The sequence below is a fragment of the Methylorubrum subtropicum genome (assembly GCF_038442325.1).
In the GTDB taxonomy this organism is placed as follows: Bacteria; Pseudomonadota; Alphaproteobacteria; order Rhizobiales; family Beijerinckiaceae; genus Methylobacterium; species Methylobacterium subtropicum.
Map to the genome: position 1 here is coordinate 1 of NZ_JBBXMW010000002.1, position 108,255 is coordinate 108,255.

Annotated in this window: 114 protein-coding genes and 3 pseudogenes (1 of these 117 only partly in view); 70 read left to right on the plus strand and 47 right to left on the minus strand. The window is 70.2% G+C overall.

Features of this window, described 5'->3' with window-relative positions:
- Positions 1–58: 58 nt before the first annotated feature.
- Positions 59–817, minus strand: a complete 759-nt coding sequence (locus AAHG03_RS02690; RefSeq protein WP_342148585.1) for an argonaute/piwi family protein — start codon at positions 815–817, stop codon at positions 59–61.
- 22 nt (positions 818–839) lie between these two features.
- Positions 840–2,162, minus strand: a complete 1,323-nt coding sequence (locus AAHG03_RS02695) for a DUF4365 domain-containing protein (protein WP_342148586.1) — start codon at positions 2,160–2,162, stop codon at positions 840–842.
- Positions 2,163–2,368: 206 nt separating this feature from the next.
- Here AAHG03_RS02695 and AAHG03_RS02700 point away from each other — a divergent pair, with 206 nt between their 5' ends.
- On the plus strand, positions 2,369–3,508 hold the full coding sequence (locus tag AAHG03_RS02700; RefSeq protein WP_342148588.1) for a DNA-binding protein: 1,140 nt from the start codon (positions 2,369–2,371) through the stop codon (positions 3,506–3,508).
- A 361-nt stretch (positions 3,509–3,869) separates the two neighbouring features.
- Here the strand turns inward: AAHG03_RS02700 and AAHG03_RS02705 are convergent, their stop codons facing one another.
- Positions 3,870–4,424, minus strand: coding sequence for a metallophosphoesterase (locus AAHG03_RS02705; RefSeq protein WP_342148590.1), 555 nt, complete (start codon positions 4,422–4,424; stop codon positions 3,870–3,872).
- 230 nt (positions 4,425–4,654) lie between these two features.
- On the opposite strand from AAHG03_RS02705, the gene AAHG03_RS02710 reads away from it, so the two are divergent.
- Positions 4,655–5,944 (plus strand): flavin monoamine oxidase family protein, encoded by a 1,290-nt coding sequence (locus tag AAHG03_RS02710; protein WP_342148592.1) that lies wholly within the window; start codon positions 4,655–4,657, stop codon positions 5,942–5,944.
- Positions 5,945–5,949: 5 nt separating this feature from the next.
- Here AAHG03_RS02710 and AAHG03_RS02715 read toward each other — a convergent pair.
- Positions 5,950–6,260, minus strand: a pseudogene (locus AAHG03_RS02715) (LysR substrate-binding domain-containing protein); the annotation flags it as partial.
- Positions 6,261–6,478: 218 nt separating this feature from the next.
- On the opposite strand from AAHG03_RS02715, the gene paoA reads away from it, so the two are divergent.
- Genes paoA through AAHG03_RS02735 form a run of 4 tightly spaced genes read left to right on the plus strand, consistent with a single transcriptional unit; the run spans position 6,479 to position 10,991 of the window.
- Positions 6,479–7,078 (plus strand): aldehyde dehydrogenase iron-sulfur subunit PaoA, encoded by a 600-nt coding sequence (gene paoA, locus AAHG03_RS02720; protein WP_236962116.1) that lies wholly within the window; start codon positions 6,479–6,481, stop codon positions 7,076–7,078.
- Positions 7,075–8,025, plus strand: a complete 951-nt coding sequence (locus tag AAHG03_RS02725; protein ID WP_342148593.1) for an FAD binding domain-containing protein — start codon at positions 7,075–7,077, stop codon at positions 8,023–8,025. Before paoA ends, AAHG03_RS02725 begins: the two co-directional genes overlap by 4 nt.
- Positions 8,026–8,028: 3 nt before the next feature.
- Positions 8,029–10,248, plus strand: coding sequence for an aldehyde oxidoreductase molybdenum-binding subunit PaoC (gene paoC, locus AAHG03_RS02730; RefSeq protein WP_342148595.1), 2,220 nt, complete (start codon positions 8,029–8,031; stop codon positions 10,246–10,248).
- Between the two features lie 23 nt (positions 10,249–10,271).
- Positions 10,272–10,991 carry a RibD family protein gene (locus AAHG03_RS02735; RefSeq protein WP_342148597.1) on the plus strand — a complete coding sequence of 240 codons (720 nt, stop codon included), beginning with the start codon at positions 10,272–10,274 and terminating at the stop codon, positions 10,989–10,991.
- Between the two features lie 81 nt (positions 10,992–11,072).
- On the opposite strand, the gene AAHG03_RS02740 is transcribed toward AAHG03_RS02735, so the two are convergent.
- Positions 11,073–11,795 carry an SDR family oxidoreductase gene (locus tag AAHG03_RS02740; RefSeq protein ID WP_342148600.1) on the minus strand — a complete coding sequence of 241 codons (723 nt, stop codon included), beginning with the start codon at positions 11,793–11,795 and terminating at the stop codon, positions 11,073–11,075.
- A gap of 106 nt (positions 11,796–11,901) precedes the next feature.
- On the opposite strand from AAHG03_RS02740, the pseudogene AAHG03_RS02745 reads away from it, so the two are divergent.
- A pseudogene (locus AAHG03_RS02745) lies at positions 11,902–12,213 on the plus strand (LysR family transcriptional regulator); the annotation flags it as partial.
- Here the strand turns inward: AAHG03_RS02745 and AAHG03_RS02750 are convergent.
- From AAHG03_RS02750 to AAHG03_RS02760, 3 genes are read right to left on the minus strand one after another with little or no spacing between them, the layout of a single operon-like run.
- Positions 12,203–12,619 carry an ester cyclase gene (locus tag AAHG03_RS02750; protein WP_342148601.1) on the minus strand — a complete coding sequence of 139 codons (417 nt, stop codon included), beginning with the start codon at positions 12,617–12,619 and terminating at the stop codon, positions 12,203–12,205. The pseudogene AAHG03_RS02745 and the gene AAHG03_RS02750 sit on opposite strands and share 11 nt — an antisense overlap.
- Positions 12,620–12,631: 12 nt before the next feature.
- The gene (locus AAHG03_RS02755; RefSeq protein WP_253387941.1) at positions 12,632–12,928 is read right to left on the minus strand and encodes a hypothetical protein; all 297 of its coding nucleotides are present in this window, start codon (positions 12,926–12,928) and stop codon (positions 12,632–12,634) included.
- An 11-nt stretch (positions 12,929–12,939) separates the two neighbouring features.
- Complete coding sequence (locus AAHG03_RS02760) at positions 12,940–14,052, minus strand: catalase family protein (protein WP_253387940.1); 1,113 nt, start codon at positions 14,050–14,052, stop codon at positions 12,940–12,942.
- A 232-nt stretch (positions 14,053–14,284) separates the two neighbouring features.
- Here AAHG03_RS02760 and AAHG03_RS02765 point away from each other — a divergent pair, with 232 nt between their 5' ends.
- Genes AAHG03_RS02765 through budC form a run of 3 tightly spaced genes read left to right on the plus strand, consistent with a single transcriptional unit; the run spans position 14,285 to position 16,798 of the window.
- Positions 14,285–15,367, plus strand: a complete 1,083-nt coding sequence (locus tag AAHG03_RS02765; RefSeq protein ID WP_342148602.1) for a catalase family protein — start codon at positions 14,285–14,287, stop codon at positions 15,365–15,367.
- 38 nt (positions 15,368–15,405) lie between these two features.
- Complete coding sequence (locus tag AAHG03_RS02770; protein WP_253387938.1) at positions 15,406–15,975, plus strand: type 1 glutamine amidotransferase domain-containing protein; 570 nt, start codon at positions 15,406–15,408, stop codon at positions 15,973–15,975.
- Positions 15,976–16,033: 58 nt separating this feature from the next.
- Positions 16,034–16,798, plus strand: coding sequence for a meso-2,3-butanediol dehydrogenase (gene budC / locus AAHG03_RS02775; protein ID WP_342148605.1), 765 nt, complete (start codon positions 16,034–16,036; stop codon positions 16,796–16,798).
- A gap of 145 nt (positions 16,799–16,943) precedes the next feature.
- Here budC and dps read toward each other — a convergent pair whose 3' ends face one another.
- The gene (dps, locus tag AAHG03_RS02780) at positions 16,944–17,480 is read right to left on the minus strand and encodes a DNA starvation/stationary phase protection protein Dps (RefSeq protein ID WP_253387936.1); all 537 of its coding nucleotides are present in this window, start codon (positions 17,478–17,480) and stop codon (positions 16,944–16,946) included.
- Positions 17,481–17,750: 270 nt separating this feature from the next.
- On the opposite strand from dps, the gene AAHG03_RS02785 reads away from it, so the two are divergent.
- A complete protein-coding gene (locus AAHG03_RS02785; protein ID WP_012452266.1) occupies positions 17,751–17,960 on the plus strand; it encodes a hypothetical protein in 210 nt (69 codons plus the stop codon).
- 54 nt (positions 17,961–18,014) lie between these two features.
- Here the strand turns inward: AAHG03_RS02785 and msrA are convergent, their stop codons facing one another.
- The gene (msrA, locus tag AAHG03_RS02790) at positions 18,015–18,533 is read right to left on the minus strand and encodes a peptide-methionine (S)-S-oxide reductase MsrA (protein ID WP_253387935.1); all 519 of its coding nucleotides are present in this window, start codon (positions 18,531–18,533) and stop codon (positions 18,015–18,017) included.
- A gap of 431 nt (positions 18,534–18,964) precedes the next feature.
- On the opposite strand from msrA, the gene AAHG03_RS02795 reads away from it, so the two are divergent.
- Positions 18,965–19,882 carry an EthD domain-containing protein gene (locus AAHG03_RS02795; protein WP_342148609.1) on the plus strand — a complete coding sequence of 306 codons (918 nt, stop codon included), beginning with the start codon at positions 18,965–18,967 and terminating at the stop codon, positions 19,880–19,882.
- A gap of 487 nt (positions 19,883–20,369) precedes the next feature.
- A complete protein-coding gene (locus AAHG03_RS02800; protein WP_342148610.1) occupies positions 20,370–21,200 on the plus strand; it encodes a hypothetical protein in 831 nt (276 codons plus the stop codon).
- Positions 21,201–21,204: 4 nt separating this feature from the next.
- Here the strand turns inward: AAHG03_RS02800 and AAHG03_RS02805 are convergent, their stop codons facing one another.
- Positions 21,205–21,420, minus strand: a complete 216-nt coding sequence (locus tag AAHG03_RS02805) for a hypothetical protein (protein ID WP_342148612.1) — start codon at positions 21,418–21,420, stop codon at positions 21,205–21,207.
- 437 nt (positions 21,421–21,857) lie between these two features.
- On the opposite strand from AAHG03_RS02805, the gene AAHG03_RS02810 reads away from it, so the two are divergent.
- Complete coding sequence (locus tag AAHG03_RS02810) at positions 21,858–22,733, plus strand: hypothetical protein (RefSeq protein ID WP_342148613.1); 876 nt, start codon at positions 21,858–21,860, stop codon at positions 22,731–22,733.
- Positions 22,734–22,849: 116 nt separating this feature from the next.
- Here AAHG03_RS02810 and AAHG03_RS02815 read toward each other — a convergent pair whose 3' ends face one another.
- Entirely contained in the window at positions 22,850–23,386 is a 537-nt protein-coding gene (locus AAHG03_RS02815) for a chemotaxis protein (RefSeq protein ID WP_412759712.1), read from the minus strand.
- Between the two features lie 107 nt (positions 23,387–23,493).
- Positions 23,494–23,877 (minus strand): response regulator, encoded by a 384-nt coding sequence (locus AAHG03_RS02820; protein ID WP_056243882.1) that lies wholly within the window; start codon positions 23,875–23,877, stop codon positions 23,494–23,496.
- Between the two features lie 273 nt (positions 23,878–24,150).
- Between AAHG03_RS02820 and AAHG03_RS02825 the strand changes: the two genes are divergently transcribed.
- On the plus strand, positions 24,151–25,137 hold the full coding sequence (locus AAHG03_RS02825; RefSeq protein WP_342148614.1) for a bifunctional riboflavin kinase/FAD synthetase: 987 nt from the start codon (positions 24,151–24,153) through the stop codon (positions 25,135–25,137).
- Between the two features lie 172 nt (positions 25,138–25,309).
- Here the strand turns inward: AAHG03_RS02825 and AAHG03_RS02830 are convergent, their stop codons facing one another.
- A complete protein-coding gene (locus AAHG03_RS02830; protein ID WP_342148615.1) occupies positions 25,310–26,314 on the minus strand; it encodes a 2-hydroxyacid dehydrogenase in 1,005 nt (334 codons plus the stop codon).
- Between the two features lie 232 nt (positions 26,315–26,546).
- Between AAHG03_RS02830 and AAHG03_RS02835 the strand changes: the two genes are divergently transcribed.
- Complete coding sequence (locus tag AAHG03_RS02835; RefSeq protein ID WP_342148616.1) at positions 26,547–27,140, plus strand: SH3 domain-containing protein; 594 nt, start codon at positions 26,547–26,549, stop codon at positions 27,138–27,140.
- A gap of 59 nt (positions 27,141–27,199) precedes the next feature.
- On the opposite strand, the gene irr is transcribed toward AAHG03_RS02835, so the two are convergent.
- On the minus strand, positions 27,200–27,703 hold the full coding sequence (gene irr, locus AAHG03_RS02840) for a Fur family transcriptional regulator Irr (protein WP_342148618.1): 504 nt from the start codon (positions 27,701–27,703) through the stop codon (positions 27,200–27,202).
- Between the two features lie 429 nt (positions 27,704–28,132).
- Between irr and fabA the strand changes: the two genes are divergently transcribed.
- The 5 genes from fabA (at position 28,133) to AAHG03_RS02865 (ending at position 32,636) form a co-directional block, all read left to right on the plus strand.
- On the plus strand, positions 28,133–28,678 hold the full coding sequence (gene fabA, locus AAHG03_RS02845; RefSeq protein ID WP_342148620.1) for a 3-hydroxyacyl-[acyl-carrier-protein] dehydratase FabA: 546 nt from the start codon (positions 28,133–28,135) through the stop codon (positions 28,676–28,678).
- Positions 28,679–28,943: 265 nt separating this feature from the next.
- A complete protein-coding gene (gene fabB, locus AAHG03_RS02850; protein WP_342148621.1) occupies positions 28,944–30,170 on the plus strand; it encodes a beta-ketoacyl-ACP synthase I in 1,227 nt (408 codons plus the stop codon).
- 415 nt (positions 30,171–30,585) lie between these two features.
- Positions 30,586–31,422, plus strand: coding sequence for an enoyl-ACP reductase FabI (gene fabI, locus AAHG03_RS02855; protein ID WP_342148623.1), 837 nt, complete (start codon positions 30,586–30,588; stop codon positions 31,420–31,422).
- A 43-nt stretch (positions 31,423–31,465) separates the two neighbouring features.
- Entirely contained in the window at positions 31,466–32,206 is a 741-nt protein-coding gene (gene fliP, locus AAHG03_RS02860; RefSeq protein ID WP_342148624.1) for a flagellar type III secretion system pore protein FliP, read from the plus strand.
- A gap of 28 nt (positions 32,207–32,234) precedes the next feature.
- The gene (locus AAHG03_RS02865) at positions 32,235–32,636 is read left to right on the plus strand and encodes a DoxX family protein (protein ID WP_342148625.1); all 402 of its coding nucleotides are present in this window, start codon (positions 32,235–32,237) and stop codon (positions 32,634–32,636) included.
- A 113-nt stretch (positions 32,637–32,749) separates the two neighbouring features.
- Here the strand turns inward: AAHG03_RS02865 and AAHG03_RS02870 are convergent, their stop codons facing one another.
- From AAHG03_RS02870 to hrcA, 3 genes are all read right to left on the minus strand, one after another.
- Positions 32,750–32,986: a hypothetical protein gene (locus AAHG03_RS02870; RefSeq protein ID WP_342148627.1), complete on the minus strand. Its 237-nt coding sequence runs from the start codon at positions 32,984–32,986 to the stop codon at positions 32,750–32,752.
- A gap of 52 nt (positions 32,987–33,038) precedes the next feature.
- Positions 33,039–33,638, minus strand: a complete 600-nt coding sequence (locus AAHG03_RS02875; protein ID WP_342148629.1) for a PRC-barrel domain-containing protein — start codon at positions 33,636–33,638, stop codon at positions 33,039–33,041.
- An 86-nt stretch (positions 33,639–33,724) separates the two neighbouring features.
- On the minus strand, positions 33,725–34,816 hold the full coding sequence (gene hrcA, locus AAHG03_RS02880) for a heat-inducible transcriptional repressor HrcA (protein ID WP_342148631.1): 1,092 nt from the start codon (positions 34,814–34,816) through the stop codon (positions 33,725–33,727).
- A 214-nt stretch (positions 34,817–35,030) separates the two neighbouring features.
- On the opposite strand from hrcA, the gene AAHG03_RS02885 reads away from it, so the two are divergent.
- The 4 genes from AAHG03_RS02885 (at position 35,031) to hemW (ending at position 38,218) form a co-directional block, all read left to right on the plus strand.
- On the plus strand, positions 35,031–35,324 hold the full coding sequence (locus tag AAHG03_RS02885; RefSeq protein ID WP_342148634.1) for a hypothetical protein: 294 nt from the start codon (positions 35,031–35,033) through the stop codon (positions 35,322–35,324).
- 158 nt (positions 35,325–35,482) lie between these two features.
- The gene (gene rph / locus AAHG03_RS02890; protein ID WP_342148636.1) at positions 35,483–36,196 is read left to right on the plus strand and encodes a ribonuclease PH; all 714 of its coding nucleotides are present in this window, start codon (positions 35,483–35,485) and stop codon (positions 36,194–36,196) included.
- The gene (gene rdgB / locus AAHG03_RS02895; RefSeq protein WP_342148638.1) at positions 36,193–36,831 is read left to right on the plus strand and encodes an RdgB/HAM1 family non-canonical purine NTP pyrophosphatase; all 639 of its coding nucleotides are present in this window, start codon (positions 36,193–36,195) and stop codon (positions 36,829–36,831) included. The genes rph and rdgB overlap by 4 nt, the downstream gene beginning before the upstream one ends.
- A gap of 211 nt (positions 36,832–37,042) precedes the next feature.
- Positions 37,043–38,218, plus strand: a complete 1,176-nt coding sequence (hemW, locus tag AAHG03_RS02900; protein ID WP_342148640.1) for a radical SAM family heme chaperone HemW — start codon at positions 37,043–37,045, stop codon at positions 38,216–38,218.
- Between the two features lie 257 nt (positions 38,219–38,475).
- On the opposite strand, the gene AAHG03_RS02910 is transcribed toward hemW, so the two are convergent.
- Entirely contained in the window at positions 38,476–39,666 is a 1,191-nt protein-coding gene (locus AAHG03_RS02910; RefSeq protein ID WP_342148642.1) for a penicillin-binding protein activator, read from the minus strand.
- Positions 39,667–39,836: 170 nt separating this feature from the next.
- Here AAHG03_RS02910 and rsmI point away from each other — a divergent pair, with 170 nt between their 5' ends.
- Complete coding sequence (rsmI, locus tag AAHG03_RS02915; RefSeq protein WP_342148644.1) at positions 39,837–40,778, plus strand: 16S rRNA (cytidine(1402)-2'-O)-methyltransferase; 942 nt, start codon at positions 39,837–39,839, stop codon at positions 40,776–40,778.
- A complete protein-coding gene (locus AAHG03_RS02920) occupies positions 40,762–41,151 on the plus strand; it encodes a YraN family protein (protein ID WP_342148646.1) in 390 nt (129 codons plus the stop codon). Before rsmI ends, AAHG03_RS02920 begins: the two co-directional genes overlap by 17 nt.
- 273 nt (positions 41,152–41,424) lie before the next feature.
- On the opposite strand, the gene AAHG03_RS02925 is transcribed toward AAHG03_RS02920, so the two are convergent.
- Positions 41,425–42,759: a HAMP domain-containing sensor histidine kinase gene (locus AAHG03_RS02925; RefSeq protein WP_342148647.1), complete on the minus strand. Its 1,335-nt coding sequence runs from the start codon at positions 42,757–42,759 to the stop codon at positions 41,425–41,427.
- The gene (locus AAHG03_RS02930) at positions 42,756–43,424 is read right to left on the minus strand and encodes a response regulator transcription factor (protein ID WP_342148649.1); all 669 of its coding nucleotides are present in this window, start codon (positions 43,422–43,424) and stop codon (positions 42,756–42,758) included. The genes AAHG03_RS02925 and AAHG03_RS02930 overlap by 4 nt, the downstream gene beginning before the upstream one ends.
- Positions 43,425–43,601: 177 nt before the next feature.
- Between AAHG03_RS02930 and AAHG03_RS02935 the strand changes: the two genes are divergently transcribed.
- Positions 43,602–44,273 carry a DNA-binding protein gene (locus AAHG03_RS02935; RefSeq protein ID WP_342148651.1) on the plus strand — a complete coding sequence of 224 codons (672 nt, stop codon included), beginning with the start codon at positions 43,602–43,604 and terminating at the stop codon, positions 44,271–44,273.
- A 104-nt stretch (positions 44,274–44,377) separates the two neighbouring features.
- Entirely contained in the window at positions 44,378–45,880 is a 1,503-nt protein-coding gene (locus AAHG03_RS02940) for a phosphomannomutase/phosphoglucomutase (protein ID WP_342148653.1), read from the plus strand.
- A 177-nt stretch (positions 45,881–46,057) separates the two neighbouring features.
- Here AAHG03_RS02940 and AAHG03_RS02945 read toward each other — a convergent pair whose 3' ends face one another.
- Positions 46,058–46,540: a pilus assembly protein N-terminal domain-containing protein gene (locus AAHG03_RS02945; protein ID WP_342148656.1), complete on the minus strand. Its 483-nt coding sequence runs from the start codon at positions 46,538–46,540 to the stop codon at positions 46,058–46,060.
- A 348-nt stretch (positions 46,541–46,888) separates the two neighbouring features.
- Here AAHG03_RS02945 and AAHG03_RS02950 point away from each other — a divergent pair, with 348 nt between their 5' ends.
- The 9 genes from AAHG03_RS02950 to AAHG03_RS02990 all read left to right on the plus strand — a co-directional run bounded on the left by AAHG03_RS02950 (position 46,889) and on the right by AAHG03_RS02990 (position 56,159).
- Positions 46,889–47,080, plus strand: coding sequence for a Flp family type IVb pilin (locus AAHG03_RS02950; protein ID WP_342148658.1), 192 nt, complete (start codon positions 46,889–46,891; stop codon positions 47,078–47,080).
- Between the two features lie 172 nt (positions 47,081–47,252).
- Positions 47,253–47,771 carry an A24 family peptidase gene (locus AAHG03_RS02955; protein ID WP_342148659.1) on the plus strand — a complete coding sequence of 173 codons (519 nt, stop codon included), beginning with the start codon at positions 47,253–47,255 and terminating at the stop codon, positions 47,769–47,771.
- A 244-nt stretch (positions 47,772–48,015) separates the two neighbouring features.
- Positions 48,016–48,798 (plus strand): Flp pilus assembly protein CpaB, encoded by a 783-nt coding sequence (gene cpaB, locus AAHG03_RS02960; RefSeq protein WP_342148660.1) that lies wholly within the window; start codon positions 48,016–48,018, stop codon positions 48,796–48,798.
- A gap of 11 nt (positions 48,799–48,809) precedes the next feature.
- On the plus strand, positions 48,810–50,330 hold the full coding sequence (locus AAHG03_RS02965) for a type II and III secretion system protein family protein (protein WP_342148661.1): 1,521 nt from the start codon (positions 48,810–48,812) through the stop codon (positions 50,328–50,330).
- Between the two features lie 94 nt (positions 50,331–50,424).
- The gene (locus tag AAHG03_RS02970; protein ID WP_342148662.1) at positions 50,425–51,165 is read left to right on the plus strand and encodes a CpaD family pilus assembly protein; all 741 of its coding nucleotides are present in this window, start codon (positions 50,425–50,427) and stop codon (positions 51,163–51,165) included.
- Between the two features lie 62 nt (positions 51,166–51,227).
- The gene (locus AAHG03_RS02975; RefSeq protein WP_342148664.1) at positions 51,228–52,472 is read left to right on the plus strand and encodes an AAA family ATPase; all 1,245 of its coding nucleotides are present in this window, start codon (positions 51,228–51,230) and stop codon (positions 52,470–52,472) included.
- A gap of 67 nt (positions 52,473–52,539) precedes the next feature.
- A complete protein-coding gene (locus tag AAHG03_RS02980) occupies positions 52,540–53,997 on the plus strand; it encodes a CpaF family protein (protein WP_342148665.1) in 1,458 nt (485 codons plus the stop codon).
- The gene (locus AAHG03_RS02985) at positions 53,994–54,965 is read left to right on the plus strand and encodes a type II secretion system F family protein (RefSeq protein ID WP_342148668.1); all 972 of its coding nucleotides are present in this window, start codon (positions 53,994–53,996) and stop codon (positions 54,963–54,965) included. Before AAHG03_RS02980 ends, AAHG03_RS02985 begins: the two co-directional genes overlap by 4 nt.
- Before the next feature lie 219 nt (positions 54,966–55,184).
- Positions 55,185–56,159: a type II secretion system F family protein gene (locus AAHG03_RS02990; protein WP_342148670.1), complete on the plus strand. Its 975-nt coding sequence runs from the start codon at positions 55,185–55,187 to the stop codon at positions 56,157–56,159.
- Positions 56,160–56,204: 45 nt separating this feature from the next.
- Here AAHG03_RS02990 and AAHG03_RS02995 read toward each other — a convergent pair whose 3' ends face one another.
- On the minus strand, positions 56,205–56,417 hold the full coding sequence (locus AAHG03_RS02995; RefSeq protein ID WP_342148671.1) for a hypothetical protein: 213 nt from the start codon (positions 56,415–56,417) through the stop codon (positions 56,205–56,207).
- Positions 56,418–56,572: 155 nt separating this feature from the next.
- Between AAHG03_RS02995 and AAHG03_RS03000 the strand changes: the two genes are divergently transcribed.
- Positions 56,573–57,061: a GNAT family N-acetyltransferase gene (locus AAHG03_RS03000; RefSeq protein ID WP_342148673.1), complete on the plus strand. Its 489-nt coding sequence runs from the start codon at positions 56,573–56,575 to the stop codon at positions 57,059–57,061.
- Positions 57,062–57,090: 29 nt separating this feature from the next.
- Here the strand turns inward: AAHG03_RS03000 and AAHG03_RS03005 are convergent, their stop codons facing one another.
- Positions 57,091–58,095 (minus strand): LysR family transcriptional regulator, encoded by a 1,005-nt coding sequence (locus AAHG03_RS03005; protein ID WP_342148674.1) that lies wholly within the window; start codon positions 58,093–58,095, stop codon positions 57,091–57,093.
- A gap of 77 nt (positions 58,096–58,172) precedes the next feature.
- On the opposite strand from AAHG03_RS03005, the gene AAHG03_RS03010 reads away from it, so the two are divergent.
- The gene (locus tag AAHG03_RS03010) at positions 58,173–58,379 is read left to right on the plus strand and encodes a hypothetical protein (RefSeq protein WP_342148676.1); all 207 of its coding nucleotides are present in this window, start codon (positions 58,173–58,175) and stop codon (positions 58,377–58,379) included.
- Positions 58,380–58,431: 52 nt separating this feature from the next.
- Here the strand turns inward: AAHG03_RS03010 and AAHG03_RS03015 are convergent, their stop codons facing one another.
- A complete protein-coding gene (locus AAHG03_RS03015) occupies positions 58,432–58,638 on the minus strand; it encodes a hypothetical protein (RefSeq protein ID WP_342148677.1) in 207 nt (68 codons plus the stop codon).
- A 140-nt stretch (positions 58,639–58,778) separates the two neighbouring features.
- Positions 58,779–59,822, minus strand: coding sequence for a siderophore-interacting protein (locus tag AAHG03_RS03020; RefSeq protein WP_342148678.1), 1,044 nt, complete (start codon positions 59,820–59,822; stop codon positions 58,779–58,781).
- A gap of 436 nt (positions 59,823–60,258) precedes the next feature.
- Here AAHG03_RS03020 and AAHG03_RS03025 point away from each other — a divergent pair, with 436 nt between their 5' ends.
- The 5 genes from AAHG03_RS03025 to AAHG03_RS03045 are packed head-to-tail and all read left to right on the plus strand — an operon-like array spanning position 60,259 to position 65,238.
- Positions 60,259–60,474 (plus strand): MbtH family protein, encoded by a 216-nt coding sequence (locus AAHG03_RS03025; protein ID WP_342148679.1) that lies wholly within the window; start codon positions 60,259–60,261, stop codon positions 60,472–60,474.
- 23 nt (positions 60,475–60,497) lie between these two features.
- A complete protein-coding gene (locus AAHG03_RS03030) occupies positions 60,498–61,436 on the plus strand; it encodes a TauD/TfdA family dioxygenase (protein ID WP_342148680.1) in 939 nt (312 codons plus the stop codon).
- 24 nt (positions 61,437–61,460) lie between these two features.
- Entirely contained in the window at positions 61,461–62,282 is an 822-nt protein-coding gene (locus AAHG03_RS03035) for an ABC transporter ATP-binding protein (protein WP_342148682.1), read from the plus strand.
- Complete coding sequence (locus AAHG03_RS03040; RefSeq protein ID WP_342148684.1) at positions 62,279–64,297, plus strand: iron ABC transporter permease; 2,019 nt, start codon at positions 62,279–62,281, stop codon at positions 64,295–64,297. Before AAHG03_RS03035 ends, AAHG03_RS03040 begins: the two co-directional genes overlap by 4 nt.
- Positions 64,294–65,238: an ABC transporter substrate-binding protein gene (locus AAHG03_RS03045; RefSeq protein ID WP_342148686.1), complete on the plus strand. Its 945-nt coding sequence runs from the start codon at positions 64,294–64,296 to the stop codon at positions 65,236–65,238. Before AAHG03_RS03040 ends, AAHG03_RS03045 begins: the two co-directional genes overlap by 4 nt.
- Before the next feature lie 95 nt (positions 65,239–65,333).
- Here AAHG03_RS03045 and AAHG03_RS03050 read toward each other — a convergent pair whose 3' ends face one another.
- Both AAHG03_RS03050 and AAHG03_RS03055 read right to left on the minus strand, forming a co-directional pair.
- The gene (locus tag AAHG03_RS03050) at positions 65,334–67,025 is read right to left on the minus strand and encodes an acyl-CoA dehydrogenase family protein (RefSeq protein WP_342148688.1); all 1,692 of its coding nucleotides are present in this window, start codon (positions 67,023–67,025) and stop codon (positions 65,334–65,336) included.
- 121 nt (positions 67,026–67,146) lie between these two features.
- Positions 67,147–68,022 carry a DMT family transporter gene (locus AAHG03_RS03055; protein ID WP_342148690.1) on the minus strand — a complete coding sequence of 292 codons (876 nt, stop codon included), beginning with the start codon at positions 68,020–68,022 and terminating at the stop codon, positions 67,147–67,149.
- A 148-nt stretch (positions 68,023–68,170) separates the two neighbouring features.
- Between AAHG03_RS03055 and AAHG03_RS03060 the strand changes: the two genes are divergently transcribed.
- The gene (locus tag AAHG03_RS03060) at positions 68,171–69,058 is read left to right on the plus strand and encodes a YihY/virulence factor BrkB family protein (protein WP_342148691.1); all 888 of its coding nucleotides are present in this window, start codon (positions 68,171–68,173) and stop codon (positions 69,056–69,058) included.
- Here AAHG03_RS03060 and AAHG03_RS03065 read toward each other — a convergent pair.
- Entirely contained in the window at positions 68,985–70,013 is a 1,029-nt protein-coding gene (locus tag AAHG03_RS03065) for an alginate O-acetyltransferase AlgX-related protein (protein WP_342148694.1), read from the minus strand. The two genes, AAHG03_RS03060 and AAHG03_RS03065, sit on opposite strands and share 74 nt — an antisense overlap.
- 32 nt (positions 70,014–70,045) lie before the next feature.
- Positions 70,046–71,014: a phosphatase PAP2 family protein gene (locus AAHG03_RS03070; protein WP_342148695.1), complete on the minus strand. Its 969-nt coding sequence runs from the start codon at positions 71,012–71,014 to the stop codon at positions 70,046–70,048.
- 851 nt (positions 71,015–71,865) lie between these two features.
- Here AAHG03_RS03070 and AAHG03_RS03075 point away from each other — a divergent pair.
- A complete protein-coding gene (locus AAHG03_RS03075; protein ID WP_342148696.1) occupies positions 71,866–72,102 on the plus strand; it encodes a hypothetical protein in 237 nt (78 codons plus the stop codon).
- On the opposite strand, the gene AAHG03_RS03080 is transcribed toward AAHG03_RS03075, so the two are convergent.
- Positions 72,103–73,566 carry an EAL domain-containing protein gene (locus AAHG03_RS03080; RefSeq protein ID WP_342148699.1) on the minus strand — a complete coding sequence of 488 codons (1,464 nt, stop codon included), beginning with the start codon at positions 73,564–73,566 and terminating at the stop codon, positions 72,103–72,105. It abuts the gene before it with no gap.
- 226 nt (positions 73,567–73,792) lie between these two features.
- Here AAHG03_RS03080 and AAHG03_RS03085 point away from each other — a divergent pair, with 226 nt between their 5' ends.
- The 3 genes from AAHG03_RS03085 to AAHG03_RS03095 all read left to right on the plus strand — a co-directional run bounded on the left by AAHG03_RS03085 (position 73,793) and on the right by AAHG03_RS03095 (position 77,211).
- Positions 73,793–74,014, plus strand: a complete 222-nt coding sequence (locus AAHG03_RS03085) for a heavy-metal-associated domain-containing protein (RefSeq protein WP_342148701.1) — start codon at positions 73,793–73,795, stop codon at positions 74,012–74,014.
- A 5-nt stretch (positions 74,015–74,019) separates the two neighbouring features.
- A complete protein-coding gene (gene aptA / locus AAHG03_RS03090; protein WP_459558961.1) occupies positions 74,020–75,342 on the plus strand; it encodes an omega-aminotransferase AptA in 1,323 nt (440 codons plus the stop codon).
- Positions 75,343–75,537: 195 nt separating this feature from the next.
- The gene (locus AAHG03_RS03095; protein ID WP_342148703.1) at positions 75,538–77,211 is read left to right on the plus strand and encodes a formate--tetrahydrofolate ligase; all 1,674 of its coding nucleotides are present in this window, start codon (positions 75,538–75,540) and stop codon (positions 77,209–77,211) included.
- Between the two features lie 257 nt (positions 77,212–77,468).
- Here the strand turns inward: AAHG03_RS03095 and AAHG03_RS03100 are convergent, their stop codons facing one another.
- Complete coding sequence (locus AAHG03_RS03100) at positions 77,469–78,278, minus strand: transposase (RefSeq protein ID WP_342148704.1); 810 nt, start codon at positions 78,276–78,278, stop codon at positions 77,469–77,471.
- Positions 78,279–78,363: 85 nt separating this feature from the next.
- A pseudogene (locus AAHG03_RS03105) lies at positions 78,364–78,711 on the minus strand (transposase); the annotation flags it as partial.
- Between the two features lie 218 nt (positions 78,712–78,929).
- On the opposite strand from AAHG03_RS03105, the gene AAHG03_RS03110 reads away from it, so the two are divergent.
- Complete coding sequence (locus tag AAHG03_RS03110; protein ID WP_342148706.1) at positions 78,930–80,216, plus strand: c-type cytochrome; 1,287 nt, start codon at positions 78,930–78,932, stop codon at positions 80,214–80,216.
- 201 nt (positions 80,217–80,417) lie between these two features.
- Here AAHG03_RS03110 and AAHG03_RS03115 read toward each other — a convergent pair whose 3' ends face one another.
- On the minus strand, positions 80,418–82,406 hold the full coding sequence (locus AAHG03_RS03115) for a 4Fe-4S binding protein (protein WP_342148708.1): 1,989 nt from the start codon (positions 82,404–82,406) through the stop codon (positions 80,418–80,420).
- 188 nt (positions 82,407–82,594) lie between these two features.
- On the opposite strand from AAHG03_RS03115, the gene AAHG03_RS03120 reads away from it, so the two are divergent.
- The 12 genes from AAHG03_RS03120 to AAHG03_RS03175 all read left to right on the plus strand — a co-directional run bounded on the left by AAHG03_RS03120 (position 82,595) and on the right by AAHG03_RS03175 (position 93,185).
- Entirely contained in the window at positions 82,595–83,344 is a 750-nt protein-coding gene (locus AAHG03_RS03120; protein ID WP_342148710.1) for a biotin/lipoate--protein ligase family protein, read from the plus strand.
- Positions 83,341–83,898 carry a DUF6505 family protein gene (locus AAHG03_RS03125; RefSeq protein WP_342148711.1) on the plus strand — a complete coding sequence of 186 codons (558 nt, stop codon included), beginning with the start codon at positions 83,341–83,343 and terminating at the stop codon, positions 83,896–83,898. The genes AAHG03_RS03120 and AAHG03_RS03125 overlap by 4 nt, the downstream gene beginning before the upstream one ends.
- A 205-nt stretch (positions 83,899–84,103) precedes the next feature.
- On the plus strand, positions 84,104–85,105 hold the full coding sequence (locus tag AAHG03_RS03130; protein ID WP_342148712.1) for a DUF6352 family protein: 1,002 nt from the start codon (positions 84,104–84,106) through the stop codon (positions 85,103–85,105).
- 7 nt (positions 85,106–85,112) lie between these two features.
- Positions 85,113–85,619 carry a DUF3305 domain-containing protein gene (locus AAHG03_RS03135; RefSeq protein ID WP_342148713.1) on the plus strand — a complete coding sequence of 169 codons (507 nt, stop codon included), beginning with the start codon at positions 85,113–85,115 and terminating at the stop codon, positions 85,617–85,619.
- On the plus strand, positions 85,616–86,416 hold the full coding sequence (locus tag AAHG03_RS03140) for a DUF3306 domain-containing protein (RefSeq protein ID WP_342148715.1): 801 nt from the start codon (positions 85,616–85,618) through the stop codon (positions 86,414–86,416). Before AAHG03_RS03135 ends, AAHG03_RS03140 begins: the two co-directional genes overlap by 4 nt.
- An 86-nt stretch (positions 86,417–86,502) precedes the next feature.
- Complete coding sequence (locus AAHG03_RS03145) at positions 86,503–87,138, plus strand: TorD/DmsD family molecular chaperone (protein WP_342148717.1); 636 nt, start codon at positions 86,503–86,505, stop codon at positions 87,136–87,138.
- Between the two features lie 107 nt (positions 87,139–87,245).
- Positions 87,246–87,491 carry a formate dehydrogenase gene (locus tag AAHG03_RS03150; RefSeq protein WP_342148718.1) on the plus strand — a complete coding sequence of 82 codons (246 nt, stop codon included), beginning with the start codon at positions 87,246–87,248 and terminating at the stop codon, positions 87,489–87,491.
- 7 nt (positions 87,492–87,498) lie between these two features.
- The gene (locus AAHG03_RS03155) at positions 87,499–90,441 is read left to right on the plus strand and encodes a formate dehydrogenase subunit alpha (RefSeq protein WP_342148719.1); all 2,943 of its coding nucleotides are present in this window, start codon (positions 87,499–87,501) and stop codon (positions 90,439–90,441) included.
- An 18-nt stretch (positions 90,442–90,459) separates the two neighbouring features.
- On the plus strand, positions 90,460–91,056 hold the full coding sequence (fdh3B, locus tag AAHG03_RS03160; protein ID WP_108938525.1) for a formate dehydrogenase FDH3 subunit beta: 597 nt from the start codon (positions 90,460–90,462) through the stop codon (positions 91,054–91,056).
- Between the two features lie 65 nt (positions 91,057–91,121).
- On the plus strand, positions 91,122–92,147 hold the full coding sequence (locus AAHG03_RS03165; protein WP_342148723.1) for a formate dehydrogenase subunit gamma: 1,026 nt from the start codon (positions 91,122–91,124) through the stop codon (positions 92,145–92,147).
- A gap of 84 nt (positions 92,148–92,231) precedes the next feature.
- A complete protein-coding gene (locus AAHG03_RS03170; protein ID WP_342148724.1) occupies positions 92,232–92,471 on the plus strand; it encodes a hypothetical protein in 240 nt (79 codons plus the stop codon).
- Positions 92,472–92,519: 48 nt separating this feature from the next.
- Entirely contained in the window at positions 92,520–93,185 is a 666-nt protein-coding gene (locus tag AAHG03_RS03175; RefSeq protein WP_342148725.1) for a hypothetical protein, read from the plus strand.
- 153 nt (positions 93,186–93,338) lie between these two features.
- Here AAHG03_RS03175 and AAHG03_RS03180 read toward each other — a convergent pair whose 3' ends face one another.
- Positions 93,339–94,328, minus strand: coding sequence for an SDR family oxidoreductase (locus AAHG03_RS03180; protein ID WP_342148727.1), 990 nt, complete (start codon positions 94,326–94,328; stop codon positions 93,339–93,341).
- Between the two features lie 213 nt (positions 94,329–94,541).
- On the opposite strand from AAHG03_RS03180, the gene AAHG03_RS03185 reads away from it, so the two are divergent.
- A complete protein-coding gene (locus tag AAHG03_RS03185; RefSeq protein WP_342148730.1) occupies positions 94,542–95,114 on the plus strand; it encodes a YgjV family protein in 573 nt (190 codons plus the stop codon).
- Here AAHG03_RS03185 and AAHG03_RS03190 read toward each other — a convergent pair.
- The 3 genes from AAHG03_RS03190 to AAHG03_RS03200 form a co-directional block, all read right to left on the minus strand.
- On the minus strand, positions 95,111–95,854 hold the full coding sequence (locus tag AAHG03_RS03190) for a DUF4336 domain-containing protein (protein WP_342148733.1): 744 nt from the start codon (positions 95,852–95,854) through the stop codon (positions 95,111–95,113). The genes AAHG03_RS03185 and AAHG03_RS03190 overlap by 4 nt on opposite strands.
- 257 nt (positions 95,855–96,111) lie before the next feature.
- The gene (locus tag AAHG03_RS03195) at positions 96,112–97,356 is read right to left on the minus strand and encodes a GGDEF domain-containing protein (protein WP_342148735.1); all 1,245 of its coding nucleotides are present in this window, start codon (positions 97,354–97,356) and stop codon (positions 96,112–96,114) included.
- A 114-nt stretch (positions 97,357–97,470) separates the two neighbouring features.
- Positions 97,471–97,845 carry a hypothetical protein gene (locus AAHG03_RS03200; protein ID WP_342148737.1) on the minus strand — a complete coding sequence of 125 codons (375 nt, stop codon included), beginning with the start codon at positions 97,843–97,845 and terminating at the stop codon, positions 97,471–97,473.
- Positions 97,846–98,039: 194 nt separating this feature from the next.
- On the opposite strand from AAHG03_RS03200, the gene AAHG03_RS03205 reads away from it, so the two are divergent.
- Positions 98,040–98,261 (plus strand): hypothetical protein, encoded by a 222-nt coding sequence (locus AAHG03_RS03205; RefSeq protein ID WP_342148738.1) that lies wholly within the window; start codon positions 98,040–98,042, stop codon positions 98,259–98,261.
- A gap of 147 nt (positions 98,262–98,408) precedes the next feature.
- Here AAHG03_RS03205 and AAHG03_RS03210 read toward each other — a convergent pair whose 3' ends face one another.
- Positions 98,409–98,669, minus strand: coding sequence for a hypothetical protein (locus AAHG03_RS03210; RefSeq protein WP_342148740.1), 261 nt, complete (start codon positions 98,667–98,669; stop codon positions 98,409–98,411).
- A gap of 236 nt (positions 98,670–98,905) precedes the next feature.
- On the opposite strand from AAHG03_RS03210, the gene AAHG03_RS03215 reads away from it, so the two are divergent.
- The 5 genes from AAHG03_RS03215 (at position 98,906) to AAHG03_RS03235 (ending at position 102,260) form a co-directional block, all read left to right on the plus strand.
- Positions 98,906–99,463: a thermonuclease family protein gene (locus AAHG03_RS03215; RefSeq protein WP_412759713.1), complete on the plus strand. Its 558-nt coding sequence runs from the start codon at positions 98,906–98,908 to the stop codon at positions 99,461–99,463.
- Between the two features lie 71 nt (positions 99,464–99,534).
- A complete protein-coding gene (locus AAHG03_RS03220) occupies positions 99,535–100,239 on the plus strand; it encodes an SGNH/GDSL hydrolase family protein (RefSeq protein WP_342148743.1) in 705 nt (234 codons plus the stop codon).
- Between the two features lie 268 nt (positions 100,240–100,507).
- Positions 100,508–100,735: a hypothetical protein gene (locus tag AAHG03_RS03225; protein ID WP_342148744.1), complete on the plus strand. Its 228-nt coding sequence runs from the start codon at positions 100,508–100,510 to the stop codon at positions 100,733–100,735.
- 288 nt (positions 100,736–101,023) lie between these two features.
- The gene (locus tag AAHG03_RS03230) at positions 101,024–101,320 is read left to right on the plus strand and encodes a hypothetical protein (protein ID WP_342148746.1); all 297 of its coding nucleotides are present in this window, start codon (positions 101,024–101,026) and stop codon (positions 101,318–101,320) included.
- 7 nt (positions 101,321–101,327) lie between these two features.
- Entirely contained in the window at positions 101,328–102,260 is a 933-nt protein-coding gene (locus AAHG03_RS03235; RefSeq protein WP_342148748.1) for an ABC transporter ATP-binding protein, read from the plus strand.
- Positions 102,261–102,266: 6 nt separating this feature from the next.
- Here the strand turns inward: AAHG03_RS03235 and AAHG03_RS03240 are convergent, their stop codons facing one another.
- From AAHG03_RS03240 to AAHG03_RS03275, 8 genes are all read right to left on the minus strand, one after another.
- Positions 102,267–102,731, minus strand: a complete 465-nt coding sequence (locus tag AAHG03_RS03240) for an NUDIX hydrolase (RefSeq protein ID WP_342148749.1) — start codon at positions 102,729–102,731, stop codon at positions 102,267–102,269.
- An 803-nt stretch (positions 102,732–103,534) separates the two neighbouring features.
- Positions 103,535–103,999: a MarR family winged helix-turn-helix transcriptional regulator gene (locus tag AAHG03_RS03245; RefSeq protein ID WP_342148750.1), complete on the minus strand. Its 465-nt coding sequence runs from the start codon at positions 103,997–103,999 to the stop codon at positions 103,535–103,537.
- 263 nt (positions 104,000–104,262) lie between these two features.
- Entirely contained in the window at positions 104,263–104,676 is a 414-nt protein-coding gene (rplQ, locus tag AAHG03_RS03250) for a 50S ribosomal protein L17 (RefSeq protein WP_342148751.1), read from the minus strand.
- 243 nt (positions 104,677–104,919) lie between these two features.
- Entirely contained in the window at positions 104,920–105,954 is a 1,035-nt protein-coding gene (locus AAHG03_RS03255) for a DNA-directed RNA polymerase subunit alpha (RefSeq protein WP_342148752.1), read from the minus strand.
- An 85-nt stretch (positions 105,955–106,039) separates the two neighbouring features.
- The gene (locus AAHG03_RS03260; RefSeq protein WP_342148753.1) at positions 106,040–106,921 is read right to left on the minus strand and encodes an MBL fold metallo-hydrolase; all 882 of its coding nucleotides are present in this window, start codon (positions 106,919–106,921) and stop codon (positions 106,040–106,042) included.
- A gap of 29 nt (positions 106,922–106,950) precedes the next feature.
- Positions 106,951–107,340: a 30S ribosomal protein S11 gene (gene rpsK, locus AAHG03_RS03265; protein WP_003597118.1), complete on the minus strand. Its 390-nt coding sequence runs from the start codon at positions 107,338–107,340 to the stop codon at positions 106,951–106,953.
- A 167-nt stretch (positions 107,341–107,507) separates the two neighbouring features.
- On the minus strand, positions 107,508–107,876 hold the full coding sequence (gene rpsM / locus AAHG03_RS03270) for a 30S ribosomal protein S13 (protein ID WP_056247446.1): 369 nt from the start codon (positions 107,874–107,876) through the stop codon (positions 107,508–107,510).
- Positions 107,877–108,095: 219 nt separating this feature from the next.
- On the minus strand, positions 108,096–108,255 hold the final stretch of the coding sequence (locus tag AAHG03_RS03275) for an adenylate kinase (protein WP_342148754.1). Its footprint extends 443 nt past the window's final position; only the last 160 of its 603 coding nucleotides appear in the window; the start codon falls outside the window, past its right edge — the gene reads right to left on this strand; it ends in the stop codon at positions 108,096–108,098.

Consider the following 108,255-nt stretch of genomic DNA (forward strand, 5'->3'; position numbering starts at 1 on the left):
CGGCTTCTGCCGGCTTCCGTGCCGGCCCGGATGGCTGCTTCATCTTCGCTCCTGGGGGCTACGATGAACCAGCCATCCTCCGTTCGTGAAGGCCCTCAATCTGTCTCAAAAGTGCTGACGCCGGACACTGGACCCTGCGCGTCGAGAGTTTCGCCAGCTTACGCCGGATCACCGCCCGCTCGTCGTAGGTGGACGGCCAGACGATCTGGATCGGCACCTTGTAGGCCAGCGTGGCGGCCTTAAGGGCTCCCCGGAAATCCTCGTAGAGGCGGGCGTTCGGCTCGTCCTCGCCGTCCTGGTCCTCGCCCTCTTCCGACGCTTCCTCCTCCGTCGGGGAGCGCTCCGATTCCTCTGGCGTCCGAAGGTTCTTCACCCGTTCGATCAGCTCAACCGGCAAGGCGCAGACGACGACTTGGGGCGGACGGTCGAGCTCCGACAGGTCGCGGATCTCCTCCTCGAAGAGCTCGACGGCCATCCGGATGGCGAGGTCGTCGCGTTCCTCGCCGGTGATCTTGGAGAGGCTGGCCGGCCGCAGGACGCGCTGGTGGTGACCGTCGATCTCGAACCAGCAGCGGAAGGGCCCGTTGATGCCGCTGCCCGGAAAGGCGGGGAAGAGGTTGGGCTGCCGGCTCGGCTTGGCGGGGATCTCGCCCTCGCACCGTGCGAACCATTCCCGGAACCCATCGACGGTCTCGGAGGACCCGACCACCCCGACGCGGACGGTCCGCGTCGCCTGTATGGAGAAGTCGACCGGGCCATGATCGATCAGGCCGAAGCGTACGTCCGGGTGGCGTGCGCCGCCGCCGAACTCCAGCAAGGGCTCGTGGACGTGCTGGAGCCTAAAGGTCGAGTTCACGCTGACCTGCCTTCCGAGCCTTGCTCATCTCGGGGTCCTCGCGGTCCGACCAGAGGTCGTCCGGGACGCCGTACTGGTGCGTCAGCGGTTCGAGCGCCTCGAAGCTGAGGAACGGGTACTCGGAGCGCAGCATGTCGCCGCGTTCGGTGAGGAGGGCGCGCCACATGCGCAGGTGTCCCCGCACGTTGGAGTTACGCTCGATCTCTTTGATCTTTTTGAGGTAGTCCGACGCGTAGGCGCTTTCCTCGAACCCGTCGCGGGTGAAGTGGTAGGTCGGCTCGACGGCAAGGTGCCACTCGCCGTCGAGTTCGAGGAACCGGGGGACGAAGGCGGCGTGCCTGAGGTAGGAGGCGGCGGTCTTCCCCTTGTTGAGCCCGTGCTGGGAGACGACGGTGCGCTTTCCCTCCCCGCGCGCGTCGGTGAAGGTGAAGTCGCGCCTGCCCCTTCGCTGGGGGTTGCCCTTGAAGAAGTAGTATCTGCGGGCGCGGTCGAATACGAGGCGTTCACGGACACGCTCGCCCAGGCAAAGGCCGAGGAGGCGTACGAACAGCCTCTTGCTGGCTTCCCCGTCGGCCTCGGCCCAGTCCAAGGTCTCGATCAGGTCGATGCTGCCCTGGTCGCACGCGTCCTCGAAGAGAGGGTCGTCGAGGTCGCGGAAGGTCACCAGCCGGTCGCCATCCACGATCCAGTCGATGGGAGGCCGTTCGATCCTGCGCTTGAGCGCCTCCCTCACTTCCGAGGCGTTCCCTTCAATGGTGGCGATGTTGAGCCGGTGCGGGAAGCTCGCCCGGAGCAGGTTCGTCTCCAACTCCTCGTCGACCCGCATGGCGGGCGTGACCACACCAGGCCGTGCGAAGCCCGCGACGAGGGCAACCAGCTTGCCGACTGTCTGCGGCGTGAGCTCGTCCTCATGGCGGACGAACACGACCTTCCTGGAGCGCTTGCGGTCGAGGTCCTGGAAGTACGACTGGATCGACTTCCAGCAGACGAGCTCGGTCTCGGGGTTCACCACGACCAGGATGACCGGCGTGTTGGCGTTTAGCCAATACTCAAGGTCCCGCTCGTCGACCCTGAAGGAGAACGTCTCGCCGTTATCCTCGGCGAGCTTCTGGACCGTCTTGAGCTGCGCCGCGATATACTGCGCCTTGACCTCGCCCGTTTCGGGGTCCCGCAATTCGATAAAGCCGTCGATGCCCGCGTCCAGGGCGCCGGTCGGGTGGAAGGCGAGGCCGGAGTCGCCGACGCGTACCGCGAAGCGATGGACGCCGCCGTCGCCCTGCAGTTGGTTCCTCGTGAGCTTCTTCAAGGACTGGCCCACCTCGCGGTCGCGAGACACGTTCAGGTCGAACGTACCGGATTTGTTCGCCGGCGGCGAGGCGCACCGCCGGGGCATCCCGGCCTTTCTGTCCCGAGAGGTAATGCATAGCGTTCGGCGTACGCGTTCTGGCCTGGGCGGACGACCGGCGACCGTTTCTTCATGGCTCCAAGTCATCATGCCTGCCGGGGTCAGGGATGGCGGCGATGGTCACGAGGAAAGAGGTTTGCGACGCGGCAGACCGGATACGGGCCCGGGATGCGTCACCGGGCGGCGTCAAGGAACGGGTCTCGGTCCGTTCGGTCCGCAAGGAGGTCGGACGGGGCTCTTTCGGCGACATCGCGAGGGAACTCGGCCACTGGCGGAAGGACGCGAACTACCACCCGGTCATCGAGCGCGCTGATTTGCCGGAAGCGCTCCAGTCGCGGCTGACGACGCTCGGCAAGGAGTTGCTTGAGCAGGCGCGCATCGAGGCGACCAGGGAGAGGCTGGCGGATTTCGCCGACGTGGAGCGCCGTCGCGAGGAGTGCGACCGGATCGTCGCCGAGGCTGCGGACCGGGTCGACGCCCTTGAGGAGAGGGTCGCGCGCCTACAGTCCGAGCTCGACCGTTCGGGTGGCGTCCGAGCTTCGGTGACCGGGATGCCGGCGGCGCCCGGACTTGCAGACCCCCCGGTCGGACCGCGGACGCAAATGGGTGTGTTCGTCGACACGTTGTACGGCCTCAAGTTGGCTCAGGAGGCGGAGGACTACTGGAACCGGGTGCGGGAGGCGGTCAAGGCCACGCTGGTCCGACGCGGGCCCCTGGCGGTCCATCCATTGCTCAAGGCGCTCCCGACTTCCCTGAAGGCAGAGGGCGAGCGAGTGGGTTTCCCGCTGACCGAGGCGTGGCTTCGCTACCGCCTTGTGCAGATGTCCAGGGACTGCGAGGGATTGACGCTGGTCGACCATCGGTTCGGTGTGGTCGAGGCCCAGGGGGAAGAGGCCGAGGTGGCCGGGCTTGAGGGAAGCCCCGAGGAACAGGCGGCGGCGATGGGCAGCCGGGCCTTCTGGGTTCAGTTCCTGCGGCAGGTGCACGACCTCTTGGTCGAGAAGGGGGCCTTGGGCAGCGAGGACATCCTTTCCGGGCTCGACCGGGATCTGGTCCGAGCGACGCGCGCCTTTCAGGAGATCTCGCCCCGCCTGCTTCGGAAGAAGCTGCGTCAGCGCATCGGCGACGGCAGGCCGTTCGTGGAGGTGCGGGACAAGCTCTTCGAGGCCGTCGTTGGCGACGGTCCCTGGGACGGGGAAAGCCCGACTTCCGTTTACGCGCCCATGCCCGGACAGCGTTCCGCCTGACGGTGGCGGCGTGCCCCCCGCGCCTGGGCGGCCATCGACCTAAGCGAGGACCCAGGGCGATGGCCGGGGTTGCCGCGGGCCTAGGGGAACCCGACGGAAGCAAGAAGCCCCGGACGGTAGCAGCTCGACTCCGTCGAGGACGCGTAGCGGGTAACGTGCCCCCTTATGCGTTACGGCCTCGGGACGCCGACGACGGCGCTGGCGTTGATGAGGATGTAAGCGGCCCGGGACGCCCAGGACTAGGCTCGACGCCCGTAGTTGCTACGACCGACGAAGCAGCCGGACGGCGCGCGGGCGCAGGGATCTCAGGCGTTCTCGGGGCAGTCCTGGTGCAGGTCGCTGAAGACCCAGAGCCTGTCGGTCACGGCGTGCCCCCGTCGCGGGCGGCGTTCTCTGCGAGCCGGATGCGGATCTCGTCGAGGGTGACGGGCCGGAAGCCGAAGCAATCGACGCCGACGTCGGTGCTGGCCGCCGTGCCGGGCAGGTTGCCATGGCTGTGGCCGTAGAGGTGCAAGTCGCCACGGTGCATCCGGTCCCAGACGCGGCAAGCGTAGTGGAACAGGAACAGCCCGACGGTCGCGCCGGACGCGGGATCAGGCGCCGCTACCCGAGCGACGTCGAAGATCCCGTCCCAAGGTAGTCGCGCGCCAATCCTGTCGTGGTTGCCCCGAACGAGGAAGCGCTGGCGTCCTCGCAAACGGTCGAAAACCGAGCGGGCGTAGTCCTCGCCGCAGCGGTAGCAGAAGTCGCCGAGGTGCCAGACGGTGTCATCCGGCCGAACGGCTTCGTTCCACCGCGCGATCAACGTTTCGTCGTGCTCCTCGATGGAAGCGAACGGACGGGAGGCCTGCATCCTAGGGGATAGGATCGCGCGGTGGCCGAAATGGGTGTCGGAAACGAAGAGATGGCGTGACATCCGAGCCTCGCGGAAAGCGGAGGCTCGGCACACGGCGGCACTCCGGGGATCAGGCGGACGGGTGCTTGTCGGCGGATATCATGGCGTCGGCTCCGTAAGGGCGGCGACCGTGACCTGGCCGGGACAGGCAAGCAAGCGTCGCGTGCCGGGATCCACAACGGCCAATCCGATCACGGCGCCACTGCCGCACGAACCTTGGAAGCCGTGTCGGCAGACCTCACCTTCGGCTCATGACCAGCGCGTTCGACGTCATCATCGTAGGAGGAGGCGCCGCCGGCATCGGCGCGGCGCGACGGCTCGCGGCCAACGGTGCATCGGCCTTGATGCTGGAGGCGTCGTCACGTCTCGGAGGCCGCGCCTTCACGCAGGACCTCGGTGGGTATCCACTCGACCTCGGCTGCGAGTGGCTCCACTCGGGCGACCGCAACGTATGGGTCGGCATCGCCGAGGCATCCGGCTTTCCGGTCGACCGGAGCGACCCGCCGTGGGCGAAGGCGCATCCCGGCATCGCTTGGGACGAAAACGACGAGGAGGCGGCGCGAAAGGCGTTCGGCGACTGGGAGGAGCGGCTCCGGGCGGTCGCCGGAGGAAGTGACCGGGCGAGCGACGCCTTGGACCCCGGTGGCGAGTGGAACGCCTACGTCCGGGCCATCGCCGGCTTCATGAGCGGGGTCGCGCCCGAGCGGATCTCCGCCACCGACTATCTGGCCTACGACGATGCCTCGACGGGCAGGAACTGGAACCTGCCGCTCGGCTACGGCACCCTAGTCGCCGCTAGCCTGCCCTCCTCGACCGCGCTGCGCCTTGCGACCCCCATCGAGCGGATCGACCTGACGGCGGACGGCGTCGCCGTCACCACCCGCGCCGGCACCGTCCGCGCCCGGGCCGCCATCCTCACGGTCTCGACCGCGGTCCTGGCCGGTAACGCGATCCGCCTGCCTCCCGGGACCGAACCCTGGCGCGAGGCGGCGGCCGCCCTGCCGCTGGGGCGCAACGAGAAGGTCTTCCTTGAGATCACGCGCAAGTCCGCATTCGAGCCGGACTCCCACGCCTACGGGAACCTGCGCGACGCGCGGTCCGCCGCCTACTCGATCCAACCGAACGGCTGGCCTGTCATCGAGGCGTTCCTCGGCGGCGAGGGGGCCCGCATCCTCGATGAGGAAGGCCCCGCCGCCGGCTTCGCGTTCGTGTCGGCCGAGTTGACCGGCCTGTTCGGCAGCGACGTGGCGTCGGCGGTCCGCCCGCTCGCGGCGACTTCTTGGAGCCGGATGTCGTCCATCGGCGGCGCGTATAGCTGCGCCCTGCCGGGGCAATCGAGCGCGAGGGCACGGCTGGCCCGGCCGTTCGAGGACCGACTGTTCTTCGCGGGCGAGGCGACGCATCCCTTCGACTTCACGACCGCCCACGGGGCGCACGACAGCGGGCAGCGGGCCGCCGACGAGGTTTTGGCGGCCCTGCGGGACAGGGACCGCCAGGGACGGCGCGTCGCCATCGCCGAGCCGACGCGAGCGGCCGGGTAGGGACCTCAGCCGCGGTAGCGCAGCGCGTCGACCAGCACGGCCAGCGCGGCTCCGGCTCACGCCGGCTCGGGTAGTAGAGGTGATAGCCCGGGAACGGGTCGCACCAATCCTCCAGCACCCGGACGAGGGTCCCCGCTTCCAAGTGCGCCCGCACGCCGTCCTCGAACAGGTAGGCGATCCCGAACCCGTCCAACGCGGCCTGGAGGAGTAGCGGCTCGGTGTTGCACACCAACTGTCCCTCGACCCAGACCCTCAACTCTCGCCCGTCCTTCTCGAACTCCCAGGCGTAGTGGCCGCCATGCGTCGGCAGGCGCAGCACGAAGGCGCGAGGATCCATAAGCCTGGCTCATGAGCCTATGTGCAAACAGGGGCCTAATCGTTGCGGCCAAGCGCCGTACCTTGGAGCCTATCCAAGCTGTAGGGGTTGCCCGGGCATCCCCTGAACGATGCACGGCCTTCGGTCGGTCATCCCCCGCAAGCTCGGAGGCCGCGATGGGTCGTCCCGGAGACATCTCATTGAATCGGAGAGACCTGATGGTCGGAGCATCCGCCGCGGCGGCCCTGGCCGCCACGCCAGCCGGCGCCCGCACCGACGCGGCCCTCGGCGGCACCGACAAGCCCGTGATGGCGAAGGTATCGCTCACCGTGAACGGGCAGCGCCGGGAGCTTGAGCTCGATACCCGCACCAGCCTGCTCGACGCCGCGCGGGAGCACCTGCACCTGACCGGCTCCAAGAAGGGCTGCGACCACGGCCAATGCGGCGCCTGCACCATGATCGTCGACGGGCGGCGCATCAACGCCTGCCTGACGCTCGCCGTGATGCACCAGGGCAGCGAGATCACCACCATCGAGGGCCTGGGGCAGCCCGAGAACCTGCACCCGATGCAGGCAGCCTTCGTGAAGCACGACGGCTACCAGTGCGGCTACTGCACGCCGGGCCAGATCTGCTCCGGCGTGGCGGTACTCGCCGAGATCAAGGCTGGTATCCCGAGCCACGTCACCGCCGACCTCACCGCGCCGACGCAGGTCACCGAGGCCGAGATCCGCGAGCGCATGAGCGGCAACATCTGCCGCTGCGGCGCCTACTCCAACATCGTCGAGGCGATGACCGAGGTCGCCGGGAGGCCCGCATGAAGTCCTTCACCTACGAGCGCCCGTCGAGCCCGGCCGAGGCGGCCGCCGCGGTCGCGCGCACGCCGAACGCCAAGTTCATCGCCGGCGGCACCAACCTACTCGACCTGATGAAGCTGCAGATCGAAACGCCGACGCACCTCGTCGACGTGAACGGCCTGAACCTGGACAAGGTTGAGGCGACGCCGGAGGGCGGCCTGCGCATCGGGGCGCTGGTGCGCAACACCGACCTCGCCGCCGACGCGCGGGTGCGCAAGGATTACGGCGTCCTCAGCCGGGCTCTGCTCGCGGGGGCCTCGGGCCAGCTCCGCAACAAGGCGACCACCGCCGGCAACCTGCTGCAGCGGACCCGCTGCCCGTACTTCTACGACACGGCGCAGCCCTGCAACAAACGCCAGCCCGGCAGCGGCTGCTCGGCGCTCGACGGGGTGAGCCGGTCGCTCGCCGTCATCGGATCGAGCGAGGCCTGCATCGCGACGCATCCGGGCGACATGGCGGTGGCCATGCGGGTCCTCAACGCAACCGTCGAGACCGTCGACGCCAAGGGGGCCGAGCGGAAGATCGCCATCGCCGATTTCCATCGCCTTCCCGGTGACAGGCCCGAGGTCGACACGACCCTGAAGCCCGACGAGCTCATCACGGCGGTGACGCTGCCGAAGCCGGTCGCCGGCACGCACATCTACCGCAAGGTCCGTGACCGGGCCTCCTACGCCTACGCCCTGGTCTCGGTGGCGGCCATCCTCGGCAAGGACGGCGGCGGCCACGTCGCCTTCGGCGGCGTCGCTCACAAGCCCTGGCGGGTCGAGGCTGCGGAAGCCGACCTGCCGCGAGGCGCCAAGGTGGTGACCGACAAGGTTTTCGCCGGCGCCAAACCGACCGAGGACAATGCCTACAAATTGAAGCTCGCCGAGCGCACGCTTGCGGCGGCGCTCAACCAAGCGAGGGCCTGAGCCATGAAGTTCGATACCCCCGCCGGCCAGAACCCCATCGACCAACTCAAGGTCGTGGGCAAGCCGACCGACCGCATCGACGGCAAGTACAAGACCACCGGCACGGCGCCCTACGCCTACGAGCGCCACGACGTGGCGGCGAACCAGGCCTACGGCTACGTCCTCGGCGCCGGCATCGCCAAGGGGCGCGTGCGCCGCATCGACACCGCGGCGGCAAAGAGGGCGCCCGGCGTGCTCGCCATCGTGACGACCCTTGAGCATCCCCGCATGGAGCGGGGCATGATGAACGCTGCCTACCTGTTCGGCGGCGACGAGGTGCAGCACTACCACCAGGCCATCGCGGTCGTGGTGGCCGAGACATTCGAGCAGGCCCGGGCCGCCGCCTTCCTCGTGAAGGTCGACTACGCCCCCACGGCGGGTAAATTCGATTTGGCGGCCGAAGCGAAGGGCGCCAAGCCCGTGCCGGGCGACAGCGGCGAGGGCAGCGGCGGCAACGGAGAGGAGCGGGTCGGCGACTTCGAGGGGGCCTTCGCGCAGGCGCCTGTCCGGTTCGACGAGACTTACTCCACCGCCGACGAGAGCCACGCGATGATGGAGCCGCACGCGACCATCGCGGCGTGGGAGGGCGACAAGGTCACCCTCTGGACCTCGAACCAGATGATCGCCTGGGGTCATAGCAGCCTCGCCAAGATCCTCGGCGTGCCGAAGGAGAACGTCCGCCTCGATTCCCCCTACGTCGGCGGCGGGTTCGGCGGGAAGCTGTTCGTGCGCGCCGACGCGGTCATGGCGGCGCTCGGGGCGAAGGCGGCGGGGCGCCCCGTGAAGGTGGCACTGACCCGTCCGCTCGTCATGAACAACACCACGCACCGGCCGGCCACGATCCAGCGGGTGCGCATCGGCGCCACGAAGGACGGGACCATCACGGCCATCGCCCACGAGAGCACCTCGGGCAACCTGCCCGACGGCGATCCCGAGACGGCGGTGAGCCAGACCAAGCTGCTCTACGCCGGCGCCAACCGCCTCACCGCCATGAAGCTCGCCCATCTCGACCTGCCCGAGGGCAACGCCATGCGCGCGCCGGGCGAGGCTCCGGGCCTGATGGTCCTGGAGGTCGCCATGGACGAGATGGCGGAGAAGCTCGGGATTGACCCGGTCGAGTTCCGCATCCGCAACGACACCCAGGTCGACCCACAGGACCCGCAGCGCCCGTTCTCTCACCGTGATCTGGTCGGTTGCCTGAAGCTCGGGGCCGAGAAGTTCGGCTGGGCCAAGCGCAACGCGAAGCCAGGGCAGGTGCGCGACGGGCAATGGCTCGTCGGGCACGGCATGGCGGCGGCGTTCCGCAACAACATGGTGATGAAGTCCGGCGCCCGGGTGCGGCTGGCCGCCGACGGCACGGTCACGGTCGAGACCGACATGACCGACATCGGCACCGGCAGCTACACCATCATCGCCCAGACCGCGGCCGAGATGATGGGTGTGCCGCTCGACAAGGTCGTCGTCCGCCTGGGCGACTCCTCCTTCCCGGTCTCCTCGGGCTCGGGCGGGCAGTTCGGCGGCAACTCCTCGACGGCCGGCGTCTACGCGGCCTGCGTGAAGCTGCGGGAGGCCGTGGCGCAGCGCCTCGGCATCAACTCGGCCGACGCCGTGTTCGCCGACGGGCAGGTGCGGGCCGGCAATCGCGCCGTGCCGCTGGGCCAAGCGGCGAGCGGTGGCGAGGTCTCGGCCGAGGACACCATCGAGTTCGGCGACATCTCCAAGAAGCAGCAGCAATCGACCTTCGGTGCGCATTTCGTCGAGGTCGGCGTCGACGCCTACACCGGCGAGACCCGGGTCCGGCGGATGCTGGCGGTCTGTGCGGCCGGGCGCATCCTCAACCCGAAGTCGGCCCGCAGCCAAGTCATTGGCGGGATGACCATGGGCACCGGCGCGGCGCTGATGGAGGAACTCGCGGTCGACACCAAGCGCGGGTTCTTCGCCAACCACGATCTCGCCGGCTACGAGGTACCGGTCCATGCCGACATCCCGCATCAGGAGGTGATCTTCCTCGACGAGGTCGATCCGATGTCCTCGCCGATGAAGGCCAAGGGCGTCGGCGAGCTGGGCATCTGCGGGGTCGGCGCAGCGGTGGCGAACGCGGTCTACAACGCTACCGGCATCCGGGTGCGCGACTACCCGATCACCCTGGACAAGCTCCTCGACCGCATGCCGGAGGCGGCATGAGGCGAGACGAAGGAGGCCGCACGATGCGTCCGAGGATCATCTGCCACATGGTGACGTCCATCGACGGCAAGCTGCATCCGAGCCGGTTCACCGGGCCGGCCGCCGGCGTCGACGCCGCACGGCTCCGCAAGCACTACGACGAGGTCTCGCCCAAGCTCGGCGCCCAGGGCTGGATGTGCGGGCGCGTGACCATGCAGGAGATCTCGAAGGGGAAGGCGCGGACGGTGACTGGCCCTGGGGTCTCGTCGCGCGAGCCGTTCGTAGGCGAGCGCCGGGACCGCGACCTCGCTGTCGCCATCGACCCGCACGGCAAGGTCCATTACGGGCAGGACCACCTGCATGGCGACCACGCCGTGGCCATCCTCTCGGAAGGGGTGTCCAACGCCTACCTAGCGGAGTTGCGGGAGGACGGCGTGTCCTACGTGTTCGCCGGCCCGGACGGACGGGACCTCGCCAGGGCCATGGACGCGCTGGGCGAGGTGTTCGGCGTGGAGACCTTGCTGCTGGAGGGGGGCGCCGGCATTAACGGCGCTTTCCTAAAGGCGGGGCTCATCGACGAGATCAGCGTGCTCATCCAGCCTGCCGTGGATGGCCTCGCGGGCGTGCAGACGATCTTCGAGTACCAGGGCGGGCCCGACGAGCGCCCAGGGGCTGGGCAGGCGCTCCGCCACTTCCACACCGAGACGCTTGAGGGCGGCATGGTCTGGCTTCGATACCGGATCGAAGAGGCACCGGGGAGCTGACACCGAGCGAGGAAACCGTCCCACCGTGACTGCGGTGGGTAGGGTTCGCGGTGACAGGCAGGCCGTGGCGGGTGACGGCGCTCAAACGAGACGGGCGCCGCCGTCGATGTGCAACGTCTCGCCGTTCATGAAGCCGTTGCCCATCAGGAAGACGACAGCGGCGCCCGCCTCCTCCGCCGTGCCGAGGCGGCGCTGCGGCAGCTTCTCGGTGAGCGCGGCGACGTAGGCGTCGCGGTGGGCGCCGAGCGTGCGGGTCAGGAGCGGGGTGTCGGTGGTGCCTGGCGAGAGCGTATTGACCCTCACCGGCGCCAGTTCGAGGGCGAGGCCGCGCGCGAACGCCTCCATCGCGGCCGAGGCGGCGGCGAGGATCGCGGTGCCCTGGGCGCTTGGGCGATCCGCCAGGGCACCGGAGATGAAGGTGACGGAGCCGTCCCGGGCCAGCCGGTCGCCGAGCGCGCGCAGGGTGTGAACCGCCGCCCAGATCCGCTCGTCGAAGGCGCGCTTCAGGTAATCGACCTCGGCCTCCAGCACCTTGCCGGCCACGAAGGTGCCGGCGAGCAGGACGAGGTGGTCGACTCGGGGGACGTCGGCGAGCGCCGCCGCGATGGTCTCGGGGCGGGTCACGTCGGCGGCGCGCCAACCGGCAAAGCCGTTCTCGGCGGCCACGCGCTCGGCGCCCTCGGCGTTGAAGCCGACCACGATGACCTCGGCGCCCTCCGCCTTGGCCTGTTGGGCGGCCGGGAGGCCGATGCCGGAGGTGCCGCCGAAGATGACGACGGTGCGGTCCTGAAGAGTGCTGTTCATGACGATGATCCTTCCCGACGGCGCCCCGATGGCGCCTGTCGGAAGAAGGATGGGGCAGCGCTTCGAGCTTGATAATCGGGCTTGTTGTCGGTTCACTCCTGCCATCATGGAACAGATCGGCCTCGACCGGCTCACCGGCATCATCGCCTTCTCGCGCTCGGCCTCGCTCGGTAGCTACACGGCCGCTGCCCGCTCGCTGGGCATATCGCTGTCCGCGGTCAGCAAGAGCGTGCAGCGGCTGGAAGGGCGGCTGGGCCTGAGCCTGTTCACCCGGACCACGCGCTCGCTGACCCTGACGCCGAAGGGCCGCGACCTGCATGAGCGGGCGCTGCGCCTCCTGCGCGAGGCCGAGGAGATCGAGCAGGCCGCCGTGGCGGCGCGCTCGGAACCGGCCGGCGTGTGTGCCCTCAGGGGGCCACTGCGCCGATCTGTTTTAGCATCGATAGGTTGTCCATGAGCGCCCAGTGCTCGACAAGCCGCCCATCCGCGATGCGGAAGTAGTCCATGACCGCGATGTCGACCGTGGTACCGGTAGCCGGGGTCCCCTCGAACTCGCCCGTGTGCCGCCCGGTGAAGCGCAATCGCGCCAGCACCCGGTCACCCTCCGCGATGACCTCGGCAATGTGCATCTCGATGTCCGAGAAGGCCCCGTGCAGCACCTCGCCGAGCCGGGCGACCCCCGCCGGGCCCCTGACCTCGAAGGCAAGGCCAGGGTCGTGGCGCACGAAGTCCGGGGCGATGAAACGCTGCCACCACACCGCGTCCCCGTCGCGGAATGCCGTGAAGTAGGCGCGGACCAAGTCCTTGTTCGCTTCCATCGACATGGCTCACATCCCTCAGCGCGGCTCGACCTTGATGCACGTGAAGGCGACGGGCAGTGGCTTCCCGCCCTCCGTCTTCCTCGTGAAGGATGCCGCGTTCGCGGTCGTCGAGGCGATGGCATGCTCGGCGTCGGGACTGTCGACCGGCAGCACGTAGTCCCGACCGCCCTCGATGCCCTTCGTGGGGTCGAAGACCCGGATGGTGACGTTAAACGGCGTCAGCGGCGTCCGAGCCGGCTCCTCCGCCCAAACCGTGTCTATGCAAGTCATGGTGAGCGCCGCCACAGCGGCGAGCGTCCCGGGGCTTCGCATCACCGTCTCCGTCAGCTACCGGCCGGCTCGTGGATCGGGCAGCCGTTGAAGCGCTGCCGGAACTCGGCCGAGTGCCTGTAGGGTGCGTTGCGGGCACGGTTGATGTTGCCGAGCGGCCGGTGCGCGGCGAGACCGGTCCAGACCGCGAAGCGCATGCGCTCGTTCACGGCATCGACGCGCTCGGCGTCCCAACTGTCCTGCGGCCGGACGATAATGGTGGCGACGCGCTGGAACGGCGCCTCCTTCTCGTCCCACTGCACCGTGGGATCCTCGACCGGCTGTCGTTCGAGGTCGCGGCAGAGCTGCACCCGGAACTCCCAGACACCCTCGATGCTGGCCATCTCCGACCGCACGGTCTCGCGGATGGCATCCGGGCGTCCAGAGGCGTCGATCTCGGTCCTGGTCAAGGCCGTGAGCGCCGGGGCGACGGGAGCGACCGAGAACTTGGCGATGTGGTCGCCGTACCGGAACGGGGTGACGCTGTAGTAGGTCTCCCCGAGCGGGTCGACGTTCGGCGCGCCGCCGAGCGAGCCCAGGGTCGGGCTCTCGATACCGACCGCTGTCAGCGCCTTGTTGACCCCCCGCAGCACGGTGGAGGCGGCGACCTTCACGCCCTCGATCCGGTCGGTGGTCTTGGCCAGCAGCTTGAGGCTGCCGAGGAACTTCTCGGCGTTCGGTGCCTGGAAGACCGGGCCGTTGACCATGACGAAATCCTGCGTCGTCCCTTCCGCGTCTGGCAGGCGCTCTCCGGCGACGTCCAGGACCTTGAGGGCCAGGCCGCGGGGAAGCGAGACCGCGTCCGGCAGGATGTCGCCCGCGTTGGTCGACATGCGCAGGTAGACCTTGTGCTCGCCCGGCGTCGCAAACAGCCCTTGCGCGAGCTCAGGCGGCAACCCTGCGTCGATTGTCAGCGTCCCCTCCAGGATGCCGTGCGACTTGGCGTGGACCGAGCGGACGGCGTGGCCGGAATCGTTCGCGACGGTCTCCAGGATTGTGTCGAAGGTCGCGTTGAGCTGCTCGATGGTCCGGGCCTCGTCGGGCCTCACGACCTCGACGTCGGCGCTGTAGCGGATAGGTGCTTGCAAGGTCTCGCGTCCTTCGTCGTTCATCTCGGGACAGAACATGCCCGACGGATCGGCGTTCCGGATTGCGCGCCGCTCAATTGCCCGTGAACGACCCGTTGGGAACGTCCGAGCCGGCTAGCGTTTGTCAGGGCGACGGTCCGCCTGGACCCGCATTCCCGACCGTGTGGCCTCATGCCTTGAACGGTGCCGCTTTTGAGAGGCGTGCATTCGATGAAGCTCGGCAGCCCCTCTGCCCCTGGCCGGGGGGCGAGGCGGAAAGTGAAAGACGAGCATGACCTACCTGCGTTTCGCGCCCGACGTCGAGCAGCCCGCCCCGAACGAGCAGCAGACCATCGACGGCATCATCCAGGGTATGACCCAGCAGTCGCAGACGGTGGAGAAGCGCGAGCACCATGCCGTGCGCGCTAGCCACGCCAAGAGCTCGGCCTGCGTCACGGGCGAGTTGACGGTTGCCGCCGGCCTGCCGCCGGAACTGGCCCAGGGCCTGTTCGCGACCCCGGGTACGCACAAGGTGGCTGTACGTTTCGCCCAGGGTCCCGGCGAGACCCTCGGCGACCGAGTGTCCACCCACCGGGGCATGTCGATCAAGGTGTTCGGCGTGCCCGGCGAGAAGCTTCCCGGGCACGATGTCGACACCCAGGACTTCGTGCTCGCCACCGGCACGACCTTCCCGTCCGGGACCGCGGCCGGGTTCCTGCGCGACGGAACCGTGATCGGCAAGGCGACCGGGTTGCCCGAGGGCGTGAAGAGTGCGGTCGCCGCCACCGCGCGCAACCTCAACCGGGTGTTGCATGCCTTCGGCACGGAGAGCGCCATGGCCGACTTCTTCGGCCATCCCTACAGCCATCCGCTCGCCGACAGTTACTTCAGCCAGGCCCCGATGCGGTTCGGCGACTATGTCGCCAAGCTCGGAGCGGTGCCCGCGACGCAGGCGCAGCGGGACCTCGCCGAATGGCGCCTCGACCCGCACGGGGACGAGGACGGCTTCCGGCATGCCACGGTCGCGTTCTTTCGGGACGACGACGTGGTGTTCGAGCTCAAGGCGCAGCTCTGGGCCGATGCCGAGCGCCAGCCCATTGAGGATTCCTCGGTCGACTGGCCGGTCTCGATCAGCCCGTACCGCACGGTGGCGACGGTCCGCCTGCCCCGGCAGGACGCCTATTCCCCCGAGCGGGTTCGCTACTTCGACGAGGTGATGACCTTCCGCCCCGCGCATAGCCTCTCGGCGCACCGCCCCCTCGGGTCGATCATGCGGGCACGGCTCCAGGTCTACCGGGCGCTGAGCGACTTCCGCCATCGGAAGAACGGCGTGACCGCCGAGAACACCGCCTCGCCCGAGAGCATCCCGGCCTGAGCTTACCCCTTCCCACATCCCGCTGAGAGGAATGACCCATGACCCTTCAGGGCAAGACCATCGCCATCCTGATCGCCCCCCGTGGGACGGAAGAGCCCGAGTTCACAAAGCCCCGCGAGGCGCTGCTCGCGGCCGGGGCGACGGTCACGGTGGTCGGGCTTGAGGCCGGCGAGGCCGAGACGGTCAACAACGACCTCGACCCCGCCGGGAAGTACCCGGTCGACAAGGCCATCGACGGCGTGTCCGCCTCGGACTTCGACGGTCTCATCATCCCCGGCGGCAGCGTCGGGGCCGACAAGCTCCGCGGCAGCGAAGCCGTGGTCAAGTTCGTGCGGGACTTCTTCGAGCAGGCCAAGCCGGTCGGCGTCATATGCCACGGGCCCTGGACCCTGGTCGAGGCCGACGTTGTGAAGGGACGCAAACTCACCTCATTCCCGACCGTGAAGACCGACATCCGCAACGCGGGCGGGGAATGGGTCGACGCGGAGGTGGTGGTCGACAAGGGCCTCGTCACCAGTCGCAACCCGAAGGACCTGCCGGCCTTCTGCGCCAAGATCGTCGAGGAGTTCGCCGAGGGGCGCCATCCGGACCAAGCCCGCAGCGCCTGAGACCGCCCTTCATCATGGCGTCGGGCGGGTTGCCCGGCGTCCAAATTCAGGAATCGCGATGTCACGTTTCTCGAACAAGGTCGTCCTGGTCACGGGTGCCGCGTCCGGCATCGGCGAGGCCGCCGCACGCCGCTTCGGCGAGGAGGGGGCGAGCCTCGTGCTCGCCGACATGAACGGTGAAGGCCTTGACCTGGTCGCGGCCGGGATCGGGGCGGACAGGACGCTCGCCCGGGTCGCCGACCTCTCGAACGCCGACCGGTGCCGGGAGGTCGTCGCGGCCGCAATCGAGCGCTTCGGCCGCCTCGACGTCCTCGTCAACAATGCCGGAAAGGACCACCTCGGTCGTGTCGACGAAGGCGACATCGGGGACTTCTCGACGATCATCGAGACCGACCTGTACGGCGTCTTCTACATGACGCGGTTCGCCCTGCCGCACCTGCGCGAGAGCCGCGGGTGCATCGTCAACGTCTCGTCCGTGTCCGGGCTCGGCGGCGACTGGAACCACAGCTTCTACTGCGCCGCCAAGGGTGCGGTGACGAACTTCACCCGCGCTGTGGCGATGGACGAGGCGGCCCACGGGGTCCGGGTGAACGCGGTCAACCCGACGCTGGTCTACACGCCGTTCACCGCCGGCATGCAGGATCAGCCCGAGCTCGTGGCCAAGTTCGACGAACGCATCCCGATGGGACGGGGCGCCCAGCCAGACGATATCAGCGGGGTCATCGCCTTCCTAGCGAGCGAGGACGCGCGCTTCGTCACCGGAGTGAACCTGCCGGTGGACGGCGGCCTCTCGGCCTCCAACGGGCAGCCGAAGCTTAGCTAGGTGGGAGGCCAAGCCGGTCGGCAGCGCGCCCTATCGCCGTCGGTGAACCGAGCGTCGGCCAAGCAGACTTGGCCGAAACGACGATGGAGCTTCCTCGCTCCTGACTGCCCCTCCGTTGGGTCGAAAACGGAGGGGCAGGTGTTCCTCATTTGCGAGCGTCGCCGTCGCGCATCTGGCCCGTCGGCTCTTGGACGTGGGCTTCAAGGAACCAGAGTTGCTTGTCGACGGCACGGGACACCTCGGTGAACAGGTCCGCCGTGTCAGGGTCGCCCGCTTCGTCCGTCTCGTCGATGTTCTCGCGCACCGCGTTGGCGTAGGCGGCGTAGCTATCGATCAGCGCGGCGATGTGGTCGGCTATAGCGTAGATGCCAGTCGGGTAGGCGGGCAGCTTGGTCGATCCCGCCACGACCTGCGCCGTTCCCAGTGCCGTGCCGCCCAGCTGCACGGCCCGCTCGGCCACCTTGTCGTTGAGGCTGCTGATCTCGGCGCGGAAACCGTCCAGCATCAGGTGGATGCCAATGAACTGCGGTCCCTTGAGGTTCCAGTGAGCCTGCTTGATTGCCAGGGCGAGATCGATGCCGTCGGCCAGCCGTGCGTTCAGGGCCTCGATGGACACTCTCTTGGCATTGGAATTGGTGTTGTTGCGGGTCTGGTGAGTACGCGGGGTGCTGCTCATTGCCATGCTTTTGCTCCACTGTGCCGTGGCAGCAATAGTGGAGCGTTGAAGAGGTTCCCCGAAGCCGAAGCCTTGCCTTCAAAGTTACGTGTCCCCCGAGGGTCCAGGGTCGCACCGGTCCATCGTGGGGTCGTTGTGGCGGATACAGCAGTTCTCCGGAGAGGTGGAACGGAAACGTCGAGCGTGCATCCCTTCAGAATCGCGATACCTGGAACCGCCGTCGGCGGCCGCGGCTTCCCCTCGACCCCGGGACAGGCCCGGGCAAAAAGGAACGCCATGTCCACCGACACCGACAAGCACCGCGGGCTGCTCGATGCCCTTAGGGCGGCCCAGGGCAGAGGCGACGGCTCGTTCGAGCAAGCCGTCACCGCAGCCTTCGAACACGTGTTCGAGCACCTGGACCGCCTGAACGACCACGTCTCGCCCGGCGGCCCGGATGGCGGGGACCGTCATCTAAAGCCCGGCGAGACGCCCACTCTCCGGTAGGCGCGAGATCCGGAAAGACATCGGCCGTTCGCTGACCAATCTTGTTGGTCGGGCTCAAGTGTCCTGTGTCGCAGGCACCCGGGCCGGCAGAACCCAGTTCGGGCGAACGAAGTGGCAGGTATAGCCGTCCGGCCGACGCTCAAGATAGTCTTGGTGCTCCGGCTCGGCCTCCCAGAAGGGTCCTGCCGGCGCCACCTCGGTAACCACCTTTCCCGGCCACAGACCGGATGCGTCGATGTCGGCGATGGTGGCCTCCGCGACCCGACGCTGGTCGTCGTCGACGTAGAAGATTGCCGACCGGTAGCTGAGGCCCCGGTCGTTGCCCTGCCGGTTCGGGGTGGTGGGGTCGTGGATCTGGAAGAAGAACTCCAGGATGCGCCGGTAACTCGTCCTGGCCGGATCGAAGACGATCTCGATGCCCTCGGCATGTGTCCCGTGGTTCCGGTAGGTCGCATCGGGCACGTCGCCCCCCGTGTAGCCGACACGGGTCGCCAGCACACCTTCCTGGCGACGGATCAGGTCCTGCATGCCCCAGAAGCAGCCGCCCGCCAGCACCGCCCTCTCGCTACCCATATCGCTTCTCCGTAAGCCGTCGGTTTCCCGTCAGATGGGGTCAGCGGCGCCGTTTTGCCCTGCGGCCCCGTATCCATTCGCACTGTGGTATGATGGACCAGCGTCGCGGGCCTCCAAGGTTGGCTTAGGGTGGAAGGCCGCTGTTCAGCATCCGTGCGCCGAACGAGACTTCGCGCCATGAGCGGACCTCCGACCGAAGACACTGGAATGGCCGCTTGAAGGCCAACTGCTGCCGTTGAGATCGAATGGTTGGTCCGGCGGCCATATCGTCCTCACGTACCCATCTCGCATCGCGCAGGCACCCTCCCGTGCGCCGAGCGTCTCGCAGACCTTGCCCGGAAGTAGCGGAGAAACGACGTGGCCCGGGCTGCGGTCGGGACAGGGGCGCCTCGCCGGGCTTAAGAGACCTCAACCCTTTTCGAGGATCGAACATGACCAAGCTGACCGCGGCCGTCGACTATTCCGAACGCGACGCGGCCATCGCGATCAACACCTACACGACCGTGTTGAGGCGCCCCCGCGTGCCGCACGAGTTGTTCGCGACCTACTGGCGCGACGTGCACGGCCCTTTGTGTGCGCGCATTCCCGGGCTCGGGTGGTACGTCCAGAGGCATTTCGACCGGGAGCAGGACGCACACCTGTGGCCGGTGGTCGAGGGCATCCCACCGTTCCCAGATTACGAGTTGGACGGGGGCGTCGAGATCGGGTTCCGGACTGCCGCGGACCAGGCGGCCTTCGACGAGGCCTACCCGATCCTGTTCGCCGATGAGCAGAACATGTTCGCCGCCACAGTGGCCTATGCGTTGCCGCATGGGTCCACGACCCTGTTGGACCGGGTGGGGGAGCCGTCGCCGAACGGCGACGACGGCCTCGACAGGATCGAGGTCCACTTCGGCGCCGCGCACCGTGATGCGGCGGCGTTCGGCGAGCGCATTACCGCGCTGGCGCGTTCGCTAGCAGCCGAGCCCGTCGTCCTGAAGGTCCGGCTTCACCTGCCCAAGCCCTACGACAACGCCGAGCCGGCCCCGCCCGCCCCGAACGTGGATCACGCGGTACCCGATGAGCGGCGTCTGGTGGCGGTCCTGGAGCTCGCGTTCGCCTCGCCCCTGGAGCGGCGGACCTTCTATGCGTCCGACGCCTTCGAGACAGTGAGTTCGGGACTGGCCGAGCATGTCGCCCACACCTCGGCCTTCGCGATCAGCGGCGTGTACACCTACGTCCGCGACGGGCGGCTGACGCTTGCGGGCCTGCGCGGAAGTCGTCCGGCCCAACTCATCGAGCAGATCGGTGCCGTCAACCAAGTTGGCGACGACGTGCGGCACCTTCTCCTGACCGGCAAGATGCCTTGACGCTCAGCCGTCGCTGGCATGGTCCATGATGCGCGACAGCACCGGCTCCGGCACGCACAGACCGGCGTAGTGGGGCAACGCAGTCGTATCTTGGATCTGGACCCAATTGGCTCCCGGTCGGCCGGGAAACCGGCGGTTTCCCGTGCCGTTTCCCGTGCCCTACCGGAAAAAAGCTAAGTCCCGCCCAGGGGATCGAAGGTTTGGACGGACCGTTATGAGCGGTCGGCTCTAACCATTGAGCTACAGGCCCACGCAACCGGAGCGATATCGCGTCCGGGCGCCGCCGTCATCCCCTGACGCCGCCCGGATGGTAACCTTTCGGTAAACAGACATGCCTAACATCGTCTTAGGACATCGGACCCGGTCGCGGCCCCGCTCGTGAAGCGCGCCGGCGAGGGCGGGCCGGCGCCTCGCGTGGGGTGGTCGCGCGGCTCGTCGAGCCCGGCCGGACCCTGCGCGGTGGTCATCCATCGGGGAAAACCGGGTCATGGCGGAGTCGGTCGGAGCGGAGAAGGCGGCCCCCAAGGCTTCGCCGGAAGAGATGCTGAAGCAGGCGGTCGGCGCCGCGGCGGCGAGGCCGGCCGAGGCCGTGAGCGTTGCGCCGACGCGTCGGCCGTTCCGGCTCAGCAAGGCCACCACGCGGCTCGCCGTGGCGTCCTGCGCCGCGCTCGTCGGCGGCGTCTGCATCGGCCTGGGGCTCGCCGAGCCGCCGCGGGAGCGATCCGGCGAGGCGCTGGTGCAGCTGCGCGCCGGGATCGAGGCCGGCCGCGCCGAGACGCTGCGGCTGTCGCAGGAGGTGGAGCGGCTCACCCGCACGGCCTCCGCCCTGCGCGAGGCCAGCGAGGCGACCCGCACCGAGACCAAGGCGCTCGGCGGCAGCATAGGTCGCCTGGAACAGGGCCTCGACAAGCGCCTCGCGACGCTGGCGGACACCTTCGCCCAGGCCGAGCGCGAGCAGGGCGCACGCCTCGCCGGGCTGACCCTGACGGTCGAGAAGAAGCTGCAGGCCGCAACCCCCGCCCTGCCGAAGCCGGAAGCCCGGATCGAAACGAAGCCGGAAATCCGGTCTGACGCCAAGCCGGAGCCGGTCCAGACCGGCAGCCTGCCGGACCGCACCAAGCCCGAGACCGTCGAGGGTTGGGCGGTGCGCGATGTCTACGACGGCGTCGCCATCCTGGAAGACCGCCGTCGTCGCTTGGTGGAGGTCGGCGCGGGCGATGCGGTGCCGGGGGTCGGCCGCGTCGAGGCGATCGAGCGCCGGGGCCGCAACTGGGTCGTGGTCACGCGTCAGGGTCTGATCACCCCGCAGGCTTGGTGAGGGATCAGACGGCCGGGACGGCGTCCCGCAGGGTCAGGGCGGCGAGCGTCGTACCCGGCAGCGCGGGCGCCAGTTCGGCCAGCATGGTCGCTCGCTCCAGCCGCGTCCGGCCCCGCTCACGCGCCTGCTCGCGGGCAGCGGGCGTAGGGTGCAGGATCATCGCGAGGCGATTCAGATCCTCGTCGTGCTGGGGCAGATTCTTCGCATCGAAGATGGGCATGACCGGCTCCCGCCCTGGGTCAGGGCATGCGGCCGCCGAGCAAAAGCTCGACTGTGCGTGAATAACGGGGGCAGCGGGAACAAGTTCCGCGGCCCGTTCACATTTTTACCGCAAATTCATATTTGCGCCGCGGAAGAGCTGGGTGCAGTGCGAATTGTCACGCCGGGGCGCCAATAGTGCCCCTGAGCCGTGGCGACGGCGGCCTCGCCCGTTCGCTTTGCGAGTCTCGGCGATGGCTGTAAAGGTTTCGCAAGAAGAAACCGTCGAATTGCAGCCGTCCGCCGCCCTAAGCGAAACACCGCCGACGAAAGCGGTTGAATTTTCGCGAAACCGCGCCATCGCCGTATTGGTCACCGGTCCGGTTTACCGCTAAGCTCGCGGTGCCGAGCCTCCTGCGTCCCGCAGCCGCGCGCGGGCCCCCGTTTCGGAGAGCACAGGTGCGCCCCTTCCCCTTCCTGGCGACGGCCCTGTCCGTCGCGTTCCTGCCGACGCTCGCCGCAGCGGCGCAGCGCGAGCCGTTCGAGATCGCGAAGGGCTGGGAGGTCGAGCGCACGGTCGGCGACACCAGCGCCAACCCCTGCATCATGACCCACACCTACGAGGACAAGGACGACAACAACGCCACCAACGCGGTCGTCTTCGGCCTGGACGGCAGCAAGGCCAACCTCGTGCTGGCCTATCAGGGTTGGGACTTCGACAAGGAGGAGGCGGTGAAGGTGCCGCTGTTCCTCGACAAGAAGCCGATCAAGATCAAGACCACGTGGATCGGCGACGGCAAGACCCTGCGGGCACAGTTCCCCGACACCCTGGTCCCCGACCTGCTCGCGGCCAGGACCGTGATCCTGCGCTTCGACAACGGCAATGCCGATTTCCGCATCCCGAACTTCGCCGCCGGCTACGAGGCCCTGCGCCGCTGCGATGCCGCCCCGGCGAAGTCCGCGCCGCAGGCGGCGATTGGCGCCGCCATCGCCAGCCCGGCCCCGGCCATGCCGTCCGAGGCCCGGATCGCGAGCTACGCGGTCGGCATCGCGCTGCAGCGGGTGCTCAAGGAATGCGACGTCGCCTCGACCGGTCGCCAGCGCAGCGGCGTGGAGACCCGCATGGCCGCGCTCCAGCCGGAGATGGCCCCGTTCGATGCCAATATCCGCGAACAGCTGTACAAGAAGGGCTTCAGCTGCCCGCCCGCCGACAAGGAGCCGGACTTCCAGGCCATGATGAACCGCTTCATCGACCTGTCGCCGGAAGCCTTCGCCGCCGCGATGGAGAAGCAGGGCGAGCCCGAGAAATCCGCTGAAGCCGCACCGAAGCCGTAACGGGTTCCCAAAGGGCGAGCCCTTTGGCGGGTTACCGGGGCGGAGCCCCGGTCTCCCTTCCAAACCAGGGCTCTGCCCTGGACCCGCGAAAGGACTTGTCCTTTCGAAACCTGGACTTAATCGAACAGGGCGTCGATGGCGTCCTGCGGCGTCGCCGGGCCGCCCTTCTGCGGGCCGTTGAGCAGCAGCGTCTCGTTGCGCTTGCGCCGGTCGGCCTCGGACTCGTCCACGCCGCCCGCGTCGCGGGCCTTCACCGCCACGCTGAAGCGGGCGAGCCGGCCTTCGAGCAGACTCATCGCCTCGGCGACCTTGGCGATGCGCTGGCCGGTGATGTCCTGAAAGGCGCAGGCCTCGAACACGTCGAAGATCCTGGCCTCGACCGCCGCGCGGTAGCCGGGCCCGTCGGGCAGGGCGAGGATCGCCTCGGCGCTGCCCATGATCGTATTGGTGGCGCTGGCGGTCGCGGCGACGACCTCGCCGAGTTCCTCGTGGACCATCGGCAGGCGGTCGCGGGTGAGTTCGTTCGCCCGCAGCAGCGCGATCGCGTCGCGCAGCTTGGCGATGTAATCCGCGATGTCGAGGAGTTCCTGGATCATCGCCGATGGCGTGCCGGACGGCGTCCGGGCATCGCGCGGGAAGGCCATCGATCCCATGGCTGTACTCTCGAGCGTCCCTCGGTCGGGGGACGGCGTGGAATGGACCGGCGAAGGCGGCGCCCGGCCCGCCGCGACGGAGCGCGGCGGGCGCGGGCCGGCAGCCGTCAGGCGCCGCAGACCGCCTCGATCTTCGTCTTCAGCGTCGCCGCGTTGAACGGCTTGACGATGTAGTTGTTCACGCCGGCCTTCTTGGCGGCGATGACGTTCTCGGTCTTCGACTCCGCCGTGACCATGATGAACGGCGTCGTGCGCAGGCCTTCGTCGGCGCGGACGTGGCGCAGCAGCTCGTAGCCCGTCATCGGCTCCATGTTCCAGTCGGAGATGACGAGGCCGTACTTGCGGCCCTTGAGCCGGGCGAGCGCGGCGGTGCCGTCGGAGGCCTCATCCACGTCCTCGAAGCCGAGCTGCTTCAGGAGGTTGCGGATGATGCGCACCATGGTCTGGTAGTCGTCGACCACCAGGATCGGCATGCTGAGGTCGAGGGCCATGTGAATCGTGCTCCGTTGTCCCTGATGTCGGTGCTGGCGGCTCATTCGGGCGACGGCGGCGCGGCCCGAGCGCGAGTGCGGAAGAGCCCCCCGTCCTCGTGACAATAGACAGCCGCGGATTGCGAAAGGTTTAACCGCCCGGCCCTGGACGTTCGCCCCCGCCGCACCAATGCGGCCTCACCTCGCTTGACCGGGGGGGCGGATTTCGCCAAGCCGCAGCCCCATGGTCCCGCGCCCTCCGGCGCCGTCCGCCGACATGCCCCGCAGGAGCCGATGCCGTCAGGCGATATCCAGAACGAGCCCGGCTCCCCCTTCACGGTCTGCGGCGCGGACGATCCCGTGCCGCCCGCGCTCCGCGGCGCCGTTGCGGCGCTCGGCAATTTCGACGGCGTCCATCGCGGCCATCGCGCCCTGATCGAGGCGGTGCGCGAGGAAGCAGGCACCCGGCCCGCCGCGGTGCTCACCTTCGAGCCGCATCCGCGCGCCTTCTTCGCCCCCGACCAGCCGATGTTCCGCCTCACCGGGCCGCGGGCCAAGGAGATCGTGTTCGCCCGGCTCGGGCTCGACGGGCTGTTCGTGCGCCGGTTCGACGCCCGGCTCGCCGCGACCTCGCCCCGCGGCTTCGTCGAGGGCTGGCTGCGCGACGACCTCGGCCTGTCCGGCGTCGTCATCGGCCACGACTTCCATTTCGGGCAGGGCCGGGCCGGCACGCCCGCGATCCTGGCCGACCTCTGCCGCGAGGCCGGCATCGCGTGCCGGGTCGTGCCTGCGGTTGCGGCGGGTTCGGGGCCTGAGCCGATCTCGTCCAGCGCGATCCGCGCCGCGCTTGCCGCGGGCGACATGGCGCGCGCCAACGCGCTGCTTGGCTATCGCTGGTTCGTGCTGGCGGAGGTGCGCCACGGCGACAAGCGCGGGCGCACGCTCGGCTACCCCACCGCCAACCTCGCGCTGGATTCCTGCGGGCTCGCCCACGGCATCTACGCCGTGCGGGTGCGCCTTGCCGACGGGCGTCTCGTACCCGGCGTGGCGAGCTACGGCCGCCGCCCGACCTTCGACGACGGTGCGCCGCTGTTGGAAGTCCACCTGTTCGACTTTTCCGGCGACCTCTACGGGCAGGAGGTCGCAGTCGAGCTTCTGAGCTTCCTGCGCGGCGAGGAGAAGTTTGCGAGCGCCGAGGCGCTGATCGCGCAGATGGACGTGGATTCGGCCCGCGCCAAGGCGGCGATCCGGGCGGACGCGGTGGCGTCGATGCTGGGGTGAAGCCCCGGCGCTCCCGCCCATCCCGCCCCCCTCATCCTGAGGTGCGGAGCGAAAGCGGAGCCTCGAAGGAGGGCTCCAGGGATCGCTGAGCGAACTGGAACCCTCCTTCGAGGCCGCTCACGCAGCACCTCAGGATGAGGGGGTTTGAGTGGGAGGACGGGGTTCGCCCGCCCTACAGCATGCTCGGCAGGATCCGATCCGGCGGGCGGTGGCCGTCCATGAAGGTCTTGATGTTGATGATGACCTTCTCGCCCATCTCGGTGCGGCTCTCGTGGGTGGCCGAGCCCATGTGGGGCAGCAGCACCACCTTGCCGGTGCGGGCGAGGCGCACGAGGCGCGGGCTCACCGCGGGCTCCTGCTCGAACACGTCGAGGCCGGCGGCCGAGATGTCGCCCGATTCGATCAGGCGGGCCAGCGCGTTCTCGTCGATCACCTCGCCGCGGGCGGTGTTGACCACGATCGCCTCGGGCTTGAGCAGCTTGAGGCGGCGGGCCGACAGCAGGTGGTAGGTCGCGGGGGTGTGCGGGCAGTTGGTCGAGACGATGTCGACGCGCGCCAGCATCTGGTCGAGCGATTCCCAGTAGGTCGCGTCGAGCGATTCCTCGATCGCGGTCGGGACGCGGCGGCGGTTGTGGTAGTGGATCGACAGGCCGAACGCCTTGGCGCGGCGGGCGAGCGCCTGACCGATGCGGCCCATGCCGACGATGCCCAGCCGCTTGCCGGTGATGCGGCGCCCGAGCATCCACGTCGGGGACCAGCCGGTGGTCCAGTCGTCGTAGGGGATGATGCGCGCGCCTTCCGCGATCCGGCGGGCCACCGCCAGGATCAGCGCCATGGTCATGTCGGCGGTGTCCTCCGTCAGCACGCCGGGCGTGTTGGTGACGGTGATGCCGCGCTCCAGGGCGGCGGCGACGTCGATGTGATCGACGCCGTTGCCGAAATTGGCGATGAGCCGCAGGTTCGGGCCGGCCTGGGCGAGCAGGCCGGGGCCGATCTCGTCGGTGACGGTCGGGACCAGCACGTCGGCCTCGCGGATCGCGGCGGCCAGAGCCTCGGGGGAGAGGGGCGCGTCGTCATGGTTGAGGCGCGTGTCGAACAATTCGCGCATGCGCGTCTCGACCGCGTCCGGCAGGCGCCGGGTGACGACCACGAGCGGCTTGCGCTTCAATGACGGCATGATCCCTCCCGGCGGGCGTGCCGACCCGGATGCGGCCCGGCTTACGCTCCCTTAACCACGTCGCGGCCAGATGGAGCCGGCGACGGACCGGCCCCCGGCCAAGCCGCAGGACATCCGGCCTCTCTATCAGAGAGGTTCGGGAACACAATGCAACACGACGTGGACCGGTTCGCGATGCACCGCGAAGCCGTCCGTGACCGTTTTTTCGAGGACTCGGTTGGAGACGAGGACGATGCGCCCGCCCGCCCTTCCCCTGGTAAACCCCGCCCGCCTCGCGATCCTCGCCGCGTTGCTGGCCCTGCTCGCGCCGCTCGCCGCACGGGCCGCCCCACCCGCGGCCTCCGAGGTCGGCAAGGGGCCGGTCACGAAGCTGCCGCTGCCGCGCTACGCCAGCCTCAAGACCGACCGCGTCAACCTGCGCGAGGGTCCCTCCAAGGACCACCGCACGCTGTGGGTGTTCCAGCGCGCCGGCCTGCCGATCGAGATCGTCGCCGAGTTCGAGACGTGGCGGCGCATCCGCGATTCGGAAGGGACCGAGGGCTGGGTGCTGCACTCGCTGCTGTCGGGCCGGCGCACCGCCGTCGTGATCCCGCCATCGGGCGAGAAGGCGGATGCAGCCAAGTCCACGGTGCCGCTCAAGGCGCGGGCCGACGAGACCTCCGGCGAGGAGGCCCGGCTCCAGCCCGGCGTCATCGGCAGCGTGAAGACCTGCACCGGCCAGTGGTGCCGCCTCGTCGTGGCGCTGCCGCAGAAGCAGGGCGACGTCGACGGCTACATCCGCCAGGACCGGCTGTGGGGCGTGTATCCGGACGAGAAGATCGAGTGACGCAAACGAAAAGGGCCCGGCGCGAACCGGGCCCTTTTCGTTTTCGGACTGCGAAAAACTCAGCCGCGGCCGGAGACAGTGCGGCGGCGCAGGCGGACGATGACCTCGACGCCGGCGATCTCCATACCCTCGGGGGCCTCGGGAAGCGAATCGACCGAGATGCCGCATTCCGGCATGTCGAGCACCTCGCCCTCTTCCTCGAGGAAGAAGTGGTGATGCTCGCTCGGGTTGGTATCGAAATAGGCCTTCGACCCGTCGAGGGCGAGCTGGCGCAGCAGGCCGGCCTCGGTGAACTGGTGCAGCGTGTTGTAGACGGTGGCGAGCGAGACCGGCACCTTGGCGCGCATGGCCTCGTCGTAGAGCATTTCCGCGGTCAGGTGGCGGTCGCCGCGCCCGAACAGCAGCCAGCCGAGCGAGAGGCGCTGGCGGGTGGGGCGCAGGCCGGCGCGACGCAGGCGGTCGCGCAGATCGGACAGCGGGCAGCCGCGGCGCCCGGCGGCAGCGTCGGCCGAGAGCGGGCTCCGCGCGTTCAGCACGGCCTGGAGGGGCGTCAGATCGGACATCGCGGGGAGTGATTCCCAACCTTTGGACGAAGAAAGATCGGACAAGTATACGGATGCCCCCCGCATGCGGCAACCCGAAGCATGGCGATGCGGGTGGGTTGCCCCCGTGGCGCATGGCTCGGCGGATCGCTGCACATCTTTAAAACATCGCGGCCGTCATTCCGGGGCGCGAAGCGAACCCGGAATCCACCCGTGATGCGGGATACCCGGCCGAAGTCGAACCGTTGCGGCCAGTCGTGGATTCCGGGTTCCGCTGACGCGGCCCCGGAATGACGATGGTGAGGGTGGGCGGTCGTGGTGCCTTCGAACTCCGCCCCGGTGCGACAAACCTTTGAGCGCGCGCGGGGCCTGTGCTAACGAGGCGCCGATCCCGTCATTCCCTGTCCGGCGACCGATCGGACTCGTCCGTCAACGAGGACGCACCCCTCCATGGCCTCTTCCGACCCGCAGACCGACATCGCGGCCCCGCAGCGGGCGTCGAGCTATTCCTACGAGGAGCTGCTGGCCTGCGGACGCGGCGAGCTGTTCGGGGCCGGCAACGCGCAGCTGCCCCTGCCGCCGATGCTGATGTTCGACCGCATCACCTCGATCGGCAAGGAGGGCGGTACCCATGGCAAGGGCCACGTGCTGGCCGAGTTCGACATCCGCCCGGACCTCTGGTTCTTCCCGTGCCACTTCAAGGGCGATCCGGTGATGCCGGGCTGCCTCGGCCTCGACGCCCTGTGGCAGCTCGTCGGCTTCCATCTCGGCTGGCTCGGCGCGCCGGGCCGTGGTCGGGCGCTGGGCGTCGGCGAGGTGAAGTTCTCGGACCAAGTCCTGCCCACGGTGAAGCAGGTGGTCTACGGCATCGACATCAAGCGCGTCCGCACGGGCAAGCTGGTGCTCGGCATCGCCGACGGCTGGCTGGAAGCCGACGGCCGCCGCATCTACGAGGCGAGCGACCTGCGCGTGGCGCTGTTCCAGGCGCAGGCGTAGGCCGCAAACGCGGCCTCTCCTAAACGGGCCGCCGCTTCTAATTGAAGCGAGCGGCAGCTCCGTATAGCCCGGCGCGAAGAGCGCCGCGCGCAGCGGCCTCGGCCACGCCGAGGCGTCTAGCGGAGCGAAAGCCTAAGCCCGCGGACGCGGGCGCCGGCGTTTGAGGCCGAGCCAAAAATCAACCAGTTGAGATTGATCGCGGGGCATCCTAGTTGACCCGTTAACGAAGTGCCGCGCGTCCGCGGCGCAGCAAGCCCGAGCCACCATGCGGCGTGTCGTCATCACCGGGATGGGCATCGTCTCGTCCATCGGCAACAACACCCAGGAAGTCCTGGCCTCCCTGCGCGAGGCCCGTTCCGGGATCGCGCGCTCTGACTCCCAGGCCGAGCACGGCTTCCGCAGTCAGGTCGCGGGGATGCCGACCCTTGTGGCCGAGGAGGCGGTGGACCGCCGGGCCATGCGCTTCCACGGCGGCGGCACGGCTTGGAACCACGTCGCCATGGATCAGGCAATCCGCGACGCGGGGCTGGAAGCCAACGAGATTTCTCACGAGCGCACCGGCATCATCATGGGCTCGGGCGGGCCGTCGACCCGCACCATCGTCGAATCGGCGGCGATCGCGCGGGACAAGGGCCCCAAGCGCGTCGGCCCGTTCGCCGTGCCGAAGGCGATGTCCTCGACCGCGTCCGCGACGCTGGCGACGTGGTTCAAGATCCGCGGCGTCAACTATTCGATCTCGTCGGCCTGCGCGACCTCGAACCACTGCATCGGCAACGCCGCCGAGATCATCCGCGGCGGGCGCCAGGACGTGATCTTCGCGGGCGGCTGCGAGGATCTCGACTGGACGCTCTCGGTGCTGTTCGACGCGATGGGCGCGATGTCCTCGCGCTACAACGAGACCCCGGCCCGGGCGTCCCGCGCCTACGACGCCAACCGCGACGGCTTCGTCATCGCCGGGGGCGCGGGCGTGCTGGTGCTGGAGGAGCTGGAGCACGCCAAAGCCCGCGGCGCGCGCATCTACGGCGAGGTCGCCGGCTACGGCGCCACCTCCGACGGCCACGACATGGTCGCCCCCTCGGGCGAGGGCGCGGTGCGCTGCATGCGCCAGGCCATGGAAGAGCTGAAGGGCGCCCGGATCGACTACATCAACCCGCACGCCACCTCGACGCCGGTCGGCGACGACAAGGAGATCGAGGCGATCCGCGAGGTGTTCGGTGCGGGCGAGGCCTGCCCGCCGATCTCGGCCACCAAGTCGCTCACCGGCCACTCGCTGGGCGCCACCGGCGTGCAGGAGGCGATCTACTCGCTTCTGATGATGAACAACGGCTTCATCTGCGAGAGCGCGCATATCGACGAACTCGACCCGGCCTTCGCCGACATGCCGATCTTGCGCGAGCGCCGCGATGGGGCCAAGCTCGGCCACGTGATGTCGAACTCGTTCGGGTTCGGCGGCACCAATGCGACCCTCGTGCTCAAGCATCCGGACGCCTGAACGGCCGAGCTTCTTCGGCACTGCCGAGCATAACTTCGCACTTGCAAAAATACGGCCGAGCTTAGGCCCGGCCCTCAACTGAACAGGCCGCGGAACCCCGCCGTTCAACTGGCGTTAATGGGGACGCGGCCAGGATCACATCATGATCGGTTTCCTCGCTTTCCTCTGTGTCACCGGCCTCGCCGTCGTCGCCAGCGTGGCGTGGCGCGCCAAGCAGACCCTGATCAACGACGCGCAGTCCGGCACCCGCGGCTACTTCTGATTCGACACCCCGATGCGACCCAAGGCCCCGTCCCGCACCCGCGGGCGGGGCCTTCGCGTGTCCGCCGTCGCGTGGACAGGGCCGCATCCGGCGCGCTAAGCGTCGGGATGGCGTTTCGGCGCCCCACCTGAAACGCGTACGGGTTTAGAGCGAATGACAGGGTTGATGGCGGGCAAGCGCGGCCTGATCATGGGCGTCGCCAACGATCACTCGATCGCCTGGGGCATCGCCAAGACGCTGCACCGGCACGGCGCCGAACTCGCCTTCACCTATCAGGGCGAGGCGCTCGGCAAGCGGGTGACGCCGCTCGCGGCCTCGGTCGGCTCCGACATCGTGCTGCCCTGCGACGTCGAGGATCTCGATAGCGTCGATTCGGTCTTCGCCGCCCTCGATGGGCGCTTCCCCGAAGGGATCGACTTCGTCGTCCACGCCATCGGCTTCTCCGACAAGTCGCAGCTCAAGGGCCGCTACGTCGACGTGACCACCCGCGCGAATTTTTCGCGCACGATGACGATCTCGTGCTTCTCCTTCACCGAGATCGCCCAGCGCGCCGCCGCGCGCATGCCCCGCGGCGGCGCGCTGCTGACGCTGACCTATGCGGGCTCCACCCGCGTCATGCCGAACTACAACGTGATGGGCGTGGCCAAGGCCGCCCTGGAGGCCTCGGTGCGCTACCTCGCCACCGATCTCGGCCCCGACGGCGTGCGGGTGAACGCCCTCTCCGCCGGCCCGATGCGGACGCTGGCCGGTGCCGGCATCGCCGACGCCCGCCTCATGTACAACCACCAGAAGGCGCACGCCCCGCTGCGCCGCACGGTAACGCTGGAGGACGTTGGCAACTCGGCCCTCTACCTCCTGTCCGATCTTTCGGGGGGCGTGACCGGCGAGGTCCACTTCGTCGATTCGGGCTACAACATCATCTCGATGCCCCGCCCCGCCGTGCTCCAGGCCCAGGACGAGGCCGGCGTCGTCGGCGACGGCGAGATCTGAAGGCGTCCGGTCCGGCTCGAGACCGGCATCGGTGCGGCCCGCGATGACCCTCCCGAATCGAATCCGCTGCCTCGCGCTGGCCGCCCTGCTCGTCGCGGGCGGCGGCGGCGCGGCGTGGGCCCAGAGCGTCACCCTCGATCTCGGCGCAGGCGGGACGACCGAGCGGGCGCTGCAGCTCGTCGCCCTCGTCACCGTCCTGGCGCTTGCGCCCTCGGTGCTGGTGATGGCGACCGCCTTCACCCGCATCGTCGTGGTGCTGTCGATCCTGCGCTCGGCGCTCGGCACGCAGACGGCGCCGCCCAACGCCGTCATCACCAGCCTCGCCCTGTTCCTCACCGCCTTCGTGATGGCGCCGACCGCGCGCGAGGCCTACACGGCGGGCATCGAGCCGCTGATGGCCAACCGGATCACCCAGGCGCAGGCGTTCGAGCGGGCATCCGGACCGTTCAAGACCTTCATGCTGCGCAACACGCGCGAGAAGGATCTGAAGCTTTTCCTCGATATGGCCAAGCAGCCCGCGCCCGCGGGGCCTGAGGCGATCGGCCTGGAGATCGTGACGCCGGCCTTCATGATCTCGGAGCTGCGCCGCGCCTTCGAGATCGGCTTCCTCCTGTTCATCCCGTTCCTGATCATCGACCTCGTCGTCGCCTCGGTGCTGATGGCGATGGGCATGATGATGCTGCCGCCCGCGACCGTGGCGCTGCCGTTCAAGCTGATCTTCTTCGTGCTGGTCGATGGCTGGACGCTGGTGGCGGGCTCGCTCGTTCAGAGCTACGGAAGCTGAACGGGGCGAACCGAGGAGACGGATTCACATGGACCTGACGACCACCACCGCCCGCTTCGCCCCGCAGATGCTGAGCGTCCTGCGGATCGTCTCGGCGCTGATCTTCGTGGCGCACGGCACGCAGAAGATTCTGGGCTTCCCGGCCAGCTCCATGAACCCGGCGATGTTCAGCCTGCCGTGGATCGCGGGCGTGCTCGAACTCGTCGGCGGCGCGCTCCTGCTGATCGGCCTGTTCAGCCGCCCGGTGGCCTTCGTCCTGTCCGGCGAGATGGCCTTCGCCTACTTCATCGGCCACGCGCCCAAAAGCCTCTACCCGGCGCTGAACGGGGGTGATGCGGCGATCCTCTACTGCTTCGTGTTCCTCTACATCGTCTTCGCCGGCCCGGGCCCGTGGAGCGTCGATGCGCAGCGGGCGCGCGGCCGGTACTGACCGGCGCTAGACAATCGTCCTGGATATGAAATCCAGGACGATTGTCTAAGTTGTTGTGCCGCATCGTTTTTTCCGAAAGCCGGTATCCACCTTTCGGGCCGATGCCTTAGGCCTCACCGCGGCGGCCCGGATTGCCGGCGCCGCGCGAACATCCACAGGGCCAGCACCGCGAGCGCGATCAGCACGCTCATCCAGACCCAGTTGAAATCGGTCGCGGCGGCGTTCACCGCGGCCGAGTTGGTCCCGGACGGCCCGGATTCCGGGATCGGCGGCGCCGGCTTGGTCGCCTGCGCCAGCGCCTGATGCAGACCGACGGCCCAGATCGGCGCGGCGGTGAGGATGGAACGCATGGGACCTCCCGGTCTCGTTAGGGACGAACGGCAAGTCCTGAAGCGCTTCGCGTCAGTCGCCTTTGGCCTTGAAGGCCGGGGCGTCCTGGAGCTGCGCCTTGGTCAGGCGCACCTCGGCGTGAATGATCTTGTCGCCGGCCAGCACCGTGGCGGGGGTCTTGGGCGGCTTCTGCGGCTCGACCGAGCCGGTGGCGTCGGTCACCCGGTCGCTGTGCTGGTTCTGGACCGCGCCGAGCACCTCCCGCGTGGTCTGCGAGCCCGGCATGGTGTCCGGGGTGGCCTTGTCGGCGACGGCCTGGCTCGGGGCCGCATCCGCCTTCACCACCGAGGACGGACCGCTGGTGAGCGAGACGTCGCCGGTGTTCCAGGCGAATTCGTCGAACGGCACCGCCACCGACTTCTCGCCGAGCCCGAGGAAGCCGCCGACGCCGATCACCACGGCGCGGATCTGGCCGGAGCCGTCGATCAGCAGATCCTCGATCTCGCCGACGCGGACATGATCCATGCCGATCACCGGTACGCCGGCGAATTTCGAGCCGCTCAGCGTGCCCGTCGGCGCCTTGGCGAGGAAGGGCGCGGTGCTCTGGGCAAAGGCCGGTGCACTGAGTGCGAGGGTGAGCGCGAAGGCAAGGCGAGAGGCGTTGGAACGCACGTCGGCGTCTCCGAAGTCGATGGATCGGCAAGGTCCTGCACCAACGTCAGAAACGCCGTCGCAGTTCACCGTCATCGAGCACCGGATCAGCGCGGCCGGTCGAGCAGCCCCGAGACCACGCGGGCGGTGTAGTCCACCATCGGCACGATGCGGGCGTAGTTCAGCCGGGTCGGGCCGATGACGCCGACGACGCCGACGATCTTCTGGGCGCTGTCGCGGAAGGGCGCCGCGATCATCGACGAGCCGGAGAGCGAGAACAGCTTGTTCTCCGAGCCGATGAAGATGCGCACCCCGTCGCCCTGCTCGGCCCGCGCCAGGAGTTCGATCACGTCCTTCTGGGTCTCGAGATCGTTGAACAGCAGGCGGATGCGCTCGAGGTCTTCGGCCGCACGCAGGTCGTCGAGCAGGTTGGCCTGCCCCCTGACGATGAGTTGGCGCGCCTCCGACGGGCCCACCGTGGTGGCGAGCCCGGCATCGACCAGCCGCTCGGTGATGACGTCGAGTTCGCGCTTCATCGCCTTGCGGCCGGCCTCGATGTCGGCCTTGAGCGCGTCGAGGGTGCGCCCGCGCAGCCGCGCGTTGAGGAAGTTCGAGGCCTCCTGCAGCGCGCTCGCGGGCAGGCCCGGCGGCAGGTCGAGCAGGCGGTTCTCCACCGTGCCGTCGGTCGAGACCAGCACCACCAGCGCCCGGTCGGCATCGAGGCGTACGAACTCGACGTGTTTCAGGCCGGCATCGACCTTGGTGGTCAGCACCACGCCCGCGCCCCGCGAGATGCCCGAGAGCAGCGACGAGGCCTCGGCCAAAGCCGAATCGAAGGTATGGCGCGAGGCCGCCGCCTGCATCTGCGCCTCGATGCGGGCCTTCTCGTCGCGGTCGACGTCGCCGATCTCCATCATGGCATCGACGAAGAAGCGCAGCCCCATCTCGGTCGGCAGGCGGCCCGCGGAGGTGTGGGGCGCGAAGATCAGGCCGGAATGCTCCAGATCCGCCATGACGTTGCGGATCGAGGCCGGCGACAGGCTCATCGGCAGGATGCGGGCGAGGTTGCGCGAGCCCACCGGCTCGCCGGTGGTGACGTAGCTCTCGACGATCTGGCGAAAGATCTCGCGGGCGCGCTCGTTGAGGGCGGCGAGCGCCTGGGGCTGGTGACGCACGGTGTTGAACGGGATTTCGGACACGGGGCACTCGTTTGAACGGGCGATTGTGGGCGCAAGGCCGCCCGCGATCAATCCTCCCCGGATCGGTCGAAAGCGCGCGACGGGGGCGAGGCTTCGTCAACGATCTTGCTGGCCGGAGGGATCGTTCTTCCCCCGGTCACGGTTAGCGAGGGACCGAACGCCTCCCGGCGCGCGGATCGACACCAGAAAATTTCCCAGGAAGTGGAGAACGCCCGTGAAGCTCGGCGCCTCAAAGACCCTTCTCAAGGCCGCAGCCGTCGCGATCGCCCTGTCGGGCTTCGGCCTCGCTGCCGCGCCGCATCGGGCGGAAGCCGCCCCGATCACCGTGCCGGCCGAGGCCACGGCCGCTGCGACCACCGAGGCCACCCCGGTCGCCTACGGCTACGGCCACCGCATGCACCGTCACCGGCACATGCACCGCCACCACATGCGCCATCACCGCCGCCACATGATGCGCCGGCACATGATGCGTCATCACATGATGCGCCATCACCGCCACTACCGCTGAGATATTCTCAGAGTCGCGCTCCCCCGCTGGGAAGCGCCGCGCGGGGCCGTCATCCTTCGGGGTGGCGGCCCTTCTCACATCCGAACCGGTGTTGCCGCTCGGGCTCGCAGCGCCTAAGAGCGCCCACTTCCGATTTCTGATCCTGGAGAACCCCGCGGATGCGGCCGTCCAAGCGCGCGCCCGACGAGTTGCGTGCCGTCACGCTGGAGCGGGCGGTGGCCCGCTACGCGGAGGGCTCCTGCCTCGTCAGCTTCGGCAACACCCGCGTGCTCTGCACCGCCACCCTCGAAGAGCGCGGCCCGCCGTGGCTGCGCGGTTCGGGCAAGGGCTGGGTCACGGCCGAATACGCCATGCTGCCGCGCGCTACCCACGAGCGCACCCGGCGCGAGGTCAATTCCGGCAAGCCGTCCGGCCGCACCCAGGAAATCCAGCGCCTGATCGGGCGTTCGCTCCGCGCCGTCACCAACCTGCCCGCCTTGGGTGAGCGGCAGATCACCATCGATTGCGACGTGATCCAGGCTGATGGCGGCACCCGCACCGCCTCGATCACCGGCGCCTGGGTGGCGCTGCACGATTGCCTCGCCTGGATGCGCTCGCGCTCGATCATCTCGGTCGATCCGCTGAAGGATCACGTCGCCGCGGTTTCCTGCGGGCTCTACCGGGGCCAGCCGGTGCTCGATCTCGACTACGCCGAGGATTCGGCCGCCGAGACCGACGCCAACTTCGTCCTGACCGGCAAGGGCGGCATCGTCGAGGTCCAGGGCACCGCCGAGGGCGAGCCGTTCTCGGAGGCGCAGTTCATCGAGCTGCTGGGGCTGGCCAAGGCCGGCATCACCCAACTGGTCGAACTGCAGCGCAAGGTGATCGCATGAGCGAAGAGCACCGCATCCTCACCGGCAAGGTCGTCATCGCGACCCACAATGCCGGCAAGCTCATCGAGATGCGCGAGCTGCTCGCGCCCTTCGGCGTCGAGGCCGTCTCGGCGGGCGAACTCGGGCTGGCCGAGCCCGACGAGACCGGCACGATGTTTTCGGAGAACGCGGCGATCAAGGCGATCGCCGCCGCGGAAGCCTCCGGCCTCCCGGCCTTCGCTGACGATTCCGGCCTCTGCGTCGATGCGATCGACGGCGCGCCGGGCCTCTTCTCCGCCCGCTGGGCCGGCCCGGACAAGGATTTCGCCGGCGCCATGGCCCGGATCGAGGCGGAACTGGACAAGCGCGGCGCCACCGACCGGCGCGCCCACTTCGTCTCCGCCCTCGTCCTGGCCTGGCCCGACGGCCATACCGAGCTGTTCGAGGGCCGCGTCTTCGGCGACCTCGTGGCGCCCCGCGGCGCCCTCGGCTTCGGCTACGACCCGATGTTCCGCCCCGAGGGGATGGACCGCACCTTCGGCGAGATCTCGTCCGAGGAAAAGCACGGCGTCGATTGGCAGAGCGGCAACGCCCTGTCGCACCGCGCCCGAGCCTTCGTGACGCTCGCTGCGGCCTGCCTGCGCCGGCCGGGGTGAGCTTTCAAGCGGCGGGCGAAGGGCCTACATCGCGCTCCAAGCCGTCGCCCCCACCCAATCCCCTCATCCTGAGGTGCCGAAGCGAAACGGAGGCCTCGAAGGAGGGCTCCAGACGTCGCTGAGCGAACTGGAGCCCTCCTTCGAGGCCGCTGACGCGGCACCTCAGGATGAGGGGATTGGGTGGGACGGAGGCCGCCCGACCAGCAAAAGAATGCCCCCCGTGACACCGCCCGACCATCCGACCCGCGACGCGGGCTTCGGCCTCTACCTGCACTGGCCGTTTTGCGCGGCGAAGTGCCCGTATTGCGACTTCAACAGCCATGTCCGCCACGGCGGCGTCGATCAGCCGCGCTTCCTCGCGGCCTTCGAAAAAGAAATCGCCCACGCCGCCGCGCTGGCGCCGGGGCGGACCGTCACCAGCATCTTCCTCGGCGGCGGCACGCCCTCGCTGATGGCGCCCGAGACGGTGGCCGGCCTGCTCGATGCGGTGGCGGGTGCCTGGAGCATCGCCCCTGAGGCAGAAGTGACGCTCGAGGCCAACCCCACCAGCGTCGAGGCGAGCCGGTTCCGCGGCTACCGGGCGGCGGGGGTGAACCGCGTCTCGCTCGGCGTGCAGGCGCTGAACGATCCCGACCTCAAGCGGCTCGGGCGGCTGCATTCGGTGGCGGAAGCGCTCGCGGCCGTGCGGGTCGCGTCCGAGCATTTCGAGCGATTCTCGTTCGACCTGATCTACGCCCGGCCCGAGCAGACGCCGCAGGCATGGGCCTCGGAGCTGCGCGAGGCCATCGCGCATGCCGCCGAGCACCTCTCGCTCTACCAGCTCACCATCGAGCCCGGCACGCCGTTCTTCGGCCTCGCCCAGACCGGCCGCCTCGTGCCGCCGGACGACGAGGTGTCGCGCGCGCTCTACGACGTGACGCAGGACATCTGCGCGGGCGCAGGGCTTCCGGCCTACGAGATCTCGAACCACGCCAAGCCCGGCGCGGAATCGCGCCACAACCAGCTCTACTGGCGCTACGGCGAGTATGCCGGCATCGGCCCCGGCGCCCACGGTCGCCTCGTCCTGCCGGAGGGCCGCACCGGCACGCTGACCGAGAAGGCCCCGGAGGCGTGGCTCGCCCGGGTCGAGCGCGACGGCCACGGCATCGTCGAGACGGAAAGCCTCTCGGCCGAGGACCAGGGCGACGAGTTCCTGATGATGGGCCTGCGGCTCAGCGAAGGCATCGACCCCGCCCGCTACACCGCCCTGAAGGGCCGCCCGCTCGATGCCGGGCGCCTCGCCGCGCTCGTCGCGGACGGGCTGGTGACGCAGCGGGACGGCCGCATCGCGGTGACGCCGCGGGGTGCGCCGGTGCTGAACGCAGTGGTGGCGGAGTTGGCGGCCTGAAGCTTCGAAACGGCCTTCGTTGGATCGCTGCGGCTCAAGCCGCATCCCCTCGCCCCGCACGCGGGGAGAGGGTCGCGACGACCCTGTCGTCGTCGCGACGAGCGGTAGCGGGGGTGAGGGGGCGGCCACGGATGAGACTCTTACGGTGAGTCCCCCTCACCATCGGCTGCCGCCTCGCTTCGGCGACGACGAGGTCGCCGAAGCCCTCTCCCCGCGTGCGGGGCGAGGGGATGCGCGGACATCGTGAGGATTGAACCTCAAATCCCCGAAGGCCCCAGCACCTTCGGCGCCGGGCTCACCACCGCCGCGGCATTCCCGCGAATCTCATAGACCGCCAGCGTCCGCTCGCTGAGCCCGTCCGGACGGAAGCGGAAGGTGCCTTCGAGGCCCGAGAAGCCCGCGGGGCTGGTCAGCGTCGCATCGGCGAAGCGCTGGGTGCCGTATTGGCGCACCAGCGCCGCCGTGAGCGAGACCGCATCGTAGCCGAGCGAGGCGGCGCGCGGCGGGGCCGCGCCGAAGCGGGCCTGGTAGCGCTGAGAGAATCCGGAAAAGCCCGCGGTGTCGGGCGCGGCGAACCAGCCGCCCTGGAAGGCGGGTTGCGACAGCACCCGCGGGTCGTTCCAGAGCGCCAGCCCCATCGGGCGCACGCGGCCCGGTGAGAAACCGGCCTTCGTCAGCGCGGGGGCGAGCGCCGCGAGCCCGTCCGGCGTGTCGGGCAGGAACAGGGCGTCGGCGGGCGCGCCCGGCCCCGTCACCACGCCGCGCAGGCGCTCGACCGCCGGGCCGGGATTGCCGGCGGGATAGCGCTCGATCGCGACGAGACGGGCCCCGCGGCGGGCCACCGCCTCGCGGAACTGCGCCTCGACGGCGTTGCCGTAGGTGGTCTCGGGGATCAGCGCGGCGAAGGAGCGGCGCCCGGCGGCGGTCGCCTCCTCGACGATGCGGTCCACCTCCGATTGCGGCAGGAAGCTGATGAGGTAGACGCCGCGGGCCGCGACCCCGGCATCGGTCGAGAACGCCACCACCGGCTTGCCCGCGCCCCGCGCCAGCCCCCCCGCCGCCTGGACGTTGGCCGCGAAGAGCGGCCCCAGCACGATCTCGGCACCCTCGTTGAGCGCGGCTTGCGCCGCCTCGCGGGCGCCCTCGGGGGTGCCGCGGTCGTCCTTCACGAGGATCGACAGGTCGGGCTTCTGGAAGTCGTCGTAGGCGAGTTCGGCGGCGTTGCGCAGCGCGGCGCCCACCGCCGCGCCCTGGCCGGACAGCGGCACGATCAGCGCGACCTTGACCGAGCCGGTGCCGATCCCCTGCGTTGGGGTCGGCGCGGCCTCGGTGACCGGCGGCGGGGCCGCGCGCGTGTCCGGTCGCGGCCCGTCGGGGCCGCCGACGCAGGCCGAGAGCGCGAGGCCTACGCCGCACAGCATCGCCATCCGTCCGCCGAACCGCGCCATCGCCGAGCCTCCCCGCTCGCCATCGCTGGAGCATCGGCTTCATCCAAAAGCCGGAAACCACCTTTTGGGCCGATGCTCGGATCACGATGAGCAAGCCCCGTGAAAAGTAAATGCGGGGCAGGCCTTCTCCACGGTCCGCAAACAGGCCTCGGCGTGGCATTGTCGCGCCGATGACACAGCGCAGCGACTCGAACGCCCGGCGAGACGGGCCCGCCACCTTCACCGCCTTCGGCCTCGCGGCGGAAGCCGAGCGGCCCGCGCCCGGCCTCTACGTAGTGGCGACCCCCATCGGTAACCTGCGCGACGTCTCGTTCCGCGCCCTCGCCACCCTCGCCGCCGCCGACGCGGTTTTGGCCGAGGACACCCGCGTCACCCGCACGCTGCTGATGCATTACGGCATCACCACACCGCTCCTGTCCTATCACGAGCATTCGAACGAGGCCGTGCGCGAGCGGATGGTGCTGCGGCTCAAGGCCGGCGAGACCCTGGCGCTGGTCTCGGATGCCGGCACGCCGCTGGTATCGGACCCCGGCTTCAAGCTGGTCCAGGCGGCGATTACCGCCGGCATCCCGGTGACGCCGATCCCCGGCCCCTCGGCGGTGATGACCGCCATCGTCGCCGCCGGCCTGCCGACCGACCGGTTCTTCTTCGAGGGGTTCCTGCCGCAGAAATCGGGCGCGCGCCGAAACCGGCTGGAGGCGCTGGCGCCGATCCCCGGCACGTTGGTGGTGTTCGAATCCCCCCACCGCCTGCCCGAGATGCTGGCGGACGCCGCCGAGGTTCTGGGCCCCGAGCGCCCGGCGGCGGTCGCCCGCGAGTTGACCAAGCTCTACGAGACCATCCGCCGCGACAGCCTCGGGGGGCTCGCCCGCCTCTACGCCGAGGAAGGCCCGCCCAAGGGCGAGGTCGTGGTGGTGATCGGCGCCGAGCCCGAGGACGTTAAGGCCCGCGAGACCGATGCCGGGCTGGATGCCCGGATCGAGGCGGCGCTCGCCCGCCACTCGATCAAGGACGCGGCGGCGCTGGTCGCCGACGAGACCGGAAGCCCCAAGCGCGCCGTCTACGCCCGCGCCCTCGCGCTCGCCCGCAAGAGCGATGACGAACCCGCCTGACCGCGCGCAGGCGCGCCGCCGCGCCACCCACGGCCGCGGCCTAACGGCCGAGACTTTTGCGCTGCTGGCGCTGCTCCTGAAGGGCTACCGCCCGCTCGCCCGGCGCTATTCGGCGGCGGGCGGCGAGATCGACCTGATCGTCCGGCGCGGGCGAACGGTCGCCTTCGTCGAGGTGAAGGCGCGGGCCACCCTCGACGCGGCGGCGGGGGCGATCGATGCGCGGAAACGCGCGCGGATGTCCCGCGCGGCGCGGGTGTGGCTCGGGCGACAGAATTTGGCGCCGGACGTGACCCTGCGGGCGGATGCGGTGTTCGTGGCGCCGCGACGCTGGCCGCGGCATCTGGCGAATGCGTTTGAGCTGGAGGGGCTTTGAGGGGCCGCGCCCACACGGTTCAGGTTTGATCGCCGCCGCGGCGTGCACATCCCCTCGCCCCGCTGTGCGGGGAGAGGGCCGCGACGACCCCGTCGTCGTCGCGGCGAGGCGGCAGCCGAAGGTGAGGGGGCGGTTAAGGCAGAGCCTCGTCCGTCGAGTCCCCCTCACCGTCGCTCCGCTCCCTGCGTGGACGACGAGGTCCATGCAGGCCTCTCCCCGCGTGCGGGGAGAGGGGGAAGCGGCGGCCTTCGAAGCGACCATCCGGTAAGTGGCTCACGCCGGCAGGCGCAGCCGCGCCAGCAAACCGCCGAGGTCGGAGCGGTCGAGGGTCAAGCCTCCGCCGTAGAGTTCGGCGAGTTCCAGCGTGATCGGCAGGCCGAAGCCGTCGCCGGGGACGGTCTCGTCCAGGCGGCGACCGCGTTGGAGGACGTGGGCGCCCTGCTCCGGCGTCAGGCCGGGGCCGTCGTCCTCCACCCACAGCTCGATCAGGCCGCCGTCGCGCTCGGCGCGGATGCGGACATGCGAGCCCGCCCAGCGGCAGGCGTTGTCGATCAGGTTGCCGAGCATCTCGTCGAGGTCCTGCGCGTCGCAGGCCACCTGCGTGCCCGGCGCGACCTCGTTCGCGATGGCGATGCCGCGCTCGGCGTGGAGGCGAGAGAGCGCCACAGCGAGGTCGCTCGTCTGCGCGAACAGATCGGCGCGTGCCCGTGTCGAGCCGCCGAGCGCCGCGGCGCGGGCGCGGCGCAGGTGGTGGCGGACTTGGCGGTCCATCGCGGCGACGAGGGGGGCGAGGCCGGGTTCGGGGTTGCGCTCGGCCGCCATGGCCAGCGCGGCGAGCGGCGTCTTGAGGCCGTGGGCGAGGTTGGCGACGTGGGAGCGGGCGCGCTCGAGGTTGGCCGCGTTCTGGTCGAGCAGCAGATTGAGTTCGGTCACGAGCGGCCGGATTTCCTGCGGCTGCTCGGCCGGCACGCGCTCGCGGGTGCCGGCGCGGATCGCGGCGAGGTCGGCGCCGAGCGTCCGGAGAGGGCGCAGGCCCAGCCGCACCTGCAGCGTGATGCCGGCGATCAGGCAGAGGCCGAGGAGGCCGAGCGCCAGCGCCAGCGTCTTGCCGGCCTCGCGCAACGGCCCGTGCAGGGCCGCGGCCGGGGCGGCGGCCACCAGCACCGCGTCGGGCCCGTCGCGGGGGCCGGGCAGGCGCAGGACCCGCAGGATCAGCCCCTCGCCGCGCGGCCCGGTGCCGTCCGCCGGGACGGGGCGGCCCTCCTCCCGCTCGGGCGTCTGCGGAACCGCAAGGTCGGCCTCACCGAGGGAAGGCGAGCGCAGCACGGCATCGCCTAAGCGGACCTGCCAGTACCAGCCGGAGCGCGGCCGGTCGAAGGGCGGGCCGTCATGGGCGGCCGAGAGCGTCGGGCCGCGCTTGCCGGGTCTCAAGTCGGCGGAGATCGCAAACAACTCGCCGTCGAGGCGGGCGTCGATCTGGCCGCGGGCGAAGCGGTAGAGCACCAGGCCGATGGCGAGGCCGGCCACCAGCAGCGCCAGCGTCACGAAGACCAGCGCCCCGAGAAAAAGGCGCCGCTGGAGCGAGCGGCCGGGGCGCCGCGGGCTCACGCCTCCTCCCCCGCTTGAAGGCGCCAGCCGTGACCGCGAACGCTCTCGATCCGGGCCGGGGCGATCTTGCGGCGAAGCCGCGTGATGATGACTTCGACGGAGTTCGAATCGACCTCGGCGTCGCCGTCGTAGACCCGCTCGATCAGCTGGTCGCGCGGCACAACCGCATCCTTCCGCAGGATCAGGCAGGACAGGACGCGCCATTCGAGGCCGGTGAGGCGAAGCGGCAGCCCGTCGCGCTCGAAGCTGCCGAGCCCGGCATCGTAGACGAGCGGTCCGCACGTGATTTGGGTGGCGCCGTTGGCGCTGGCGCGGCGCACGAGCGCCCGCAGGCGGATCACCAGCTCCTCGGTCCGGAACGGCTTGACGAGATAGTCGTCGGCGCCCGCCTTGAAGCCCGCGACCTTGTCGCTCCAGCCGTCGCGGGCGGTGAGGATCAGCACCGGCAGGGTCAGCCCCGCGGCGCGCCAGTCGCGCAGCACCGTGACGCCGTCCACCACGGGCAGGCCGAGATCGAGCACGACCGCGTCGTAGCGCTCGGTCTCACCGAGATGGCGCGCATCCTCGCCGTTGACCGCGTGATCGACGGCGAAGTGCTCGGCCCGCAGGGCCCGCAGCAGCTCGGCGGCCAGGGCGGCATCGTCCTCGGCGAGCAGCAGCTTCATCGGTCGGGGCGCTCGCGCGTGCAGTCTTCGAAGGGCGGCGCCCTGTAGGCGCCGACCTTTAACGGAAACTGAACCGGCAGGTTCAGGCCGGATTTCGGGGGGCCCTCTAAACGGTGCCCATCCCGGCGGACGAAGACGCCCCCGGAGTTTTTTGGAAGTTCACGAAGGACAGGAACGATGACCGACCTCCCCTCTCCTGCCGTCTCCGAGACGCAGTCGACCGAGACCGCTCAAGCAAAAACCCCGCGTCGTGGCGGCGCCCGCCGCGGCCTCGTCGTCGGCGCGCTCGCCCTGCCGCTGGCGCTCGGGGCCGCTGGCCTGTCCTTCGCCCAGAAGGGCGAGGTCGCCACGACCCCGCTGGAGCCGGTCGCGATCTCGGCGCTGGCACCCTCGGGCGCCGTGGCCGCCAAGGGCGAGGTCGCCGAGATCTTCGGCAACAAGTTCATCCTGCAGGACGCGACCGGCCGGACGCTGGTCGAGACCGGGCGCCAAGGCGAGGGCGGCGAGCTGGTCCGCAAGGGCGAGACCGTGACGGTGCGCGGCCGGTTCGAGAAGGGCTTCTTCCACGCCGCTAGCCTCGTGCGGGCCGACGGCACGGTGACGAGCCTCAAGCCCCAGGGCGGTCCGCCGCCCGGCGGCATCGACTGGATGAAGGACAAGGTCGGCCTCGGCCCCGAGATCGACCTGCCCGGCTTGAAGGCCAAGGTCGAGGCCGCGGGCTACACCGACGTCCGCATCGCCGGCCGCGGGCCCAAGCACCTCGATGTCGCCGCCAAGGGTTCGGACGGGCGCGAGCGGATGCTGCATGTCGGCTTCAACGGCGACATCCGCGAGAAGCGGGTGTTCTGATCGGTCCGTGAACCGGCCGGGGAGAGCGAGCCTGCTTTCCCCGGCCGCCCTCGCGGGCTACACGCGTCGTCGGTTCCGAACACCGACGACGCGAAGGGTCCGCGATGTTTCCCAAGCCGCTGCCGAAGCTCGACCCCAACACCTTCGCGTTCGAGCAGCTGCCGCTGGTCAAGCCCACGGGCTTCCGCGAGTACGACGCCCGCTGGCTGTTCCCGCAGGAGATCAACCTGATGGGGGTGCAGGCGCTGGGGCTCGGTATCGGCACCCTGGTGCACGAACTCGGCGTGCGCCCCGAGATCGTCACCGGCCACGACTTCCGCTCGTATTCCTCCTCGATCAAGCTCGCGCTCATCGCCGGGATGCAGGCGGCGGGCCTGCGGGTGAAGGATATCGGGCTCGCGCTCTCGCCGATGGCCTATTTCGGCCAGTTCGCCCTCGATTGCCCCTGCGTGGCCATGGTCACCGCCTCGCACAACGACAACGGCTGGACCGGCGTGAAGATGGGCGCCAACCGGCCGATGACCTTCGGCCCCGAGGAGATGACCCGCCTCAAGGAGATCGTCACCGGCGGCACCTACCGGTACCGCGACGGCGGCTCCTACGAGTTCGTCGAGGGTTTTGCGGAGACCTACCTCAAGGATCTCGTCGCGCGGGCCAAGCCCGTCACGCGCAAGCTGAAGGTGGTGGCCGCCTGCGGCAACGGCACGGCCGGCGCCTTCGCGCCCGAACTGCTGAAGCGCCTCGGCGTCGAGGTGATCCCGCTCGATGTCGAGCCCGACTACACCTTCCCGCGCTACAACCCGAACCCCGAGGACATGGAGATGCTCCATGCCATCGCCCACGCGGTGAAGGAACACGGGGCCGATGTCGGCCTCGGCTTCGACGGCGACGGCGACCGCTGCGGCGTGGTGGACGACGAGGGCGAGGAGATTTTTGCGGACAAGATCGGCGTGATGCTGGCCCGCGACCTGTCGAAGCTCCATCCCGGCGCGACCTTCGTGGTCGACGTCAAGTCGACCGGCCTCTACGCCGCCGACCCGGAGCTGCAATCGCGCGCGGTCAAGACCGACTACTGGAAGACCGGCCACTCCTACATCAAGCGCCGGGTCAACGAACTCGGGGCGCTGGCCGGCTTCGAGAAGTCCGGGCACTTCTTCTTCAACGAGCCGGTCGGCCGCGGCTACGACGACGGGCTGCTGACGGCGATCGCCGTGATCGAGATGCTCGACCGCAACCCGGACACGTCGATGGCCGACATCTACCGGGCGCTGCCCAAGACCTGGGGCTCGCCGACCATGTCGCCGACTTGCGCCGACGAGGTGAAGTACGGCGTGGTCGAGGCGGTGACCGAGCGGTTCAAGGCGATGCAGGCGACCGGCGAACCGGTGGCGGGCCAGCCGATCACCGGCCTCGTCACCGTCAACGGCGTGCGGATCACGACCGAGGACGGCACCTGGGGGCTGGTGCGGGCCTCCTCGAACAAGCCGGAACTGGTCGTGGTGGTGGAAAGCCCCGTCTCGGAGGCGCGGCTGCACGAAATGTTCAAGGCGGTGGACGGTGTATTGCGGGAGCACCCGGAGGTCGGGGCGTACAACCAGACGATCTGACGGGGCCGCGCCTACGGACTTCGTCCATCGAACACCATCATTCCGGGGCCGCGCAGCGGAACCCGGAATCCACGACTGGCCACGACGGTTCGACTTCGGCCGGGCTTCCCGCATCACGGGTGGATTCCGGGTTCGCTTCGCGCCCCGGAATGACGGCTGTGGTTCAGGGACGACCGCCTACTTGCCCACGGCCATCGCGCGGCGCTGCTCGGCCTGGGCGCTGGCGTCCGAAAAGTACTTCTGCGCGTCGCCGAGCTGGACCGAGGGCTGGCAGTTCGGGGTGCAGGAATAGGATTCGCGGTCGAGCCCGCGCTGCACGGTGATGATCGAGGTCTGGGGCGCCTGCACGCTGATGGTCGATTCGGCGAGCATCGTGCCCTTGTGATCGAGCGCGATCAGGTTGGTGCTGCCGAAGCTTTTCCCTGTGAGCACCACCACGCCGTTCCGCTGGAGCGTGATGTCGGCGATCAGCGGGTTGCCGACGATCACCGTCGCGGTCTTCTCCGGCAGCCGGATCACCTTCGCGTTGTCGACCGAGACGGACACGACGCCCTGCGGCACCGGCTCGTTGGCCGCCGCCGTGCCGGGCAGCGCCGGGCCGACGGCGAGGAGGGCGGCGAGGAGAGCGGCAAAGGGGGCGGAACGTACGGGGCGGGGCATGGGCTGTCGGTCCGGTCCGATGGGCCGGCGGGACGCCGCCGGGGCGCGGCGCCCCTAAACGGTTCCCTGAGGGGGCCGTCCGGCGTCTCGCGAACCACAGAACAACAGCAAAGTGGTGAAGGAAGCGCTAAGGCGTGCAAGCAATGCAACGCGAGAAGTCTCCGTTTCGCTGCGGAATCGAAGCTACGAAACGTTAACTCAACCCGCGAACTCGTCCCACAGGCCGACCTTCGACGGTCCGCTTAACCCAAACGCAACGCGTCGGCGCTAATTCTCGGTCCGTCGCCGATCGAAGCCTGAACAGACTTTCGACGGTCGCTCGGGACACCAGTTCAAGTGGAGATCACCATGAAAGCCATCGCCAAGCGTTTCGCGGCCGACGAGTCCGGTGCCACCGCCATCGAGTACGGTCTGGTCGCCGCCATGATGGGCATCGCCGTCGTCACCATCTTCACCGCCTTCAAGGACAAGCTCTCGGCCGCGTTCGAGACGATGGGCGGCGCGCTGCAGACCCAGGCCAACAACATCGGCGCCAAGTAAGTCGATCTTGCAAAGAACGCCCGGCGGGCGCCGCGCATCGGCGCGGTCCGCCCGGGGTTACGAATGGGTTCTGACATTCCTTCAGGCGGTCGTGTCGGTCACACGCCGTCTGGAGGAATTCGTCATTTCCGGATCACTCCGGCGAAACGGACAAGCGGACGGGAGCGGCACCATGTCGATGAGCGCGGCCAACCTCCTGCTCTGCATCGTGTTTCCCTTCCTCATGGCCTACGCCGCCGCGAGCGACCTGTTGACCATGCGCATCTCGAACCGGGTGACCGGCTTCGTGGTCGCGGGCTTCGTCCTCTACGCGCCGGCCTCCGGCATGGGGCTCGATGAGATCGGCTGGCACCTCGCCGCCGGGGCGCTGACGCTCACCGTCACCTTCGCGATGTTCGCCCGCGGCTGGGTCGGCGGGGGCGATGCCAAGCTCGCCGCGGGCACCGCCCTCTGGCTCGGCTTCGGCAGCCTGCTCGACTACGTCGTCATCGCCTCGATCCTCGGCGGCCTGCTGACGCTGGGACTGCTCTATCTCCGCACCCTGCCGCTGCCGGCGATCACGCTCCGCCTGCCCTTCGCGGTGCGCCTGCACGACATGAAGACCGGCATCCCCTACGGCATCGCGCTCGCCGCCGCCGCCCTCATCGTCATGCCCAGCGCCGCCGGCTGGGAGCGCCTCGCGCTCATGTAACGGGTGTCGAGAGGGCAAGCCCTCTCGCGGGTGCAGGGCAGAGCCCTGCGCTCTTTTAGTCAGGGCTTTGCCCTGACGACCCACCAAAGGGCCGAGCCCTTTGGGAACCCGGATTTCGCGCCGGCGCAGCTCGCAACAACCACGACGAACGCTTTGGTGACGGGCGGTTAACCTTAACTACACCAATCGCGGGGCAAAGTCGGAACCTGACGGCGGAGAGCCGTCGAACGGTTCCGCACCCGCCATGAAACCTGCCCGTCTCGCCGTCCTGGCCGTCGCGATCGTCGCGGGCTGCGGCGCCGCCCTACTGATGAGCGGCGAAGAGAAGCCGCCCGAGCCCGTCGCGCAGGCCGCGCCCGCGCCGCAGATCCCGCTCGCCGAGGTGCTCGTCGCCGCCGCTGACCTGCCGATGGGCCAGACCCTGAAGGCCGAGGATTTGCGCTGGATGCCCTGGCCCGAGCAGGCGCTGTCGCCGTCCTACGTCGATCGCAAGGCCGCGCCGAAGGGCCTGGAGGACGCGGTCGGCTCGATCGTGCGCACCCCCTTCTCGGCCAGCGAACCGATCCGCCCCGAGCGCCTGGTCAAGGCCGGCAGCGGCTTCATGTCGGCGATCCTGCCGCCGGGCATGCGCGCGGTGGCGATCACCATCGACAACCGCGGCTCGTCGGCGGCGGGCGGCTTCATCCTGCCCAACGACCGGGTCGACCTCATCAAGACCGCTCGCGACGAGAGCGGCAACGGCAACGACCAGTTCGCCGAGACGCTGCTGACCGACATCCGCGTGCTCGCGGTCGGCCAGATCGTCCAGGAGAAGGGCGGCCAGAACGTCGTCACCGCCGACACCGCGACGCTCGCCCTGACCCCGTCCCAGGCGGAGGTCGTCACCCTCGCGCAGAAGGTCGGGCAGCTCTCGCTCGTGCTGCGCAGCGTTCAGGATGCGGGCCAGACCGCCACGGTGGCGGATGCCGAGCCCGACGGAGCCATGACGGTGGTGCGCTTCGGCGTCGCCAAGCAGCAGCGCCGGTGAGGACGAGACCGATGTCCCTTCAGATCCGCAACCGGGCGCTTGCCCTCGCCCTCCTCGCCGCCTCCGGCCTCACCGCCGCCGGCCCCGCCCCGGCGCAGGGCATCTCGCCGGTGCTCACCATCGGGGCGGGCGAATCCGGCCTGTCGCGCAAGGTCGAGCTGACCAAGGGCCGCTCGCTGATCGTCGATCTGCCGCGCGACGCCAAGGAGGTGTTCGTGGCCAACCCGGCGGTCGCCAACGCCGTGGTGCGCTCCAGCCGCAAGCTGTTCCTGATCGGCATCGACAACGGCGCCACCTCGATCTTCGTGATGGACGCGGAAGGCCGCCAGATCGCCGCGCTCGACGTCACCATCGCCCGCGACATCAACGTGCTGAAGCAGTCGCTGCAGCAGAGCCTGCCCACCGGCCGCTTCGACGTGAAGGCGGTGGGCGACTCGATCGTCTTGTCCGGCGCCGTCGGCTCGGCCTCGGAGGCGCAGCAGGCGGTCGACATCGCCAACGCCTTCGTCGGCATCGCGGGCGCCATCGGCGGCATTCGCGGCGCGGTGATCAACAACCTCACCGTGCGCAACAAGGATCAGGTGATGCTGCGCGTCACCGTGGTCGAGGTCTCGCGCAACGTCATCAAGCAGTTCGGCATCAACACGACCGGCAACTGGAACGCGCTGAATCCGATCGGTGTCGTCAAGGATGCCGCCGGCAATATCATTTCTCCCGGCAACTTCCTGACCAACGACGTCGGCTTCCCGCTGACCGGCACGAACACGCCGACCGGCAACCAGCTGGCGGCGTCGGTCTCGGCCGGCGGCTTCTCGCTGCAGGCGACGCTGAAGGCGTTCGAGCGGGCCGGCGTGTCCCGCATCCTGGCGGAGCCGACCCTCACGGCGATCTCGGGCGAGGCCGCCAAGTTCACCGCGGGCGGCGAGATTCCGGTGCCGTCGAACTGCTCCTCCTCGTCCTCGCTGGCGATCGGGACGACGCTCAGCCAGAGCTGCACGGTCTCGCTCGTCTACAAGCCCTACGGCGTGAGCCTCGCCTTCACCCCGGTGGTGCTGGCCGAGAACCGCATCTCGATCCGCGTCGCCACCGATGTGGTCGAACTCGATGCCCAGAACAGCTTCACCTACTACCTCAACAACCGCCCGACCCCGGTCCCGGCCACCACGAAGCGCAGTTCCGAGACCACCGTCGAACTCGCCTCGGGCGCGACGATGATGACCGCGGGCCTGATCCAGCAGAAGAACCGGGCGGCGATCTCCGGCCTGCCGGGCCTGATGAGCCTGCCGGTCCTCGGCGCGCTGTTCCGCTCGCGCGACTACCAGCGCGACGAGACAGAGCTGATGATCATGGTCACCCCCTACATCGCCAAGCCGATGGAGGCGCGCCAGGTGCAGCGCCCCGACGACAACTTCGTCGATGCGCCGGACGGCAAGGCGGTGCTGCTCGGGCAGATCAACCGGATCTACGGCACGGTCGGCGGCGGCACCCTCGGGCCGGCCTATCGCGGACGCGTCGGCTTCATCGCCGACTGATCTCGACACGCGCAGCGGGGCCGGGCCGGAAGGTCCGGCCGAACCCGACGGATCGCGGGTGCGAAAAAAGCGCCCCAGCAGGATCGAACCACCGATGCCTTCCCCCACTCGCCTCCCCGTCCGCGCACTGGCTCCCGTCTCCGTGCTGGTGCTGGCCGGCCTCCTCGGCGCCTGCCGGGCCGACCGGGTGTCCACCACCGGCTCGACCTACCCGATCGACGTGCGCACCCGCCATCCGATCGTGCTGGCGGATGCCGACCGCACCCTCGACGTGTTCCCCACGGGCGTCGGCCATATCGATCCGCGGCAAGCCGCCGACATCGAGGCCTTCCTGCTCGAATACCGCCGCTACGGCCGCGGCCTCATCACCCTAGAACTGCCCCAGGGCGTGGCGCCCTCGCTCGCCGTCCCGGTCGAGCGCACCGGCGCGGCGATCCGCCGGCTCGGCGCCGAGATGGGCGTCCCGCCCGGCGGCTGGGCGGTGGACGGCTACCCGGTCGCCAACCCGCGGCTCGCCGCCCCGGTCCGGCTCACCTTCCAGCGGATGCAGGCCAACGTATCGAGCAAGTGCGGGCTCTGGCCGCGCGACCTCGGCACGAGCGACATCCGCGCCGACTGGTCGAACGAGCCGCAATGGAACCTCGGCTGCGCGACGCAGTCCAACATCGCCGCCCAGGTCGCCGACCCGGTCGATCTCGTGCGCGGGCGCCCCGAGGGCCGCATCGACACGGTCCGCCGCACCCGCGACATCGGCGAGCTGCGCCAGGGCAAGGATCCGTCAACCGACTGGCGGCAGGATGGGAAGACCAACGTCAAGGAACAGGTGAAGAATTAACGGCGGCTCCGCGTCGCCCCACCGTCCCGTCACAAGTCTCCTTCGAACCGGAACAACGCGTCATGCCGGACAACCACGAGGCCACGGACCGCACGATCGCCCCGGTGCCCCGGATCACGATCCAGGCGTTCTGCGAGACGCCCGAGACCGCGGCGATGATCGAGGGGATCGTCTCCGACCGGCGGATGCAGAAGGCGCACGTCAAGGTGCAGATGGGCGGGGGCGCGGCGGCGGTCGAGGCCTACCGGCACGCGCCGACCCCCAACGTCATCCTGATCGAGTTCGTCGGCACCAAGTCGCGCCCGCTCGAATGCCTCGACCAGCTCGCCGAGTGCTGCGACGAGGGCACGAAGGTCCTCGTCGTCGGCCACGTCAACGACGTGCTGCTCTACCGCCAGTTCATGCAGCGCGGCGTCAGCGAGTACCTGATGGCTCCGGTCGCCCCCGTGGCGCTGATCGCGGCGGTGTCGGACCTGTTCTCGGCGCCGGGCGCCAAGCCGGTCGGGCGCACCATCGCGGTCTACGGGGCGCGGGGCGGCGTCGGCGCCTCGACGGTCGCCCACAACCTCGCCTGGACGGTGGCGCGCGAGCACGGCACCTCGACGGTGATCGCCGACCTCGACATCGCCTTCGGCACGGCGAGCCTCAACTTCAACCAGGACCCGCCGCAGGGCATAGCCGAGGCGGTGTTCGCCCCCGAGCGCCTCGACGCCAACCTGCTCGACCGGCTGCTGTCGAAATGCGCCGACAACCTCAGCCTGCTCTCGGCACCGGCCACCCTCGACCGGACCATCGACCTGACCGAGCCGGCCTTCGATGCGCTGACCGACCTGCTGCGCGCGGCGGTGCCCTGCATCGTCATGGACGTGCCGCATCACTGGTCGGCCTGGACCCGGCGCGTGCTGGTCGCCGCCGACGAGATCCTGATCGTCGCCTCGCCCGATCTCGCCTCCCTGCGCAACACCAAGAACCTGCTCGCCCTGCTCCAGGCGAACCGGCCCAACGACGCGAAGGCGCGGGTGATCCTCAACGGCGTCGGCATGCCCAAGCGCCCGGAGATCGCGGCGGCCGAGTTCGCCAAGGCGCTCGACGCGACGCTCCAGGCCTCGATCCCCTTCGATCCGGCGCTCTTCGGCACCGCGGCCAACAACGGCCAGATGATCGCCGAGGTGCAGGCGAACGCCAAGGCGGCGGAGATCTTCGCCGAGGTCGCGGGCGTCGTCACCGGCCGGTCCGAGGTGAAGCGGTCGCGCCCCAACCTCCTGGAGCCGCTGCTCGCCCGCTTGAGCCGCAAGAAGGCCTCGTGAGCGTGGCCCGCGCGCCCTCCCCCTCCTTCGCCCCCTCCCTTCCCGTCAGTTGAGGGCGCACGGCGCCATGTTCGGACGACGCTCCACCGCCGCAGCGGCCCCCGCCGCCCCGGTCCTGCCGGCCGGAAAGCCGCTGCCCCCCGCCCCCGTCCTGCAGGACGAGGCGCGCGCCGCGCGGCCCGAGGCGCCGCCGCCGCCCAAGCCCGCGCCGGCGGCGCCGCCCGCGCCGCACAAGTCGGAAGAGTATTTCCGCACGAAGAGCATGATCTTCGGCGCGCTGATCGAGGCGATCGACCTCGCCCAGCTGGCCAAGCTCGACGCCGAATCGGCCCGCGAGGAAATCCGCGACATCGTCTCGGAGATCATCGGCCTCAAGAACATCGTCCTGTCGATCGCCGAGCAGGAAGAACTGCTCGACGACATCTGCAACGACGTGCTCGGCTACGGCCCGCTCGAACCGCTGCTCGCCCGCGACGACATCGCCGACGTGATGGTCAACGGCGCCGACCGGACCTTCATCGAAGTGTCGGGCAAGATTCAGCTCACCAACGTGCGCTTCCGCGACAACCAGCAGCTGATGAACATCTGCCAGCGGATCGTCAGCCAAGTGGGCCGGCGCGTCGACGAATCCTCGCCGATCTGCGACGCGCGCCTGCCCGACGGCTCCCGCGTCAACGTCATCGCCCCGCCGCTCGCCATCGACGGGCCGGCACTCACCATCCGCAAGTTCAAGAAGGACAAGCTCACCCTCGACCAGCTCGTCCGCTTCGGCGCGATCTCGCCCGAGGGCGCCAAGATCCTGCAGATCATCGGCAAGGTCCGCTGCAACGTCGTCATCTCCGGCGGCACCGGCTCGGGCAAGACGACGCTGCTCAACTGCCTCACCGCCTATATCGAGCACGACGAGCGGGTCATCACCTGCGAGGACGCGGCGGAACTCCAGCTCCAGCAGCCGCACGTGGTCCGGCTCGAGACCCGCCCGCCGAACCTGGAGGGCCAGGGCTCGGTCACCATGCGCGACCTCGTCAAGAACTGCCTGCGCATGCGGCCCGAGCGCATCATCGTCGGCGAGGTGCGCGGGCCGGAGGCGTTCGACCTCCTCCAGGCCATGAACACCGGCCACGACGGCTCGATGGGCACGCTGCACGCCAACAGCCCCCGCGAGTGCCTCGCGCGTATCGAGTCGATGATCACCATGGGCGGCTTCTCGCTGCCCTCCAAGACGCTGCGCGAGATGATCACCGGCTCGGTGGACGTCATCATCCAGGCCATGCGCATGCGCGACGGCTCGCGACGCATCACCCACATCACCGAGGTGCTGGGGATGGAGGGCGACGTCATCATCACCCAGGACCTGTTCGTCTACGACATCCTCGGCGAGGACGCGAACGGCCGCCTGATCGGCCGCCACCGCTCCACCGGCATCGGCCGCCCGCGCTTCTGGGACCGGGCGCGCTACTACGGCGAGGAGCGGGCGCTGGCCGAAGCCCTCGACGCGGCGGCCGTCGACGGAGAGGCGGCGTGAGCGCGCTCAACCTGCCCCTGGCCGTCGGCCTCGTCGCCGTGGCGGCGGGCGCGGTCGCCTACGTCGCGCTGGTTCCGCTGCTCTCGGGCGAGCGCCGGGCCGAGCAGCGCCGCAAGGCCGTGGGGCAGAGCCGCACGGTCGTGGCCGAGCGCGCCACCGCCGCCAGCCGCCGCGAACAGGTCGCCAAGAGCCTCAAGGAACTCGACGCCAAGAAGGGCAACACCAAGGTCACCCTGGAGCTGAAGATCGCCCGGGCCGGCCTCGATTGGAGCCGGAAGAAATATTACGTCGTCTCCATCCTGATCGCCCTCGGCCTCTGCCTCGGCGTGCTCCTCGCCTCGGGCAGCCTCCCCGCCGCCCTGCTGGGGCTGTTCGTCGGCGGGCTCGGCCTCCCGGCCTGGATGCTCAAGCACCTGCAGAAGCGGCGCATCGCTGCCTTCATCGACGAGTTGCCCAACGCCATCGACGTGGTGGTGCGCGGCCTCAAGTCCGGCATCCCGCTCGGCGACTGCCTGCGGATGATCTCGCGCGAGGCCAAGGAGCCCCTGCGCTCCGAGTTCCGCGTTGCCAACGAGGCGCAGGCCTTGGGCCTGCCGATGTCGGAGGCGATCCAGCGCATGTACGAGCGCGTGCCCGTCACGGAGGTGAACTTCTTCGCCGTGGTGATCGGCATTCAGGCCAAGGCCGGCGGCAACCTCTCGGAGGCGCTCGGCAACCTGTCGCGGGTGCTGCGCGAGCGCAAGAAGATGGCCGGCAAGATCGCCGCGATGAGCATGGAGGCGAAGGTCTCGGCGTTCATCATCGCCGCCCTGCCCTTCATCGTCGCCTTCACCACCTACCTGTCGAGCCCCGACTACATCTCGCTCCTGTGGACCACCGCCATCGGCAAGATCGCGCTCGCGGCCTCCGCCCTGTGGATGGGCCTCGGCATCGCGATGATGCGCAAGATGATCAACTTCGACGTCTAAGATTTTTTGGGCCGACCGCACCGTCATTGCGAGGCGGAGCCGAAGCAATCCAGGGCGCGACGCTTTCGAAGAAGGCGAGACCGTGCCGACGAAACGGTCCCGCGGGTGCTCCATCCGGATGGTTCGGAGCGCTGGATTGTTTCGGCTTCGCCTCGCTAGGGCGGGGAGGCCGAGGGGACCGGGCGGACGTCACGTAACGAGTGCGTTGGGAGGAAACCGATGCTGGATCAGATGGTCGATGCGGCGCTTCAGCCGCGCTTCCTCGCCACCGTACTGACGGGCGTCGCCGCCGCCGCGACCGTGTTTACGCTGGTCCAGCCGCTGATCGAGACGGACACGCTGGCCAAGCGGATGAAGCTCGTCAGCGACGAGCGCGAGCAGATGCGTCTGCGCGAGCGCGAGCGCCTGTCGAACCGCGCGACGCTTCGCAGCGAGCCCAAGGCCTACATGAAGCGCGTGGTGGAGCAGCTCCACCTCACCCGCTGGCTCGGCACCGAGACGGCGAAGGCCAAGCTGGTGCTGGCGGGCTATCGCGGCGCGGGCGCCGAGACGGCGTTCCTGTTCTTCCGCCTCGTGACGCCCGCCGCCGCGACGCTCGCGGCCCTGTTCTACCTGTTCGTGCTGGAGGTGCTGGACCAGCCGCTGATGATCCGCCTCGGCATCGTGCTGCTGGTGGCCTTCCTCGGCATGAAGCTGCCCGAGGTCTATCTCAGTAACGCGACCTCCAAGCGTCAGGCGCAGATCCGTCAGGCCTGGCCCGACGCCCTCGATATGTGCCTGATCTGCGTCGAATCCGGCATGTCGTCGGAGAACGCCTTCCGCCGCGTCAGCCTGGAGATCGCCTCGCAATCGGCGGTGCTCGCCGAGGAGCTGGCACTGCTCAACGCCGAGCTGTCCTACCTGCCCGACCGGCGCGTCGCCTACGAGAACCTCGCACTGCGCACCGGCCTCGAACCGGTGAAGTCGCTGACCACGGCGCTGATCCAGGCCGAGCGCTACGGCACCCCCGTCGGCCAAGCGCTGCGCGTGCTCGCCCAGGAGAGCCGCGACACCCGCATGAACGAGGCGGAGAAGAAGGCCGCCGCGCTCCCGCCGAAGCTGACCGTGCCGATGATCGTGTTCTTCCTGCCGGTGCTGTTCGTCGTCATCATGACGCCCGCCGGCATCCAGGCCTACTCGATGATGAACAAGTAGGTTTTTCAGGATTCGACGAGCGGAGGACGAGGGGGCGGCGCCCCCTCACTGCGACCCTCGGGTCGGCGGCGGCTCGAAGCGCAGGATGTCCTTGAGGACGAGGCCGATCTCCTCGCGCTGCTCCTTCGGCAGGGCAAGCATGCGCGTGCGCAGGCTCGCCCAGGCCGCCGCGTAGTCGCCGCCATGTTCCGCGGCCGCCTCCCGGCAGAGCGCCATCAACGTCTGCAGGGTTTCGATCGCCTCACCGCTGTTGTCCATTTTCGAGACACCCTCGCCGATTTCACGACTACGCAGCCCATCCCGGCGTTCGATAGGTTGCCGTCGGATATGGCTGTGGAAGGGTTATGGACGCGTCTCAACTACAGATCATGCACAATCGGGTGCATGCAGAGGTCGTCACGACGCAGGAACAGTTGCTGCATGCTTTCCTGATCCGCAGCATTTGCTTCATGGAAGGCGAAGGTCTGAAGACGAAGCAGGCCATCGACGGCAACGACTTCCAGGCGACGCATTTCGTCTTCTACGATCTCGAAGAGCCGATCGGCGCGACGCGCATCCGCTGGTTCCAGGACTTCGCCAAGATCGAGCGGACCGCGTTCCGGCCGGCCTACCGCTCGCCGAAGGTGCTCAAGCGCCTGTCGGTGGACGTGTTCGCCCACGTCGCCCGCAAGGGCTACGACAAGCTGATCACCCATGCCGGCCCGAATTTCGTGCCCGTCTGGCGGCGCTTCCTCGGCTTCGAGGTGGTCGACAAGCCCGCACTCGTCAGTCCCGAATACGAGGACTGCATCGAGATGATCAAACGGCTCGACGTGCCTGCGAACGCCATCACGATGGAGAGCGACATCAGCACGCTCTACCGGGTCGAGGGCGCGTGGGACCAGCCGACATGGCTGGGCTGACCGCCCGATCCGACGACGACAGGCCTCGATCAGCTTCCCAGGAAGAGGTCGAGCCCCGGATGGGTCGTGCCGATCTGCGCGGTGAAGGTCGGATCGAACCAGGGTTGCGCGGCGAAGAGATCGACGAGGAAGTCGCGCACCACCGCGACCGACCGGTCCTGCAGGCGGTCGGTCAGGATCGAGGCGTAGATCGGCAGGCGGATCTCCAGGCCGAGCGGCACGTGCATCAGCGTCGGCTCCTGAAACGTGTAGCTGGCGAGCAGGCCGATGCCGAGGCCGGCCTTGACCATCACGGCGTAGATGATCGCGTTGTCCGAGAAGTGACGGGTCGCGCGCCCCTGGCGCACGAGGTCCTGCCACTGCGTCCAGGGCGGGACCGGTGCGGCGTATTTCTCGGTGTCGAGGAAGTCGTGCTCGTGCAGGGTGGCAAGCGTCGGCATGCCGCGCTCGGCCAGGTACTCGCGGCCCGCGACGGGCGCGAGATGCAGCCAGCCCAGCCGGACGTTGGTGACGTCTTTCTGCTCGTCGGGGCTGAAGCCGATCATGCAGTCGGTCGAGTTCTCCCGCAGCGAGCGGTAGTTCTGCAGGGCGTTCAGGTGGAGCTGCACGCCGGGATACTGGTCGCTGAACCGGCGCAGGGCCGGCGTAATGACGATGAGCCCGAGGCCGTCGGGGCAGCTCAACCGGACCGAGCCCTCCACTACGCCGCGCGGCGCGGCGGCCTGCCGCGTCGCGAGGAACAGGTCGCGATCGACCCGGGCCAGGGACTTGGCCAGTTCCTCGCCCTTCGGCGTCAGGGCGATGCCGCTGGCGCTGGAGATGAGGAGCTGCGCCCCGACCACGTCCTGCAACCGCCGGATCTGCCCGTTGACCGTGCTGCGGCTCGCCCCCAGCTGCTCGGCGGCCCGCGTGATCGAGCCGGCCTTGGCCACCGACAGGAACGTGAGCAGTTCGGCCCAGTGTCCGCTGAGCAGGCGCGGCTCGTCGAGGCTGGAGCCCGACACCGAACGGGCGTCCGTCTGAAAAAGGTGCATGGGCTCCGATTCTCGCTGCGCTCCCGATCATCGCCGCATCCGCGCACGGCGACAACCGCATGGCCCGAGGTGCGAGCGTGACGATTCCGGAGCAGACGCGGGCGGCGGACGAGCCGTCACGGGTGGAAGCGATCGCGGTCAAGATCCACGCGCTGGTCGAGGAGCGCGGTTCGCCCGAACTCAGGGCCGCCGCGCTGGCTTTGGTCGAGACCGTGCAAGCCGAGATGCGGGAGCTGGAAGCGGAGCGCGGCTCCGGCTTGTCCGCCCCGAAGCGGACGGTCTGAGCCCATCGATCGTCAAGCCCGCCGTCGCGGTCATGGGACCGGACGAGGTCCGCTACCCGGGCCGCGCCTGCTTGGCCCGCTCGATCTCGTAGCCGAGCCGCGAGAGCAGCGTCATCAGCGCGGCGTGCGACCGGGGCATGTGGACGGCATCGATCAGTTGCATCGCCGCTTCGGCTTGCGCGAGCACCATGCCGAGCAGTTCGAGGTCGCTGGCGGCCTCGTCGGTCTCGTCGAGGACGGGGGGAGGCGCGTCGGGCATGGCTTTAGCTTAGCGTTCCGCGCATCGAAGGATCGACCCACCGGGGCGGGGCCTTTCTCGCCCAGTCACGACTCCTGGCTGCGTAGCAGATCGACCCGCCCCTGCCCATACGACCGTAGGTCGCCGAGCGGCCGGCGCTCTCACGCAGCCGGCGCCCTGGCCCGCTCCCAGTAGCCGACGACGAGGTGCTGCTCGCGGGTCAGGCCCCGCTCCGAGCGCAGGTGCTTGCGCAGCGCACGGGCGGCCCCGGCCTCGCAGCCGGCCCAGACGAAGAGGTCGTCGCCCGCGGGGAAGTCGAGGGCGCGGATGGCGGCCACGAGCGTGCTCTCGGGCGCCCGGTCGAGCCAGCGCAGGCTCACCCCTTCCGGCGCGGCCAGCGGATAGCCGGCCTCCGCCCCGTCCGCCTCGATCAACACGACGCCGCGGGCATGGCGGGGCATCGCTTCCAGCAGCCGGGCGATGGCGGGCAACGCCGTCTCGTCGCCCGCGAGCAGGGTCCAGGCGGCGGGCGGCGCCGCGCGGCCCATCGGCCCGGCGATGCCGCAGATCGCGCCGGGCCGGGCTTCGACCGCGAAGCGCGCGCCCGGTCCCGGATCGTCGTGGAGCACGAAGTCGATCGCGACCGTGTCGGGGCTCGCCCGGCGGATCGTGTAGTAGCGCACCTCCGGGCAGTTCGGGGCCTCGGGCCACAGGGTGCGCCCGTCGGGACCGGGACGGGGCCATTCCGGCCGCGTCACGCCGGGCGGCGGCAGGTAGAGCCGTACGTGCAGGTCGTCCGCGCTGGCGAAGCGGTCGAGATCGCGGCCGGTGAAGGTGAGGCGACGCAGCCGCGGCGTCAGCGCTTCGCTCGACATCAGCTGCAACTCGCGGAAGTTCGCGAAGGTGGGCGCGCCCGCCGTAAAGCCCGACCACGCGATGACGGGCTCCTCGCCCTCGGAGAAGTCGACGATGTTGGCCGCGAGCAGCGCGCGCAGCATCTCCAGCCCGCCCTCGTCGGGCGCCTCGACCCGTACCCGCAACCGCTCGCCCACCGGCTCCAGGCTGCCGGTGCCGGCGCCGAGTTGCAGGACGACGCGAGCCCCGTGCCGCGCGTGGGCGACGTCGTGGGCGCTGAGGTGCTCAACGAGGTCGGTCGTGAGCCTTTGCGGATCGGCGAGCGCGACCGTCGCTTCGGAGAACAGCATCGCGGATCGGCTCCTCGGCCGCGCTTCGGGAGTTTTTGCGCCGGTCCGCCCCGCTCCTCGCCGTCATTGCGAGGCGGAGCCGAAGCAATCCAGGCCGCGACATGCCCAGAGAAGGCGAGACCGCGCCGATGACACGGCTCCGTGTGCGCCCTCCTCGGACAATGCGGAGCGCTGGATTGCTTCGGCTCCGCCTCGCAATGACGGATCGCGTTGGAAACCGCAGCGGTCAATTGACGCCGGGTTTAGAGGGTAATCTCCGGCAGCGTCAACGTGATGCTGTCTTATGCTGCTCAATCCGCTGATTATACTTGTTCCAGACTACCCCTGAGCGCCATCGTGCCACAAAAACCCTTTCCCCTAAATTCCTCCGCCCCCCGTTCGTCCCCCTCCCGACACGCCCCGGCCCGACCGGGCGCTCCGGAGGGAGTCCGCGACCTTGAGCTTCGACCGCGACGACATCCTGTTCCACGTGGTGGTGAACGACGAGGAGCAATACTCGATCTGGCCCGATTTCAAGCCGACCCCCGAGGGCTGGCGCCGGGAGGGGTTCAGCGGCGACAAGGCCGCCTGCCTCAAGCACATCGAGACCGTCTGGACCGACATGCGCCCGCGCAGCCTGCGCGAGGCGATGGACGCCGACGCCCGCGCCTGACAACCAACCCGAAGAGGCCGCCCATGCCCACCCCCTCCCTGCCCGTCCTGCTCGAAGGCACCGGCCCGCTGATCCGGGCGATCGAAGCCCGCGATAGCGAGATCCGCGACGCGCTCGGCACCGTCGGCGGCGCGCTGCTGCGGGGCTATGCGGTCGAGAGCGTCGAGGCGTTCCGCGCATTCGCCGCGGGCTTCGGCCATCCGCTCCTGTCCTACGAGTTCGGCTCGACGCCGCGCAGCAAGGTCGAGGGCGGGGTCTATTCCTCGACCGAGTACCCGGCCCACCGCGAGATACCGCTCCACAACGAGCAATCCTACACCCGCGACTGGCCGCTGCGGATCTGGTTCCACTGCGTCACCGCCTCGCCCGAAGGCGGCGCCACCCCGCTCGCCGACAGCCGCGCGATCTACCGGGCGCTCGACCCCGCGCTCCGCGAAAAGTTCGCCAAGAAGGGGCTGCGCTACGTGCGCAACTTCGGCAACGGCCTCGACCTGCCCTGGAGCAAGGTGTTCAACACGGAGGATCGCAGCGCCGTCGAAGCGTACTGCCGCGACCACGCCATCGACTTCACGTGGAAGGAGGACGGCGAGCTGCGCACGAGCCAGCTCTGTCAGGCGGTGGCCCGGCATCCCCGCACCGGCGAGGACGTGTGGTTCAACCAAGCCCACCTGTTCCACGTCTCCGCCCTCGACGAGGTGGAGCGTGAAGTCCTGCTCGACACGGTCGGGGAGGACGAACTCCCCCGCAACGTGTATTTCGGCGACGGAAGTCCGATTCCCGACGAAGACCTCGACGCCGTGCGCGCCGTGTTGGAGGCCGAGAAGGTGACCTTCCCCTGGCAGGCGGGCGACGTCTTGATGCTCGACAACATGCTGATCATGCACGGCCGCGAGCCCTATGCCGGCCCGCGCAAGGTCGTCGTCGCCATGGCCGAGGCGCACGGGATGAACAGGGCCGCATGAGCGAGACGGCATGAGTTCGACGGAATGAGCGGGGCCGCGATCCTTCAGGGTAAGGGCCTCACCGTCGCCTACGGGGCCCGGCGCGTCCTCGACGGGCTCGACGTGGCGATTGCGGCCGGGGGCGTCACCGCGCTCTGCGGCGCGAACGGCTGCGGGAAATCGACCCTGCTGCGCACGCTCGCCGGTTTGCAGCCGGCCCAGGCCGGCACCGTGACGGTCGATGGGCGTCCGCTTGCCGAACTGAAGCGCCGCGAGCGCGCCCGCGCGCTGGCGATGCTGGCCCAGGCCAACGAGGTGCCGGCGGGCCTCACCGTGTTCGAACTCGCGGCCTACGGGCGCCACGCCCACCGCCGGCTGATCGGCGGGCTGTCGTCGGCCGACCGCACCGCCATCCTCGACGCGCTCTCGGCGACGGGCCTGCGCGATCACGGCGCCCGCGAGGTCGCGGCCCTGTCCGGCGGCGAGCGGCAGCGGGCCTGGATCGCCATGGCGCTCGCCCAGCAATGCCGCGTGCTGCTGCTCGACGAGCCGACGACCTGGCTCGACGTGCGCCATCAGGTCGAGCTGGTGCTGGCGCTCAAAAACCTCAACCGCGAGCGCGGCATCACCATCGTCTGCGTGCTGCACGATCTCAATCAGGCCGCAGCCCTCGCCGACCGGGTGCTGCTGATGAAGGCGGGCCGCATCCTGCACGACGGGCCGCCCGCCGAGGTGCTGCGGCCGGGGCCGCTGGCGGAGGTCTACGGCGTCGAGATGTGGCGGCTCGACCATCCCGATTCCGCCGCGCCGCTCTGCGTGCCCGCCTTCGCACCGGCCCGGCGCCGGACGCATCCCGCCCGCCCGTGACCGCGCTCGCCGCCGACCGACCGGCGCCGGCCCGGCCCGCGCCGGGCCTCCGCCTCGCCCTGATCGCCGCCGCCCTCGTGGCGCTGCTGTCGCTCGCCCGGCTGTGGCCGACGCTCCACGCGCTGACCAGCGCGCAAGGGCCCGCCGAGGCCGAGGCCGCCCGCTTCCTGTTCTGGGAGTTGCGGCTGCCACGGGTGCTCGCGGGGCTCGCCGCCGGCGCGGCCTTCGGCACCGCGGGTGCGCTGTTCCAGGCGGTGACCCGCAATCCGCTGGCCGCCCCCGATCTGCTCGGCGTCACCGCGGGCGCGCAGGTCGGCGTGCTGCTCGGCCTCACCGTGCCGGCGCTCGCTGCCTTCTCGGGGCCGCCGCTGCTGTTCGTCTGCGGCCTCGGCGCCGCGGCGCTCGCGCTCACCGCCGCCGGGGGCTGGCGCGCGCCGCCCCTGCGGCTGCTGCTCGCGGGCGGCGCCTGCGCCCTCCTGCTCGGGGCCGGCCTCACCATCGCGCTCGCTCTGTTCGAGCAGAACATCGCCGGCCTCGCTCTGTGGAGCGGCGGCGCGCTCTACCAGCCCGGCGCTGAGGGCCTGACGGACGCCGCCCTGTGGCTGCTGCCGCCGCTTCTCGCCCTGCCCTTCCTGCTGCGCGGCCTCGAAGCGCTGTCGCTCGGGGACGACGCCGCCACCGGCATCGGCGTCGCGGTGCTGCCGGTGCGGTTCGCGGGCGTCGTGGTCGCCACCGCGCTCACCGCCTTCGCTGTGGCGCTGGCCGGCCCCATCGGCTTCATCGGCCTCATCGCCCCGAACCTCGTGCGGGCGGCCGGCATCCGCCGGTTCGGGAGCCTCGTCGCCCTCTCGGCGCTCGTCGGCGGCGGCCTGCTGATCGCCGCCGACGGCGCGGTGGCGGGTCTCGGCCTGTCGGCCGGGCTCTCGACCGCGGTCGCGACCGCGCTCGTCGGCACGCCGATCTTGCTCGTCCTCGTCATGCGCGGGCGGGCGCTCACCCCGCCCGACCGCGGCGAGGTCGCGGCCTCGGGCCGGGCCGCCTCGCTCGCCGTCGTGGCGACCGCGCTCCTCGCCGCGCTCATCGCACTCGCCGCCTTCGGCCTCGCCTTGGGCGAGACGTGGCTCCCCCCCGCCCGCTGGGTCGCCGCGCTCACCGGCACCGACCCGGAGGCCGCGCTGATCCTCGGCATCCGCGGCCCCCGCATCGCGGTGGCGGCGATTGCCGGGATGATGCTGGCGGCAAGCGGCGTCGTGCTCCAGAGCGTGGTGCGCAACGCGCTCGCGGGCCCTGAACTGTTGGGCGTCACGCAGGGCGCGGCGCTCACCACGCTGTGCGGGCTGCTGGCGTGGCCGCTGATCGGCCGGCCCGAGACCTTCGCTCTGGCGCTTAGCGGTGGGCTCGCGACGCTCGGCGTGATCCTCGCGATCAACCGCCGCCGCCGCTTCGCGCCCCTGCCCGTCGCGCTCACGGGACTGGCCTTTAGCGGCCTGTTCGCCGCACTCACCTACGCGGTCATCGTCGAGACCAGTGCCCAGCCCGCCCGCGCCCTGATCTGGCTCGTCGGCGGCACCTACGGTCGCGCATGGCCCGACGCCGCCGCGCTGCTGCCCTGGCTCCTCGTCGGCCTGCCCGCACTCGCCTTCCTCAGCCGCCCCCTCGACCTGCTGACGCTCGGCGACGACGCGGCCGCCGGGCTCGGCCTCGATGTCGGCTGGTTGCGCGCCCTGGCGCTGGGGTTCGCCGCAATGCTGGCGAGTGCGGCGGTCGCCGTCGTCGGCCCACTCGCCTTCGTCGGCCTGCTGACGCCCCACCTCGCCCGCCTCGTCGGCTTCCACGCCCACGGCGACCGCCTGCCGGTGGCGATGCTGCTGGGCGCGCTCCTCACCGTCGCCGCCGACATCCTCGGCCGCGCCGCGCTCGCCCCGACCGAGATTCCGGCCGGCGCGCTCACCGCGCTGATCGGCGCCCCCTACTTCCTCTGGCTGATGTCCCGCGGCCGAAAGAGCGCGCAATGACTTTTTCGGTATCGCGTCGCGACTTTCTCGTCGGGGGTCTCGCCGCGGCCGGCCTCGCGGCGGAGCCCGCACGGGCGAGCGACCTCGTGTTCCGCCGCTCCCCCGTCCTGCCCGCGCCCGCCCGGCGCGTGGTGGCGCTGGAATTCCTCCTCGCCGAGATGCTCGCGGCCGTCGGCTGCCCGCCGGTGGGGATGTCGGACCCGAAACTCTATCCCGGCTGGATCGGCGTCCTCTCGGATCGCCTGAAGGAGGTCGCCGATGTCGGCACCCGCCAGCAGCCGAGCCTGGAGGCCATCGCCCGGCTCAAGCCCGACCTGATCCTCGGCGTGTCCTACCGCCACGCCCCGCTCTTCGACGTGTTCGAGAGCATCGCGCCCACCGTGCTCCTCGACTTCAAACCCGTCCCCCCCGCGACGCGGCTCGATTCCGCCTTCACGCTCCAGACGATGATCGGCGGCTACGTCGGACACGAAGCCGAGGCCCGCCGCGCCGACGCAGCGGTGTCCGCCGGCATCGCCCGCGACGCCGCCCGCCTCGCGGAGGCCGGGCGCGGCGGACGGCGCCTCGTGGTGCTCCAAGAGTTGGGCGGCCAGGACACCTACTGGGTCTTCACCGCCGACAGCCTCTCGGCCGGCCTCGCCGCACGGCTGGGCCTGCGCTTCTGGCCCCCCGACCGCAGCCGCGAGGGCGTGCGCCCGCTGACCTCGGAGGACCTCCTCGCGCTGGACGATTGCGACGTGATGCTGGTGAGCACGACCGGCCCCGACATCCCGCTCGCCGCCAAGACCCGCAGCGCCGCGTGGCAACGGGTCCCGGCCCTGCGCGCGGGCCGCGTCGGCCTGATCGAGCGCAACATCTGGAATTTCGGGGGGCCGGCCTCGGCGCTGCGGCTCTCGAACCGCATCACCGATGTGCTGCTGCGGGCGCCCGCGGCGGGCTGAGAGACCCGCACCATCGCCAATCGAGCCGCCGAAAATACAAAAAGGCCCCGCCCGGACACACCGGGCGGGGCCTTCTTCACCGTCGTACGAAAAACTTACTGCTCCAGCAGGCGCCGGGCGATGACCTGGGCCTGGATCTCCGCCGCGCCCTCGAAGATCGAGAGGATGCGGGCGTCGCAGAGCACGCGGCTGATCTGATATTCCAGGGCGAAGCCGTTGCCGCCGTGGATCTGGAGGGCGTTGTCCGCCGCCGCCCAAGCGACGCGGGCGCCCAAGAGCTTCGCCATGCCGGCCTCGAGGTCACAGCGCTTGCCCTCGTCCTTCTCGCGGGCCGAGAAGTAGGTAAGCTGGCGCGCGATGTTGATCTCGACCGCCATCATGGCGAGCTTGTCGGCCACGCGCGGGAACTCCACCAGCGCCTTGCCGAACTGCACCCGCTCCTCGGCGTAGCGCAGGCCGATGTCCAGCGCCGACTGGGCCACGCCGATGGCGCGGGCCGCGGTCTGGATGCGGGCCGATTCGAAGGTTTGCATCAGCTGGGCGAAGCCCTTGCCCTCGACCTCGCCGAGGAGGTTGGCGCCGGGCACCTCGAAGTTCTCGAACGACAGTTCGTACTCCTTCATGCCGCGGTAGCCGAGCACCTCGATCTCGCCGCCGGTGAGGCCCTGGACCGGGAAGGGCTCTTCGTCGGTGCCGCGCGGCTTCTCGGCGATCAGCATGGAGAGGCCGCGATGGCCCTTCTCCTCGGGCTTGGTGCGCACCAGCACGGTCATGATGTCGGCGCGGACCGGGTGGGTGATCCAGGTCTTGTTGCCCGAGATCTTCCACACGTCGCCGTCCTTGACGGCCTTGGTGCGCAGGCTCGCGAGATCGGAGCCGGTGTTCGGCTCGGTGAAGACGGCGGTCGGCAGGATGTCGCCCGACGCGATGCCCGGCAGGAAGCGCTGCTTCTGCTCCTCGGTGCCGCCGCACAGGATCAGCTCGGCGGCGATCTCCGAGCGGGTGCCGAGCGAGCCGACGCCGATATAGGCGCGCGACAGCTCCTCCGAGACCACGCACATCGCGGCCTTGGGCATGCCCATGCCACCGTATTCCTCCGGGATCGTCAGGCCGAAGACGCCGAGTTCGGCCATCTTGGCGACGATCTCCATCGGGATGTAATCGTTCTTCAGGTGCCACTCGTGGGCCTGATCGACCACCTCGGCCTTGCCGAAGCGGCGCATCTCGGAGCGGATCGCCTCCATGTCCTCGTCGAGGCCGGACGCGCCGATGGTGGCGGCGCCCGAGCGGGTCGCCTCGCGAATCTTGGCCACCAGCGCGGCGCGGTTCTCGGCCGTGTTGCCCTCGGCCGCCATCGTCTCGATGGCCGGGGTGCGGAAGCCCGCGAGTTCGGCGGCCGAGAAGCCGAGCGAGGTCGCCGGGCGCACCATCTCGCCCTGGCTCATCGGGATGCCGAAGAACATCTGGTCGAGGTACTCGCCCATGCCGATCTTCACGAGCAGCGCCTCGGTCTCGCCGAACCCGCCCTCGCCCTGAAGGCGCTCGGCGTAGTCGGCGAGTTCGCGCACGGCCTCGCCGTAGGTGGTGAGCCACGCCAGACCGTGGGTGGCGTGCTGCTCGCGCTCCAGCTTGCCCGCGTCGAGCTTGCCGTCCGCGCCGGCGACGCGCGCCTTCACGCGTTGGGTGGCCTCGGCGACGAGCGCCTTGGCGCCTTCGGCGGCGTCCTTGGCGAGGCTGACGAAATCCTGCGGATCGTTGGCGGGCTGAATGGCGGGGGAAGCGGCCATGTCTCACTCTCTCGCGATGAAGGGGTTAGGTCTATTATAGGCAGGAACGGCGGCGCAGTAGTCGATTTTCTTTGCCGCAGCCTATACCTTTGGATGAATCAGACTGCATTCATCATGCAGTTCAGCGGCTTCGACTCGCCACCGCGACGCCCACGGCTGCCACCGCCATGCCGGCGACCTGCACGGGCGTCAGGGTCTCGCCGAACATCGCGTAGGCGATGGCCGCGGAGACCGGCGGCACGAGGAAGAACAGCGAGGCGACGCCCGCCACCGCCCCGCGCCGGATCAGCGCCATCAAGAGCAGGATGCCGGTCACCGAATTGACCAGCACGGACCATGCCATGCCGAGACCGAGCGGCAGGCTGAGCGCGGGCCACGGCTCGGCCGCCAACAGCGCCAGGGGCACGGCGAAGGCCGCCCCGCCGACGAACTGGATCGCCGCGTTGGTGACGAGGTCGGACTTCGCCGCCATGCGCTTCTGCCACAGCGTGCCGGCCGTCATGGCGAGCATGGCGGCCAGACACACGCCGAGCGCCACCGGTGGGATGCCGGCGGGATCGAGGCGGCCGACCTTCGGCGCCAGCACCATCCCGGCCCCGAGGAAGCCGAGCCCGATCCCGGCCCAGCGCCGCGGCCCGACCCGCTCGCCGAGCAGCGGCTCGGAGGCGGCGGCGGTCAGGAGCGGCTGCAGGCTGCCGACGAGCGCCGCGATGCCCGCGGGCAGCCCGTGGCGGATCGACCAGAACACGCCTGCGACGTAGATGCCCTGCATCAGCACGCCCGACACCAGCGCGTCGCGCCAGCCCCGCCCGTCCCGCGGCCAGCGCGCCCCGAGTGCCAGGGCGATCCCGGCGAGCACCAGGGCAACCAGCGTCAGGCGCGCGGCCACGAACACCAGCGGCTCCGACAGCGGCGCGACGTAGCGCGCGGCGACGAAGCCCGAGGCCCAGATCAGGACGAAGGCGGCCGGGATCAGCCCGGTGAGGAACGGGGGCATGGCGCGGGCCACGCACCATAGGCGGCGGGGGAAGGCAACCGCCCTCCCGTTTCGGCCGTCATGCCGGGCGAACCGGCGATTGACGGGAGGTGCCCGAATGCCCGTATGAAGGCGCGACGCCTCGCCCCTCCAGAACCCGCCCTCCCCCTTGAGCCGCACCCAAAAAACCCTCGGCGTGGCGAGCCTCGCCGCGCAGCGCTTCGTCGCCCATGACGGCTGGGCGATCGCGAGCCACATCGCGCTGTCGATGCTGACCTCGCTGTTTCCGTTCTTGATCCTGCTCGCGGCGCTCGCCGGCCTGTTCGGCACCAAGTCGCTGGCGGACGAGGCCGGGACGCTGATCTTCGACGCGGTGCCCCGCGAGGTGGCCAAACCTATCGTCGGCGAGGTGCACCGCATCCTCACCGAGCAGCGCGGCGGCGTGCTGACCATCGGCGCGGTGCTGGCGCTCTACTTCTCGTCCTCCGGGGTCGAGTCGCTGCGGGTCGGGCTTAACCGGGCCTACGGGTTGCGCGAGATGCGGCCGTGGTGGCTGACCCGGCTCGAATCGATCGGCTACGTCGTCTGCGGCGCCTTCGCGATGCTGGCTTTCGCGCTGCTCGTCGTGCTCGGGCCGCTGCTGTGGCGGCAGGTCGTGTTCGTGGCGCCGGGCCTGGAGCCGCTCGGGCTGACCGTGGCGATCGGGCGGATCGGCATCACCGCGTTCCTGATCGCGCTGGTGCTGGTGATCGCCCACAAGTTCGTCGCCGCCGGGCGGCGCTCGCTGGTGGCGGTGCTGCCCGGCATCGGCGTGACGCTGGTGCTGTGGTTCCTGGCCGGCCTCGGCTTCGGCTTCTACCTCGACCGGTTCTCGAACGCCTACGCCTCGACCTACGGGGGTCTGGCCACCGCGATGGTGTTCCTCGTGTTCCTCTACTGGCTCGCCGCGATGTTCCTGTTCGGCGGCGAGGTGAACGGCACCGTCATCGCGGCCCGGCGCCAGCGGCTCCAGGCGCGGATGCGGGCGCGTCAGGCGGAAGCGGCGTCGCGTCCGTAAGCTTCCGCGCCCGCGCCAGTTCGGCGAGACGCTCGATGCGAAAGCCCTTCGGCGGCAGGTCGATCATGAAGCGCTCGGCGATCTCGCCGAGCACGAAGTCGGGGCGCACCCGCTCGCAATAGTGCCAGTCGATGCTGGTGGACCACAGGAAGTGGACCTCGGCGAAGGTGTCGGCCATGAGCGCGGTCAGCGTCGCCACGGGGCTGTAGCTCGTGTGCTGGCAGAACGAATCGCCGAAGATCACGAGGCGGCGCGGATCGGCCGCCGGATCGTCGTTGCGGAACACCGCGTGGGCGCCGAGATGGGCCTCGATGCCGCGTCCTTCCGCCTCCAGCGCGGTCAGAAGGCCGTTGGCGTGGACGCGCCGCACCCCCGTCGCGAAGGTGGTGACCGGGGCGGGCTCGAAGCGGTGCGGCGTGAATTTCCGCCCGAGATCGCCGCAGAACGCCACGGTGCCGCCGCTGCGTCGGGCGTCGAGATCGTCCCGCGGCGCGACGCCCATGCGGGCGAGGATGGTCCGGTAGGCGACCTCGCAGCCGGCGAGCGTCCAGTGCGAGTCGGTACGGAGATAAAGCGGCGGCCCGTCACGCGCGGCCTGGAAGGCGGCGTCGAGATCGACGAAGGCGCGGGCGCCGCGGGAGGCCGTGAGCCAGCGGGCGAGCCGCCGCACCGGGGCACGGGCGGGGTCGATCGCGAGATCGGGCGCCTGATCGCCGTAGACCGTCAGCTTTTCCGGGGCGACGGCGTGGATGTAGGTGGCACCGAGCCGGTCGCAGGCCCGCACCCGCTCGGACACGATCCGGCGCCAGCGCCAGAGCAGGCGGCGCGACAGGCCGGGCCGGCGGTACTGCGCCAGCACCCGGTTGGTGCCGCCGGTGAGGAAGAGCCAGCCGTCGCGCCCCGCATGGACGTCGGTGGCCGGCTCCGTCTCCGAAGCCGAGAACCCGCTTGTCATGGCCCGGCTGTAATCGGTCTCGGCGGCCGAGCCTATCGCCGCAGCGCCACGAGGACGAAGGCGAGGGCGGCGCCGGCCATCACGTCGGGCAGGTAATGCCCGCCCGCGCCGATGGCCGCGACCACGATGGTTGCGTTGAGCAGGATCGCCAGCGGGCCGATCAGCGGCACGGGTTTCAGCGCCCACGCGGTCAGCACCGCGAGGCTCGCGTGGAACGACGGGAAGGTGACCAGCCCGCGAATCTCGAACAGCGACAGGGTGTGGAAGCTGCCGTCCCGCAGGGCGCGGAGCATGTCGAGATGCCAGAGCGCGCCGACCGTCTCCAGTTCTCCGGTCGGCCGGACCTGGGCGGCCGCCGCGTAGGTGCCCGCCGCCGGGACGAAGGCCGAGACCACGATGCAGGCGGTGAGCGCCAGGGTGAACAGCCGGGCGAAGGCCCAGAGCCGCCCGGTGCGTCCGCAGGCGCTCAGCACGATCACGACGAGGCCGATCTGCGGCCCGCTCGAATGGTAGGCGAGCGCCAGCGCGTGGGCGAGGTCCGGATGGTCGGCGAGGAAGGCGAGATAGGCCGGGCCGTCGAAGCCAAGCGCGGATTCGATGCCGGCCAGGGCACCGTCGGCGAGCGGCAGGGCCGGCATCGCGGCGAGCACGTGCAGGACGGCGAGTGCGGTGGTGACGGCGACGAGGTAGGCGCTCGACAGCGCCATCGCCCGCAGCTTGGGCTCGCGGATCAGGCTGCACAGCAGCGCCGCCGCGAGCAGCAGCGCGAGGGTGCCGAGCGCGGCGAGGAAGCCCGTGGGCTCGACCCGCAGACCGGTCCAGGCGACGGCGAGGAGATCGAGCGCGCCGACTGCCGCGGCAAACGCCCAGTAGCGCCGGCCCGGCGCAGCGAGGCCGGCGGTGAGGGACTGCCCGCGTCCGGTCTCCGCCCCGCGCGCCGCGCCGATCCCCGCCGCGGGCAGGCATCGGGCGCTCGCCGCGCGTTCCACATCGAGCAGCATCCGGCCCCGGCTCCCAACGATCCTTCGGGGTCAAACCCGCGAACCGTCGGGCACGGTTCCGCCGAGCTTGGCATTTTCCATGGAGGGTGAAGGGAGCGGGTGCGGTCGCGGCTTGGCCGGCGGATATCCCACCCATTCCCTCATCCTGAAGTGACGGCGCGAAGCGTCGCCCTCGAAGGAGAGCTCCAGGGATCGCGAGACTTCTGGAGCCCTCCTTCGAGGCTCGCTGCGCGGGCACCTCAGGATGAGGGGTGGATGGGAGAAGCTGTGGCGCTGAGGCGAATCGTTCTCCCTGAGCAAGGCTCTCGGTATCGGTCGCAGCCCTTTCGGTCGATGCGGAGCCCTGGATTCTATCGGCTTCGCCTCGCAATGATGTCCGACCCGTGCATCCCCTCGCCCCGCCCCGAAGTTGGGCTTGCCCAACTTCGGTCCTTGCTTGCTGATCCCAGGCAAGCCTGGGATTAGTCGGGGAGAGGGCCGCGACGACCCCGTCGTCGGCGCGGCGAGGCGGCAGCCGAAGGTGAGGGGGCGGTTCCGCAGGAGTCTCTTCCGTCGAGTCCCCCTCACCGCCGCTTCGCTTCCTTCATGGACGACAAGGTCCATGAAGGCCTCTCCCCGCGTGCGGGGAGAGGGGGGAGCCGGCGGGCTACGATGCGATCAGTCGAAAGACCTCGGCGCATTGCGGCCATCGCGACAATCCTCCCGCAACCAAACGGCACGGCCATCCCATCCATCCCGGCCAGATACGGCCAAGCTGCCTTGATCGCGACACCCGGTGTGCGAAAAACTGTCCAGGTCGTCCCGGACAACGGGCCGTGGGTTCGAAAAAAGCGAACCCGAGGGGGCTGACCATGGCGAGCATCGATCGGCGGGACCGGGCGTCCGGCCAGAATTCGGGTGACGTCCTCGACCGCGCCCATGCGCAGGGGCGGCTCGAACACTCCATTGCGACGACGCTGCTGGTGATCGCCGCCGCCCGCGTCGAGCGGGAGGCGGCACCCGTCCACGCCGCCCGCCAGCGGCTGGCCGAAGTCTACGGCGCGACGCGCCTGCGCCGCCGCCTGGAGCGCGAATCCGCGGCGCGCTGACTAGCTCGCCCGCCGCAAAAAATCCCGGAACGGGCGGCGCTGCGGCGGCGGGCTCGGCGGGGGATCGGGAAAGGGCGGCGGCGTCGGGGCCGGGGTGCTCGTCTCGGTCAGCACCTCGGCGCGCACGGCGCGGGGTGCGGCGAACACCGTCCCCTGCGCCAGCGGCACGTCGAGGTCGATCAGGTCCGGCACTTCGCTCTCGCTCTCGACCCCCGTCGCCACCAGCCGGATGCCGGCCCGCGACAGCGAGGCGACGAGGTCTTCGAGCGCGATCTCCGGCATCGCGTCGCGCGGCAGCGGGCGCAGGATCAGGCCCGCCGGCACCTTCACCTGGGAGATGCCGCGCTCGGCGAGCGCCACGGCATCGAAGCGCAGGTCGCTCGGCCGGTCCATGACGAAGCCGATCCGGCCTTTCAGCCCCGCGAGCAGGGCCGCCTGCTCGGCGTCGAGGTTGCGCCAGCTCGTCTGCGGCAGGGCGAGCACGACGCGGCCGGCGAGGTCCGGCCCGTCCGCCACCAGCCGCCCGAGCGAGCGCAAAAAGCCCGGCTCGAACAGCGAGTGCGGCGTCAGCCCATAGCCCACCGCCGCCGGGCTGCCGCGCCCCTGCAGGTGGCGGGCGATGGTGGCGACGCGCTGGAGCATGCGCCGGTCGAGCGCCGTGGTGCGCCCGTGCCGCTCCAGCACCGGCAGAAAGATCTCCGGATCGAGGATGTCCGCGCCGACCTTCAGCCGCGGCAGCGCCTCGTAGGCCGTCACCTTGCGCTGGGGCAGGGTCACGATCGGCTGGAGGAAGACTTCCAGCCCCTCGCCGTCGAAGGCCTCGACCCAGGCGGCCTCGGTCGCCGCGTCGCGCGGCGGCGGCTCGATCCGCGCGGGCGGCGGCAGGGTCGTGCGCGGCACGAGGCGGGCGGCGGGCTCCGGCGCGGGGGCGTCCGTCGGCGGGCTCGCGGCTGGAGCGGGGGCCGGCCGGGCGGCGCGTTCAAGGACCGCCTTCTCCTGCGCGGCCCTGATCCGGGCGATGTCGCCGTCCTGGTTCGCCACCACGGCGGCGAGTTCGCGCACGATGCCGCTCAGCAGCCCGATCTCCGCCGTCACTTCCTCGATGCCCGACGACAGCCGCGTCTCCAGAGCCGCGACCGTCTCCGGGGCGGCGCCCGGTGCCGGCTGCGGCGCGGACGCGGGCGCCTGATGCCGGGTCTGGACCAGGGCGGCGGCGACCGCCTCCAGCTTGACGAGGCGCTGCGACAGCACGCCGATCTCGCGGGAGACGACTTCCTGGGCGTTCGCCATCGCGACGAGGCGGCGGCGCAGGAAGAGACCGCTCACGACCGCGAGGCCGGAGACGCCCGCCGCCGCGACGAGCGGGGCGTAGAGGGCCAGCGGCACGAGGATCAGGACGACGATGAGGCCGAGGATCCAGGGGGTGCGGCGCGGGCCGATCGTCGGGGCTGTCGGTGTCTTCACCGTCGGTCGACGCGCTTCTTCTCGGGCGGCCCTCAGGGCCGCGGGCCTCCCCGGTACGGGACAACCGATCCGGTTATCCCGCATGGACTCCATAACCCAATGTCGCCGAGCCCGCCCGCCGCCGCAAGGCGACGCAAGGGCTTGTCCCTGTGCAAAGCTCGCAAGGAGTTCCACGCTTGCCTTCGAGGCGGCCCGGACCGACATGAGTAAGATAAGGAGATCGCCGATGGACGACACGCCGATCGAACTGACGATGCGGGTCGAGGGCATGACCTGCGAGGGCTGCGCCAACGCCGTGCGCCGCACGATCCAGCGGCTCGACCCCGCCGCAGAGGTGTCCGTGGATGTGGAGCACGGCCGCGTCACCGCGACGACCCGCGCGCAGAGCCTCGACGTGGCGCAGGCGCTGACGAAGGCCGGCTATACCGCCACCGCGATGACGGGCTGACCGCCGTGGAGGGAAGCCCGCGCAACGACCTCGACGCGTGGTGGATGCCGTTCACGGCCAACCGCGCGTTCAAGCGGGCCCCGCGCCTGATCGCCGAGGCCGAGGGCCTTTACTACCGCGACCAGGCGGGGCGACAGATTCTGGATGGCATCGCCGGCCTGTGGTGCTGCAACGCCGGCCATAACCGGGCGCCCATCGTCGCGGCGATCCGCGAACAGGCGGGCCGGCTCGATTACGCGCCACCGTTCCAGTACGGCCATGACGGCGCCTTCGCGCTGGCTGCCCGGATCGCCGCGCTCGCGCCCGCCGGGCTCGACCACGTGTTCTTCTGCAACTCGGGCTCCGAGGCGGTCGACACCGCCCTCAAGCTCGCGCTGGCCTATCGCCACGCCCGCGGTGAGGCCGGGCGCACCCGGCTGATCGGGCGCGAGCGCGGCTATCACGGCGTCGGCTTCGGCGGCATCTCGGTCGGCGGCCTGCCGAACAACCGCAAGGTCTTCGGCCACGGCCTGTCCGGCATCGACCATCTGCCCCACACCTACGACCGGGCGCATCAGGCGTTCTCTGAAGGCGAGCCCGAATGGGGCGCGCATCTCGCCGACGATCTGGAGCGGATCGTGGCGCTCCACGACGCCTCGACCATCACGGCCGTCATCGTCGAGCCGATGGCGGGCTCGACCGGCGTGCTGCCGCCGCCCCGCGGCTACCTGAAGCGCCTGCGCGAAACTTGCGACCGCCACGGCCTGCTGCTGATCTTCGATGAGGTCATCACCGGCTTCGGTCGCCTCGGCACGGCCTTCGCCGCCGAGCGCTACGGCGTCACGCCGGACATGATCTGCTTTGCCAAGGGCGTCACCTCCGGCGCGGTGCCGCTCGGCGGCGTGATCGCGGCCGATCACATCCACGCCGCGCTGATGCAGGGGCCCGAGCGCGCCATCGAGCTGTTTCACGGCTACACCTATTCCGGCCATCCGCTCGCCTGCGCGGCGGGCCTCGCCGCGCTCGACCTTTTTCGGGATGAGGGTCTGTTCGAGCGGGCGCGAGGCCTCGAACCTCTTTTTGCAGAGGCCGTCATGAGCCTTCGCGACGCGCCCAACGTCCTCGACATCCGCACCTGCGGGTTGGCGGCGGGCATCGACCTCGCGCCCCATCCCGATGGGCCGGGGGCGCGGGGCTTTTCCGTGATGGAGCGTGCCTTCCACGACCACGACCTCGTGGTGCGAATCTCCGGCGACACCCTGGCCCTGTCGCCGCCGCTGATCGTCGGCGCGGACGACATCGCCGGGCTGGTCGAGCGGCTCGGAAAAGCGATCCGGGCGGCGGCCTGAGTCCTGGTCGCCCCCTCCTCGCAACATCCTCTGAAGAAACTTGCTGGGGTTTCTCAAAAATTTCCGAGAGGCTTTTGCCCTCGGCTTCGCCCAAACTGCGCCGAACGCTCTATCGTGGCCGTAGGGTTCGCCCGCTTCGGGCCGCGCTTTCTGCGTGGGCTCAAGCTCACGCCACAAGAAACGACGGTGAAGGAAATGCCCTCAGATATCGAGATCGCCCGCGCGGCGACCCTGAAGCCCATCGCCGAGGTCGCCGCCAAGATCGGCATCCCGGACGAGGCGCTGCACAATTACGGCAAGCACATCGCCAAGATCGATCACGGCTTCATCCGGTCGCTCGACGGCAAGCCGCAGGGCAAGCTGGTGCTCGTCACCGCGATCTCGCCGACGCCCGCGGGCGAGGGCAAGACCACGACGACGGTGGGCCTCTCGGACGGCCTCAACCGCATCGGCCAGCGCACCGTGGCCTGCCTGCGCGAGCCCTCGCTCGGCCCCTGCTTCGGCATGAAGGGCGGCGCGGCGGGCGGCGGCAAGGCCCAGGTCGTGCCGATGGAGCAGATCAACCTGCACTTCACCGGCGACTTCCACGCCATCACCTCGGCCCACTCGCTGGCCGCGGCGCTGATCGACAACCACATCTACTGGGCCAACGAACTCAACATCGACGTGCGCCGCATCCACTGGCGCCGCGTCGTCGACATGAACGACCGGGCTCTGCGCGCCATCAACCAGTCGCTCGGCGGCGTCGCCAACGGTTTTCCGCGCGAGGACGGGTTCGACATCACCGTGGCCTCAGAGGTCATGGCGGTGTTCTGCCTCGCCAAGGACTTGGCCGACCTCGAAGAGCGCCTCGGCCGCATCGTCATCGCCGAGACCCGCGACCGCAAGCCGGTGACGCTGGCCCAGGTGAAGGCCACCGGCGCCATGACGGTGCTTCTGAAGGACGCGCTGCAGCCGAACCTCGTGCAGACGCTGGAGGGCAACCCGGCCCTCATCCACGGCGGCCCGTTCGCCAACATCGCCCACGGCTGCAACTCGGTGATCGCCACCCAGACCGGTCTGCGGCTCGCCGACTACGTCGTGACGGAAGCCGGCTTCGGCGCCGACCTCGGCGCGGAAAAATTCCTCGACATCAAGTGCCGCCAGACCGGGCTGCAGCCCTCGGCAGTCGTCATCGTCGCGACCGTGCGCGCCCTCAAGATGCACGGCGGCGTCAACAAGAAGGATCTCGCCGGCGAGAACCTCGACGCCCTCGAGAAGGGGTTCGCCAACCTCGAGCGCCACGTGAAGAACGTGCGGAGCTTCGGCCTGCCGGTGGTGGTCGGCGTCAACCACTTCTTCCAGGACACCGACGCCGAGCACGACAAGCTGAAGGAGCTTTGCCGCGAGAAGCTTCAGGTCGAGGCCATCACCTGCAAGCACTGGGCCGAGGGCGGCGCGGGCGCCGAGCAGCTGGCGCAGGCCGTGGTGAAGCTGGCGGAAGGCGAGCAGAAACCCCTGACCTTCGCCTACGAGACCGACACCAAGCTCACCGACAAGATCAAGGCGATCGCGACCAAGCTCTACGGCGCCGCCGACATCCAGATCGAATCGAAGGCCGCGACCAAGCTCGCCGGCTTCGAGAAGGACGGCTACGGCCATCTGCCGATCTGCATGGCCAAGACGCAGTACTCGTTCTCGACCGACCCGACCCTGATGGGCGCCCCCTCGGGCCACCTCGTCTCGGTGCGCGACGTGCGCCTCTCGGCGGGCGCCGGCTTCGTCGTGGTGATCTGCGGTGAGATCATGACCATGCCGGGCCTGCCCAAAGTCCCCGCCGCGGACACCATCCGGCTCGACGCCAACGGGCAGATCGACGGCCTGTTCTAGGATCGGGGCCGATCACGGGTGCCGGATGCGCCGCGTCCGGCACCCCTTTTTTCTCATCGTCTCTCCCACCCAACCCCCTCATCCTGAGCTCGACTTTGTCCATTCATGCAGCTGTGCAGAGGGCATGGAGCCAGGGCTCCGGCAGAGGGCGGCGGGGTTTTCCCCGGTCGGGTCGTCGTCGGGAGGGGGAGAAACCCTGCTCGCGCCAAAGGGCGCGTCGCACGGCGGTGAGGGCGTCGGAGAAGGTCGGCCGTGGCTTAGGGTACCAAGCCGCAGCTGCGACCGCCCGTCGTTCGCGGGCTGGCAGCCGGGCGGCGAGCAGGGTGACGATCGAGAACAGGGCGAGCAGGCAGGGCGTGGTGCGGGCGATGGCCTTTTGCGACCACTGCCGCTGGGTCTCGACGCCCAGATGGGTGCGCGCCTCCTGGAAGGTGACCTCGACGCTCCAGCGCCGCACGATCCTTCGACAGGCTCAGGATGAGGCACGAGACGATCAGAGCCGGATCCCGATCCGTGTCGGTGCACAGCAGGGCCTGGGGCGCGAAGGCGTCGTGCGGATCGCGGATCAGCACCCAGCGGAGCGGCACCACCGGCAGGCCGTCGCGATGCCACACCGCCGTGGCCGAGGCGAGGGCGATCGTGCGGGGGCCCGTGCCGTACCAGCCGGGCACGCAAACGTGCGTCCAGGCGGTGTTCGGATCGGTCAGGCGCTGGGACAGGCTCGGCTGTCGCGCGCCCTTCTTGCGGGGACGCCCGCCCCGTCCCGGCAGCCGGGGCGGGGCCGGATCGTAGAGGGCCGCATCCAGGCGCAGGCGCGTGACGACGCTCACCCCGCCGCGCTGCACGGTGTCGAGGAAGGCGAGCGCGGCAAAGCTGCTGTCGGCGACCCGCACGCGGTCGCGGCCCGGCAGCCAGCGCCGCGCCTGCCGGGCGAGTTGGCGCCCGACCCCCGGCAAGGTCTTGTGCCGCCGGCCCTGGTCGCGGCAGGCGCGCTCGGACGCGGCGAGCGCGGTCAGGAACGGCAGCGCCCAGACCCGGCCGGCCCAGGGGATCTCGGCCAGCAGCATCAGCCTCATCCTGAGCCTGTCGAAGGGTGAGCCAGCGCAGGCCGCTCGTCTTGACGAAGTGGGCGGCGGAGGAGCGCACGGGATCGCGGTAGATGCCCCGCGCCTGGATGCGCCGGCCCCAGCGCCGCTCGATCGTGTCGTCGAGCCCCAGCACGACGGTCCCGCGCGGGGCGAAGGCGTCCACGAGCTGCCCCAGCAGGAGGCGGGCCCCGGCCCGGGGCGACCAGGCGGCCCGGTTGAGCACGCGGTGCGCGTTCACGAACCGCCGCTCACGCGCCCGGCCGGTGATCCGCAGGACGCTGGTCACCGTGCGCCGACCGGGGCACAGGATCGCGCCGAGCAGCAGGGCTTGGGCGTGGCGCCACGAGCGGTGGACGAACAGCGGCGCGAAGGTCAGGATGATCGCGGCGAAGCGGGCAGGCAGGCGCGGCATCGGGCGTCTCTTGGCGGGGACACCTCGAGCCTACCCGTCACACCCGCTTCGTCACCCCGAAAGGCCCGCGCCCGATTGGCCAAAGTCGAGCTCAGGATGAGGGGGGTGGGTGGGACGAGCGGGGCCCGGTGGTTTCTGAGACATCGCGGCCCACCCGACCCGCGCAGACAGGCGGCGGGGCGCCCGTTATGGTCCGGCGCCCTTCGCTCCGAGCCGCCATGCCCCCGCGTACCCTGAAAGCTCCGATCCTCGCCCTCCTGGCCGCCCTCGTCCTGGCGACACCGGCGAGCGCCCAGATGCGCGGCCATGGCGGGCCGGTGCGGGCGCTCGCGGTCACCGGCGATGGGCGGCTCGCGATCTCCGGCGGGTTCGATCAGGCGGCCATCGTCTGGGGGCTCGACACCGGCACGGCGCTCTCGGTGCTGCGCTTTCACGAGGGCGCGGTGAACGCGGTGGCCGTGCTGCCGGACGGGCGCTTCGCCAGCGCCTCGGAGGACGGGCGCATCGCCCTGTGGCGGCTCGGGCTGCCGGAGCCCGAGCGGGTGCTGGAGGGCCATGCCGGCCCGGTCGCCGGGCTTGCGGTCTCGCCCGACGGCCAGACCGTCGCCTCCGCCGCATGGGACGGCACCGCCCGGCTCTGGCCGCTCGCCGGCGGACCGGCCAAGGTGCTCAGCGGCCACACCGGCAACGTCAACGCCGTCGCCTTCCTGCCCGATGGCCGCGTCGTCACCGCCGGGGCCGACGCCTCCGTGCGGGTCTGGTCGGCCGCGGGCGAGCCGGTCGGCAACGTCACCCTGCCGAGCGCGCTGAGCACGCTGGCGGTCGCCCCCGACGGCGACATCGCCGCCGCCGGGGCGGACGCCACGGTGCGGTTCCTGAACGCGGACGGCGCGGTCCGCGCTTCCGTCGAACTCGGGCCCGCGCCGGTGATCGCGCTGGCGCTCTCGCCCGACGGCACCCGGCTCGCCGCCGCGGGGGCGGGCGGCACGGTGTCGGTGATCGAGCGGCCGACCGCAAAAGTCCGCTACACGCTGGTCGGCCCCGGCCTGCCGGTCTGGTCGGTGGCGTGGCGGCCGGACGGGTCGGAACTCATCACCGGCGGCGGGGACCGCCTCGTGCGCCGCTGGGACGCCGCGACCGGCGCCCCCATCGGCCCGCTCGCCATGCCGCGCCCGGCCGACACGCTCGCGGCCTTCCACGGCGAGCGCGGCGCCGAGGTGTTTCGCGCCTGCGTGGCCTGCCATTCCCTGAAGCCCGACGAGGGCCCCCGCGCCGGCCCGACCCTTGCCGGAATCTTCGGCCGCCGCATCGCCAGCCTGCCGGACTACCGCTACTCGGACGCGCTCAAGCGCATGGACATCGTCTGGACGCCCGAGACCGTGGCGCGCCTGTTCGAGGTCGGCCCGGCCCGCTACACGCCGGGCACGCGGATGCCGGAGCAGACGATCAACAGCGCCGAGGATCGCGACGCGCTGGTGCGGTTCCTAGAGAAGGCGACGCAGTAGGGGAGCGAGCCACGTTCGCTCCTCGTCACACGCACCGTCATTCCGGGGCGCCGTAGGCGAACCCGGAATCCACGACTGGCCGCGACGGTGCGCCTGCAGTCTGGCACCGCGCATCACGGGTGGATCCCGGGTTCCGCTTCGCGGCCCCGGAATGACGGTCGCGTGTTCGATCGGTCTCGACAATCGAAACGGGAAGGCCCGTCACGATGCCGCCCCGCCCGCCTCCCGCTCCCGCTCCCGCAGATAATCCTCCGTCGTCCTCGGCTTCGCCCGCTCCGGGGCGTGCGGATCGAAGCCCTGGTTCAGCGCCGCCTCGACGCGGCAATCGTCGCACATCATCAGCGAGCGGATGCGGGCCTCGCCGGCCTCGCCCGTGAACATCCAGTGGCGGTCGCGCAGCTTGTCGATGACCCGCTCGATGCTGGCCCGCGTGCCGAACGGCTTGGCGCAGGTGATGCAGGCGAAGGGCTCCTCCTCCTTCACCACCCGGCGCGGGGCGGCCCAGGCGGAAAAGTCGATCTGGGGTTTGAGGTCGATCACGTCCTCCGGGCAGGTCGCGGCGCAGAGCCCGCACTGGACGCACAGGCTCTCCTCGAACGCGAGCAGCGGACGCTCCGCGCTGTCGGTGAGCGCATGGGTCGGGCAGGCGCCGACGCAGGAGAGGCAGAGCGTGCAGTCGTCGGTGCGAAAATTCAGGCCGCCGAACGGCGCGCCGGCGGCCAGCGGCACGGCCTCGACCGGGGTGGGGGCGGCAGCGTGCATCTCGCGGAAGGCGAGGCGCAGCATCTCGCGCTTGCCCCCGTCCGGCACGAAGCCCGCGGGCGCGAGCGCGGTGCGGCCGGGGGTGATGGCGCGGAGCGCCGTGCCGAGCGCTTCGGGATCGTCGGTTTCGATCAGGGCGACGAGGCCGGCGCCGTAGCCGAGCGCGGTGGCGAGCGTGTCGGTGAGGGCGAGATTGCGGTGGAGGCCGTCGAGATCGTGCTTGGGCCGGGCGCGGGCCAGCAGCCGCACGCCCGCGGCGCCGTAGGCGAACAGGGCGGCGAACGCCTCGGGGCCGAGCTGCGTCACCTCGTTGACCCGCACCGGCAGGACGTTGGCCGGCAAGCCGTCACCGTAGCGCCCGAGCGCGTCGATCATCGGCTCGCCGTGCTCGCCGTCGTGGAACAGCACGACGGCGTCCGCGCCGCCCGCCGCCCGGTAGGCGCGCATCAGCACCCGCAGGCGGCGCATCAGCGCGTCCGCCGGGGGAAGCGCGTAGCCGGCCGCACCCGTCGGGCAGACGGCGGCGCAGCTGCCGCAGCCGGCGCAGACGTAAGGATCGATGGCGACGCTGTCGCCCGCGGGCGCGATGGCGCCGGTGGGGCAGACGTCGAGGCAGCGGGTGCAGCCGGTGATGCGCGAGCGCGAATGGGCGCAGAGTTCGGCGCGGAACTCGACGAAGCGGGTCTTGTCGTACTCGCCGACCATGTGGGAGGCCGCCGTGATCGCCCGCTCGACCGCGGCCGGATCGCGCGGGTCGGCCCGCAGGTAGCCGCTGCGCAGTTCGTGCGCGGGAAACAGCGGCGTGCCGCCGGTGAGGTCGAGGACGAGATCGCAGGTCGAGGTCGCGCCGTCGCGGGGCGCGCCGAAATCGAGCTGCGTGCGGGACGAAGGGCTGGGCAGCGCGTAATCGTCGATGCGCAGCTCGAACGCGCCGAGATGGCCCTTCGCGTTCCGCACCGTGCCCTTCAGGATCGGGAATTCGTTGCGGTGGAGCGGCGCCACCGCGCCGGGGCGCGAGAGCAGCACCGTCACGTCGAGATGCTCGGCCAAGCGCTTGCCGGCCTCCACCGCGACCTCGTCGCGGCCGTAGATCAGGGCGACGCCGCGGCTCTCCATCGGCACCGTGCCCGCGGTCGGCAGCGGTTCGGCGGCGGCGGCGAGAAGCGCGGCCATCTTCGGGCCGGAGCGGGCGGCCTCCGACGACCAGCCGGCGGTCTCGCGGATCTTGGCGTAGGTGACGCGCGATTCCGCGCCCATCTCCTCGGCGACCTCGTCGAACAGCGGCGCCTGGAGCGTGCAGGAGACGGTGACGGGCGTGGAGCCGGCAAGCGCCTGCCGGAAGCGGTCGAGTTCGCGCCCGCAGAGCTGGTCGGCGGTGGCGACACGCCCGCCGCAGCCCTTCTCCAGGGCGGCGGAGTCGAGCGGCATCGTCCTCTCGCAGGAGCAGGCGAACACGAGACGATCGGACACGGGGGAACCTGATGGCTGCGGCGGAAACCGGCCCCTTCGCGCCGGGGCCTGCATTTCATATACTCATATCGTTCCAAACTACGAGACGACAGGCGCCCCCGCGCGCCGACGACCCGACGCCGCAGCCCTCAGAAGACCCGTCCTTCATGACCCTGATTGCGGAGGCCCGCCCGGCGGACCTCGTTCTTCCGCCGGCCTTCACCGGGCTCCTCGCTGCGGCCGGCGCCGACGTGCACGGCGAGACCTGTCGGCTGGCCGCCGCGGGGGCCGAGGCCGGCACGCTCCTGCTCGGCGAGCGCGACGGCACCCTGACGCTCGCCGTGGTGCTCGCCCCCGACGAGCCGCTGGCCGGCGCCCGGCGCGCGCTGTTTGCCGGGATGTGGGCGCTGGCCGAGGCCATCGGCGGCTTCGGCCCGCCGGAAATCCCCGTCGTGGTCGCTTGGCCCGACACCCTGCATTTCAACGAGGCCCGCCTCGGCGGCGGTCGGCTCGGCTGGCCGGAGGGCTGTGGCGAGGGGGCGGTGCCGGACTGGCTCGTCTTCTCGGCGAGCCTCATCGCCTCGAAGCGCCATGCGGGCGATCCGGGGCTGACGCCGGACTCGACCTCGCTGGAGGAGGAGGGCTTTCCCGCCGACCTCGCCCGGCCGCTGGCCGAGAGCTTCGCACGCTTCCTGACCAAGGCGTTCGAGATCTGGACCGAGGACGGGTTCCAGCACCTGGCCGGACGCTACCTCGACCATCTCGCCCTGCCGCCCCAGGCCCGCGAGGCGCAGATCGTGGACGACGGCACCTTACGCCTGACCTTCGCCCCCGGCGTCACCGAGGACCGGCCGCTGCTGCCCGCCCTCGTACAGCCGGCCTGGTGCGACCCCGCGACCGGGACGGTGCGGCTGTGAGCGGTCTGAAACTGCCGCGCACCCTGCGGCTCGACCCGTCCGACACCTTCGTGTTCGCTGAGGCCGCCGAGCCCGGCGAGTGGGCGGTGACGGGTTCGTTCCTGTTCCTCGATTCCGACCCCACGGAACTCACCGGCAAGGCGCGGGCCGCCTTCCGCTCGGGCTTCGCCGGCGTGCGATCCCTCGGTTTCTCGACGCTGGTCGTGGTGAGCGAGGCGAGCGCGGCCGAGCGCGCGGAGGCCGTCGAGACGCTCGCCCGCCACATCCTGGAGCGCTTCGGCGCGCCCGACCTCGCTGCGGCCCGCGGCGCGGCCGAAGAAGAGATCGCGGTGGCGGCCTCGCTCTGCCAGTTGCCCGTCGGCAGCGTCGTGGCGATGCACCGCACGGCGGAGGGCGGCGAAATCCGCGAGAATTTCCGCACGCTCCACCAGCGGGCGCCGGGCAGCGACCCGCTCCACGCCCGCGCCTTCCACTTCGTCGAGACCGACGAGGACGGGCCGGAGGAGGACGCCGATCTGGTTGGCATGGTGCGGGGCGGCGAGCCGGGGCGTTGAGCGGGTGTAGGATGAGCGCCGTGTTCCGGCTCTCCCACCCCCCCTCATCCTGAGGTGCGGAGCGAAGCGCAGCCTCGAACGAGGGCTCCAGGGATCGCGAGACCGCTGGAGCCCTCCTTCGAGGCCGCTTCGCGGCACCTCAGGATGAGGGGGTTGGGTGGGGGAAACGTGTGATGTCGAGCGGCCTTGAAGCGATGATGAGACGATGACCGAGTTCTGGGTTTCGAGCGGCCACCACCTGACGCAGCGCAATGAGGGCGGCGGGCTCGCGGTGACGGACGAGCTGATCCTCGCCTACCTCGCCCGGCCCGAACTGGTGCCGCCGGAGGAGGCCTGCGACGCCGAGCGGGCGCTCCACGCCGCGCTGATGGCCGATCCGCGCCGCGCCGTGTCGCGCGGTGACCTTCAGGGAATCGCCGACGCGGATGCCCGCGAGAACTGGGAAGTGATGCTGGCCTTCCGCGACCGGCTGCTCGCCGCCCGCTCGGTCGAGGCGGCCTATCTCGCGCTGGTGCGCGGCGGGTTGCAGGGCGTGCCGGGGCTGTTTCTCAACCAGCTCTGCCACCTGATCCTGCGCAACGCGCTGGATGCCTGCGACGACCCGTTCGTGCTGCGTGCCGCCGAACTCTTCTTCCGCCCGCAGCGGGTCAGCCTGCACGAGGGTTCGGTGCTGCTCGCCGACGCGGAGGTGATCGAGGCGCGGGAGGGCTCGGCGCCGCTCTCGCCGCTCGTCACCATGCTCGGCAAGGAGGCCGCCAACGAACTCGACGTTTTGAACGACGACAACGCCTGGACCTATTGGAGCCGCTCCGACGCCTTCACCATGGCGCTCAACCTCAACAGCGCGAAGGCGCGCGACGGGTTCGCCCGCGCGATCGAGGCCTATGTCGGCCATCTCCTCCACACGAGGGTGCGGGTCGAGCCCCGCGACGGGCTGGAGGACCCGGACTGGCGCTGGTTCGTCGGGCTCGACGCCGAGGCCACGCGGCTCGGCAACGCCCTCTGGAACGGCGAGGCGCTGGATTCGGCGGCCCGCGAGCGGCTGCTCGCCGTCTTCGCCCTCACCTTCGCCGATCCGGCCCGCGTCGATGAGCGGGTCGGCGAGCGGCCGGTTTACCTGCTGCTCGCCATGAGCCCCGAAAAAACCGTGACCCTGAAGCCCCACAACCTCGTCGTCGGGCTGCCGCTCGCCGACCGCGCCGCCTGAGGTCACCATGACGCCTGAAGACCGCTTCGAGATCGGCATCATCGTCGCCCGCCGCCGGCTCAAGGGGCCATGGGCGACACACGCCTGGATGCCGGTCGCCGCGCTGCCCGCCGCCCCCGCCGCGCCGGCCTGGACCCGCCTCGGCGAGACCGAGGACGAGGCGACCTTCTACGCGGGCGCCTACGAGGTGAGCCTGCACGTGGCCGAGACCGCGCATTACCGCGACAACCTCGTCTCCGGCCGGCCCTCGCTCTGGGTCGCGCTGCGGGCCACGGGGGAGGAGACCTACGAGGTCGCCACCGTCACCGCCGACCCCTACGAGGGCGAGGCGATGGCCGAAGGCATCGGCGAGATCGTCGAGGCGGTGCCGATGCCGCCCGAGATCCAGGTCAAGCTGCTGGCCTTTTTCGAGGCCTTCCACATCGAGCGCACCTTCGAGAAGCGCAAGCGCGACCGCGCCGACCCGGAGGCCCTGGCCCGCCGCGCCCGCATCGAATCCGGGAGGGGCGAATGAGCGACGGCTTCCTCTCCCGCTGGGCCCGCCGCAAGGAGGCGGTGAAGGCGGCCGAGCAGAATGTGGCGCAGGACGCGCCTGTCCCCTCCCCACAGATCTCGGGCTTGCCCGAGATCTGCCCTTCGCCTGCCCAGATCGGGCAAGCCCGATCTGGGTGGGGAGGGGTTCGGGGTGGGGGTGGTGCAGAAGGCACCGCCGAGCCACATCCGGCACAACCCCCACCTCCTGCCTCCTCCCCGCAAGGGGGAGGAGAGGCGCCCGATCATGAGGCTACGGCGCTCGGCGAGCCCCGTCCGCCTTCGGAAGGCGACGCCGAACAGCCTCCGCTCGACCTCCCCTCCCTCGACACCCTCACCCCCGACACCGACCTCACGCCCTTCCTGCGCAGCGGCGTCCCGGCGGCGCTCCGCAATGCGGCTTTGCGGCGGATGTGGTCGCTCGATCCCTCGATCCGCGATTTCGTCAGCGAGGCGCGTGAATACGCCTACGACTGGAACACGCCGGGCGGCGTGCCGGGCATGGGGCCGCTGCTGCCGGGCGATGACGTGAAGGCGATGCTCGGCCGCCTGTTCCGCGACCCCGCGGAGGCGACGCCCGAGCCCGAGTCCCCCGCAGAGGTGCCCGAGCCGGAGCCCGCCGAGCCGGAGGCTGCGGCCGTCGCGCAGGCGGATGCTGACGTTGCACTTCCGGAGCCGGAGCCAACACCGGAAAACATCGCCGCTGCGCCCGTTTCCGCTTCGAATCCAACGCATTCCGAGCCGCGCCTGCGGCGTCACGGAGGCGCGATCCCCACCTGAAAGCGGTGAAATTTGATTGCGGCCAACACAAACGCTTTTTATTATGGATCCAAACAAGCGGTCCCGGGTGCGGACCCGGAGGGACGGTGGGTTCGGTGGCGTCGGTGCTGGGATTGACCGAGGAAACGGCGTCAGGGGCGGCCCCCGCGGTCGATGACGTCGATCACCTGCGCGCCCGGCATTACGACCTGCTGGCGACCCTGCTCGGCCGGGCGCCCGACGCGGACCTGCTCGACGCGCTGAATGGTCTGGACGGCGGCGAGGGCGTCCTCGGCCGTCACCTCGCCGACCTGAGCCGGGCCGCCGCCGCCACCTCGGCGCACGCGGTCGAGCGCGAGTTCTTCGCGCTGTTCGTCGGCGTCGGCCGCGGCGAGCTTCTGCCTTACGCCTCCTACTACCTCACCGGCTTCCTCAACGAGCGCCCGCTCGCCCGCGTCCGCGAGGATTTTTCCGCCCTCGGGATCGAGCGCGGCGCGACCATGAGCGAGCCGGAGGATCACCTCGCGATCCTCCTCGAAGTCATGGCCGGCCTCGCCGCCGGGCGGTTCGACGCCGGGCCGGAGATGCAGGGGCGCTTCTTCGCCCGGCACGTCGCCCCCTGGGCGGGCCGCCTCTTCGCCGACCTCGAAGGGGCCAAGGCGGCCAAGTTCTACCGGACGGTCGGCGCGCTCGGCCGGACCTTCATCGAGATCGAGACCGAAGCCTTCGCGATGGAAGGCTGACGGCTTCGAAAACGTCGAACGGCGGCGCCGCCTCGCAGCGGCGACGTGGAACATCAAGGCATGCGGACGGATCACCCTCGGGGTGAGCCGCCAGGGAGACGCAGACGATGGCACAGGACGGGAAGACGCTCGGTCGCCGACAGTTCTTCCGCGCGCTCGGCGGCAGCACGGTGGCGGTGGCCGCCGCGGTCGCCTCGCCGATGGGCGCGACCGAGGCGCAGGCCTACGATCCGGGCAACGACGAGACCAAGAGCCGCTACCGCGAGAGCGACCACGTCAAGGCGTTCTACCGCACCAATGGGTACGAGACGTTGAAGAAGAACATGGACCCGGCGTCCACGGGCACGAAGTGAGGCGGCGATGCTGATCAAGCGTAAGACCGGCGAGGCCTCTCGCTCCAAGCATCAGGCGGTGGCCGCAGGCCTCGCCGCGGGCGTGCTCGACCGGCGCGCCTTCCTGCGCCGCTCCGGCCTCACCGCCGGGGCGCTCGCCGCCGCCGGCACGATCCAGCTCGGCGCCGTGCGGAAAGTTCAGGCCGCCGGCTCCTCGGCGGTCGGCCCGGACACGATCGTCAAGAAGAACATCTGCACCCACTGCTCGGTGGGCTGCACGGTGACGGCCGAGGTCGTCAACGGCGTGTGGGTCGGCCAGGAGCCGTCCTACGCGAGCCCGATCAACCGCGGCACGCACTGCGCCAAGGGCGCGGCGATCCGCGAGCTGGTCTCGTCCGACCGCCGCCTCAAGTACCCGATGAAGCTCGAGGGCGGGCAGTGGAAGCGCATCTCGTGGGATCAGGCCTACGAGGAGATCGGCGACAAGCTTCTCGCCATCCGCGAGAAGAACGGCGCGGATTCGGTCTACTGGCTCGGTTCGGCCAAGTTCACCAACGAGGCCTCCTACCTGATGCGCAAGTTCGCCGCCCTGTGGGGCACGAACTCGATCGACCATCAGGCGCGCATCTGCCACTCGACCACGGTCGCGGGCGTGGCCAACACCTGGGGCTACGGCGCGCAGACCAACTCCTACAACGACATCCGCAACGCCAAGACGATGATCGTGCTCGGCGGCAACCCGGCGGAAGCGCACCCGGTCTCGCTGCAGCACGTGCTGTCGGGCAAGGAGATCAACCGCGCGAACATGATCGTCATCGATCCGCGCTTCACCCGCACCGCCGCCCACGCCACCGAATACGTCCGCATCCGCTCCGGCACCGACATCCCGGTGGTCTACGGCATCCTGTGGCACATCTTCCAGAACGGCTGGGAGGACAAGGAATTCATCGCGCAGCGCGTCTACGCGATGGACGACGTGCGCAAGGAAGTCGCCAAGTGGACGCCCGACGAGGTCGAGCGCGTCTCCGGCGTGCCGGGCGAGCAGCTCAAGCGCGTGGCGGAAAAATTCGCCAAGGAGAAGCCCGCGACGCTGATCTGGTGCATGGGCGCGACCCAGCACACGGTCGGCACCGCCAACGTCCGCGCGCTGTGCATCCTGTGTCTGGCCACCGGCAACGTCGGCAAGCCCGGCACCGGCGCCAACATCTTCCGCGGCCACACCAACGTGCAGGGCGCGACCGACCTCGGCCTCGATGTCACGACGCTGCCGCTCTATTACGGCCTCGTCGAGGGCGGCTGGCGGCACTGGGCCCGCGTCTGGGACGTGCCCTACGAGTGGCTGCAATCGCGCTTCGATGAAGTCCCGGCGCAGGCCGGCCGCAAGGCCCGCTCGCGCAAGGAGAACATGGAGGCGCCCGGCATCACCTCGACCCGCTGGTTCGATGCTGTGAACCTGCCCCCGGAGCAGATCGACCAGAGGAGCCCGGTCAAGGCCTTCATGGTGTTCGGCCACGGCGGCAACACCGTCACCCGCATGCCCGAGGCGATCGAGGGCATGAACAAGCTCGAACTGCTGGTCGTTGCCGATCCGCATCCGACCACCTTCGCGGCGCTCGATGCCCGGCAGGACAACACCTACCTCCTGCCGATCTGCACCTCGCTGGAGATGGACGGCTCGCGCACGGCCTCGAACCGCTCGATCCAGTGGGGCGAGCAGATCGTCCAGCCGGCCTTCGAGTCGAAGAACGATTACGAGGTCCTCTACAAGCTGGCGACGAAGCTCGGCTTCGCCGACAAGCTGTGCAAGAACATCAAGGTCGAGAACGGCATCCCGGTCGCCGAGGACATCCTCCGCGAGATCAACCGCGGCGGCTGGTCGACCGGCTATTGCGGCCAGTCGCCGGAGCGGCTTAAGGCGCATATGCGCAACCAGCACAAGTTCGACCTCATCACCCTTCGCGCGCCGAAGGACGATCCCGAGGTCGGCGGCGACTATTACGGCCTGCCCTGGCCGTGCTGGGGCAAGCCGGAGCTGAAGCATCCGGGCTCGGCGATCCTCTACAACACCAACCTCCACGTGAAGGAGGGCGGCGGCACCTTCCGGGCCCGCTTCGGCACCGAGCGCAACGGCGCGACCCTGCTCGCCGAGGATTCCTTCTCGAAGGGCTCGGACCTGACGGACGGCTACCCCGAATTCACCTTCGGGGTGTTCAAGAAGCTCGGTTGGGACAAGGACCTGACCGAGGAGGAGCGCGCCACGATCCTCAAGATCGGCGGCGAGAAGCCCGACACCGTGAGCTGGGCGACCGACCTGTCGGGCGGCATCCAGCGCGTGTGCATGGAGCACGGCGTCTCGCCCTTCGGCAACGGCAAGGCCCGGGCCAACGCCTGGAACCTGCCCGACCCGGTGCCGGTCCACCGCGAGCCGATCTACTCGCCGCGGCCCGACCTCGTGGCGAAGTACCCGACCCGTCCCGACGAGCGGCAGCTGCGCGTGCCGAACATCGGCCTCACCGTCCAAAAGGCGGTGGTCGACAAGGGCATCGCCAAGGACTTCCCGATCATCCTCACCTCCGGCCGTCTGGTCGAGTACGAGGGTGGCGGCGAGGAGACCCGGTCGAACCCCTGGCTGGCCGAGCTGCAGCAGGACATGTTCGTCGAGATCAACACGGGCGACGCGGCCGAGCGCGGCATCAAGGACGGGCAGTTCGTCTGGGTCTACGGCCCGGAGAACAAGTCCAAGGCCAAGGTGAAGGCGCTGGTCACCGACCGCGTCGGCAAGGGCGTGGCCTTCATGCCGTTCCATTTCTCCGGGTGGTACCAGGGCAAGGACATGCGCGACTACTACCCGAAGGGCACCGACCCGGTGGTGCTCGGCGAGAGCGTGAACACCGTGACCACCTACGGCTTCGATCCTGTGACGGGCATGCAGGAAACGAAGTGCACCCTGTGCCAGATCGCAGCGGCCTGACGAGGAGCGACCCGAACCATGGCCCGGATGAAGTTCCTCTGCGACGCGGATCGCTGCATCGAGTGCAACGCCTGCGTCACCGCCTGTAAGAACGAGCACGAGGTGCCGTGGGGCATCAACCGTCGTCGCGTCGTGACGCTGAACGACGGCAAGCCCGGCGAGCGCTCGGTCTCGATGGCCTGCATGCACTGCACCGACGCGCCCTGCGCGGCGGTGTGCCCGGTGAACTGCTTCTACACCACCGCCGACGCGGTCGTCCTTCACTCGAAGGACATCTGCATCGGCTGCGGCTACTGCTTCTACGCCTGCCCGTTCGGCGCCCCGCAATACCCGCGGGTCGGCAACTTCGGCTCGCGCGGCAAGATGGACAAGTGCACCTACTGCTCGGGCGGCCCCGAGGCGGACTTCTCGACCGCCGAGTACGAGAAGTACGGCTCGAACCGCCTCGCCGAGGGGAAGCTGCCGCTTTGCGCCGAGATGTGCTCGACCAAGGCGCTGCTGGCGGGCGACGGCGAGATGATCGCCGAGATCTACAAGCAGCGGGTGATCAAGCGCGGCTACGGCTCCGGCGCCTGGGGCTGGAAGACGGCCTACCGCGAGACGGTCGCGATCTGATCCGGCGCCGCGGGCTTTTCCCCGCCCGCGGCACCCCACCAAAAAACGCCCGGAAAGGAACGCCGATGCGGCGGGCAACGACCCTTCTCAGCACTCTCCTCGTCGCCGTGACGCTGGGCGTCGCCGCGCCGGCTCTCGCGCAGAACCCGATCCAGGCCGACGGCGTGAACCCGATGGGTGCGCGGCCGACCGCGGATTCGGTCAACGAGGAGTTCCTGTTCAAGCAGGACTCCAAGATTCACGGCCGCATCTCGATCCCCGACGGCAAGGCCGCCAACCTGATCCAGCCGCAGGGCCGCGAGTACCAGAACTTTCGCGAAGGCTGGCTGCCGTGGATCGGCGCCATCGCCATCCTCGGCATGATCACCGCGCTCGGCCTGTTCTTCGTGTTCCGCGGCCGGATCATGATGGAGCACAGCCAGGAATCGGGGAAGAAGATCCTCCGGTTTAACGCCTTCGAGCGCTTCACTCACTGGATGACGGCGACCTGCTTCATCATACTGTCGCTGTCGGGCCTGAACTACATCTTCGGGAAGCGCCTGCTGATGCCGCTGATCGGCCCCGACGCCTTCGGCGCGCTGGCCCAATGGGCGAAGTACAGCCACATCTACCTCGCGTGGCCGTTCATGCTGGGCGTCGCCTTCATGTTCGTCCTGTGGATCAAGGACAACATCCCGAACAAGATCGACATCGCTTGGCTCAAGGCCGGCGGCGGCCTGATCGGCAAGGGGCACCCCCACGCCGCCCGGTTCAACGCCGGCCAGAAGGGCGTCTTCTGGATGGTCGCCGGGTTCGGCGCCGCCATGAGCGTCACCGGCCTGATGATGATCTTTCCGTTCGCGCTCACCGACATTAACGGGATGCAGCTGATGCAGGTGGTCCACTCGGTGATCGGCATCGTCTTCATCGCCGGCATCCTGGCCCACATCTATATCGGCTCGCTGGGCATGGAGGGCGCCTACGACGCCATGGGCAGCGGCAAGGTCGATCTCGCCTGGGCGCGCGCCCACCACGACCTCTGGGTCGAGCAGGAGCAGGCCCGCACCGCCAGCGGCCCGCAGCTCAAGGGCCATCCGGCGCCCGCCGAGTGATCGTAAGGGGCGGCGGAAACCTGCCGTCCCGACCCGCCGTTTTCGAACTGGAGCCAGTCGGCTCCCTCGGGAAGAACCGCCCCCATGAAAGCCTTTGCCGTCGCCGTGATCGCTGCCATCGCCCTCGGGGTGCTGGCGATGTTCGCGCTCAACAGCAGCCAGAAGCTCGCCTATCAGGCGTTCGCGACCTCCGGGGCGCGGGTGTCCGAGCCCGGCACCAACCTCGTCGGCCCACGCTGGAACGGCGCGCCGCGCCCCGACGAGTTCGAGTCCGAGCCGCACGGCAAGGCCGAGGGCGAGGGCTCGAGCCCGAAACGCTCGTAAGGCGCTCGTGACCTTCCCGACATTCGATCCGGCTCAGGAGAGCGCCCGATGACCTCGTCCTCCCTCGCCCGGCTTCTGGCGGCCGGCCTCGGCGCCTTCGCGCTCTCCGTCGGCCTCGCGGCGGCGCAGGATGCGGCGCCGGCCACGCCGCCGGCCCCCGCCGCGCCCGAGCCCGGCAAGCCGGCCAACCTGTGCCAGGAGCTGGTCGCCTTCGTGAAGCAGCCCGAGCCCGCCAAGGCCGCCGCCACGACGCCGCCGCAGCAGGCGACCGCCGTATCGAACCCCTCGGGCAAGACCGAGGGCGGCAAGCCGTCGGAGGCCGGCGGCACCGCCAGCCCCGCCGGCCTCAGCGGCACGGCAACCGCGGGCGGACCGAAATCGGAAGCCAACCGCCCGGCGGAAGCCAAGCCTGCGGACGCCAAGCCGGCGGACCCGCAGACGGCCGCGACCGTGCCGAACGCCGCGACCAACCCGGCCACCGACCCGCGCGCCCGCGCCAACGCCGAGGCCAAGGTGCCGCCGGGCCCCGGTACGCCCAGTCCCGGCCCGAAGCCGGACGCGGCCACGATCGAGAAGATCGAGACGGCCGCCGCCGCCAACGATCAGGCCACCTGCCGCGCCGCCGCCCGCTCGATGCGCGTCGCGGGCGTGGTCATGCCGCCGCCGCTGCTGGCGCTGTCGGCGCTGGATTTGAAGTATTTCCAGCAGCAGTAGTCGGACTTGAGGCTGCCGAAAGGGCTCCCTCCTCCCCCTTGCGGGGAGGAGGGAGGAGGGAGGAGGTGGGGGTCGGGCAGAAGGCACCGCTTCGCCTCGTCCTGAACCACCCCCACCCCTGACCCCTCCCCGCAAAGGGGAGGGGAAGCGGCGTCAACGCCGCCGTCCCCCCATCGCCAGAGCCGCGACCGTCGCCGCCACGCCGATCCCCAGCGCCGACGAGGCCAGCGGGTGGAGGCTCGCCCGCGTGTAGGCGCTGGTGCGCTGGACGTATCCCGGTTGGTCGCCGCGCTCTCGGCCGGCGTTGCGCGGGCGGTGCAGCGCGCCCTCGGGTTCGCGCGGCGGATCTTTCCGCTTCTGCATCGCGATGATCGCGGGCGCCAACTGGTCGAAGGCGCCCGGCGCGAACTCCTTGCCTGCCGTGAACAGCTTGCCGCCGCCGCCCACGACGATGTCGCGCACGGGATGCTCGGCGGCGTGCAGGATCGCCCGCGCCACCTCCTCCGGCGGGTAGACCGGCGGCGGCAGCATCGGCTCGCGGTCCATGTAGTTGCGGGCGCGCGCCGGCAGCGGCGTGTCGATGGAAGCAGGCTTGACCAAGGTCACCGAGACCGGCGCCCCTTCGGCGATCAGCTCCATGCGCAGGGTATCGGTGAAACCCTTCACCGCGTGCTTCGAGGCAGCGTAGAGCCCCTGGAACGGGAAGGCGAGGTCGGAAGCGATGCTGCCGACGTTGATCAAGGCGCCGCCCCGCGCCCGCAGATGCTCGGCGGCCACCAGCGAGCCGTTGACCGTGCCCCAGAAATTGGTGCGGATCAGCCGCTCGTGGTCCTCTTGCGAGATTTCCCGCAGCGGCCCGTAGACGGTGAGCCCGGCGACGTTCACCCAGCTGTCGATGCCCCCGAAGGTCGCCACCGCCCGCTCGGCGAGGTTCTCGATGTCGCGCCGCTCGCCGACATCGGCGACGACGGCGAGCGCGCGGGGCCCGATCTCGCGAACGATCTCGTCCAGCACCGCGCCGCTGCGGGCGGCGAGCACGACGCGGGCGCCGCGACCGGCGGCGCGACGGGCGGTGGCGAGGCCGATACCGCTGGAGGCCCCCGTCACGACCACGACCTGATCGCGCAATGGTTTCAGTCTCACGGGCGCATGTCCTCGCTCGGCGGGATCGTTCGGAATCTTGCCGGGGAACCGCCCCATCGCCGCCCCTGTTCCGGGCGATGCGGCGGCGCCACGCCGGTCGGCGCACGCAATCTCCGTTAACCATCGCTTCACCGTCCGACCCTAGCGGATCGGCGGACACGGCCGCGTGCGCCGTGACGGCCTCGAACCCCCCTCAGCAAAAGCCCAAACACCATGACCGCCGCGGACCTCGGCTCTGTCCTGTCGAACGCCGTCCTGCCTCATCTCGACATCTTCGGAGCCCTCGGGCTCTGCCTCGGCTTCACTTCGGGCATCATGCCTCGGCGCGACCTGATCCTCGCGGCGGCGGCCGCCTGCTCGGTCTGCTTCGCCCTGCATTACGGGCATCTGGGCGCCTATACCGGCACGGCGATGTGCGTGGTCTCGGCGATGCAGAGCCTCGTCGCCGCGCTCGCGATGGGGGAGGGCCGCCGCCCGGCCTGGATCGTGCCGCTGTTCGCCGGCTCCAGCCTGCTCGCCGCCGGTCTGACGCTCGCCACGTGGAACGGCTGGCCCTCGGCCTGCGCCGGCATCGGCGCGCTGCTCGCCACGCTCGCCCGGCTTCAGGTCTCACCGCAGGCGATGCGCCGGCTGTTCTTCGCCGCCTCGTCCTGCTGGGCCGCCCACAACTGGCTCGTCGGCTCGGTCTTCGGCCTGACCTGCGATTGCCTGACGCTCTCGGCGCTGGCCTTCGCCCTGCTGCGCGGCGCCAAGGCCCGCACCGCGAGCGTGCCGGCCACCGCCTAACGCAAGAGCCAGCGCAGCGAACGCCGAAGCGCCGGCGTCGCGTCGCGCTCGAACCAGGCGCCGTGGGCGAACAGCACCCGCTGCGGCGCGAGCGCGACGAGCGCCGCCGCTGCCCGCGAGGCGGCGCGGCCCCCGAGGCGCACGGCAAGCCGCAGGTAGATCGGCGCCCGGCCATCGGGCGCCGTCGCGCCTGCGAGCCGTAGCGGCAGCCGCAGGTGCCAGGGCAGTTTTCCAGGCTCCAGATTCAGCACGAGGTCGGTGAGGATCAGGCTGCGCGAGGCAACGTGGAAGAACGCGACCTCGCGGAAGCCGAGGCCGCCCGGCACCACGGTCTGGCGGATGTCGGCGGCCCAGTCTTCCGGGCTCTGTTCGTCGAGGTCGCGGTCGAGCCGCAGCTTCCCCGCCTCCACCTTGCGCCGCACCTGTCCGCGCTCGCGCAGCCCCGGCGCGGCCCATGTGGTCGCATCGGGGAAGCGCCGCTGCCACGTGGCCAAAAACATCCAGTGGGCGATGTTGGGCGCCACCAGATGGCGGATCGGCCCGATGGCCTCGATCGCGCGGGCCAGCGCCTCGTCGAACCGCGTCGGCGAGTGCAGCCAGACCGTGCCGTCGGAGAGCTTGATCACGCTCATCCGCACCGGCAGCGGCAACGGGCCGGAGAGCGGGCCGCTGTCGACGATCCAGAGATCGGACGCGACCGGCTTCAGGGTGTCGAGGGGCGGATAGGTGGTGTCGGTCAAGGCGGCGCCGTCGTGGTGGTTTCGCCGGTTGGGATGGACGCTCGCGGGGACGGCGTCCACAACATCGATTGATTTCGATCACCGACGGCCCGTTGGGCCGGCCCGTCCCATCCCTCCCCCTCATCCTGAGGTGCTCCGCCGAAGGCGGAGCCTCGAAGGAGGGCTCCAGGGATCGCTGAGACTTCTGGAGCCCTCCTTCGAGGCCCGTTTCGCGGGCACCTCGGGATGAGGGGGTTGGATGGGAGGAAAACGGATCGTCAGGGCGCGTCCGACGCCGCGGAGCCCTCGGCCAGCGGCCGGTTGGTGTTGGCGGCAGGCGCCAGTGCCTCGACGCGGTCGCGACCGCCCGCCTTGGCGGCGTAGAGGGCGAGGTCGGCGGCCTTGAGCAGGTCGTCGGCGGTCACGCCGAAGGCGCGGGTCGCGCCGTGCGCCGCGGTGGCGCCGACGCTGACGGCGAGATGCGCACCCTTCGACAGGCCGGGATGGGGCAGCGCGAGCCGCGCCACCGCGGCCCGGACCGCCTCGCCCGCCTCGACCGCCCCGGCGAGGTCGGCGCCGGGCAGGAAGGCGACGAACTCCTCGCCGCCGTAGCGGGCCGCGAGCCCGCCCCGGCTCTCGATCGCCGCGGCGAGCGCGCCCGCCACCGCGATGAGCGCGCCGTCGCCCGCCGGATGGCCGGCGGTGTCGTTGAACGGCTTGAAATGGTCGATGTCGAGCAGGAGCACGCCGAGCCACCCGCCCTCCTCGGCGCTCGCCTGCCAGGCCCGCTCGATGCAGTCGGAGAAGTGGCGGCGGTTGGCCAGCGCCGTCAGCGAATCGGTCTCGGACAGGATGGTGAGCCGCGCGTTGGCACGGGCCAGCGCCTCCGCCTGCAGCTTCTCGCGCAGGCTCAGCAGGAACAGGTTCTTGGCCTCCCATTCCCGCGAGTAGCCGAGCTTGAGCGGCACGATGATCAGGCCGGAGACGAGGAGCGGCAGCCCGGTCTGTCCCGGTCCGGCGAGATCGAAGGCGAGGATCAGGCCGGCATAGAGCGCGAGCGAGGCGGTGCAGTAGCCGACCACGTGCCGGAACGGCAGCGGCGCGATCAGCCCGACCACCAGCGGCACGAACGCGGCCAGCACGACGTAGGAATCGGTATGCGCGGGCGGCGCGAGGCGGGCGCTGTTGAGGACGATGGCCGTGTCCACGAGCCCCGTCGCGGAGGCCGCCGCGGTCATCCGCAGCATGGTCGGGCGCCCGCGCAGTGACAGAATCGCCAGGATCGCCACGGGGCAGAACACCCCCATGGTGAGCCAGAGCGGCACCCGGAACGCGTCGGGGCCGAACACGTCGTGGTCCATCACCAGGGACAGCACGTTGAACAACGCGAAGACGGCGAGCCAGGTCTGGACCGTAAAGCCGCTGCCGCGGGCGGTCTCGGCGCGGTATTGCGCTTCGAGCACGGGCGGCAGGCGCAGGCGATACCAGGGGCGGCGCAGACCGGCTTCGATCGAGGCGTGCATGACGTGCCGGGCAAGCGACCGATCGGCCTATCCCGCACGTGTCCGGCATTTTCGCGCGGCCGTAAAGAGGTACGGAAAAGCCTTCTCGCATCCGCACGAAAAACGGACAGCCGCTCAGGCGTCGCCGGAGACCGGATCGCCCGCCGCGCCGCAGCCGCGCTTGGCCGCCGCCCGGTTGAGCACGCCGAAGCGCAGAACCGCCTCCTCTAGGTAATCGACCGCCCGCACGAGGCCGCGCCGGGCCCGCTCGCGCTCCTCCGTATCCGCCTCCGCCGGCACCTCGGCGAGCGTCACGGCGGCGATGAGCACGCGGTCGCGCTCGTCCTCGATGCGCCGGTCGCGCTCGACATGGCCGCGGATGTCGGCGTCGAAGCCGGCGATCACCCGCCAGGGCAGGTCGTCCTTGGCGACAACGCCGGGAAAGGTCGCCGCGAGCCGCCGCGCCTCGGCGGCCGCCCCGCGCATCAGTTCCGCCATGCTCGCCGTCATCCGCTCCCCCACCACAACGTCCCGGCTGCCAACGATCGGTACCGCCGATGTTTCCGGGGTCCGGAGCGGGGCTTCGCACGATCACGGCGCCGCGATCTTATCGTGCCCGTGCCTTATTGCGTTCACAGTTGCACACAACTCAAACGACATGGCCCGGGCGGAGATTCGGGCTGAAAACAGTAATGGGGGCAAACATGACGGATTTCGAAGGGCTTCCGGCTTGGGCGCGGCGGCGGCTGATCCGCCGGTTCGAGCGCGGCGCCAGCGAGCGGATCCTGCGCTGGATGAGCCTGCCGGCGGCCGGACGCGGCGCGAGCAGCACCGTGGCGACCGCCCCGGACAACATCGTCGCCTTCGTGCCGCGCCCGGAGGCGGTGCCGGTCTACGAGCGCCCCCGCGTCGCGGCGGCGGGCTGAAGATCGAGGCATCCGCGCCCGCTCGACAAGCTGGGGGCATAGCCATCGAGCGGGCGCGGACGGCCGGCGCCCGGAAGCGGTCGGCACGGCTCAGCTAGGGCCGTCCCGCGCCGCGGACAGGGTGTCGTCGGTCAATTTCGGCGTCGGTCAGGTCCGGTGTTCGGAAAACCGCGCCGGCGGCTGCTTCGACGGCGACGGCGGAGGCATCGTGGTGCGGCGGACCAGTTCGCGGCGGGCGGCGCGCAGAACGGCGGCGCGCTGGGCGAGCTGTTCCACGAGGACGTGGCCGGGCTCGAACCGCGCCAGGGCCTGGGCCGCCTGATCCAGCGCCCTCGGGTCCGTGCCCCAGTGGAGCTGGTCTTCCGCCCCATGCAGGCACTCGCTGAAGCGGTCGGCTTCGTAGGTCATCGGCTCTCCCGCCACGCTCGATCCAGGGCCAACCGGGCCGGCCCCGTCGCGTTCCGGACACACCGGCTCACGAAAACGTGGGCATTGGTGCGGGCGCCCGCCCCGGAAGCGAAGCCGGCCACAGAATGGGCATAAGACTCGCATAGCTCCCGGAACGGAGGGGACGCGTTCGGCAGGCGCGATGTCCGGCCGAGGGCCCGCGCGACGACGCCGGGCAGACGCGAGGATCTTGGGGAATGCGCGTGACGGGATCGTTCGGGTTCGGTGCGGGGATGGCCGTGGGCCTCGCTGTCCTGACGGCGATGGGTGCCGCGACCGGGGCGCGGGCCGCCGACAGCGTGAGCGGCAAGGCGCGGGTGCTCAACGGCGACACGCTCGTCGTCGGCGGGCGGGTGATCGGGCTCTACGGCGTCGCCGCGCCGGGCCTCAAGCAGACCTGCCTCGACGGCAAGGCGCAGCCCTATGCCTGCGGCACGGTCGCGGCCAAGGCGCTCGCCGCCCACCTGCGCGAGGCCACCGTGACCTGCCGCGTGCGCGAGACCGACGGCTACGGCCGCGCCGTCTCGGTCTGCCTGCGCGACAAGGAAGACCTGAGCGCGTGGCTCGCCGAGAAGGGCCTCGCCATGGCCGACCGCCGCCGCGGGCAGGCGGCCTATGTCGGCGCCGAGACCCTGGCCTGGGGCAAGCGGCTCGGCCTGTGGGCGGGCTCGTTCGAGGACCCGACCAACCGCCCGCGCAGCGCCTACAGCCACACCAACGCGGTCGCCGACGCCGCCAAGCCCGAGGCGCGCTGACGGTCCGCTCCGCTGGCGCTGCCCGCGCGGCATGCGTTGACGCCGCGGCGGAGCATCGACCACAAGCCGGCATGTCCCCAACCCGCGCTCGCATCCTGGCCGTGACTTCCGGCGCGGTTCTCCTCGCGGGCCTCGGCGGCGCGATCGGCCATGCCGTCGCCTCGCGGGCCGGCGGCTCGAAGCTCAGGGCCTATGCCGAGGGCCGCGCGGGGGTCGTCGCGGCGCAATCCGGCAGCCTCGCCGACGGCTTCGTGATGCTGGCGGGCGATTCCCACGCCGAGCTGGCGCTGCCCGAGCCGTTCTCCTGCGGAAGGCGCGTGCTCAACGCGGGCGTCTCGGGCGCCAAGGCCGAGGACTACCTCGCCTTCCTCGACGCGCTCCACCTGAAGCACCGGCCCGCCGTCGTCGTCGTGACGCTCGGCACGAACCACCTCCTGCGCAAGCGCAACCCTTCGACCCGCGAGACCGGCGACCGCTACGAGGCCGACCTCGCCGCGATCGTGACGCGGCTGTCCGGCATGGCCGACCGCGTCGTGCTGGCCGCGGTGCCGCCGCTCGCGGCCACCGCCGACGGGTTCGACAGCGCGGGCGTCGCGGAGCTGACGAAGCGGCAGGCGGCCGTCTGCGCGCGCTTAGGCTGCGAGACCGCCGACCCCTATCGGTCCTATCGCGGCGAGGATTTCGGGATCGCCCGGCCCGAGACCACCACCGACGGCGTGCATCTGACCGAATACGCCACCGCCTACCGGGCGATCGACGGGCCGATCTGCCGCTAGAGCATCGGCCCGAAAGGTGGGAACCGGCCTTCGGAAAAAGCCGATGCGCTAGCGCCGGGGGCACGACGATTGCATCCGGCACTGGTCCAAATTTGCAACACCGGCTCGAAATCCACAGGCGACGCCCGGTCCTGCCGCCGATCGGCCATATCCGGCGCGTGAGCTCGAGCGGATCCGGCGCGAGCGGGCGGGGGCGAAGGGGCGCGAACCGCGCGGGCGCATCGGACTGAAGGGGCCTGACCACGAACCACCTCAGCGAGGATCGCCCATGTCGATCGAACAGGATTTCGGCTTCCGCTCCCGGCTGGTGCTGCACAAGCTCGGCCACGATCTCGGACGCAGCCTCGACGCCGACGGCGACGGCGACCTGCCGCCCTCCTGGCACGCCCTGATCGACGAGATCGGCGACCGGGCCGACCAGACGCTGACCCTGCGCCTCCACCGCAACGACGATCCGGCGCTCGGCCACGACAGCATCGTCTTCGACGACGACTAGCGCCTCGTCCCGGATATCGGATCCGGGACGAGGCGCTCGATTCTTGTGCCGCATCGTCTTTTTCCGAAAGCCGGTTCCCACCTTTCGGGACGATGCTGAGGCCTCGGCTTTCCTCGGCAAGCCGGCGGTTACCCTGTCGGACCGATGCCGGTTCGACGCCTTGTCGGCGGGCGGTCGCGGTGCCACCTAGAATCCTCGCGCGGGACGACGCCCGGTCCACCGGGCGCGAGCGGTGGTGCCCTCCGGGCAGGCTGCCGACGGCGCTAGGCCTCAGGAGTGATGACCACGATGCGTACGATTTCCGCCGTCCTCCTGCTCGCCGGGCTGATCGGAGCCGGGGCCGCGCAGGCCCAGGGGACCGCTGACACCCGGCTCACCCCGTCGGGCCGCAGCGTCACCGCCACGGGCCAGACCAAGCCGCCCGCCCCCGCCGCCGTGGGGGCCGCCGCGCCGGGTCAGCCGGGGCAGCTCTCGGCGGCCTCGCAGGAGCAGATGCTGAAGGCGCAGCGCGCCGCCCGCGAGCGCGACAAGGCTTGGGACGCCAAGATGAACCGCACCATGGGCTCGATCTGCAAAGGCTGCTGACCGGCCGATGATCCGGTTCGAGGGCGTCACCAAGCGCTATCCCGGCGCCGACCGCCCGTCCGTCGCCGGCCTCGACCTCACCGTGGACGAGGGCACGACCTGCGCCCTGATCGGCCCGTCGGGCTGCGGCAAGTCCACGACGCTCAGGATGGTCAACCGCCTCGTCGAGCCCGATGCCGGGCGGGTGTGGGTGGCGGGGCGCGACGTCTCGGAGATCGATCCGACGGGCCTGCGCCGGGGCATCGGCTACGTGCTCCAGGGCGTCGGGCTGTTTCCCCACCGCAGCGTGGCCGAGAACGTCGCCACCGTGCCGGGGCTGCTCGGGTGGAAGCGGGGGCGGATCGGGCCCCGCGTCGATGAGATGCTCGATCTCGTCGGCCTCGATCCTACCCGATACGCACATCGCAAACCGGCTGAATTGTCGGGCGGACAGCGCCAGCGCGTCGGCGTCGCCCGGGCGCTCGCCGCCGACCCGGCGATCCTGCTGATGGACGAGCCGTTCGGCGCCGTCGATCCGGTCGCCCGCGACCGGCTGCAGGAGGAGATCGGCGCGATCCTCAAGCGCCTGCGCAAGACCGTGATCCTCGTGACCCACGACATCGGCGAGGCGTTGCGGATGGGCGACACCGTGGCACTGATGCGCGACGGCCGGCTCGTCCAAGCCGACACCCCGGAGCGCCTGCTCGCCGCCCCGGCGGATGCGTTCGTCGAGAATTTTTTGGGCGGGTCGCGGGCGCTGCGGCGGCTGGAGCGGCTGCGGGTGCGCGACCTCGCGGGCCCGGAGCCGGCGCCCCCTCCCCTGCCGGAGATCGCGCCGGAGGCGAGCCTGCGCGAGGCGCTCGACCGGATGCTGGCGACCGGGGCGACGCGGCTCGCCGCTGGAGGGAGCAGCCTCAGCCTGGACGCGGTCCGCGAGGCCGCCCGGCTGCCCGAACCTTGAGAAGACTTAGCGCTTGGGCTTCTTCTTGGGGTCGCGGTTGCCCGCGGCGCGGATCAGGCCGGCGAGCCCCGATTCGATCACCGCTTCCGCCGCGTCGGAGGGCGAGAACCAGCGCGCCTCACGCTGGCCGCGCTCGGGAAACTTCTTCAGCAGCTTGCGCACGTCGAGGGGGAAGACTGTGACCTGGCAGAGGACCGCGTCGCGGTTCTTCAGCCGCTTCTCGTAGAGGTAGAAGCCGATCGGGCGCTTGCCGACATGGCCGACGATGCCGGCCTCCTCGTAGGCCTCGCGGGCGGCCGCCTCGAAGGGCTTCCGACCCTTCATCGGCCAGCCCTTGGGAATGATCCAGCGGCGGGTCTCGCGGGATGTCACGAGCAGCACTTCGGTCCCGCCCTCGGCGGTCCGGCGCATCGGCAGAACGCCGACCTGGGCACGCGCTTCGCGGCTGCTCTCGATCGGACCGGCCGTCATGATCGTGCAACGTCCCGCGGCCCGCGCGGTTCGCGCCGGCCGCCTTCCCGCGTGTCCATCCCCATGGAGAGGAGACAAGGACCGCGGTGTTTGACGCCTTGATGACAGGCCGGCACGACGTTGCCCCCGAACAAGTGCACCACCACTTGCGTCGCCCTTGCACCGCATCGCAGCGAGAGGCGACGTGCTCCCCTAACGGAAGCGGGGGAACGGGCTCAAGAGAAAATGATCCGGCAAAGCATCTCGGACCGGATTCGTCGCAGGGTTTGTCAGGCGGGCCGCCTGCAACGGGCGGGCGGCCCCGGATTCATACGGCGCCACGCCGCTCGCGGGCGCGATCCAGGACGTGCCGGATTCAACCGGAGAGCGTTCCGGGGCCGGATCGCGAACAGATCGGCGAAAGCGTCGCCCACGCGCCTGTGATGCGTGGTCGACTGTCAACGAAACTTGACAGGCCTAGCTACCGGATTCGACGGCGCACCGCCTCCCTGCATCGTCCAACCTTCAGGGCGCTCTTCGCGGAGCGCGCTTTTTTTTGCGCGGTCGGCGGCGTTCGACGGGATGCCCGGTTGTCGGGGAGAACGCATGTCCCCTCCCCCTTGTGGGGAGGGGTTCGGGGTGGGGGTCGGGCAGGAGGCACCGGAACGCCTCATCCTGAACCACCCCCACCTCCTACCTCCTCCCCACCCAGATCAGGCCTGCCTGATCTGGGCAAGCAAGGTACAGATCTCGGGCAAGCCCGAGATCTGGGGGAGGAGAGGCGCAGCGGCGACCGGCGCGATAGCAGGGAGACGGCGGAAAAATCAGCCGCTGGTGCTGAGGTTCTCGATCAGCGCGTTGAGGTCGGCGCGCATCGCCTGAATTTCCGGCTCGGACATGTTGAGCTGGCACATCACCGACTGGCGCACGGCGACCGCCTGGGCGCGCAGGGCCCGGCCCTCCTCGGTGAGCGAGATCTCGACCTCGCGCTCGTCGGATTGGCGGCGGCTGCGGCTGAGGAAGCCGCTGGCTTCCAGGCGCTTGAGCACCGGGGTCAGCGTGCCGGAATCGAGGCGCAGGCGCCGGCCGATCTCCGAAACGGTGATGCCGTCGCTCTCCCACAGCACCAGCAGCACGAGGTATTGCGGATAGGTCAGGCCCATCCGCTCCAGCATCGGCCGGTACGACTTCGTCATCCGGTGGGCGGCAGCGTAGAGCGCGTAGCAGAGCTGGTTGTCGAGGAGCAACGGGTCCTTCAGGACCGCCTCCGTCTCCTTGGGAGCATTCACGACGCACACCATGTCGTTCGCTAAAGCCTTTCGACCGGCAGCGTGACCGGGGCAAATGCCTCCACGGCGACGGACCGGACCCAATCACGCCGAACATACGATAACGGAGGACAGACCGGAGGGTACAGGTTCAATCGTCCCATGCCCGCCTTTCCCCGGACTTTCATCCGGTTCAGGCCGTATCATCCGCCATCGACGGCTAATATGCAAAAAGGCGGCCTTTCGGCCGCCTTCCCGCGTCGTTCGACTGTCGGACGATCCGATCAGGCGACGTCGGCCACGACCTGGGTCGGGCCGGAATCCTTGCCGCGGGCATCGACGTCGCGATCCACGAACTCGATCACGGCGAGCGGGGCGTTGTCGCCGTAGCGGAAGCCGGCCTTCATGATGCGGCAATAGCCGCCCGGACGCGACTGGTAGCGCGGGCCGAGCACCGTGAAGAGCTTCTTGACCATGTCGGCGTCGCGGATCTGCGCCATGGCGAGACGGCGGGCGTGGACGCTGTCGGTGCGGCCGAGCGAGATCAGCTTCTCGACGACCGGACGCAGGTCCTTGGCCTTCGGCAGGGTGGTGACGATCTGCTCGTGCTTGATCAGCGCGGCGGACATGTTGGCGAACATCGCCTTGCGATGCTCGGCAGTGCGGTTGAAGCGGCGACCGCGGTAAGCGTGACGCATGTTGGCTTTTCCTTCTCAGTCACGGTCGCCGTGCCACGGAACGACCATGTGCCCCGCAGGGCTGTTCTCGAAATCCGCTTGACCCCGCGGCGGGATTCCAACCCAGAAACCCTCATCCTAAGGTGCCGCGTGAGCGGCCTCGAAGGAGGGCTCCAGAGATCACTGCGCGCACTGGAGGCCTCCTTCGAGGCCTCCGCTACGCTCCGGCACCTCAGGATGAGGGCGGAGCGTAGGAAGCGCGGCTCAATAATGCTCTTCGAAGCGCTTGGCGAGATCTTCGATGTTCTCCGGCGGCCAGCCGGGGACGTCCATGCCGAGGTGCAGGCCCATGCCGGCGAGCACTTCCTTGATCTCGTTGAGCGACTTGCGGCCGAAGTTCGGGGTGCGCAGCATCTCGCCCTCGGACTTCTGGATGAGGTCGCCGATATAGACGATGTTGTCGTTCTTCAGGCAGTTCGCCGAACGGACCGACAGCTCCAGCTCGTCGACCTTCTTGAGCAGCGCCGGGTTGAAGGGCAGCTGCGGCGCGAGCGGCGCGGCCTCTTCCTTGCGGGGCTCCTCGAAGTTCACGAACACCTGGAGCTGATCCTGGATGATGCGCGCGGCGTAGGCGAGCGCATCCTCCGGCGAGATCGCGCCGTTGGTCTCGACCGTCATGGTCAGCTTGTCCTTGTCGAGATCCTGGCCCTCGCGGGTGGTCTCGACGCGGTAGCTGACCTTGGTCACCGGCGAGTAGAGCGCATCGACCGGGATCAGGCCGATCGGCGCATCCTCGGGGCGGTTGCGCTCGGCCGGGACGTAGCCCTTGCCGGTGGCGACGGTGAATTCCATGCGGATCTCGGCGCCGTCGTCCAGCGTGCAGATCACGAGGTCGGGGTTCAGAACCTGCACGTCGCCGGTGACGGCGATGTCGCCCGCGGTGACGAGGCCGGGGCCGGTCTTGCGCAGGGTCATGCGCTTCGGGGTATCGGTCTGCGAGCGCAGCGCGATCGTCTTGATGTTGAGGACGATGTCGGTCACGTCCTCGCGCACGCCGGGGATCGAGGAGAACTCGTGCAGCACGCCGTCGATCTGGACGGAGGTGACGGCGGCGCCCTGAAGCGAGGAGAGCAGCACGCGGCGGAGCGAGTTGCCGAGCGTCGTGCCGAAGCCGCGCTCCAGCGGCTCGGCCACCACGGTGGCGACCCGCTTGGGATCGTCGCCGGCCGACACCTGAAGCTTGTTCGGCTTGATCAGCTCTTGCCAGTTCTTCTGAATGACCACGGTCCTACCTCTCACCAAACCCGCGCCGTCGGCGTCCCGAAAGCGCTTCGGCCGGCCGGGCGCGCCGCTGGGGCGCCCGGCCGGTCCCTGAAACTTTTTTTCAGCTTTCGCCGCCGACCCAGAGGACGGGGACGAAGCTGTAGCCCGCGCCGTCGCGGGCAACGTGCCCGAGAGCCGGGAATTCGAGATGCGAGCCGGCGATCAGGCTCTTCTCGCTGGCGACTTCTTCGAACACGCGCTTGCGGGTCGCCCGCGCCTGCTCGCCATCGACGTCGAAGGCGACGCCGGCCTCGGGCTGCTTGAACTGGATCGCCGGCATGTGCACCACATCGGTCCACATGAAGAGCGACTTGTCCCCAGACACGATCCGCATGCCGCAATGGCCGGGGGTGTGGCCGGGCAGCGGCACGGCGGTGACGCCGGGCACCAGTTCGCCGCCCTCGTGCTTGCGCAGGCGCGAACCGTACGGCGCGACCGCCTTGCGGGCGTTCTCGAAATACGGCTTGGCCTCGTCGGGGGCGCGGGAGAGCGCCTCGTCGGGCAGCCAGTGGGCGGCCTCGTCGGCATGCACCACGAGTTCCGCGTTGGCGTAGGCCACCGAGCCGTCCTGCTTCACCAGCCCGCCCGCATGGTCGGGGTGGAGATGGGTCAGCAGCACCGTCTCGATCTCGTCGGGCTTCACGCCGGCGAGCGCGAGGGCGGCGGGCACCCGGCCCATCGTCTCGGGGCCGAAATGGCCGTAGCCCGAATCGATCAGCACAGGCTTGCGGCCGGCGCCGGTGATCAGGAACGCGTTGAGCGTGACGACCGGAGCCTCGGGCCGGAAGCCCGCGCGCTGGAGCGCGCCGGCCTCCTCCTTCGCGATGCCCGTGACGAGATCGAGCGAGCCCTGGAACCAGCCGTCGTTGAGCGCCGTGACCGTGAGGTCGCCGACATTCCACCGCAGCACGCCGGGAAGGGGCTTGTTCGAACCGTCCGCCATGGGCTTCTCCGTTTCGTCGGGTTCCTGGATCAGACGCGGCGGCGCTTGCGCGGGCGGCAGCCGTTGTGCGGGATCGAGGTCACGTCGCGGATCGAGGTGACGGTGAAGCCCGCCGCCTGGAGCGCGCGCAGCGCCGACTCACGGCCCGAACCGGGGCCCGACACCTCGACCTCAAGGGTGCGCATGCCGTGCTCGGAGGCCTTGCGGGCGGCGTCCTCGGCGGCGACCTGGGCGGCGTACGGGGTCGACTTGCGCGAGCCCTTGAAGCCCATGGCGCCCGCGGACGACCACGAGATCGTGTTGCCCTGGGCGTCGGTGATGGTGATCATCGTGTTGTTGAACGAGGCAGCGACGTGCGCCACGCCCGAGACGATGTTCTTGCGTTCGCGCCGGCGGACGCGGGTCGGTTCCTTAGCCATCTTTTCGCTTTCGTCCTTCAATCACGCCCGTAACACCAGGCGCTCGGGATTCTTTTGGGAGTTGGGCTCGGCTGCTATGCAGGACCGCCCCGCCTGAACGTCTGCGCCGAGGGACACCCGGCGCGACGGAAAGAAGGCCGAGCGAAGCACGGCCTTCCAATCGCAAATTATTTCTTCTTGCCGGCGATCGGCTTCGCCTTGCCCTTGCGGGTGCGGGCGTTGGTGTGGGTGCGCTGGCCGCGGACCGGGAGCTGCTTGCGGTGACGCAGGCCGCGGTAGCAGCCGAGGTCCATCAGGCGCTTGATGTTCATCGACACGTCGCGGCGCAGGTCGCCCTCGACCATGTAGTCGCGGTCGATGGTCTCGCGGATCTGGAGCACCTCGGCGTCGGTGAGCTGGTTCACGCGGCGCTCGGCCGGGATGCCGACCTTCTCGGTGATCTCCTCGGCCTTCTTCGGGCCGATGCCGTGGATGTACTGGAGCGCGATGACGACGCGCTTGGCGGTCGGGATGTTGACGCCTGCGATACGGGCCAAGAGAACTTCTCCATGTGGCGGGGCGGAGCCCGCCTGCGGGGATGACGGCGCGCGTCCGGTGGAGGCCGGCCCCTGCGCACCCGCCCGAAACGACAAATCGGCCCGCCAGCGACCTCAGCGAGGCGCTTTCGGACCACATCCCGTTTGGACGAAGGGGGCCCGCCTAGCGCAGGCAGACCCCCTTGTCAACGATACCATAAGGATTTGTGCGGAACGGTCTTACGAAACCGCCTTCTCGCGGAACCCGTCGAGCAGGCCCACGACCTCGCCGGTCACGGTATCGATCGGCTGCATGCCGTCGATCTTCCGCAGGAGGCCGGTGCCGGCATAGTAGTCGGACAGCGGCGCGGTCTGGGTCTTGTAGGCGTCGAGGCGGGTC

Coding starts and splice junctions, on each gene's coding strand:
- AAHG03_RS02965 (WP_342148661.1), top strand. CDS start 48,810: ATGTCCCTTCAGATCCGCAACCGGGCGCTTGCCCTCGCCCTCCTCGCC.
- AAHG03_RS02740 (WP_342148600.1), bottom strand. CDS start 11,795: ATGAACAGCACTCTTCAGGACCGCACCGTCGTCATCTTCGGCGGCACC.
- AAHG03_RS03110 (WP_342148706.1), top strand. CDS start 78,930: ATGCCCCCGCGTACCCTGAAAGCTCCGATCCTCGCCCTCCTGGCCGCC.
- AAHG03_RS03150 (WP_342148718.1), top strand. CDS start 87,246: ATGGCACAGGACGGGAAGACGCTCGGTCGCCGACAGTTCTTCCGCGCG.
- AAHG03_RS02865 (WP_342148625.1), top strand. CDS start 32,235: ATGGACCTGACGACCACCACCGCCCGCTTCGCCCCGCAGATGCTGAGC.
- fabA (WP_342148620.1), top strand. CDS start 28,133: ATGGCCTCTTCCGACCCGCAGACCGACATCGCGGCCCCGCAGCGGGCG.
- AAHG03_RS03235 (WP_342148748.1), top strand. CDS start 101,328: ATGATCCGGTTCGAGGGCGTCACCAAGCGCTATCCCGGCGCCGACCGC.
- AAHG03_RS03035 (WP_342148682.1), top strand. CDS start 61,461: ATGAGCGGGGCCGCGATCCTTCAGGGTAAGGGCCTCACCGTCGCCTAC.
- msrA (WP_253387935.1), bottom strand. CDS start 18,533: ATGGGTAGCGAGAGGGCGGTGCTGGCGGGCGGCTGCTTCTGGGGCATG.
- AAHG03_RS03065 (WP_342148694.1), bottom strand. CDS start 70,013: ATGACAAGCGGGTTCTCGGCTTCGGAGACGGAGCCGGCCACCGACGTC.
- AAHG03_RS03075 (WP_342148696.1), top strand. CDS start 71,866: ATGGCGAGCATCGATCGGCGGGACCGGGCGTCCGGCCAGAATTCGGGT.
- AAHG03_RS02700 (WP_342148588.1), top strand. CDS start 2,369: ATGGCGGCGATGGTCACGAGGAAAGAGGTTTGCGACGCGGCAGACCGG.
- AAHG03_RS02705 (WP_342148590.1), bottom strand. CDS start 4,424: ATGTCACGCCATCTCTTCGTTTCCGACACCCATTTCGGCCACCGCGCG.
- AAHG03_RS03200 (WP_342148737.1), bottom strand. CDS start 97,845: ATGACGGCGAGCATGGCGGAACTGATGCGCGGGGCGGCCGCCGAGGCG.
- fdh3B (WP_108938525.1), top strand. CDS start 90,460: ATGGCCCGGATGAAGTTCCTCTGCGACGCGGATCGCTGCATCGAGTGC.
- AAHG03_RS02815 (WP_412759712.1), bottom strand. CDS start 23,386: ATGGGATCGATGGCCTTCCCGCGCGATGCCCGGACGCCGTCCGGCACG.
- AAHG03_RS03015 (WP_342148677.1), bottom strand. CDS start 58,638: ATGCCCGACGCGCCTCCCCCCGTCCTCGACGAGACCGACGAGGCCGCC.
- AAHG03_RS02975 (WP_342148664.1), top strand. CDS start 51,228: ATGCCGGACAACCACGAGGCCACGGACCGCACGATCGCCCCGGTGCCC.
- AAHG03_RS03085 (WP_342148701.1), top strand. CDS start 73,793: ATGGACGACACGCCGATCGAACTGACGATGCGGGTCGAGGGCATGACC.
- AAHG03_RS02935 (WP_342148651.1), top strand. CDS start 43,602: ATGACCGACCTCCCCTCTCCTGCCGTCTCCGAGACGCAGTCGACCGAG.
- hemW (WP_342148640.1), top strand. CDS start 37,043: ATGCCCCCCGTGACACCGCCCGACCATCCGACCCGCGACGCGGGCTTC.
- AAHG03_RS03135 (WP_342148713.1), top strand. CDS start 85,113: ATGACGCCTGAAGACCGCTTCGAGATCGGCATCATCGTCGCCCGCCGC.
- irr (WP_342148618.1), bottom strand. CDS start 27,703: ATGTCCGATCTGACGCCCCTCCAGGCCGTGCTGAACGCGCGGAGCCCG.
- AAHG03_RS02795 (WP_342148609.1), top strand. CDS start 18,965: ATGACCAAGCTGACCGCGGCCGTCGACTATTCCGAACGCGACGCGGCC.
- AAHG03_RS02940 (WP_342148653.1), top strand. CDS start 44,378: ATGTTTCCCAAGCCGCTGCCGAAGCTCGACCCCAACACCTTCGCGTTC.
- AAHG03_RS02990 (WP_342148670.1), top strand. CDS start 55,185: ATGCTGGATCAGATGGTCGATGCGGCGCTTCAGCCGCGCTTCCTCGCC.
- AAHG03_RS03195 (WP_342148735.1), bottom strand. CDS start 97,356: ATGCACGCCTCGATCGAAGCCGGTCTGCGCCGCCCCTGGTATCGCCTG.
- AAHG03_RS03165 (WP_342148723.1), top strand. CDS start 91,122: ATGCGGCGGGCAACGACCCTTCTCAGCACTCTCCTCGTCGCCGTGACG.
- AAHG03_RS03030 (WP_342148680.1), top strand. CDS start 60,498: ATGCCCACCCCCTCCCTGCCCGTCCTGCTCGAAGGCACCGGCCCGCTG.
- AAHG03_RS03215 (WP_412759713.1), top strand. CDS start 98,906: ATGCGCGTGACGGGATCGTTCGGGTTCGGTGCGGGGATGGCCGTGGGC.
- AAHG03_RS02760 (WP_253387940.1), bottom strand. CDS start 14,052: ATGTTCTGTCCCGAGATGAACGACGAAGGACGCGAGACCTTGCAAGCA.
- AAHG03_RS03130 (WP_342148712.1), top strand. CDS start 84,104: ATGACCGAGTTCTGGGTTTCGAGCGGCCACCACCTGACGCAGCGCAAT.
- rdgB (WP_342148638.1), top strand. CDS start 36,193: ATGAGCGAAGAGCACCGCATCCTCACCGGCAAGGTCGTCATCGCGACC.
- AAHG03_RS03050 (WP_342148688.1), bottom strand. CDS start 67,025: ATGGCCGCTTCCCCCGCCATTCAGCCCGCCAACGATCCGCAGGATTTC.
- AAHG03_RS02800 (WP_342148610.1), top strand. CDS start 20,370: ATGGCGGAGTCGGTCGGAGCGGAGAAGGCGGCCCCCAAGGCTTCGCCG.
- dps (WP_253387936.1), bottom strand. CDS start 17,480: ATGGCAATGAGCAGCACCCCGCGTACTCACCAGACCCGCAACAACACC.
- AAHG03_RS02920 (WP_342148646.1), top strand. CDS start 40,762: ATGACGAACCCGCCTGACCGCGCGCAGGCGCGCCGCCGCGCCACCCAC.
- AAHG03_RS02970 (WP_342148662.1), top strand. CDS start 50,425: ATGCCTTCCCCCACTCGCCTCCCCGTCCGCGCACTGGCTCCCGTCTCC.
- AAHG03_RS02955 (WP_342148659.1), top strand. CDS start 47,253: ATGTCGATGAGCGCGGCCAACCTCCTGCTCTGCATCGTGTTTCCCTTC.
- AAHG03_RS03100 (WP_342148704.1), bottom strand. CDS start 78,278: ATGCTGCTGGCCGAGATCCCCTGGGCCGGCCGGGTCTGGGCGCTGCCG.
- AAHG03_RS03210 (WP_342148740.1), bottom strand. CDS start 98,669: ATGACCTACGAAGCCGACCGCTTCAGCGAGTGCCTGCATGGGGCGGAA.
- AAHG03_RS03225 (WP_342148744.1), top strand. CDS start 100,508: ATGTCGATCGAACAGGATTTCGGCTTCCGCTCCCGGCTGGTGCTGCAC.
- cpaB (WP_342148660.1), top strand. CDS start 48,016: ATGAAACCTGCCCGTCTCGCCGTCCTGGCCGTCGCGATCGTCGCGGGC.
- AAHG03_RS02755 (WP_253387941.1), bottom strand. CDS start 12,928: ATGCGAAGCCCCGGGACGCTCGCCGCTGTGGCGGCGCTCACCATGACT.
- AAHG03_RS02765 (WP_342148602.1), top strand. CDS start 14,285: ATGACCTACCTGCGTTTCGCGCCCGACGTCGAGCAGCCCGCCCCGAAC.
- AAHG03_RS03020 (WP_342148678.1), bottom strand. CDS start 59,822: ATGCTGTTCTCCGAAGCGACGGTCGCGCTCGCCGATCCGCAAAGGCTC.
- AAHG03_RS03115 (WP_342148708.1), bottom strand. CDS start 82,406: ATGCCGCTCGACTCCGCCGCCCTGGAGAAGGGCTGCGGCGGGCGTGTC.
- AAHG03_RS03155 (WP_342148719.1), top strand. CDS start 87,499: ATGCTGATCAAGCGTAAGACCGGCGAGGCCTCTCGCTCCAAGCATCAG.
- paoA (WP_236962116.1), top strand. CDS start 6,479: ATGGTCGGAGCATCCGCCGCGGCGGCCCTGGCCGCCACGCCAGCCGGC.
- AAHG03_RS03140 (WP_342148715.1), top strand. CDS start 85,616: ATGAGCGACGGCTTCCTCTCCCGCTGGGCCCGCCGCAAGGAGGCGGTG.
- AAHG03_RS03170 (WP_342148724.1), top strand. CDS start 92,232: ATGAAAGCCTTTGCCGTCGCCGTGATCGCTGCCATCGCCCTCGGGGTG.
- AAHG03_RS02710 (WP_342148592.1), top strand. CDS start 4,655: ATGACCAGCGCGTTCGACGTCATCATCGTAGGAGGAGGCGCCGCCGGC.
- rplQ (WP_342148751.1), bottom strand. CDS start 104,676: ATGCGTCACGCTTACCGCGGTCGCCGCTTCAACCGCACTGCCGAGCAT.
- AAHG03_RS02950 (WP_342148658.1), top strand. CDS start 46,889: ATGAAAGCCATCGCCAAGCGTTTCGCGGCCGACGAGTCCGGTGCCACC.
- rph (WP_342148636.1), top strand. CDS start 35,483: ATGCGGCCGTCCAAGCGCGCGCCCGACGAGTTGCGTGCCGTCACGCTG.
- budC (WP_342148605.1), top strand. CDS start 16,034: ATGTCACGTTTCTCGAACAAGGTCGTCCTGGTCACGGGTGCCGCGTCC.
- AAHG03_RS03175 (WP_342148725.1), top strand. CDS start 92,520: ATGACCTCGTCCTCCCTCGCCCGGCTTCTGGCGGCCGGCCTCGGCGCC.
- AAHG03_RS03205 (WP_342148738.1), top strand. CDS start 98,040: ATGACGGATTTCGAAGGGCTTCCGGCTTGGGCGCGGCGGCGGCTGATC.
- rpsK (WP_003597118.1), bottom strand. CDS start 107,340: ATGGCTAAGGAACCGACCCGCGTCCGCCGGCGCGAACGCAAGAACATC.
- paoC (WP_342148595.1), top strand. CDS start 8,029: ATGAAGTTCGATACCCCCGCCGGCCAGAACCCCATCGACCAACTCAAG.
- AAHG03_RS02785 (WP_012452266.1), top strand. CDS start 17,751: ATGTCCACCGACACCGACAAGCACCGCGGGCTGCTCGATGCCCTTAGG.
- AAHG03_RS03220 (WP_342148743.1), top strand. CDS start 99,535: ATGTCCCCAACCCGCGCTCGCATCCTGGCCGTGACTTCCGGCGCGGTT.
- AAHG03_RS03230 (WP_342148746.1), top strand. CDS start 101,024: ATGCGTACGATTTCCGCCGTCCTCCTGCTCGCCGGGCTGATCGGAGCC.
- fliP (WP_342148624.1), top strand. CDS start 31,466: ATGACCCTCCCGAATCGAATCCGCTGCCTCGCGCTGGCCGCCCTGCTC.
- AAHG03_RS02945 (WP_342148656.1), bottom strand. CDS start 46,540: ATGCCCCGCCCCGTACGTTCCGCCCCCTTTGCCGCTCTCCTCGCCGCC.
- AAHG03_RS03055 (WP_342148690.1), bottom strand. CDS start 68,022: ATGCCCCCGTTCCTCACCGGGCTGATCCCGGCCGCCTTCGTCCTGATC.
- AAHG03_RS02770 (WP_253387938.1), top strand. CDS start 15,406: ATGACCCTTCAGGGCAAGACCATCGCCATCCTGATCGCCCCCCGTGGG.
- AAHG03_RS03095 (WP_342148703.1), top strand. CDS start 75,538: ATGCCCTCAGATATCGAGATCGCCCGCGCGGCGACCCTGAAGCCCATC.
- AAHG03_RS03240 (WP_342148749.1), bottom strand. CDS start 102,731: ATGACGGCCGGTCCGATCGAGAGCAGCCGCGAAGCGCGTGCCCAGGTC.
- rsmI (WP_342148644.1), top strand. CDS start 39,837: ATGACACAGCGCAGCGACTCGAACGCCCGGCGAGACGGGCCCGCCACC.
- AAHG03_RS03005 (WP_342148674.1), bottom strand. CDS start 58,095: ATGCACCTTTTTCAGACGGACGCCCGTTCGGTGTCGGGCTCCAGCCTC.
- AAHG03_RS02825 (WP_342148614.1), top strand. CDS start 24,151: ATGCCGTCAGGCGATATCCAGAACGAGCCCGGCTCCCCCTTCACGGTC.
- AAHG03_RS03070 (WP_342148695.1), bottom strand. CDS start 71,014: ATGCTGCTCGATGTGGAACGCGCGGCGAGCGCCCGATGCCTGCCCGCG.
- AAHG03_RS02870 (WP_342148627.1), bottom strand. CDS start 32,986: ATGCGTTCCATCCTCACCGCCGCGCCGATCTGGGCCGTCGGTCTGCAT.
- fabI (WP_342148623.1), top strand. CDS start 30,586: ATGACAGGGTTGATGGCGGGCAAGCGCGGCCTGATCATGGGCGTCGCC.
- AAHG03_RS02980 (WP_342148665.1), top strand. CDS start 52,540: ATGTTCGGACGACGCTCCACCGCCGCAGCGGCCCCCGCCGCCCCGGTC.
- AAHG03_RS03185 (WP_342148730.1), top strand. CDS start 94,542: ATGACCGCCGCGGACCTCGGCTCTGTCCTGTCGAACGCCGTCCTGCCT.
- AAHG03_RS02820 (WP_056243882.1), bottom strand. CDS start 23,877: ATGGCCCTCGACCTCAGCATGCCGATCCTGGTGGTCGACGACTACCAG.
- AAHG03_RS02830 (WP_342148615.1), bottom strand. CDS start 26,314: ATGCCGTCATTGAAGCGCAAGCCGCTCGTGGTCGTCACCCGGCGCCTG.
- AAHG03_RS03120 (WP_342148710.1), top strand. CDS start 82,595: ATGACCCTGATTGCGGAGGCCCGCCCGGCGGACCTCGTTCTTCCGCCG.
- AAHG03_RS02735 (WP_342148597.1), top strand. CDS start 10,272: ATGCGTCCGAGGATCATCTGCCACATGGTGACGTCCATCGACGGCAAG.
- AAHG03_RS02805 (WP_342148612.1), bottom strand. CDS start 21,420: ATGCCCATCTTCGATGCGAAGAATCTGCCCCAGCACGACGAGGATCTG.
- AAHG03_RS03045 (WP_342148686.1), top strand. CDS start 64,294: ATGACTTTTTCGGTATCGCGTCGCGACTTTCTCGTCGGGGGTCTCGCC.
- AAHG03_RS02995 (WP_342148671.1), bottom strand. CDS start 56,417: ATGGACAACAGCGGTGAGGCGATCGAAACCCTGCAGACGTTGATGGCG.
- AAHG03_RS02930 (WP_342148649.1), bottom strand. CDS start 43,424: ATGAAGCTGCTGCTCGCCGAGGACGATGCCGCCCTGGCCGCCGAGCTG.
- AAHG03_RS02910 (WP_342148642.1), bottom strand. CDS start 39,666: ATGGCGCGGTTCGGCGGACGGATGGCGATGCTGTGCGGCGTAGGCCTC.
- AAHG03_RS02750 (WP_342148601.1), bottom strand. CDS start 12,619: ATGTCGATGGAAGCGAACAAGGACTTGGTCCGCGCCTACTTCACGGCA.
- AAHG03_RS03260 (WP_342148753.1), bottom strand. CDS start 106,921: ATGGCGGACGGTTCGAACAAGCCCCTTCCCGGCGTGCTGCGGTGGAAT.
- fabB (WP_342148621.1), top strand. CDS start 28,944: ATGCGGCGTGTCGTCATCACCGGGATGGGCATCGTCTCGTCCATCGGC.
- AAHG03_RS02725 (WP_342148593.1), top strand. CDS start 7,075: ATGAAGTCCTTCACCTACGAGCGCCCGTCGAGCCCGGCCGAGGCGGCC.
- AAHG03_RS02835 (WP_342148616.1), top strand. CDS start 26,547: ATGCGCCCGCCCGCCCTTCCCCTGGTAAACCCCGCCCGCCTCGCGATC.